The sequence below is a fragment of the Colwellia sp. F1 genome (assembly GCF_056238625.1).
Genome location: NZ_JBWDLI010000004.1, coordinates 115343 through 230685 on the forward strand (window position 1 = coordinate 115343; position 115343 = coordinate 230685).

108 protein-coding genes and 4 tRNA genes (1 of these 112 cut by a window edge) are annotated in these 115343 nt (G+C 40.2%); 27 read left to right on the plus strand and 85 right to left on the minus strand.

Annotated features, from left to right (window positions below):
* Window positions 1–598: 598 nt before the first annotated feature.
* The 20 genes from tuf to AC0UA9_RS04990 all read right to left on the minus strand — a co-directional run bounded on the left by tuf (window position 599) and on the right by AC0UA9_RS04990 (window position 12212).
* Window positions 599–1783 (minus strand): elongation factor Tu, encoded by a 1185-nt coding sequence (gene tuf / locus AC0UA9_RS04895; RefSeq protein WP_475657788.1) that lies wholly within the window; start codon window positions 1781–1783, stop codon window positions 599–601.
* A 96-nt stretch (window positions 1784–1879) separates the two neighbouring features.
* Window positions 1880–1955 (minus strand) — tRNA-Thr (locus AC0UA9_RS04900).
* A gap of 16 nt (window positions 1956–1971) precedes the next feature.
* Window positions 1972–2046 (minus strand) — tRNA-Gly (locus AC0UA9_RS04905).
* 62 nt (window positions 2047–2108) lie between these two features.
* Window positions 2109–2193: transfer RNA gene (locus AC0UA9_RS04910), tRNA-Tyr, on the minus strand.
* A 40-nt stretch (window positions 2194–2233) separates the two neighbouring features.
* Window positions 2234–2309 (minus strand) — tRNA-Thr (locus tag AC0UA9_RS04915).
* 149 nt (window positions 2310–2458) lie between these two features.
* Window positions 2459–3181 (minus strand): type III pantothenate kinase, encoded by a 723-nt coding sequence (locus tag AC0UA9_RS04920; RefSeq protein ID WP_475657816.1) that lies wholly within the window; start codon window positions 3179–3181, stop codon window positions 2459–2461.
* On the minus strand, window positions 3178–4167 hold the full coding sequence (gene birA, locus AC0UA9_RS04925; RefSeq protein ID WP_475657818.1) for a bifunctional biotin--[acetyl-CoA-carboxylase] ligase/biotin operon repressor BirA: 990 nt from the start codon (window positions 4165–4167) through the stop codon (window positions 3178–3180). Before birA ends, AC0UA9_RS04920 begins: the two co-directional genes overlap by 4 nt.
* A gap of 1 nt (window position 4168) precedes the next feature.
* On the minus strand, window positions 4169–5218 hold the full coding sequence (gene murB / locus AC0UA9_RS04930; RefSeq protein ID WP_475657820.1) for a UDP-N-acetylmuramate dehydrogenase: 1050 nt from the start codon (window positions 5216–5218) through the stop codon (window positions 4169–4171).
* Between the two features lie 217 nt (window positions 5219–5435).
* Window positions 5436–5687: a 30S ribosomal protein S17 gene (gene rpsQ / locus AC0UA9_RS04935; protein ID WP_475657823.1), complete on the minus strand. Its 252-nt coding sequence runs from the start codon at window positions 5685–5687 to the stop codon at window positions 5436–5438.
* Window positions 5687–5878, minus strand: coding sequence for a 50S ribosomal protein L29 (gene rpmC, locus AC0UA9_RS04940; protein WP_159821672.1), 192 nt, complete (start codon window positions 5876–5878; stop codon window positions 5687–5689). The genes rpsQ and rpmC overlap by 1 nt, the downstream gene beginning before the upstream one ends.
* Entirely contained in the window at window positions 5878–6291 is a 414-nt protein-coding gene (gene rplP / locus AC0UA9_RS04945; RefSeq protein WP_475657825.1) for a 50S ribosomal protein L16, read from the minus strand. Before rplP ends, rpmC begins: the two co-directional genes overlap by 1 nt.
* A 12-nt stretch (window positions 6292–6303) precedes the next feature.
* Window positions 6304–6999, minus strand: a complete 696-nt coding sequence (gene rpsC / locus AC0UA9_RS04950; RefSeq protein WP_475657827.1) for a 30S ribosomal protein S3 — start codon at window positions 6997–6999, stop codon at window positions 6304–6306.
* A 12-nt stretch (window positions 7000–7011) separates the two neighbouring features.
* Window positions 7012–7344 carry a 50S ribosomal protein L22 gene (gene rplV, locus AC0UA9_RS04955; RefSeq protein ID WP_475657830.1) on the minus strand — a complete coding sequence of 111 codons (333 nt, stop codon included), beginning with the start codon at window positions 7342–7344 and terminating at the stop codon, window positions 7012–7014.
* Window positions 7345–7355: 11 nt separating this feature from the next.
* Window positions 7356–7631 carry a 30S ribosomal protein S19 gene (gene rpsS / locus AC0UA9_RS04960; protein ID WP_011041718.1) on the minus strand — a complete coding sequence of 92 codons (276 nt, stop codon included), beginning with the start codon at window positions 7629–7631 and terminating at the stop codon, window positions 7356–7358.
* Window positions 7632–7734: 103 nt separating this feature from the next.
* On the minus strand, window positions 7735–8559 hold the full coding sequence (rplB, locus tag AC0UA9_RS04965; protein ID WP_475657833.1) for a 50S ribosomal protein L2: 825 nt from the start codon (window positions 8557–8559) through the stop codon (window positions 7735–7737).
* An 11-nt stretch (window positions 8560–8570) separates the two neighbouring features.
* A complete protein-coding gene (rplW, locus tag AC0UA9_RS04970) occupies window positions 8571–8873 on the minus strand; it encodes a 50S ribosomal protein L23 (RefSeq protein ID WP_475657835.1) in 303 nt (100 codons plus the stop codon).
* On the minus strand, window positions 8870–9475 hold the full coding sequence (gene rplD, locus AC0UA9_RS04975) for a 50S ribosomal protein L4 (RefSeq protein ID WP_475657838.1): 606 nt from the start codon (window positions 9473–9475) through the stop codon (window positions 8870–8872). Before rplD ends, rplW begins: the two co-directional genes overlap by 4 nt.
* Before the next feature lie 16 nt (window positions 9476–9491).
* Window positions 9492–10130, minus strand: coding sequence for a 50S ribosomal protein L3 (rplC, locus tag AC0UA9_RS04980; RefSeq protein WP_475657841.1), 639 nt, complete (start codon window positions 10128–10130; stop codon window positions 9492–9494).
* Between the two features lie 14 nt (window positions 10131–10144).
* Window positions 10145–10456 carry a 30S ribosomal protein S10 gene (gene rpsJ, locus AC0UA9_RS04985; protein ID WP_475657843.1) on the minus strand — a complete coding sequence of 104 codons (312 nt, stop codon included), beginning with the start codon at window positions 10454–10456 and terminating at the stop codon, window positions 10145–10147.
* A gap of 286 nt (window positions 10457–10742) precedes the next feature.
* The gene (locus tag AC0UA9_RS04990; protein ID WP_475657846.1) at window positions 10743–12212 is read right to left on the minus strand and encodes a carbon starvation CstA family protein; all 1470 of its coding nucleotides are present in this window, start codon (window positions 12210–12212) and stop codon (window positions 10743–10745) included.
* Window positions 12213–12711: 499 nt separating this feature from the next.
* On the opposite strand from AC0UA9_RS04990, the gene fusA reads away from it, so the two are divergent.
* Window positions 12712–14814: an elongation factor G gene (gene fusA, locus AC0UA9_RS04995; protein WP_475657849.1), complete on the plus strand. Its 2103-nt coding sequence runs from the start codon at window positions 12712–12714 to the stop codon at window positions 14812–14814.
* A 96-nt stretch (window positions 14815–14910) separates the two neighbouring features.
* On the opposite strand, the gene AC0UA9_RS05000 is transcribed toward fusA, so the two are convergent.
* From AC0UA9_RS05000 to AC0UA9_RS05010, 3 genes are all read right to left on the minus strand, one after another.
* On the minus strand, window positions 14911–15369 hold the full coding sequence (locus tag AC0UA9_RS05000; RefSeq protein WP_475657851.1) for a YbjQ family protein: 459 nt from the start codon (window positions 15367–15369) through the stop codon (window positions 14911–14913).
* Window positions 15370–15373: 4 nt separating this feature from the next.
* A complete protein-coding gene (locus AC0UA9_RS05005; protein ID WP_475657853.1) occupies window positions 15374–15688 on the minus strand; it encodes a YbjQ family protein in 315 nt (104 codons plus the stop codon).
* A gap of 131 nt (window positions 15689–15819) precedes the next feature.
* A complete protein-coding gene (locus tag AC0UA9_RS05010) occupies window positions 15820–16566 on the minus strand; it encodes a helix-turn-helix domain-containing protein (RefSeq protein ID WP_475657855.1) in 747 nt (248 codons plus the stop codon).
* A 163-nt stretch (window positions 16567–16729) separates the two neighbouring features.
* On the opposite strand from AC0UA9_RS05010, the gene AC0UA9_RS05015 reads away from it, so the two are divergent.
* The 6 genes from AC0UA9_RS05015 (at window position 16730) to AC0UA9_RS05040 (ending at window position 23525) form a co-directional block, all read left to right on the plus strand.
* On the plus strand, window positions 16730–17911 hold the full coding sequence (locus AC0UA9_RS05015) for a Gfo/Idh/MocA family protein (RefSeq protein WP_475657857.1): 1182 nt from the start codon (window positions 16730–16732) through the stop codon (window positions 17909–17911).
* Window positions 17908–18975, plus strand: coding sequence for a sugar phosphate isomerase/epimerase family protein (locus AC0UA9_RS05020; protein ID WP_475657859.1), 1068 nt, complete (start codon window positions 17908–17910; stop codon window positions 18973–18975). Before AC0UA9_RS05015 ends, AC0UA9_RS05020 begins: the two co-directional genes overlap by 4 nt.
* Before the next feature lie 25 nt (window positions 18976–19000).
* The gene (locus tag AC0UA9_RS05025; RefSeq protein WP_475657861.1) at window positions 19001–20227 is read left to right on the plus strand and encodes an MFS transporter; all 1227 of its coding nucleotides are present in this window, start codon (window positions 19001–19003) and stop codon (window positions 20225–20227) included.
* Window positions 20217–20837, plus strand: coding sequence for a gluconate 2-dehydrogenase subunit 3 family protein (locus tag AC0UA9_RS05030; RefSeq protein ID WP_475657863.1), 621 nt, complete (start codon window positions 20217–20219; stop codon window positions 20835–20837). Before AC0UA9_RS05025 ends, AC0UA9_RS05030 begins: the two co-directional genes overlap by 11 nt.
* Window positions 20838–20868: 31 nt before the next feature.
* On the plus strand, window positions 20869–22602 hold the full coding sequence (locus tag AC0UA9_RS05035) for a GMC oxidoreductase (protein ID WP_475657865.1): 1734 nt from the start codon (window positions 20869–20871) through the stop codon (window positions 22600–22602).
* Between the two features lie 80 nt (window positions 22603–22682).
* Window positions 22683–23525 carry a sugar phosphate isomerase/epimerase family protein gene (locus AC0UA9_RS05040; RefSeq protein ID WP_475657868.1) on the plus strand — a complete coding sequence of 281 codons (843 nt, stop codon included), beginning with the start codon at window positions 22683–22685 and terminating at the stop codon, window positions 23523–23525.
* Window positions 23526–23653: 128 nt separating this feature from the next.
* On the opposite strand, the gene purD is transcribed toward AC0UA9_RS05040, so the two are convergent.
* The 7 genes from purD to prmA all read right to left on the minus strand — a co-directional run bounded on the left by purD (window position 23654) and on the right by prmA (window position 30536).
* Window positions 23654–24946, minus strand: coding sequence for a phosphoribosylamine--glycine ligase (gene purD, locus AC0UA9_RS05045; protein WP_475657871.1), 1293 nt, complete (start codon window positions 24944–24946; stop codon window positions 23654–23656).
* 40 nt (window positions 24947–24986) lie between these two features.
* Window positions 24987–25826 carry a class I SAM-dependent methyltransferase gene (locus AC0UA9_RS05050; RefSeq protein ID WP_475657873.1) on the minus strand — a complete coding sequence of 280 codons (840 nt, stop codon included), beginning with the start codon at window positions 25824–25826 and terminating at the stop codon, window positions 24987–24989.
* 19 nt (window positions 25827–25845) lie between these two features.
* A complete protein-coding gene (locus tag AC0UA9_RS05055) occupies window positions 25846–26064 on the minus strand; it encodes a hypothetical protein (RefSeq protein ID WP_475657875.1) in 219 nt (72 codons plus the stop codon).
* Between the two features lie 126 nt (window positions 26065–26190).
* Window positions 26191–27792, minus strand: coding sequence for a bifunctional phosphoribosylaminoimidazolecarboxamide formyltransferase/IMP cyclohydrolase (purH, locus tag AC0UA9_RS05060; protein WP_475657879.1), 1602 nt, complete (start codon window positions 27790–27792; stop codon window positions 26191–26193).
* A 133-nt stretch (window positions 27793–27925) separates the two neighbouring features.
* Complete coding sequence (gene fis, locus AC0UA9_RS05065; RefSeq protein ID WP_114325692.1) at window positions 27926–28213, minus strand: DNA-binding transcriptional regulator Fis; 288 nt, start codon at window positions 28211–28213, stop codon at window positions 27926–27928.
* 49 nt (window positions 28214–28262) lie between these two features.
* Window positions 28263–29282 (minus strand): tRNA dihydrouridine synthase DusB, encoded by a 1020-nt coding sequence (gene dusB, locus AC0UA9_RS05070; RefSeq protein WP_475657882.1) that lies wholly within the window; start codon window positions 29280–29282, stop codon window positions 28263–28265.
* 372 nt (window positions 29283–29654) lie between these two features.
* On the minus strand, window positions 29655–30536 hold the full coding sequence (gene prmA / locus AC0UA9_RS05075) for a 50S ribosomal protein L11 methyltransferase (RefSeq protein WP_475657885.1): 882 nt from the start codon (window positions 30534–30536) through the stop codon (window positions 29655–29657).
* Between the two features lie 143 nt (window positions 30537–30679).
* On the opposite strand from prmA, the gene AC0UA9_RS05080 reads away from it, so the two are divergent.
* Together AC0UA9_RS05080 and AC0UA9_RS05085 are read left to right on the plus strand one after the other, a co-directional pair.
* Window positions 30680–31165 (plus strand): putative 4-hydroxy-4-methyl-2-oxoglutarate aldolase, encoded by a 486-nt coding sequence (locus tag AC0UA9_RS05080; RefSeq protein WP_475658176.1) that lies wholly within the window; start codon window positions 30680–30682, stop codon window positions 31163–31165.
* Between the two features lie 71 nt (window positions 31166–31236).
* Window positions 31237–32202, plus strand: coding sequence for a precorrin-2 dehydrogenase/sirohydrochlorin ferrochelatase family protein (locus AC0UA9_RS05085; RefSeq protein WP_475657888.1), 966 nt, complete (start codon window positions 31237–31239; stop codon window positions 32200–32202).
* Window positions 32203–32273: 71 nt separating this feature from the next.
* Here AC0UA9_RS05085 and AC0UA9_RS05090 read toward each other — a convergent pair whose 3' ends face one another.
* From AC0UA9_RS05090 to AC0UA9_RS05110, 5 genes are all read right to left on the minus strand, one after another.
* Window positions 32274–33920: a di-heme oxidoredictase family protein gene (locus tag AC0UA9_RS05090; RefSeq protein WP_475657891.1), complete on the minus strand. Its 1647-nt coding sequence runs from the start codon at window positions 33918–33920 to the stop codon at window positions 32274–32276.
* A gap of 120 nt (window positions 33921–34040) precedes the next feature.
* Window positions 34041–35186: an imelysin family protein gene (locus AC0UA9_RS05095; protein WP_475657893.1), complete on the minus strand. Its 1146-nt coding sequence runs from the start codon at window positions 35184–35186 to the stop codon at window positions 34041–34043.
* Window positions 35187–35229: 43 nt separating this feature from the next.
* Entirely contained in the window at window positions 35230–36594 is a 1365-nt protein-coding gene (locus AC0UA9_RS05100; RefSeq protein WP_475657895.1) for a hypothetical protein, read from the minus strand.
* Window positions 36545–36748: a hypothetical protein gene (locus tag AC0UA9_RS05105; protein ID WP_475657897.1), complete on the minus strand. Its 204-nt coding sequence runs from the start codon at window positions 36746–36748 to the stop codon at window positions 36545–36547. Before AC0UA9_RS05105 ends, AC0UA9_RS05100 begins: the two co-directional genes overlap by 50 nt.
* Before the next feature lie 160 nt (window positions 36749–36908).
* Window positions 36909–37949: a LacI family DNA-binding transcriptional regulator gene (locus AC0UA9_RS05110; protein ID WP_475657900.1), complete on the minus strand. Its 1041-nt coding sequence runs from the start codon at window positions 37947–37949 to the stop codon at window positions 36909–36911.
* A 143-nt stretch (window positions 37950–38092) separates the two neighbouring features.
* On the opposite strand from AC0UA9_RS05110, the gene AC0UA9_RS05115 reads away from it, so the two are divergent.
* The 4 genes from AC0UA9_RS05115 (at window position 38093) to AC0UA9_RS05130 (ending at window position 44451) form a co-directional block, all read left to right on the plus strand.
* Window positions 38093–39889, plus strand: coding sequence for a sodium:solute symporter family transporter (locus AC0UA9_RS05115; RefSeq protein WP_475657902.1), 1797 nt, complete (start codon window positions 38093–38095; stop codon window positions 39887–39889).
* A gap of 79 nt (window positions 39890–39968) precedes the next feature.
* Window positions 39969–42038 carry a DUF4962 domain-containing protein gene (locus AC0UA9_RS05120; protein WP_475657903.1) on the plus strand — a complete coding sequence of 690 codons (2070 nt, stop codon included), beginning with the start codon at window positions 39969–39971 and terminating at the stop codon, window positions 42036–42038.
* A gap of 170 nt (window positions 42039–42208) precedes the next feature.
* A complete protein-coding gene (locus tag AC0UA9_RS05125; RefSeq protein WP_475657905.1) occupies window positions 42209–42973 on the plus strand; it encodes a 2,5-didehydro-3-deoxy-L-galactonate 5-reductase in 765 nt (254 codons plus the stop codon).
* Between the two features lie 155 nt (window positions 42974–43128).
* Window positions 43129–44451, plus strand: a complete 1323-nt coding sequence (locus AC0UA9_RS05130; protein WP_475658179.1) for an MATE family efflux transporter — start codon at window positions 43129–43131, stop codon at window positions 44449–44451.
* A gap of 31 nt (window positions 44452–44482) precedes the next feature.
* Here AC0UA9_RS05130 and AC0UA9_RS05135 read toward each other — a convergent pair whose 3' ends face one another.
* A complete protein-coding gene (locus tag AC0UA9_RS05135) occupies window positions 44483–45124 on the minus strand; it encodes a LysE family translocator (RefSeq protein WP_475657908.1) in 642 nt (213 codons plus the stop codon).
* 104 nt (window positions 45125–45228) lie between these two features.
* Here AC0UA9_RS05135 and AC0UA9_RS05140 point away from each other — a divergent pair, with 104 nt between their 5' ends.
* The gene (locus AC0UA9_RS05140) at window positions 45229–45681 is read left to right on the plus strand and encodes an Lrp/AsnC family transcriptional regulator (RefSeq protein ID WP_475657911.1); all 453 of its coding nucleotides are present in this window, start codon (window positions 45229–45231) and stop codon (window positions 45679–45681) included.
* Window positions 45682–45799: 118 nt separating this feature from the next.
* Here AC0UA9_RS05140 and AC0UA9_RS05145 read toward each other — a convergent pair whose 3' ends face one another.
* The 4 genes from AC0UA9_RS05145 to AC0UA9_RS05160 form a co-directional block, all read right to left on the minus strand.
* The gene (locus AC0UA9_RS05145) at window positions 45800–46327 is read right to left on the minus strand and encodes a DUF3750 domain-containing protein (protein ID WP_475657914.1); all 528 of its coding nucleotides are present in this window, start codon (window positions 46325–46327) and stop codon (window positions 45800–45802) included.
* A 65-nt stretch (window positions 46328–46392) separates the two neighbouring features.
* Entirely contained in the window at window positions 46393–46575 is a 183-nt protein-coding gene (locus AC0UA9_RS05150; RefSeq protein WP_475657917.1) for a hypothetical protein, read from the minus strand.
* Window positions 46576–46610: 35 nt separating this feature from the next.
* On the minus strand, window positions 46611–46790 hold the full coding sequence (locus AC0UA9_RS05155) for a hypothetical protein (protein ID WP_475657920.1): 180 nt from the start codon (window positions 46788–46790) through the stop codon (window positions 46611–46613).
* 270 nt (window positions 46791–47060) lie between these two features.
* A complete protein-coding gene (locus AC0UA9_RS05160; protein ID WP_475657923.1) occupies window positions 47061–50045 on the minus strand; it encodes a TonB-dependent receptor in 2985 nt (994 codons plus the stop codon).
* 479 nt (window positions 50046–50524) lie between these two features.
* Between AC0UA9_RS05160 and manD the strand changes: the two genes are divergently transcribed.
* From manD to AC0UA9_RS05180, 4 genes are all read left to right on the plus strand, one after another.
* Window positions 50525–51742 (plus strand): D-mannonate dehydratase ManD, encoded by a 1218-nt coding sequence (gene manD, locus AC0UA9_RS05165; protein WP_475657925.1) that lies wholly within the window; start codon window positions 50525–50527, stop codon window positions 51740–51742.
* Window positions 51743–51852: 110 nt separating this feature from the next.
* Complete coding sequence (locus AC0UA9_RS05170) at window positions 51853–53004, plus strand: Gfo/Idh/MocA family protein (protein WP_475657928.1); 1152 nt, start codon at window positions 51853–51855, stop codon at window positions 53002–53004.
* Between the two features lie 36 nt (window positions 53005–53040).
* Window positions 53041–54804, plus strand: coding sequence for a sodium:solute symporter family transporter (locus AC0UA9_RS05175; RefSeq protein ID WP_475657930.1), 1764 nt, complete (start codon window positions 53041–53043; stop codon window positions 54802–54804).
* Window positions 54805–54993: 189 nt separating this feature from the next.
* Window positions 54994–55818, plus strand: coding sequence for a hypothetical protein (locus tag AC0UA9_RS05180; RefSeq protein ID WP_475658181.1), 825 nt, complete (start codon window positions 54994–54996; stop codon window positions 55816–55818).
* Window positions 55819–55961: 143 nt separating this feature from the next.
* On the opposite strand, the gene AC0UA9_RS05185 is transcribed toward AC0UA9_RS05180, so the two are convergent.
* Window positions 55962–56165, minus strand: coding sequence for a YheV family putative zinc ribbon protein (locus tag AC0UA9_RS05185; RefSeq protein ID WP_475657933.1), 204 nt, complete (start codon window positions 56163–56165; stop codon window positions 55962–55964).
* A gap of 170 nt (window positions 56166–56335) precedes the next feature.
* Here AC0UA9_RS05185 and AC0UA9_RS05190 point away from each other — a divergent pair, with 170 nt between their 5' ends.
* From AC0UA9_RS05190 to AC0UA9_RS05205, 4 genes are all read left to right on the plus strand, one after another.
* Window positions 56336–58258 (plus strand): ATP-binding cassette domain-containing protein, encoded by a 1923-nt coding sequence (locus tag AC0UA9_RS05190; RefSeq protein WP_475657935.1) that lies wholly within the window; start codon window positions 56336–56338, stop codon window positions 58256–58258.
* Window positions 58259–58327: 69 nt separating this feature from the next.
* On the plus strand, window positions 58328–59068 hold the full coding sequence (locus AC0UA9_RS05195) for a tetratricopeptide repeat protein (RefSeq protein WP_475657938.1): 741 nt from the start codon (window positions 58328–58330) through the stop codon (window positions 59066–59068).
* A 67-nt stretch (window positions 59069–59135) separates the two neighbouring features.
* Complete coding sequence (locus tag AC0UA9_RS05200) at window positions 59136–59264, plus strand: hypothetical protein (protein ID WP_475657940.1); 129 nt, start codon at window positions 59136–59138, stop codon at window positions 59262–59264.
* Between the two features lie 114 nt (window positions 59265–59378).
* Window positions 59379–59612 carry a YheU family protein gene (locus AC0UA9_RS05205; RefSeq protein WP_475657944.1) on the plus strand — a complete coding sequence of 78 codons (234 nt, stop codon included), beginning with the start codon at window positions 59379–59381 and terminating at the stop codon, window positions 59610–59612.
* Between the two features lie 92 nt (window positions 59613–59704).
* On the opposite strand, the gene cysQ is transcribed toward AC0UA9_RS05205, so the two are convergent.
* Complete coding sequence (gene cysQ / locus AC0UA9_RS05210) at window positions 59705–60550, minus strand: 3'(2'),5'-bisphosphate nucleotidase CysQ (RefSeq protein WP_475657946.1); 846 nt, start codon at window positions 60548–60550, stop codon at window positions 59705–59707.
* Entirely contained in the window at window positions 60547–61125 is a 579-nt protein-coding gene (nudE, locus tag AC0UA9_RS05215) for an ADP compounds hydrolase NudE (protein WP_475657948.1), read from the minus strand. Before nudE ends, cysQ begins: the two co-directional genes overlap by 4 nt.
* Before the next feature lie 67 nt (window positions 61126–61192).
* Between nudE and yrfG the strand changes: the two genes are divergently transcribed.
* The gene (gene yrfG, locus AC0UA9_RS05220) at window positions 61193–61861 is read left to right on the plus strand and encodes a GMP/IMP nucleotidase (RefSeq protein WP_475657950.1); all 669 of its coding nucleotides are present in this window, start codon (window positions 61193–61195) and stop codon (window positions 61859–61861) included.
* A 63-nt stretch (window positions 61862–61924) separates the two neighbouring features.
* On the opposite strand, the gene AC0UA9_RS05225 is transcribed toward yrfG, so the two are convergent.
* The 11 genes from AC0UA9_RS05225 to AC0UA9_RS05275 form a co-directional block, all read right to left on the minus strand.
* Complete coding sequence (locus AC0UA9_RS05225; RefSeq protein ID WP_475657952.1) at window positions 61925–63109, minus strand: multidrug effflux MFS transporter; 1185 nt, start codon at window positions 63107–63109, stop codon at window positions 61925–61927.
* A 74-nt stretch (window positions 63110–63183) separates the two neighbouring features.
* Window positions 63184–64410, minus strand: coding sequence for a class I SAM-dependent methyltransferase (locus AC0UA9_RS05230; RefSeq protein WP_475657954.1), 1227 nt, complete (start codon window positions 64408–64410; stop codon window positions 63184–63186).
* Window positions 64411–64446: 36 nt separating this feature from the next.
* Entirely contained in the window at window positions 64447–65226 is a 780-nt protein-coding gene (locus tag AC0UA9_RS05235) for a DUF1365 domain-containing protein (protein ID WP_475657956.1), read from the minus strand.
* Window positions 65227–65238: 12 nt separating this feature from the next.
* The gene (locus AC0UA9_RS05240) at window positions 65239–66498 is read right to left on the minus strand and encodes an NAD(P)/FAD-dependent oxidoreductase (RefSeq protein ID WP_475657959.1); all 1260 of its coding nucleotides are present in this window, start codon (window positions 66496–66498) and stop codon (window positions 65239–65241) included.
* The gene (locus AC0UA9_RS05245) at window positions 66495–67214 is read right to left on the minus strand and encodes an SDR family NAD(P)-dependent oxidoreductase (RefSeq protein ID WP_475658182.1); all 720 of its coding nucleotides are present in this window, start codon (window positions 67212–67214) and stop codon (window positions 66495–66497) included. The genes AC0UA9_RS05240 and AC0UA9_RS05245 overlap by 4 nt, the downstream gene beginning before the upstream one ends.
* Window positions 67215–67219: 5 nt before the next feature.
* The gene (locus AC0UA9_RS05250; RefSeq protein WP_475657961.1) at window positions 67220–67681 is read right to left on the minus strand and encodes a nuclear transport factor 2 family protein; all 462 of its coding nucleotides are present in this window, start codon (window positions 67679–67681) and stop codon (window positions 67220–67222) included.
* Between the two features lie 55 nt (window positions 67682–67736).
* Window positions 67737–69134, minus strand: a complete 1398-nt coding sequence (gene phrB, locus AC0UA9_RS05255) for a deoxyribodipyrimidine photo-lyase (protein ID WP_475657963.1) — start codon at window positions 69132–69134, stop codon at window positions 67737–67739.
* Window positions 69135–69198: 64 nt separating this feature from the next.
* The gene (locus AC0UA9_RS05260) at window positions 69199–70158 is read right to left on the minus strand and encodes a YbgA family protein (protein ID WP_475657965.1); all 960 of its coding nucleotides are present in this window, start codon (window positions 70156–70158) and stop codon (window positions 69199–69201) included.
* 12 nt (window positions 70159–70170) lie between these two features.
* On the minus strand, window positions 70171–70842 hold the full coding sequence (locus AC0UA9_RS05265) for a ChrR family anti-sigma-E factor (RefSeq protein ID WP_475657967.1): 672 nt from the start codon (window positions 70840–70842) through the stop codon (window positions 70171–70173).
* A complete protein-coding gene (locus tag AC0UA9_RS05270) occupies window positions 70835–71476 on the minus strand; it encodes a sigma-70 family RNA polymerase sigma factor (RefSeq protein WP_475658185.1) in 642 nt (213 codons plus the stop codon). Before AC0UA9_RS05270 ends, AC0UA9_RS05265 begins: the two co-directional genes overlap by 8 nt.
* A 119-nt stretch (window positions 71477–71595) precedes the next feature.
* Window positions 71596–72186, minus strand: coding sequence for an LON peptidase substrate-binding domain-containing protein (locus AC0UA9_RS05275; protein WP_475657969.1), 591 nt, complete (start codon window positions 72184–72186; stop codon window positions 71596–71598).
* Between the two features lie 181 nt (window positions 72187–72367).
* On the opposite strand from AC0UA9_RS05275, the gene AC0UA9_RS05280 reads away from it, so the two are divergent.
* Complete coding sequence (locus tag AC0UA9_RS05280) at window positions 72368–73261, plus strand: TIGR01777 family oxidoreductase (protein WP_475657972.1); 894 nt, start codon at window positions 72368–72370, stop codon at window positions 73259–73261.
* Between the two features lie 15 nt (window positions 73262–73276).
* Here the strand turns inward: AC0UA9_RS05280 and AC0UA9_RS05285 are convergent, their stop codons facing one another.
* The 7 genes from AC0UA9_RS05285 to AC0UA9_RS05315 form a co-directional block, all read right to left on the minus strand.
* Complete coding sequence (locus AC0UA9_RS05285; protein ID WP_475657974.1) at window positions 73277–73867, minus strand: DUF3833 domain-containing protein; 591 nt, start codon at window positions 73865–73867, stop codon at window positions 73277–73279.
* Window positions 73867–74400 (minus strand): chalcone isomerase family protein, encoded by a 534-nt coding sequence (locus AC0UA9_RS05290; RefSeq protein ID WP_475657977.1) that lies wholly within the window; start codon window positions 74398–74400, stop codon window positions 73867–73869. Before AC0UA9_RS05290 ends, AC0UA9_RS05285 begins: the two co-directional genes overlap by 1 nt.
* Complete coding sequence (locus AC0UA9_RS05295; RefSeq protein WP_475657979.1) at window positions 74393–74887, minus strand: DUF2878 domain-containing protein; 495 nt, start codon at window positions 74885–74887, stop codon at window positions 74393–74395. Before AC0UA9_RS05295 ends, AC0UA9_RS05290 begins: the two co-directional genes overlap by 8 nt.
* Before the next feature lie 119 nt (window positions 74888–75006).
* Window positions 75007–75750 (minus strand): MipA/OmpV family protein, encoded by a 744-nt coding sequence (locus AC0UA9_RS05300; protein ID WP_475657982.1) that lies wholly within the window; start codon window positions 75748–75750, stop codon window positions 75007–75009.
* A gap of 271 nt (window positions 75751–76021) precedes the next feature.
* Window positions 76022–76447, minus strand: coding sequence for an 8-oxo-dGTP diphosphatase MutT (mutT, locus tag AC0UA9_RS05305; RefSeq protein WP_475657983.1), 426 nt, complete (start codon window positions 76445–76447; stop codon window positions 76022–76024).
* A gap of 64 nt (window positions 76448–76511) precedes the next feature.
* On the minus strand, window positions 76512–79220 hold the full coding sequence (gene secA / locus AC0UA9_RS05310; RefSeq protein ID WP_475657984.1) for a preprotein translocase subunit SecA: 2709 nt from the start codon (window positions 79218–79220) through the stop codon (window positions 76512–76514).
* 108 nt (window positions 79221–79328) lie between these two features.
* Window positions 79329–80264, minus strand: a complete 936-nt coding sequence (locus tag AC0UA9_RS05315) for a M23 family metallopeptidase (RefSeq protein WP_475657985.1) — start codon at window positions 80262–80264, stop codon at window positions 79329–79331.
* A 121-nt stretch (window positions 80265–80385) separates the two neighbouring features.
* Here AC0UA9_RS05315 and AC0UA9_RS05320 point away from each other — a divergent pair, with 121 nt between their 5' ends.
* On the plus strand, window positions 80386–80901 hold the full coding sequence (locus AC0UA9_RS05320; RefSeq protein ID WP_475657986.1) for a DUF721 domain-containing protein: 516 nt from the start codon (window positions 80386–80388) through the stop codon (window positions 80899–80901).
* A 55-nt stretch (window positions 80902–80956) separates the two neighbouring features.
* Here AC0UA9_RS05320 and lpxC read toward each other — a convergent pair whose 3' ends face one another.
* The 18 genes from lpxC to AC0UA9_RS05410 all read right to left on the minus strand — a co-directional run bounded on the left by lpxC (window position 80957) and on the right by AC0UA9_RS05410 (window position 103760).
* A complete protein-coding gene (gene lpxC / locus AC0UA9_RS05325; protein ID WP_475657988.1) occupies window positions 80957–81877 on the minus strand; it encodes a UDP-3-O-acyl-N-acetylglucosamine deacetylase in 921 nt (306 codons plus the stop codon).
* A 284-nt stretch (window positions 81878–82161) separates the two neighbouring features.
* Window positions 82162–83325: a cell division protein FtsZ gene (ftsZ, locus tag AC0UA9_RS05330; RefSeq protein WP_475657990.1), complete on the minus strand. Its 1164-nt coding sequence runs from the start codon at window positions 83323–83325 to the stop codon at window positions 82162–82164.
* Window positions 83326–83474: 149 nt separating this feature from the next.
* Complete coding sequence (gene ftsA, locus AC0UA9_RS05335; protein WP_475657993.1) at window positions 83475–84710, minus strand: cell division protein FtsA; 1236 nt, start codon at window positions 84708–84710, stop codon at window positions 83475–83477.
* Window positions 84703–85704 carry a cell division protein FtsQ/DivIB gene (locus AC0UA9_RS05340; protein ID WP_475657995.1) on the minus strand — a complete coding sequence of 334 codons (1002 nt, stop codon included), beginning with the start codon at window positions 85702–85704 and terminating at the stop codon, window positions 84703–84705. The genes ftsA and AC0UA9_RS05340 overlap by 8 nt, the downstream gene beginning before the upstream one ends.
* A 29-nt stretch (window positions 85705–85733) precedes the next feature.
* On the minus strand, window positions 85734–86666 hold the full coding sequence (locus tag AC0UA9_RS05345) for a D-alanine--D-alanine ligase (RefSeq protein WP_475657998.1): 933 nt from the start codon (window positions 86664–86666) through the stop codon (window positions 85734–85736).
* Window positions 86667–88115: a UDP-N-acetylmuramate--L-alanine ligase gene (gene murC / locus AC0UA9_RS05350; protein ID WP_475658188.1), complete on the minus strand. Its 1449-nt coding sequence runs from the start codon at window positions 88113–88115 to the stop codon at window positions 86667–86669.
* 19 nt (window positions 88116–88134) lie between these two features.
* Window positions 88135–89340, minus strand: coding sequence for an undecaprenyldiphospho-muramoylpentapeptide beta-N-acetylglucosaminyltransferase (gene murG, locus AC0UA9_RS05355; RefSeq protein WP_475658000.1), 1206 nt, complete (start codon window positions 89338–89340; stop codon window positions 88135–88137).
* Window positions 89330–90670: a cell division protein FtsW gene (ftsW, locus tag AC0UA9_RS05360; protein ID WP_475658002.1), complete on the minus strand. Its 1341-nt coding sequence runs from the start codon at window positions 90668–90670 to the stop codon at window positions 89330–89332. The genes murG and ftsW overlap by 11 nt, the downstream gene beginning before the upstream one ends.
* Window positions 90667–92121, minus strand: coding sequence for a UDP-N-acetylmuramoyl-L-alanine--D-glutamate ligase (gene murD / locus AC0UA9_RS05365; RefSeq protein WP_475658004.1), 1455 nt, complete (start codon window positions 92119–92121; stop codon window positions 90667–90669). The genes ftsW and murD overlap by 4 nt, the downstream gene beginning before the upstream one ends.
* A gap of 103 nt (window positions 92122–92224) precedes the next feature.
* Window positions 92225–93304, minus strand: a complete 1080-nt coding sequence (gene mraY / locus AC0UA9_RS05370; RefSeq protein WP_475658007.1) for a phospho-N-acetylmuramoyl-pentapeptide-transferase — start codon at window positions 93302–93304, stop codon at window positions 92225–92227.
* On the minus strand, window positions 93304–94875 hold the full coding sequence (locus AC0UA9_RS05375) for a UDP-N-acetylmuramoyl-tripeptide--D-alanyl-D-alanine ligase (RefSeq protein WP_475658009.1): 1572 nt from the start codon (window positions 94873–94875) through the stop codon (window positions 93304–93306). The genes mraY and AC0UA9_RS05375 overlap by 1 nt, the downstream gene beginning before the upstream one ends.
* A complete protein-coding gene (locus tag AC0UA9_RS05380) occupies window positions 94868–96520 on the minus strand; it encodes a UDP-N-acetylmuramoyl-L-alanyl-D-glutamate--2,6-diaminopimelate ligase (protein WP_475658012.1) in 1653 nt (550 codons plus the stop codon). The genes AC0UA9_RS05375 and AC0UA9_RS05380 overlap by 8 nt, the downstream gene beginning before the upstream one ends.
* On the minus strand, window positions 96510–98270 hold the full coding sequence (locus AC0UA9_RS05385) for a penicillin-binding transpeptidase domain-containing protein (protein ID WP_475658014.1): 1761 nt from the start codon (window positions 98268–98270) through the stop codon (window positions 96510–96512). Before AC0UA9_RS05385 ends, AC0UA9_RS05380 begins: the two co-directional genes overlap by 11 nt.
* 80 nt (window positions 98271–98350) lie before the next feature.
* Entirely contained in the window at window positions 98351–98647 is a 297-nt protein-coding gene (gene ftsL / locus AC0UA9_RS05390; RefSeq protein ID WP_475658017.1) for a cell division protein FtsL, read from the minus strand.
* A gap of 47 nt (window positions 98648–98694) precedes the next feature.
* On the minus strand, window positions 98695–99645 hold the full coding sequence (rsmH, locus tag AC0UA9_RS05395) for a 16S rRNA (cytosine(1402)-N(4))-methyltransferase RsmH (protein WP_475658019.1): 951 nt from the start codon (window positions 99643–99645) through the stop codon (window positions 98695–98697).
* Between the two features lie 32 nt (window positions 99646–99677).
* On the minus strand, window positions 99678–100136 hold the full coding sequence (gene mraZ, locus AC0UA9_RS05400) for a division/cell wall cluster transcriptional repressor MraZ (protein WP_475658023.1): 459 nt from the start codon (window positions 100134–100136) through the stop codon (window positions 99678–99680).
* A 425-nt stretch (window positions 100137–100561) separates the two neighbouring features.
* A complete protein-coding gene (locus tag AC0UA9_RS05405; protein WP_475658025.1) occupies window positions 100562–101626 on the minus strand; it encodes a GGDEF domain-containing protein in 1065 nt (354 codons plus the stop codon).
* A 325-nt stretch (window positions 101627–101951) separates the two neighbouring features.
* Window positions 101952–103760 carry an acyl-CoA dehydrogenase C-terminal domain-containing protein gene (locus tag AC0UA9_RS05410; RefSeq protein ID WP_475658028.1) on the minus strand — a complete coding sequence of 603 codons (1809 nt, stop codon included), beginning with the start codon at window positions 103758–103760 and terminating at the stop codon, window positions 101952–101954.
* Between the two features lie 295 nt (window positions 103761–104055).
* On the opposite strand from AC0UA9_RS05410, the gene AC0UA9_RS05415 reads away from it, so the two are divergent.
* Window positions 104056–105108 (plus strand): hypothetical protein, encoded by a 1053-nt coding sequence (locus tag AC0UA9_RS05415; RefSeq protein ID WP_475658030.1) that lies wholly within the window; start codon window positions 104056–104058, stop codon window positions 105106–105108.
* Between the two features lie 39 nt (window positions 105109–105147).
* Here AC0UA9_RS05415 and AC0UA9_RS05420 read toward each other — a convergent pair whose 3' ends face one another.
* Complete coding sequence (locus AC0UA9_RS05420) at window positions 105148–106095, minus strand: Dyp-type peroxidase (RefSeq protein WP_475658032.1); 948 nt, start codon at window positions 106093–106095, stop codon at window positions 105148–105150.
* A gap of 164 nt (window positions 106096–106259) precedes the next feature.
* Window positions 106260–109115, minus strand: a complete 2856-nt coding sequence (locus AC0UA9_RS05425) for a response regulator (RefSeq protein WP_475658034.1) — start codon at window positions 109113–109115, stop codon at window positions 106260–106262.
* A gap of 197 nt (window positions 109116–109312) precedes the next feature.
* On the opposite strand from AC0UA9_RS05425, the gene AC0UA9_RS05430 reads away from it, so the two are divergent.
* Window positions 109313–110086, plus strand: a complete 774-nt coding sequence (locus AC0UA9_RS05430; RefSeq protein ID WP_475658036.1) for a peptidylprolyl isomerase — start codon at window positions 109313–109315, stop codon at window positions 110084–110086.
* Between the two features lie 102 nt (window positions 110087–110188).
* On the opposite strand, the gene AC0UA9_RS05435 is transcribed toward AC0UA9_RS05430, so the two are convergent.
* From AC0UA9_RS05435 to AC0UA9_RS05450, 4 genes are all read right to left on the minus strand, one after another.
* A complete protein-coding gene (locus AC0UA9_RS05435) occupies window positions 110189–111472 on the minus strand; it encodes an ammonium transporter (protein ID WP_475658039.1) in 1284 nt (427 codons plus the stop codon).
* Between the two features lie 62 nt (window positions 111473–111534).
* Window positions 111535–111873, minus strand: a complete 339-nt coding sequence (gene glnK / locus AC0UA9_RS05440) for a P-II family nitrogen regulator (RefSeq protein WP_475658041.1) — start codon at window positions 111871–111873, stop codon at window positions 111535–111537.
* 196 nt (window positions 111874–112069) lie between these two features.
* Entirely contained in the window at window positions 112070–114256 is a 2187-nt protein-coding gene (ovoA, locus tag AC0UA9_RS05445) for a 5-histidylcysteine sulfoxide synthase (protein WP_475658043.1), read from the minus strand.
* Window positions 114257–114285: 29 nt separating this feature from the next.
* Window positions 114286–115343 carry the 3' portion of a hypothetical protein gene (locus AC0UA9_RS05450; RefSeq protein ID WP_475658046.1) on the minus strand. 166 nt of this gene lie beyond the right edge of the window, so only the last 1058 of its 1224 coding nucleotides appear in the window; the start codon falls outside the window, past its right edge; its stop codon occupies window positions 114286–114288.

The window sequence follows — 115343 nt, forward strand, 5'->3', positions numbered from 1 at the left end:
TCCTCATTAATAGTCAATAAACGCAAAGAGCAACTTACTAACTTGGTGAACATTTATAGCAATTTCACTCATTATGTGGTCATTTATACTGATTAAAACAAGCCAATTAATAAATAAAAACTGATATAAGCTTCCTTGTGGAGATCATTCTATATTACATTTAACGTCAAAGGTTTTTATTTTTAAATTAGATACAACAGAAATGAACTTTATTTATAAGTAAAATAAATATTGCGTAAGCACAAATTATAAAACATAGAAAAGTGCAAAAACTTTTAAATGCTTTAGTGAGTTTGTTAAAGATTATCGTTGCCTATTAGAATATTACGCTAGGGCCATTGATAGCAACAGTTTATCAACTTTTTTAACCGCGTAATATTTTATTTAGCATTTATGGCTGACAACACATTTTTTATAGATCTTACGCTTTAGTGTAGGTAAGGCAAGTGAGTGTAAGTTTTGGCTGCTAGGTTTTCTTTAATAGGTAAACAAAAAAGGCCGTTTTCTAATTGAGATAGAAAACGACCTTTTCATTGATAACGCATTGATGTTTTATTCAATGCCGCTAACAAACATGCTAGCGCAAATTAATTATCAATTAAGATAAAATGGCTGAAACAACACCAGCACCAACTGTACGACCACCTTCACGGATTGCGAAGCGTAAACCTTCGTCCATCGCTACTGGGTTAATTAGCTCTACAACAAATTTCAAGTTGTCGCCTGGCATTACCATTTCTACACCTTCAGGTAGCTCTACTGAACCTGTGATGTCTGTTGTACGGAAGTAGAACTGTGGACGGTAGCCTTTAAAGAATGGCGTATGACGACCACCTTCATCTTTAGAAAGTACATAAACTTCTGATTCAAATTTCGTATGAGGTGAAATTGAACCTGGTGCACAAAGTACTTGACCACGTTCAACGTCTTCACGCTTAAGACCACGTAGAAGAACACCACAGTTCTCACCAGCACGACCTTCGTCAAGTAGCTTACGGAACATTTCTACACCAGTACACGTCGATGTTTGTGTCTCACGAATACCAACAATCTCTACTGTATCGCCTACTTTTACAATACCGCGCTCTACACGACCTGTTACAACCGTACCACGACCAGCAATTGAGAACACGTCTTCAATTGGCATGATGAAAGCACCATCAATAGCACGCTCTGGCTCTGGAATATAAGTGTCTAACTGGTCCGCAAGTTCAATGATTTTTGCTTCCCACTTCTCTTCGCCTTGTAACGCGCCTAAAGCAGACCCTTGAATTACAGGTAAGTCATCACCTGGGAAATCATATTCAGAAAGTAACTCACGGATTTCCATTTCTACTAATTCTAATAACTCTTCGTCGTCTACAACATCACATTTGTTCATAAAGACGATGATGTATGGAACACCAACTTGACGTGACAACAAGATATGCTCACGTGTTTGTGGCATTGGGCCGTCTGTTGCAGCAACAACTAAAATCGCGCCGTCCATTTGTGCAGCACCTGTGATCATGTTTTTAACGTAATCGGCATGGCCTGGACAGTCTACGTGTGCGTAGTGACGTGATTCTGTATCGTACTCAATGTGTGAAGTATTGATAGTAATACCACGCTCACGCTCTTCTGGTGCATTATCGATTTGTGTGAAATCTTTAACATCACCACCGTGAACTTTTGTTAATACCGCAGAGATAGCGGCTGTTAATGTTGTTTTACCGTGGTCAACGTGTCCGATAGTACCAACGTTAAGATGCGGTTTACTACGTTCAAATTTTTCTTTAGCCATTTTAAAATACCTCTGGGTATAGAATTAAGTTTATTTTACGTTTACTTTTTTAGCATAAATAATGTTAGAAATAACGGAATAGATTCATCTAAGGAATGGTGCTGATAGGCAGATTCGAACTGCCGACCTCACCCTTACCAAGGGTGCGCTCTACCAACTGAGCCATATCAGCATTCATATACAAAGATTGGAGCGGGTGGCGGGAATCGAACCCGCTTCATCAGCTTGGAAGGCTGAGGTAATAGCCAGTATACGACACCCGCTAATTCTATCAGATTATCTCTGTTTAGACCTCTACTTGCAAGACAAGCAAAAGTCAAAAATATGGTGGAGGGAGGTGGATTCGAACCACCGAAGGCGGAGCCGTCAGATTTACAGTCTGATCCCTTTGGCCACTCGGGAACCCCTCCAGTATATTTACCTAGTTCACTTACAGTGAAATAGTATTAATGGTGCCGACTGCCGGAGTCGAACTGGCGACCTACTGATTACAAGTCAGTTGCTCTACCAACTGAGCTAAGTCGGCACTACATTAAGTGGTGCGAATTCTAGAGTAATGTTTTGCCCCTTGCAAGTCCAATTTTCAAAAAGATTGATGTTTTTTATACTTTGTCGAAAGTTTCGTGCTCGTTTGGTGTTTTTTTATCCAAAGCCGCTGCTTTTATCACCTTCAACTTATAGATAAGCTTGTAATCCATGAAAAACAAGTTCTTCAATTACCTTATGCTTATGGGTAAGTAATGGAGCAAGTAAATGACTGTTGCCACCTGTTAATATGATCTCATTCAAAGTTAAGCCTTGTTGCTGGATTGCTACTATCGCCAAATGAATTGCACCAACTGTCGCTGCCCATGCAGCATTATGGACATTTTCAGATGTATTCCTACCAAAAGCGATACTTTCTGTTTCGTCAGCATTTGCCTGTACTTGCGATGTATCCGCTAAAACACTGCTGATAAGGGTTTTTATACCAGCTAAAATCCAACCGCCTTGATGTTGGCCGGTCGCTGTTAAAAAATCTACTGTTGTGGCTGTTCCCGCATCAATAATAAGTACGTTCTTATTAGGATAGAGCTCTGCTACACCGACCAATGCTAACCATCGGTCGACCCCTAATTGGCTCGGGTTTTCATAACCAGAGATCACGGTTTTTTTTTCTGTCTCGCTCATCACTCGCTGATAAACGACATTGTTGAACTTGCACCAAGCAGTTATTGTTTCGGTTATAGTTTCATTACCTACGCTTGCCACAATAATTTTTGTGGCAAGTGCAAAGTTTTCATCGAAAAATGCCAGTGATAACGATTGGTTCAGTATGGCTTTAGGTGACGTTCTTTCCCCCTGCCGAGCAAAACAATATTTCGTGCGCGTGTTGCCGATATCAAGTAACACTATCACTGGTCACCTCTAAGACTCACTTCACCGCCATATATTGCATTAACCTTACCATCAACCTCTAACATTAATGCGCCTTGGGCATTAACACCACGACAAATCCCTTTAGTAGATTTTTCACCTGTTAGTAATTCGACCCGTTTATTTAAGTAATAATCTTGGGCATGCCATTCATCTAGCATTGTACTTAAGCCTTCAGTTTGGTGTTGGTTTAATCGTTGCAGTAAATGATAAATTAAATGCGCACTAAGTAAATTTCTGTCTAACTTGCTATCGCTATGGCTTTGTAAGTCCGTCCATTGCTGGTCAATTTTTGCACCAGCTTTTGCTGGCATATTCACATTTAAACCAATCCCAATAACACTATGGCTAGGCTCTAGTGCTTGCCCTTCTAAATCTATAAGGATTCCAGCGAGTTTTACGCCACCGATATAAATATCATTGGGCCATTTAAGTTGAACTCGAATAGCGGTTAACGCATAAACTGCATCACTCACCGCTAATGCCGCAACTAAACTAAGCCCCATTGCTGCAGAAAGGCCTTGCTCTAAATACCAATACACAGACAAGTAAATTTGCGAGCCAAATGGAGAAATCCATTGCCGCCCCCGACGGCCTCGACCTGCACTTTGAAATTCTGCTAAACATATTTGCCCCTGCGACAACTGGTGTGGTAAACGCCTTAATAAATAACTATTGGTTGAGTCAATTAAACTATGCACTTCTATCGCTGGCTTAATAACCGCTTTAGGCTGAAACAAGGAAAAAGCATCAACTATTTTCGATTGATTTAACAGCGTGAGTGGCTGCGATAGTTTATAACCCTTCCCTGTCACACTATAGATGTCTAGCTCCATCGCTATCAGTGCTTTAATGTGTTTTGAAATAGCGGTTCGGCTTATATTTAGCGCTTCACCTAATTTTTGACCCGAGACAAACTCGCCACTCGCAAGTGCTTTAAGCAGGTGCTCTCTCACAGCTTTCGCCATTTTAGTTACCCTTTTCTTTATTATCTAAGACCAACTCTGCAAGTGTGAGTTCTCCTTGCGCGGTTACCATACGAACTTCTGGTGATAATAATATGTTAAATTTTTCAAATACCTTCTGCTGTACAAACAAGGCTAAAGCGACAATATCTTTACCGTAATCACTGGTATAGTTAACTAAAACCAGTGCTTGGTGTTGGTGCACACCTACACCGTTAGCGCTGTAACCTTTTAATCCAGCTTGTTCGATTAACCAACCGGCCGCTAGCTTAACTTGGCCATTTTCTTGAGGATAAAAAGGCACAGTTGTCTCACTCGCTTTTAGTTGTGCTAGTTTTTCTGAGGACACTAGGGGGTTTTTAAAAAAACTCCCAGCATTCGCTAATATATTAGGATCGGGTAATTTCGCCTGTCGGAGGCTAATCACTTTTTCCATAATCATTTTTGCACTAGCGTTATGACCTAACTCATTCAGGCCTGCATAAGACACATTCGCTTTCCATGCTTTAGGTAGCTTAAAAACCACCTCAGTGATAATGCCTTTATTATAAAGCGCACCTTTAAAAATGCTGTGTCGGTAAGCAAAGTGACAGGCGCTATTATCAAGCACTTTAACTGACTGACTCGCAAACTCATACCATTTTACTTGTTCACACACATCGGAGAATTCAACTCCGTAGGCACCAATATTTTGCACCGGCGCTGCTCCAACACTACCGGGGATTAAAGCAAGGTTTTCTAAACCATTAATGCCACGTTCAATACATAAACAGACCAAGTCATGCCAATTTTCAGCTGCCCCCGCTGTCACTGTGTAGCTATCTTCAGTTTCTATTATGTTGATGCCTTTAAACGCGGGCTTAATGATAATCGGCGCTTGGGTGTCAACAAATAAGGTATTACTGCCATCACCAAGAATATAAAAAGCGTTCAAAGAAAGCTGAGGCAATTGCTTTAAATCTGCCAGTGTCTTAGGTAAGTAAACAACGGGTGACATGCACTTAACGTGAAAACTATTATTATTCTGTAAAGAAAACTGCTTATTCAATTTCATAGCGATACTATTGTTTACCCTAAATACGGTTATTGTACTTAATATTAAAACCAACACCAGAGAAAGCCTGCTTTGAATTAGAATTTGATCTTTTCACTGGCCATAAAAACAAAAAACCCTTATCAAGTAAATGATAAGGGTTTTATATAGTATCTCGCCAATAGTACTGAATATTTTGCGTAAAACACTCAGTGCTATTAAAAACTAATCTGTTCGATTAAGCTTTTACAACAACATCAACTAATTTCCAGCTTTTAGACTTAGAAATTGGTGCACATTCAGCGATAGTGACTACATCACCTTCGTTACATACGTTAGCTTCATCATGTGCTTTCAACTTAGTTGAGCGCGTGATGTACTTACCGTATATAGGGTGCTTAACGCGACGTTCAATCATTACAACGATAGACTTATCCATCTTGTTACTGACAACAACGCCTTGTACTGTGCGGATTTTAACTTCGCTCATTACTTACCTGCCTTTTCAGTGATGATAGTCTTAACACGTGCAATATTGCGACGTACAGTTCTTAGCAAATGAGTTTGTGCTAATTGACCAGTGCTTGCTTGCATGCGGTAGTTAAACTGCTCACGTAGAAGCTCTAGTAATTCAGCATTAAGCTCTTCGATGCTTTTTGCTTTTAGTTCACTAGCTTTCATTACATTACCGTCCTAGTTACGAAGGTAGTTTTAAACGGAAGTTTAGCTGCAGCTAAAGCAAAAGCTTCACGAGCTAACTCTTCAGAAACACCTTCCATTTCATAAAGAACACGACCAGGAAGAATTTGGCATACCCAATATTCTACTGAACCCTTACCCTTACCCATACGAACCTCAAGTGGCTTTTTGGTAATTGGTTTATCAGGGAACACGCGTATCCAGATTTTACCTTGACGTTTAACATGACGAGTCATGGCACGACGACCGGCTTCAATTTGGCGCGCAGTCAAACGACCACGGTCAACCGATTTCAAACCGAAAGTACCGAAGCTAACTGAACTACCAACCTGTGAAAGACCACGGTTACGTAGTTTAAATTGCTTACGGAATTTAGTACGTTTTGGTTGTAACATTACTGATTCCTCTTACTTCGCTTTGCGGTTGTTCTTTCTTTTAGGTTTAGCCGCTGGTTGCTCTGCCACAAGTGGCATTTTACCAATGATTTCACCTTTAAAGATCCAAACTTTAATACCAATTACACCATAAGTCGTGTCGCCACGCGCAATGGCGTAGTCGATATCAGCACGTAATGTATGCAAAGGTACACGACCTTCACGATACCATTCAGCACGTGCAATATCAGCGCCGCCTAAACGACCGCTAACTTGAACTTTGATACCCTTAGCACCTAAACGCATAGCGTTTTGCACTGCACGCTTCATCGCGCGACGGAACATAACACGACGCTCTAATTGACTAGCAATACTGTCAGCAACTAGCTGCGCATCCATTTCTGGCTTACGTACTTCAGCGATGTTGATTTGAGCAGGAACACCAGCAATTTTAGATACAGCTAAACGTAATTTCTCAACATCTTCGCCTTTCTTACCAATAACAACACCTGGGCGAGCCGTGTGAATTGTTACGCGGATAGATTTAGCTGGACGTTCGATCACTACTTTAGATAATGATGCGCGTTTAAGCTTCTCTGTTAAAAATTCGCGAACCTTGTGGTCGCCGTCTAAGTTGCTAGCAAACTCTTTATTGTTAGCAAACCAAGTAGACGCAAAAGGTTTCGTGATACCTAAGCGAATACCGTTAGGATGAACTTTTTGACCCATACTAATATACTCCTAAGAATCAGACACGATCACAGTAATGTGACTTGTGCGCTTAATGATGCGATCGGCTCGGCCTTTCGCGCGTGGCATAATACGCTTCATTGTAGGACCATCGTCAATCAAAATTGTTTTAACGAATAATTCATCAATGTCTGCACCTTCGTTGTGCTCGGCATTAGCAATCGCTGAGTTAAGTACTTTTATAACTAAGTCAGCCGCAGATTTGTTGCTGTAAGTTAAAATTTCAAGTGCTTTCTCAACGTGTTCACCGCGGATTTGATCCGCAACTAAACGTGCTTTTTGCGCAGAGCCGCGGGCAAATTTATGTATAGCAATAGCTTCCATTTAACTTCCCCTTACTTCTTCGCTTTCTTATCAGCGACATGACCGCGATAAGTACGAGTTGGTGCAAATTCTCCTAATTTGTGACCGATCATTTCTTCGGTTACAAATACAGGAACGTGTTGACGGCCATTATGGACAGCTATGGTCAATCCGATCATCGTTGGGATGATCATTGAACGACGGGACCAAGTTTTAATTGGCTTTTTATTCCCGCTTTCCACCGCTTTCTCTACCTTCGTCAACAAGTGTAGGTCTATAAAAGGACCTTTCTTGAGGGAACGTGGCATGGTGATTCCTTAATTATCATTACCCTAATTATCGTTTTTAATTTATCAACCTATTGTTGATGCAAACTTTCGATAATTATGAGTATTTAGTTTAATACACTAATTACTTAGTGCGACGACGTACGATAAATTTATCAGTACGTTTGTTTGAACGAGTCTTGTAACCTTTAGTCGGTACACCCCAAGGCGATACCGGATGACGACCGCCTGATGATTTACCTTCACCACCACCGTGTGGGTGGTCAACTGGGTTCATAACAACACCACGAACTGTTGGACGAACACCGCGCCATCTAGAGGCACCAGCTTTACCCAAAGAGCGAAGCATGTGTTCACCATTGCCGATTTCACCTAAAGTAGCACGACAATCTGCTTCGATTTTACGAATCTCGCCAGAGCGAAGACGTAAAGTAACGTAAGCACCATCTTTCGCAACTAATTGTGCGTAAGTACCAGCAGCACGAGCAATTTGCGCGCCCTTACCTGGTTTAAGTTCGATTGCATGTACAACGCTACCTAATGGTGCGTTGCGTAATGGCATAGCATTACCTGCTTTAATAGGTGCATCAACACCAGACTGGATAGAATCACCAGCTGTTAAGCCTTTAGGGGCTAAGATGTAACGACGCTCACCGTCAGCATATAATACTAAAGCAATGTTAGCGCTGCGATTAGGATCGTATTCTAAACGTTCAATTTTCGCAGGAATACCATCTTTATTACGCTTAAAGTCAACAATACGGTAATGTTGCTTATGACCACCGCCAATATGACGAACGGTAATACGACCATGCTTATTACGACCACCAGATTTAGACTGAGAGTCTAATAATGGTGCATAAGGCTTACCTTTATGAAGCTCTTGGTTTACCACTTTAACTAGGTGACGACGACCCGGAGAAGTTGGTTTACATTTTACAATAGCCATTTTAACTACTCCTATGATTCAGCGCCAACGAAGTCGATGTCACTACCTTCTGCAAGAGTAACGTATGCTTTTTTCCAGTCGTTACGACGACCAGTACGAGCTCCAGTACGTTTTACTTTACCCTTAACATTTAGCGTATTTACACCAACAACAGAAACTTCAAAAAGTTTCTCTACTGCCGCTTTAATTTCAGCTTTAGTTGCATCCGTAGTTACTTTGAAAACAACAGTGTTGTTTGCTTCAGCAGCGACAGTTGCTTTTTCAGAAATATTTGGTGCTAAAAGCACTTTCAACAAACGTTCTTCGCTTATCATGCTAGTATCCCCTCAATTTCTTTAACTGCATCAGCAGTAATTAAAACTTTTTCGAAACCAACCAAGCTTACTGGGTCAATTGCTGCAACGTCACGTACATCAACTTTATATAAGTTGCGCGCTGATAAGAACAAGTTCTCGTCAACTTCTTTCGTTACAATCAATACATCTTTAAGCTCTAAGCCTTTCAACTTAGCAACTAAATCTTTAGTTTTAGGTGTTTCTACCGAAAAATCATTCACTACCACTAAACGATCTTGACGAACAAGTTCAGATAGGATGCTAGCAATAGCACCACGGTACATTTTACGGTTTACTTTTAAACTGTGATCTTGAGGTTTAGCAGCAAATGTTACGCCACCAGAACGCCAGATTGGACCACGAGTTGTACCAGCACGTGCACGGCCAGTACCTTTTTGACGCCATGGTTTTGCACCACCGCCACTAACTTCTGAGCGAGTTTTTTGAGCACGAGTACCTTGACGAGCACCAGCTGCATAAGCAACTACTACTTGATGTACTAAAGCTTCATTAAACTCACGTCCAAAAGTTGCTTCAGAAACTTCAAGAGCACCTGATGCGTCTTTTAATGATAATTCCATCACAAAATCTCCTGGACTAAGCTTTAATAGCTGGTTTGATGATTACGTTGCCATTGATTGCACCCGGAACTGCGCCTTTAACAAGCAACAAGTTACGTTCTGCGTCAACGCGAACCAATTCAAGGTTTTGTGTAGTAACGCGCACAGCACCCATGTGACCAGACATTTTTTTGCCTTTGAAAACACGACCTGGTGTTTGACATTGACCTAACGAACCGTTAGAGCGATGTGCTAAAGAAACACCATGTGTTGCATTTTGCATGCTGAAATTCCAGCGTTTGATACCACCTTGGAAACCTTTACCTTTAGAAGTACCGGTTACGTTTACTAATTTAGTATCATTGAAGATCTCAACAGTGATTTCACTGCCAGCTTCAAGGTCGCTACCTTCATTTTCATTTAAGCGGAATTCCCACAGGCCACGGCCTGCTTCAACACCTGCTTTAGCGAAATGACCAGCTGCTGGTTTGTTAACACGGCTTGCTTTACGCTTGCCAGTAGTAACTTGAAGCGCTGAATAACCATCGTTGTCTACAGTTTTAACCTGAGCAACACGGTTCGCTTCAACTTCTAGAACGGTAACAGGAGTAGATACACCATCTTCTGTGAAGATGCGAGTCATACCCACTTTACGTCCAACTAGACCTATAGTCATTGTTAAAACTCCTCTTAGCCCAAGCTAATTTGAACATCAACACCAGCTGCAAGATCTAAACGCATTAATGCGTCTACAGTCTTTTCAGTTGGCTCAACGATATCAATCATGCGTTTGTGAGTACGGATTTCGTACTGATCACGCGCATCTTTGTTAACGTGTGGTGAAGTCAAGATAGTATAACGTTCTCTGCGAGTAGGTAGTGGAATAGGACCACGAACCTGTGCGCCAGTGCGTTTAGCAGTATCAACGATTTCTGCTGTAGATTGATCAATCAAACGATGATCGAACGCTTTCAAACGAATGCGAATTCTTTGATTTGACATGTATCAAATCCCCTTTTAAAAGAACAAAAAAATACATCCCTCTACTTCCTTATGTACTGGAAGGGGGTGTATTACATAAAATAACATTCAACGCAAAATTAGCGCTGCTGTAGCAAGGTTAGCAATTATGGCTAAACCTTGTTCACTTTACTGTTTACATACCGCTATTATTAAGCAACATATAAGCATTGTTAAAGCAAAATCCACACTCAGCTTAGCTGAATGTGGGTGCGTATTATACAAGAAAACCAATGGCGCGCAAGTTTATTTTTTGCTTTTCCTTGGTTTATTTAACAACAGGAGCAACACGTTTGGAATGAAATATAATCAGTGTTGTAAACAATAATAGCGCTGAGGCTATGCCTATCGATTGACTATAGTCTGAAGGTAAATTAAAGCCAATTCCTGCGGTCATTATATAAGATATTGTAACACTGGTACCAATTACAGCAGGAATACTAACAATCCAGTGGAAAGTGCCGCGATCAAATAAGTACTTAGTTGCTAGCCAAAGCACACTGGTTGATAACAACATATTTGAAAAAGCAAAATAGCGCCAAATTAATGAGAAATCGATTTTTGTCATAAAATAAGCAACAATTAAAATTGGTACCGCTAATAAAATACGGTTGCGCATACTTTGTGGAATACTAAAAGCATCGACTATGGTTAAGCGCAGAGATCTAAAAGCCGTGTCACCAGAAGTAATTGGGAATATTGCCACCGCAATAATTGCCATAATTCCCCCTAAAGCACCAAGGTAGCTGGTCGCAATATGATTAACCACTAAACCAGGGCCACCTAAATCTAACATTGCTTTAAGACCTGCATAGCCTTCGGGAAAGGCAGCAATCCCCGCAAGCGCCCAAACACAGCCAACAATACCTTCTGAAATCATCGCACCATAATACACAGGGCGTACGTATTTTTCATTGGTTAAACAACGCGCCATAATAGGGGCTTGCGTAGAATGAAAGCCACTGATTGCGCCACAAGTAATAGTAACAAAAAGTAGCGGCCATATAGGTGCACCATCAGGGTTAGGCTTTAAGAAATCATGATTAAAATGGTCATGATTAAAGTAACCAAGGAAGTCACCCACAACAGGTAAGTTAGGAGCGTTAAATAATAGAGCGCCTGCAATCAGGGTTGTCATCACTATCATCAATAAACCAAATAAGGGGTAAAGTTTAGTAATTATTTTATCTATCGGTAATAGCGTGGCTAAAAAGTAGTAAGCTAAAATAAGCAGTACCCAAAAGCTATTACCTTCAAGAAAGGTACCTTCAAAATAACTCAGGTTACCTAACAGACCAGCTGGGCTCATGATAAAAACTACGCCAACAAAAAACAGTAACATCGCAGTAAAAATAAGCATGATACTTTTGTAAAACAAGTTAAAGTAATGCCCGGCTATTTCAGGCAAACTTTTCCCGTCTTCTTTAATACTCATGACACCAGAAAAATAATCGTGTACTGCGCCACCAAGAATATTACCCAGTACAATCCACACGAGTGCAATAGGACCATAGATAGCGCCTAAAATAGGGCCGAAAATAGGGCCTACACCCGCAATATTTAAAAATTGTATTAAAAACGCTTTCACCGGATGCACAGCAACATAATCAACACCTTCGTCAAATCGAACTTGTGGTGTTTTTAGTGAGGGGTCAATTCCAGCTTGCTTTTCAATAAAGGGGCTATAAAATTTATACCCCAAAATTAACAGCGTAATACAAATAAAAAAGATGAGCATATTGAGTGAGTCCTATACAGGGTTAAAGGGCAGTTAATACTAAAATAAGCGAGTATTAAGACATGATATCTAATCAATAGTTTTTAAACCATAGAGTAGAGACTAAAGTCTAATATTAATCTCCCGTCGTCTCAAAACACTATTTTGGCGGTATGGTAAAATTAATACGCCGTTAAGCGGTGGAGTGAAACCAATAAAATTTTCCCCTTTGGTTTGCGCTACATTCTCACTGATTAATTTTTCCAATAAAATTCGCCTATCTCTATATATAAGCAGAGAAAGCAATATAGTCAATTTTTTATGACAAAGACTATGGCCTCTCATACTACTCTTTACTAATTTATTTTATATTTTTTTTCAATTTTCTATGGTTCTGCTTTTGTTAATGGTATACTCGCGCGCAAATTTTCAACAGTTCTGTATTTTTTGTTCACCTTTGCTTATCGAAAGCATTTGGGGTACAAAGCAGAACAGACCTCAAACTAAGTAGAGTAAAGTAATGGCAGATTTAGACAAATACAGAAACATTGGTATTTTCGCTCACGTTGATGCGGGTAAAACCACAACCACTGAACGTATCCTTAAACTAACGGGTAAAATTCATAAGGCTGGTGAAACACACGACGGTGAGTCAACTACTGACTTCATGGAACAAGAAGCTGAGCGCGGTATTACTATCCAGTCTGCTGCTGTTACATGTGAATGGAAAGGACACCGTTTTAACGTAATTGACACCCCAGGCCACGTTGACTTCACTGTAGAAGTTTACCGTTCACTTAAAGTACTTGATGGTGGTATTGGTGTATTCTGTGGCTCTGGTGGTGTTGAGCCACAATCAGAAACTAACTGGCGTTATGCGAATGACTCAAAAGTAGCACGTTTAATTTTCGTCAATAAATTAGACCGCTTAGGTGCTAATTTTTTCCGTGTTGCTGACCAAATTAAAAATGTATTAGGTGCTCGTCCTCTTATTATGACGTTACCAATTGGCGAAGAAGATACATTTGTTGGTGTGGTTGATGTATTAAGCCAAAAGGCTTACGTTTGGGATGACACTGGTATTCCAGAAAACTATAAAGAAACTGACATTCCAGAAAATATGCTGGAAGACGCTGCTTTATACCGTGAGCAAATGATCGAAACTGCTTTAGAAGCAGATGAAGATTTATTAATGGAATATTTAGAAGGCGAACTAACGCCAACTGAAGAGCAAATTAAAGCTTGTATTCGTAAAGGCACACGTGAATTACTATTCTTCCCAACGTTCTGTGGATCAGCATTTAAAAATAAAGGTATGCAGTTAGTTCTTGATGCTGTTGTTGATTACTTACCATCTCCGACTGAAGTTAACCCACAGCCGTTAACAGATGAAGAAGGTGAGCCTACAGGTAGATTTGCACTGGTTGATACTAAAGAAACGTTTAAAGCATTAGCCTTTAAAATAATGGATGACCGTTTTGGTGCACTTACCTTTATTCGTATTTACTCAGGTACGTTAAACAAAGGCGATACAGTATTAAACTCATTTACTGGTAAAACTGAACGTATTGGCCGTATGGTTGAAATGCAAGCTGAAGACCGTACAGAATTAACCTCTGCACAAGCCGGCGATATATTAGCTATCGTGGGTATGAAAAACGTACAAACAGGTCACACATTATGTGACCCTAAAGATCCATGTACGTTAGAAGCAATGGTTTTCCCTGCACCAGTAATCTCAATTTCTGTTACCCCTAAAGATAAAGGTGGTTCTGAGAAAATGGGTGTTGCTATTGGTAAAATGGTTGCAGAAGATCCAACATTCCAAGTTGAAACTGATGTAGATTCAGGGGAAACAATTTTACGTGGTATGGGTGAGCTTCACTTAGATATCAAAGTAGATATCCTTAAGCGTACCTACGGCGTTGATTTAGAAGTAGGTAAGCCTCAAGTTGCTTACCGTGAAACAATTACACAAGAAATCGAAGATTCTTACACGCATAAGAAACAATCGGGTGGTTCTGGTCAGTTTGGTAAAATTGATTACCGTATCAAGCCAGGTGAACCAGGTTCAGGTTTCGTATTCAAGTCTGTCGTTGTTGGTGGTAACGTACCAAAAGAATTCTTCCCTGCTATTGAAAAAGGCTTCAAAGGCATGATGGATTCAGGTGTACTTGCTGGCTTCCCTGTATTAGACGTTGAAGTTGAGCTATTTGATGGTGGTTTCCATGCGGTTGACTCATCTGCAGTTGCCTTTGAAATTGCCGCTAAAGGCGCTTTCCGTCAATCAATTCCAAAAGCAGGCGCACAGTTAATTGAACCAATTATGGCTGTTGATGTGTTTACTCCTGATGATCACGTTGGTGATGTTATTGGTGATTTAAACCGTCGTCGTGGCATGATTAAAAACCAAGAAGCAGGTGTTTCTGGTGCTCGTATTAAAGCTGACGTACCACTTTCAGAAATGTTTGGTTATATCGGTTCATTACGTACAATGACATCTGGTCGTGGTCAATTCTCTATGGAATTCTCTCACTACATGCCTTGTCCTGCTAATGTAGCTGAAGAAGTTATCGCTGAAGTGAAAGCTGCGAAAGAAGCGAAAGCCGCTGCTAAAAAATAATTAACTATTAATTGTTTTTAATAAAAGGATGCTACGGCATCCTTTTTTATTACCTCAATAAGACTCAATAGCGCTACATACTAACAAATAGTAAACTTAAGAAGGCATATTGACCAATGCCGTACCATAGGCCAGCACCTCTACCGAGCCAATGTTTCTACTCGCGCCTTTTGAAATTGAAGCCGTTTCCAGCTTAAAATTAACAATTTTATCTGCATTCACCGCCTGTGCTTCTGCTTTCATCCGTAAAATAGCCTCACGGCGTGCTCTTTCCAGTAACGTTTCATAAGCAACAACTCTGCCCCCCAATATACTACGTAGTAAGGCTAAAAAACGTTTAAAGTAATCTACCGAAATAACCACACTGCCAGTAACCAGTGCCCCCGGTTTAGCATGCTCTGTGGTACTTACTTGTTTACTGGCTATAATCAGCACATGAGCAAGCGCAGCTTCTCGGTGGATAATTGATTTAAAATGCTTTTTTTCCGCAACACGGCCAAAAACATAACCGAGTACAAGTAACATAAGTGGTATAAGCAGTTGAAATTGATCCATTCGCCTACTCCACCAATACCGCACTACCGTAAGCAAATAATTCTGCCGCTCCTTGCGTTACCGACGAGGTAGAAAAACGCACATTGACCACGGCATTAGCACCTAACGCTTGCGCTTGGTCCTTCATCCGGATAACTGCTTCTTCACGCGCCTCTTGCAACAACTCGGTATACCCTACTAATTCACCACCAAAAACATTTTTTATACCGGCCATTAAATCACGGCCAATGTGTTTACTGCGTACAGTACTTCCCTGCACTAAACCAAAGTGTTGACTGATATTTTTACCGGGAATAACTTCCAAATTACTGATTAACATTGACGACTGCCTTTCGTTTATAATTTTCATGCAAAACTAAATTAGCTTAGCTAACACCACATGGCAACGACTTTCATCTTTTTATACTTTACATAAAGAGCTGCCAATATAAATCCATGCAGACTGAGCCGTTAGCTAGATGCTTGATGATGGTTGTTTCTTACTTCAGAGGGCAATTCACCAAAAAACAGCCTAAATTGTTTACTAAAATAGCTATGATCTGTAAACCCTGTTGTATCACCCACTTCTGCTATTGACATGTTCGTTTCTACTAAAAGCTTGCGGGCGTTTTCTAACCGAATTTCATTAATTAATTGTTTTGGTGTTTTCGATAAATATTTTTTAAATCGACGCTCTAATGCACTCACTGATAAATGCGCAACATCAGCTACCTGAGCAATAGTGAAATGGTTTTGATAATTTTTTCTGATGTAATCGACAGGCACTTTAACAGCATCAACCCCAGAAAAGGCATTAGCTTGTTTTTGTAAATGACGCGTTATGCCATAGGAACCGATTATAACCTTGTTTTGATCGACTATTGGTCGCTTCGAGGTGGCGTACCAAGCAATATCACCGGCTTTGTCCATATTCATTTCTAGTCGCTGAGTCACTTGCTGGCCCGCTAAAATTTTATCATCATCTTGAAAAAACTGTTTAGCTAAATGGGTAGGTGAAAAGTCAAAATCTGTTTTACCAATAACTTGCTCTAGATTTTTTGCCTTAACATGATCAATAAATGCCTGATTAGCATGCATAAAAACATGCTTATCATTTTTAATCCAAAAAAGTTCACTCGTCAGTAAATCAAACATACTGACTATTTGTTGAACCCCCGTTTGGGCAAGAAAAGATTTCTGCTGTTGCTCAATACTCATGATTAAAACTCTCAATTGGTAGAATACAAAGGATAATATAATTCAAATGATAATAACACCCAACGCCGAATTAGTTGCATTTGAGACCGAATTTCTAATAACACTTTAACCTAATCACTCTTATAGTAAAGGACAAGGATAAAGTTTTAATGGGGTGTTAGCGATGAAAAAAATACGTATGGGCATGGTGGGCGGTGGTCAAGGTGCCTTTATTGGCGCAGTACACAGAATGGCTGCCTTTATAGATGGTGAAATAGAATTAGTCTGTGGTGCATTTAGCGCTGATGCTGCCCGCAGCAAAGCTTCAGGCATAGCGCTTTATTTACCCGAAAACAGATGTTACACCAGCTACGAAGAGATGTTTACTAAAGAAGCCTCATTACCCGCAGAGCAACGCATGGACTTTGTCGCCATAGTGACGCCTAATCATTTACATTTTCCTATCGCCAAAGCTGCCATTTTACACGGCTTTCACGTGATGTCTGACAAGCCTGCAACTTTAAATTTAGCGCAAGCATTAAGCTTACAATCACTACTTGAGCAGCATAATGTGCTGTACGGACTAACACATACTTACAATGGTTACCCTTTAATTAAGCAGGCTAAACACCTTATAACGCAAGGTGAGTTAGGTAATATTGTTAAGATTGTAGTTGAATATTCTCAAGGTTGGTTAGCCTCGCAAGATGATGAACAAAGTAAACAAGCAAGCTGGCGTTTAGACCCGAGCAAATCAGGTGTCAGTTGCTGTATGGGCGATATCGGTGTTCATGCCGCTAACTTAGCTGAATATGTATCAGGCTTAGCCATTACACACTTATGTGCTGACCTTACCTCAACCGTTGCCGGCAGAAGATTAGATGACGATGGCAGCGTGTTATTGAAATTTTCAAATGGCGCTAAAGGCGTACTGTTAGCTAGTCAAATCGCAATTGGCGACGAAAACAACTTAACACTGCGCATTTATGGCGATCAAAAAAGCCTTGAATGGTGTCAACTTGAGACAAATAGCTTATTACTTAAGTCAAACACCGAGTCAACCCAATTAATTCGTACCGGTGTTGGTCAAATGTGTGAGGCTGCGCAACAAGCTATTCGCACACCGGCAGGCCACCCTGAAGGCTACTTAGAAGCTTTTGGCAATATATACCAAAACTTTGCTCGGCAAATTCGAGCCCATCAAAATAATCAAATCTGTGATAACCAAACTTTTGATGTACCGGGCATTGAAGAAGCTGTTCGGGGCATGGCCTTTATCGAAAATACTGTTTTGGCAAGTCAATCAAATGAAAAATGGCATGCCTTATCTTTAACCCCCAACGACAACAAAAGAGAAATAACATGAGCAACTCGGCTAATACACAAATCAAAGGACCGGGTATTTTTCTTGCCCAATTTTGTCAAGATAATGCCCCGTTTAATAGTCTTCAGAGTATTTGTCAGTGGGCTGCAAGTCTTGGGTATAAAGCTGTACAAATACCCACATGGGACAAACGCATTTTTGACCTCACCTTAGCTTACCAAAGTAAGGAGTACTGTGATGAAGTACTTGGTATTGTTAACGACGCTGGCTTGTCAATTAGTGAATTATCAACCCACTTACAAGGTCAATTAGTGGCTGTTCATCCGGCTTATGATAAACAATTTGATAGTTTTGCTTTTGATGAAGTAAAAGATAACCCACAAGCCAGAACTCAATGGGCTATAGAGCAAGTAGGAATGGCTGCTACGGTAAGCGCTCGCTTAGGCCTCACTGGTCATGCATCATTTTCTGGCGCACTGTTATGGCAAACTTTTTACCCTTGGCCTCAACGTCCCGCCGGTTTAGTAGAAGATGGCTTTAAAGAGTTAGCTCGTCGATGGTTACCTATCCTCAATAAATTTGAAGATGCCGGCGTTGATATTTGCTATGAATTGCATCCAGGTGAAGATTTACACGATGGTGTTACCTTTGAGCGCTTTCTTGCCGCAACGGGGAATCATCCTCGCGTGAACATTTTATATGACCCTAGCCACTTTGTACTTCAACAACTTGATTACTTGGCTTTTATTGATATTTATCACGAGCGAATAAAAGCCTTTCACGTAAAAGATGCGGAGTTTAGACCAAATGGTAAAAGCGGCGTTTATGGCGGTTATCAAAATTGGCAAGATCGCCCTGGACGTTTTCGTTCACTTGGCGACGGTCAAATCGACTTTAAACAAATTTTCAGTAAATTAACACAGTATGGTTATGATGGTTGGGCTGTCCTTGAATGGGAATGTTGTTTAAAGCACCCAGAAGATGGGGCAAAAGAAGGGGCTCCATTTATCAATAAACATTTAATTAGAGCACCTGAGCATGCATTTGATGATTTTGCCACTAGTGGTGAAGATACCGGCTTAAACCGAAATATTTTAGGGTTATAACAAGCAACAACTAAGCGAGTAAAGTATGTCTACTGATATTAATAGAAATAAATTGTTTATAGCCTGCTGCCTGGCACTCACAGTAACCGCAATGACTTTTGCAATCAGAGCCGGTATTTTGGGGCAACTCAGTCAAGATTTTGCTCTATCTGACACACAGTTAGGTTGGATCAACGCCATGGCTTTTCTAGGCTTTCCTGTTGCGACTATGCTAGGTGGCTTATTATATAATATGCTTGGTGCTAAGAAGCTAGTATTGCTGGCCTTTATTGGCCATATTCTTGGTTTACTGTTAACAATGAACGCGCAGGGTTTTTGGACCTTATTAATTTCTAGTTTTTGTATTGGCTTTGCCAATGGCTCAGTTGAGGCGGGTTGTAATCCGCTTATCGCAGACATGTACCACAAAAATAAAACCACTATGTTAAACCGTTTCCATGTTTGGTTCCCTGGTGGCATTGTCATTGGTGCATTGGTGTCAAAAACAATGACGGATATGAGTTTTGATTGGCAAGCACAAATAGCTATTATGTTAGTACCTGCTGCAATTTATGGTTACTTGATTTTCACACAAAGTTTTCCTAAAACCAGTCATATTGACACATCAACGAGTAAAAACATTAAAGCGTTATTTTCACCGCTATTTTTATTTATTGCGTTTTGTATGACATTAACCGCTGTCAGCGAGTTAGGTACACAACAGTGGATTGAACGTATCTTAGGCTCTTCTGGCGCATCCCCCATGCTTATTATGGCGATGGTGACAGGTGTTATGGCTGTAGGGCGTTATTTTGCAGGCCCAATGATTCATAAATTCAACCCAACCGGTGTGCTGCTTTATTCTGCTATTGTTACCACTATAGGTATTTATACGATGAGTATTGCAACAGGTTATATGGTTTATGTCTCGGCGCTATTATTTGCCCTTGGGGCAACTTACTTTTGGCCAACCATGATAGGTTTTGTCGCTGAAAACATCCCCAAATCTGGCGCTTTAGGTATGTCGATACTTGGAGGTATAGGTATGTTTAGCGTAAGCATGTGGAACCCTGTTATTGGTAATTGGATTGACACTGCTCGCCAACAGGCTTTAGCCGAAAATAGCTCTGCTGAATTAGCTGAATTGGCTGCAGGGCAAGCAACTTTGGCTAATTTAAGTATTTTTCCATTTGTTTTGATTTTTACCTTTACCCTATTACTTTTTTATATGCGTAAACGAAACACAACTACAGGAGTGTCTTGTGAAAAATAAAAAACAAAGTATTCACGCAGAAAGTAAAAGGCAATTTTTACGTGGTTTAACGGCCTTAATGGGCGGTGTTGCCGTTGCACAGCTTACCAGTAACAATGCCCTAGCTACTGCTTTTAATTATCAAGCTAAACCCGACAGTGCCTTAAAGGCAGGTAAAATATTCTCAAGGTCACAAATGCAACTATTACATGATATTTGTGCTACTGTTTTACCTAAAACTGACACCCCAAGCGCAGCTGAATTAGATGTTCATGGCTTTTTAGACCATCAATTGTCAGCTTGTTATTCAAGCCAGCACCAAGCACAAGCAATAAACCTAGTTGAGGCCATTAACCAGCAAAGCAAAACACACTACGCCAATGCTTTCACCCACCTTTCATCTGAGCAACAAACGGCATTGTTAGTGGCTTTAGAGTCAAAAGCGTTAGGTTTTAGCCCTGAACACACAAAGCAATTTCGGGCGTTAAAGTCTCTCTTAATTTTTGGCTACTTTACTACCGAGATTGGCGCTACTCAAGCGTTAAACTACCAAGCTATTCCGGGTGGTTTTAAAGGCTCAGTACCTTATTCAACATTGAAAAAATCATGGGGGTCTTTAGCTTTTTATTAGTCAATATAATCAAAAGGCAAAGAAGTATTTTATGAATAAAGATTTATATATTAATGAAAGTAATGAAGAGTATGATGCTTTGGTCATTGGCTCAGGTGTGTCAGGTGGCTGGGCAGCTAAAGAGCTTTGTGAGCGAGGTTTAAAAACTTTAATGATAGAGCGAGGCCGCATTGTTGAGCATAGAAAAGATTATACTACTGAAAATAAAGGCCCTTGGGAATTTGCCAATCGTATGAAAGTAGATAACCTTTTGGTTGAACAGCAATACAAGGTGCAAAAAGCGTGCTATGCCTTTAACGATGCAACCAAACATTTTTTTGGTAATGACAAGGAGCTCCCTTATTCAACAGAGGCTGGTACTGATTTTAGTTGGATCAGAGCTAACCAGCTTGGTGGTAAGTCGCTATTATGGCATCGCCAATCTTATCGCTTTAGTGACCATGACTTTAACGCGAATAAAGCCGACGGTTATGGCAATGACTGGCCACTACGCTATAAAGATTTAGCTCCTTGGTATAGCCATGTAGAGCAGCATGCTGGCATCAGCGGCAATGACGACAACCTTCCTCAATTACCTAGCAGTGAGTTTTTACCCCCGTTTGAATGGATGAAGCCAGAGTTCGATTTAAAAAACAAACTCGCTAAACTCTACCCTAACAGGCCTATGATAATGGGCAGAGCTGCACACTTAACCAAGCCATCAAAATTACATATTGCCCAAGGCCGTGTGCAGTGCCAAGCAAGAAATGAATGCCAAAAAGGCTGTTCATTTGGTGCCTACTTTTCTACACAAAGCTCAACACTACCGGCAGCAGCCAAAACCAATAATTTACACATTGCTGCCAATAGTGTTGTTCACAGCTTGATATACGATGAAAAAACTAATCGCGTAAAGGGCGTTAGGGTTATTGATAACGATAATTTAACTACGCGTGAGTATTTTGCCAAAATAGTCTTTTTGTGTGCGTCAACACTGGGGTCAACGCAAATTATGCTGAACTCAATATCGAAAAGATTTCCACGAGGCATTGCTAACAGCTCAGGTGTATTAGGTCATTACTTAATGGACCATGTTTATAATGCTGGCGCAACAGGGCAAATAGAGGGCTACGAAGATGAGTATTATTCTGGCCGCCGACCAACAGCGCCGTATGTGCCCAATTTTCAATTCAAACCGTCACTCTACAAAAAAGAATATAAACGTGGTTATGCTTTGTCGGGCGGTGCCAGCCGAAGTGATTGGCGTGGTGCTCGCTATACAAAAGGCATTGGCGCTGAGTTCAAACAACAATTAACACAAACAGGCAGCTGGCAGTTTGGTTTGCATGCCCAAGGCGAAATGCTACCTCGTTATGAAAATCAAGTATCATTGCACCCTAGCAAAAAAGACAAATGGGGTATGCCACAACTGCACATTAATTGTCAGTGGTCAGACAATGAAAAATTAATGATGGACGATGCTGCGCAAACGGCGCAAGAAATGTTAATACAAGGTGGCGTTAAAAATGTTACTCGTTACACCTCTTATGATAAAAATGCACCTGGTTTAGCAATTCATGAAGTAGGCACAGCCAGAATGGGGCTTGACCCGACAGAGTCGGTTTTAAACGCTTATAACCAAACACATGATATTCCAAATTTATTTGTTACCGATGGTGCCAGCTTTTGTTCGTCTGGTGTTGCTAATCCATCCTTAACATTTATGGCACTCACCGTTCGCGCTGTCGATTATGCAGTGAAAGAAATGAACAACAAACGCATTTAAGCACACTGATTTATCACCAATAATTAACCCAAAACTACTGAGAGAGTAAAATCCATATGAAATTTATAAGCGCTATTATCATGAGTTTGCTGATATTATCAGCCAGTGGCTGCGCTCAACAGCCTCAAGCAGAAGAAACCATATCACCTACTTTGCCTAAAATAAGCGTACAGTTGTGGTCAGTAAAAAATGAACTTAAACGTGATTTTAAGGGGACTATTGAGCATTTAGCCACTTTAGGCTTTCAAGGACTAGAATTTGCTGGTGATTTTGGGCCTTATAAAAACGATCCTACAGGATTAAAGGCTTATTTAGCTTCAATGGGCTTAGAAGGTAGTGGCGCACATGTTAGCTTTGAGCAACTTGATGAAGAGAGCTTCGTAAACACCACTGAATTTTATAAAGCCGCTGGCATCACATTTTTAATCATACCTTGGGATGAACGAGCATGGCACCCTGACGGTATTAATCTGGTAGTAGATAAATTAAATCAACTAGCAAAAAAACTAGCTCCACTGGGGATGAAAATAGGTTTTCATAATCATGAGAAAGAGTTTAATGAATATAATGGTTCAACCTACTGGGATTATTTAGCGACTAATACCTCATCAAACGTTATTTTACAGCAAGATGTTGGTTGGACAACTTATGCAGGTAAAGACCCAATTGAATATGTAAATCGCTACCCTGGACGCACATTAACCACACATTACAAAGTGCGTTTACCTGAAGGTACTGAAGGCAAGCTCCCTATTATTGGGCAAGATACCATTGACTGGGTTAACCTAACTAAAGCCAATATGTCTGTTGGCGGAACTTTATGGCTTGTGGTTGAGCAAGAAGAATATCCCAATAATCTCACCCCTTTACAAGCAGTAGAGCAATCTAAAAAAGGTTTAGATAAAATTTTACAGCAACTCTAACTTTTATATTTTCAATTAAGTTTTTAGCTTAACGATTACATACGGCCAATAAAAAAGGCTGGTTACTACAGGTAAATACTATAGTGACCAGCCTTTTTGCCATCAAGCTTTACATTACTGACAGCACATTATGCATTTTGCTCTCGCGCAATAGCGCGGTAAGCGATATCCGTTCTAAACTCAACACCTTTCCATGTAATTTGATGTAGTAGCTCATAAGCAGTTTGTTGTGCTTCGGTTACCGTATTACCGAGTGCTGTAGCACATAAAACACGACCACCATTGGTTAGCACTTCGTTTTGATCGTTAAGCTTAGTACCTGCATGGAATGTTTTAGCTGATTCGTTTTGGTTTGTTGCTAAACCTGAAATCACATCACCTTTAGGGTAACTTGCTGGATAACCTTGCGCAGCTAAAACGACACCAACAGCTGCGCGTTGATCAAACTCAGCAGTTACTTTGTTTAACTCACCACGTGTTGCCGCTAAACATAGTTCAACCAGATCTGACTGCAAACGCATCATGATAGGTTGTGTTTCAGGATCACCAAAACGACAGTTATATTCAATTACGTTTGGTGTGCCATCTTCAGCAATCATTAAACCTGCGTATAAGAAACCACTATATGGCGCACCTTCGTTAGCCATCCCTTCAACAGTTGGCATAATCACTTCGTTCATAATACGGTTATGGATTTCTGGTGTGACTACCGGTGCCGGAGAGTATGCTCCCATACCACCAGTGTTTGGCCCTAAGTCACCATTTAATGCACGTTTGTGATCTTGGCTTGTTGCCATTGGTAATACGTTTTTACCGTCTACCATTACGATGAAACTGGCTTCTTCACCTTCTAAAAACTCTTCGATAACTACACGGTGACCTGCATCACCAAAAGCGTTACCTGCTAACATATCCTCGATAGCATCTTCTGCATCTTTAAGTGTTAAGGCAACAATGACCCCTTTACCTGCCGCTAAGCCATCGGCTTTAACAACAATAGGTGCGCCTTGTTGACGAACATAAGCAAGTGCTTCATTTACGTCAGTGAAGTTGGCATAACTACCACTTGGAATATTGTTACGTGCTAAGAAGTCTTTAGTGAATGACTTTGAGCCTTCTAATTGTGCGGCTTTTGCACTTGGGCCGAAGATAGTAAGATCTGCCGCTTGGAACGCATCAACAACACCATCAACGAGCGGTTGCTCTGGGCCAACAATAGTTAACGTAATATCTTCACTTTGTGCAAAGGCAACTAGTGCCGCGTTATCACTTACGTCGATAGCAACATTTTCTAATTTTGGTTCAATTGCTGTACCTGCATTACCTGGTGCAACAAATACTTTAGATACTTGGCTAGATTGTGCCGCTTTCCATGCCAAGGCATGCTCACGACCACCTGAGCCTATAACTAAAATTTTCATGTATATTTCCTATTGTTTGTTATGTAAAGTCAGTAAACCTTTATTGTTCTGGTTTAACAAACTTCAACGTCATGCGATCACTTTCACCAATCGCTAAATATTTATCTTTATCGGTTTCGCCTAAACGTAACGAAGGCGGTAAAGTCCACACACCTTTAGGATGCTGAGCCATATCTTTCGGGTTGGCATTGATTTCACTGGCACCCGCAAAACGAAAACCTGCGGCTTTTGCTTGCTTAATCGTTTTTACTTCAGAAACATACCCTGCTGCTTTTTCAGGTGCTACTCCTATGGGTAGCCTATGTTCAACAATACCTAACACGCCGCCAGGTTTCAGCGCCTTAAAAGCATCTTTAAAGACTTGCTCTACACCACTGTCTTTCCAGTTATGTAAGTTACGAAAGGTTAAGACTAAATCAGCACTGCCTTGCGGTGCTAATTCACTTGGTTGACGAGGAGTAAAATCCGTTAATATTACTTCACTGTAAATCTCATTTGAAGCAAGCTTTTGCTCTAACCTTTTACGTGAATTGGCATAATAGTTATCTTCACCCGTATCTGGGTAATGCGCACCATAAAGCTTACCCGTCCCTTTTAAAGCAGGTGCTAATATTTCAGTATACCAGCCGCCACCGGGAGTCAGTTCTACTACAGTCATATGCGGAGCAAAGCCAAAGAACTTAAGGGTTTCAACCGGGTGTCTATATTGGTTACGAGCCTTGTTTTTTTCTGAGCGGTGCTCACCAACAGCCGCTTGTTCAAGCGTTACGCTGTTATGCGAATGGGCATAAACATTGGTATTGGTAAATAAACTAAAACCAAGTGTGGCAGTTATCACTGTTGCACAAAGTAAGGATTTTACACTAGTTAACTGAGTCATAATATTTCCATTCACTGTATTAAGTTACTAAAAGAAAGTTAGTTATAACAGATTTTAAATAAACAAGCAGTGCTGATTTTATTTCTATACGCATTTTCATGTAAGTAAATAAATCAACACTGCTTTGTTTGTCGTCACGAGTATCTTCTTCAATGCTAATGGGTATTAACCACAACCACGCCCCAAAATGAATAACGATACTTGACGTTGTTAACTGCAAATTTATAGGAGACTGCACGGAGTTGACGTTAGTTACTACTCCGTACTTCCTGTGCTCCGCCTTTGGGCTGTTCAAATGCTTTTCTGAAGCATTTGTCAGTACAGTCGACACCTAAATTAGTGTTAACTACGACATGAATCAAAATTAATGGCGAAAGTGACGCATACCGGTAAATACCATTGCAATGCCGTGTTCGTCTGCTGCAGCAATAACTTCATCATCGCGCATTGAACCACCCGGTTGAATTACTGCGGTAATGCCAGCTTCGGCAGCAGCATCTAAACCATCGCGGAATGGGAAGAATGCATCTGATGCCATTACTGAACCTTTCACTTCGAGGTTTTCGTCAGCCGCTTTTATGCCTGCAACTTTTGCTGAGTAAACGCGGCTCATTTGACCTGCACCAACACCAATGGTTGTGCTGCCTTTTGCATAAACGATAGCATTTGATTTAACAAATTTTGCTACTTTCCATACAAATTTTAAGTCGCGCATTTCGTCTTCAGTAGGTTGACGTTTAGTCACTACTTTTAAGTCGCTGTCGTTAACACGGCCTTGGTCTCTGTCTTGCACTAATAAACCACCGTTAACACGTTTAAAGTCTAAACCGGTTGTTTGAGTTTCCCAGTTACCACATGCTAATAAACGAACGTTTGGTTTGGTTGCAACAATTTTAGCTGCTTCTGCTGAGATAGATGGAGCAATAATTACTTCAACAAATTGACGAGAAACAATCGCTTGTGCTGTTTGTGCATCTAATTCACGGTTAAATGCAATAATGCCACCAAATGCTGATGTTGGGTCAGTTATGTAAGCGCCTTCGTAGGCAGCTAAGATGTTGTCACCAATAGCAACACCACATGGGTTAGCGTGTTTAACGATGACACAAGCTGGCTCTTCAAATTCTTTAACACATTCTAATGCCGCGTCGGTATCGGCAATGTTGTTATAAGATAATGCTTTACCTTGTACTTGAGTCGCAGTAGAAACAGACGCTTCTTCTGGGTTTGCTTCAACATAAAAAGCTGCGTCTTGGTGAGAGTTTTCACCGTAACGTAAATCTTGTGTTTTGATAAACTGGCTATTGAAAGTACGTGGGAACTTAACTTTGTTATCAAACGATGCTGTCGATTCAGTTTCGCCGTAAGCGGGTAACATTTTACCAAAGTAGTTAGCGATCATTCCGTCGTAGCTTGCTGTATGTTCGTAAGCAGCAATCGCTAAGTCAAAACGGGTTTTGTAAGTTAATGAATCATCATTGCTGTCCATTTCTGCTAAAACACGATCGTAATCGCTAGCATTAACAACAATTGTTACGTCTTTGTGGTTTTTAGCCGCAGCACGAACCATTGTTGGACCACCAATATCAATGTTTTCAACTGCATTTTCTAACGTACAGTTTTCATCACTAACGGCATTAGCAAATGGGTATAAGTTAACAACAACCATGTCGATTGCACTAATGTTGTTCTCAGCCATTACTGCTTCATCAGTACCACGACGCGCTAAAATACCACCGTGAATTTTAGGGTGTAACGTTTTAACACGACCATCCATAATTTCTGGGTGGCCAGTGTAATCTGATGCTTCAGTTACTTTAATGCCATTATCTGCTAAAAGTTTAGCTGTACCGCCTGTAGACAAAATATCTACACCTTTATCACTTAGACGCTGTGCAAATTCAACAATACCCGTTTTATCTGAAACACTTAACAGTGCGCGTTTAATTGGACGTGGAGTATCCATTAATATTACCTTTTAAGTTATAACCTGCCCTTACCTTGCCAAGTTACCTGTTTATTTGAAGAAAAATAGCTTAATTTAATTTCGTTTAGAAACAATAAAAGCACCCGTAGGTGCTTTTTATCAAAATATTGGCTTAGTTCATGCCATATTTTTTTAACTTTTTACGTAAAGTGCCACGATTAATACCTAACAGATTCGCCGCTCTAGTTTGGTTGCCACGGGTATACATCATTACTTCTTCTAACATTGGTGCTTCAATTTCGCTAAGTACAAGGTCGTACATATCGTCAACATCATTACCATTTAATTGTTTTAAGTAATTGTTAATCGCTATTTTAGCTTGTGTGCGTAACGGAGACGTTTTCGTTTGTGTTTGAATATCACCAGTGATAAACGGAGAAGAAATATTTTGTTCGAACATAATGTACAACTCTTTTTTATTGAATAAAAATTAACAATCAACTGACTTTCTAAGCAGTAAGTTGATCAAAACAAAGATTTAACGTTGCAAGTTGTTCACTTGCTGACGATAAACCATTAAAAGTAGATCTAAAAATTTTGCCTTGTTCTGCTGAAAAGCGTGCAGAAAAATTATCACCCATTGCATCACCTAACAATGCAAAGGACTGAACATACCAAGACACATGTTTACGCGCGATTCTCACGCCCATAAAATCACCATAAAAACGGTGTAACTCTTTAACATGTTCAATCAATATTGAACGCACCTCATTCACAGAAGGCGCTGCCATATGAGTTCCTGTTTTCAAAAAATGGTTTATTTCTCTAAAAATCCAAGGTCGCCCTTGGGCACCTCGGCCAAGCATAATTGCATCGGCTCCGGTATAGCTTAATACCTGCTCAGCTTTTTCTACTGAGGTTATATCGCCATTAGCAACAACGGGAATTGAAACAGCTTGTTTAATTGCTTTGATAGTGTCGTATTCCGCATTGCCTTTATAAAAGTCATTGCGTGTACGCCCGTGTACTGCCAGCGAAGCAATACCGTTATCTTGGGCAATTTTAGCTATTTCAATGCCATTACGGCTGTTTTCACACCAACCTGTGCGAATCTTTAACGTCACCGGAATATTTACCGAATTCACCACAGACTTAACAATTTGCTCAACCTGTGCTGGCTCTTTTAATAAAGCAGAGCCCGCTAATTTTTTATTGACCTTTTTTGCGGGACAACCCATATTAATGTCAATAATTTGCGCACCATTGTCGGCATTAATTTGTGCTGCAAAAGCCAATTCGTCAGGACAGCTACCTGCAATTTGCACGCTACGAATACCGGCATCTTTGCTATGAATCATTCTTAACTTAGATTTGTCGGTATGCCACACTTTAGGGTTTGATGACACCATTTCTGACACTGCCAAACCTGCCCCTAATCGACAACATAATTCACGAAAAGGTTGGTCAGTAATACCAGCCATAGGTGCAAGAAAAACATTACTGTCCAATTGATACGAGCCGATTTTCAAACCATTACCACGCTGACTACTTTTTAAGCACCATTACAAAAGGGCGCTAAGTTTACGTGTTTTTTACTGAATTGAAAAGCATATAATTTGAACAAAATAAGATTTTATTTGCCTTTTTAATATTGACTTTTGCCAAACTATTGATGTGAGCAGTTTTTAACCAATTGATTAAGCTATTTCGCAATAAAAATCATCTGCTTTTTAGTCAGTTTGCCTTTTTAGCTTACGCTGCGCCATTGGTGTGCATAACGCTTGTTAGCCGCAAGGCCAAAAAACTGCGGCTTAAATTGATAATACAAACGTGGTGAATTCTTTAAACAAAGCAGAAATGTTACACTAACAAATAAGGGCGCTATTTCATTGGCCAATAAATTACTTGCGCTGACCATTTAACCGCACCCATTCTTCTTGTACAGTTACTGGCGCCATATTACACCATTGCCCATATATATCTTGCAATGATTGGGCTTGCTCTTCTAATACACCTGATAACGCCAATAAGCCTTTATCGCCAACATAGGCCAGTATAACGGGGGCTAATTCACGTAAAGGGCCTGCAAGAATATTAGCCACGACGACATCCGCTTTAAAGTCAGGTTGATCTTTAGGTAAGTATAACTCGAGCCTGTCGTCAACATTATTACGTTTGGCATTGGCCAGGCTGGCTTGTAACGCTTGTGGGTCAATATCAATACCAATAACTTTTTTGGCACCTAGCTTTAATGCAGCCAATGATAAAATGCCTGAGCCACAACCAAAGTCGACCACGGTTTTCCCTTGTAAATCCAAACCGTCAAGCCAAGTTAAACAAAGTGCTGTGGTTGGGTGCGTACCAGTACCAAAGGCAAGGCCGGGATCCAGCATAACATTAACTGCGTCTGGCTCTGGTACATCGCGCCAACTTGGACAAATCCAGAGCCGCTCGCCAAATTTCATTGGATGAAAGTTATCCATCCATTCACGTTCCCAGTCTTTGTCCTCTAACTGCTCTAACTTATATTGCATTTGTTTTTTGTCAGGGTGGATGCTTTGTAAGTAACGGATCACCTTGTCCATATCATGGCTTGCATCAAATAAGCCCATGACTACCGTATTAGACCAATAGATCACCTCATCACCAGGTAGTGGCTCGTAGATAGGAGTATCTTGTGCGTCAATAAAGGTTACAGCTTGCGAGCCACAAGCGACTAACCAGTCACTATATTTCTCTGCTGTTTCTTCATTAGCGCTTAATCTAAGTTGTATCCAAGGCATTTTGTGTTTCCGGTGGTGTTAGTTAAATTTATCGAAGTTATTTATGATCATTACTTATGCTGATAATACATGAGCACAATAGTAGTTTATCACTTATTGGTGCTAAAGTAGGAACAAATTCATATGTGGTGATTAAAAATACAATGTTAGATTTACTACCCGATTTATTTGATCTTTACCCTGAGCAATTGCAATTAGCTGAGCCCTTATTTAAAAATTACGGGGCAAAAGTTATCTTTTCAGGTGAAATTGTCACTGTGTCTTGCGTTAATGATAATTCTAAAGTAAAAGAGTTAGTCGCAACTAATGGCATAGGTAAGGTAATGGTTGTTGATGGCAAGGCCATTAACAGCAATGCTTTATTAGGGGACATGTTAGCAGAAATAGCCGTTCAAAACGGCTGGCAGGCCATTGTTATTAATGGTTACATTCGTGATGCCGGCACTATTGCTACACTGCCTCTTGGTGTGAAGGCACTGGGATGTAATCCAATAAAAACTGAAAAGCTCGGTGTTGGTGATATCAATACTGACGTTACTTTTGCGGGTATTACATTTAAAGCAGGCCATTTTATTTACGGTGATTTAAATGGTTTAGCGGTTAGTAAGGGGTTATTAACCCTAGACTAAGCAAGATTTTCATAAGGCGGTTATGATAAAGTTAAGCAATTAAAGTTAATGTTTATCTACTGGGTTATATCATGCAATATTTTCCTGTTTTTCTCGATGCCAACATCATATCTGCCTTAGTTGTTGGTGGTGGTGAAGTAGCCACACGCAAAATTGAGTTATTATTAAAGTCGACCACGAATATTACCGTGATGAGTGCGCAGGTTTGTGGCAGTATTGAGCGCCTGATTAACCTACACCAATTGACTTGGTTACCACATAATTATGAGCCCGGCCATTTATCGGGTATTAACCTTGTGATCGCTGCTACTGACAGCCCTACAGTGAACCAAGCTATTTCTCAAGAAGCAACGCCATTAAATATACTGGTTAATGTGGTTGACCAACCTGCGCTTTGCACTTATATAACGCCTGCTATTATTGATAGAAGCCCAATGATTATCGCGTTGTCCAGTTCTGGCAGCTCGCCTATTCTTATTCGTATGTTACGTGAGCAAATTGAAAAAACGCTGCCACAGGCCTATGGCAAGCTTGCCGATTTTTCCTATAAATTCAGAGATCATGTAAAGGCGAGAGTCAAGGGGCTACGTAATAGGCGCAGTTTTTGGGAAAGCACGCTCAAAGGCCCAATTGGGCAAGCGGTACTTGATGGCAACCAACAAGTCGCTGAAAAACAACTGATTGCCAGTATAAAACAAGAAATAGCGCCTCCTAGCGGTGAGATTATTTTTGTTCACACCAAAGAAGGTAACCCAGATAATTTAACCTTAAATGCGCATCGTGCCATGCAGTTTGCTGACGCGGTTTTTTATGATGCAGAGGTGAACATTGACTTGATTGAATATGTGCGCCGAGATGCTGAAAAGCTTTTACAAACGGTTAGCTCTACTATTTTAATTAATTATCAACATGCAATTGAGCTAGCAAAACAAGGTCAAAAAGTTATTTACTTGTTAGCAGGCAATGAAACATTACCACACAATGAAGCATTACAAATTAGCCAAATAAACACCCAAGAAATAATCAGTGGCGATTAACGCCGCCAATAGTGTCAATGAAATTAAGCTAGGTATAGCGATAAGCGAGATTTCTCTTCGCTTATCGCTTGTTATAACGACATCACAAAGTCAATTAACGCCTGGCGTTGTGTTTGTGCCAGCGCCATATAATCCTTTTTACTTTGCTCTGCTTCACCACCATGCCATAAAATAGCTTCTTCAATGGTTGCTGCTCGGCCATCATGTAAAAAACCTGCATTGGGATTCACTGTTTTTGTTAAGCCTATGCCCCACAAGGGCCGCGTTTTCCACTCTTGTCCCGTTGCAGTAAAGTCACGGCGGTTATCCGCTAGCCCTTCTCCCATGTCATGTAGTAACATATCGGTAAATGGGTAAATATGTTGTCCTTTTAAAGCGTCAGGCGCTGGCACACCACCAACTGAAACATTGCCTGACATTGTGATAAAGTCAGGTTGATGACAACCGGTGCAGTTTACTTGGCTAAATAGCTGTGCGCCTGCAACTACCGATGTTTTAGTCGTATTTCGCCTAGCGGGTACAGCGAGAGTTTCAGCATAAAAAACAACATCATCCGAAAATACTTCTGTTGCTTCGGTATGCCCCTGTTCATCTGTGCCTGTATCGATAAAACCAGTACGTGCTAGATAGCTTTCATGCAATAAGGTATTAGCAATACTTTCATCAGGGAACAAAGGGTTAGTAATGCCTATATCACCTCGTAAAGCGCCCAGAGATTGCACACGAACACTTGGTGTATTGGCTTTCCAGCCAAAGCGGCCTAATGATACAGGAACAGCATCATTGTTCTTTGCTTTTACGGCATCAAACACCCAGTTAGGCCGACCTGAAATACCATCATTATTATCATCGTCTTCATCGGCTAACGCTAGTATATCAGCCTCGTTGATCAGCTCAAGCAACCCTAAACCAAACACTGGCATGCCATTTCTTGCGCTGTAACGAACATCCGCTTGCAAAAGCGCGCTGTCTGCACGGTTTGCCGCACTTACGTCGTAAGGCTGCTCAATAGTAAAGACAGGCTTTTTTAGCTCAACAGTACTGCCATCTGAATAAGTAGCGGTAGAATACTCATAAGAAAGATAAACCTTAGCTTGTCCAACAAAAGGCTCGTTTTGCCAGTCGTGTCGCGCTTTTAATACGCCGCGATGGAAAAGTTGTGTACCAAACTCCGCAACGCCTACATTTTTACAGTAATTATTGTTGATTGTGGGTTGTTCACATTCGCCATCATCAATACTCATCCGGAGAAATATACCCGCATTAGGACCAAGCAACACCCGCTCTTGCCCTTTTGCTAACGTGATTGTTGAGGGCCGACCGTCACGCTGATGACAAGAGTTACAATCTTGATTATTAAATACTGGCCCTAAGCCGTCTAGATCTGGGTGTTCTTTATTCGGCGCTGTGGTAAAGGCAGTTTCAAAGTGGGTATCACCGGCTATATGTCGCGCTAACTCCGTGGTGTTTAAGTTAGGCATCGGCATAGAAAAACCATGGCCAGAATCACTTGCATCTATCGCGGTTGCATCCCCCCCTAACCTCTTCACATCAGTATAAGCAACTTGTGCAGGCTCTTTTTCAGCTCCATTAGAGGCATTGTCTGCGTTACTTGTATCACAGCCAGAAATAATGGTTGCGCAAGCAAAAGCGATGGCTAGATTCAACCACCTGCTTTGACTTACTTTACTTCGCTTGCTTTTCTTTACATTAATCATTCACAGGGTTTCCAGCATGGGCTTTACAATAGTTGGCCTCCTTGCACAACCGAGTTATTTTCAATACTAATGAGGGCAGTGAGTCGCTTAACAATAAGCGACTTAACACCAACGGCTAACTTACTGCTGCCATTGTTGTAACTTAGTTAATACATCATTTTCAAGTGACGTTTGTAAGGTTGTTAATGCCTCAATGGCCGTTTCAATTCTTAACCTTGCATCCGCATTATTTATTGCTTGTCGAAAAGGTAACTCTGTCTCACCGGCAATGGCAACGATAGCCGCAATTGCTGTGGCTATTTCTGTATCCACTCTACTGGCCACGCTTGCATCGGCTGCGTTAACAAAGTCAATAATGCCAGCTTTATCTGCTTGCCCGTCAAATTCGCCACGGTAAACATTTTGAACACCGCGGATATTGTCGGTAAAATCAGCTAATGAGTTCCAACTGTATTGTGATTCCACTTTACTGGTATCAGTGTTGTCTATGCTACTGCCAAAAGGCTCAGCAATTTTTCCGTTACCTACTTCATCAACAATGCCTATCATGCCATTGATCAACTCTTCTACTACCCCAAGTTGCGATGCATAAATTTCATTGTCAGCACTTAATAAATAATCCTTATAGGCAATAGAGCTAGCATCATCCGGGTTATTTACCACCACCCAAGCATCATATAATGTTTGTGTATGGTTTTTAAACACTTCAGCGGCTGCAGATAAATACTCTCGTTCCAGTGATGTCATTTGTGTAATGCTTTTTTCATTGTCAGTAACGCCGTCACCAAACAATAAAAACTCCATGGTATGAAAACCTTGAACATCATCATTAAATGTTTTTAGCTCTTGTGCACTAAAACCGCTTTGCGACGCTAACAGTGCTTCTAAATCAGCAGTATTTAATGGCCAAGTATCTAAATGGGGGTCAATAGAAAGTGCGTCAACTGGGCCAAATATATGTGCTTCGCCTTGCTCCCACGGCACGCGCACATCTTTCCATGCTTGTTGGGCTGCGGCTAGGTTTTCTGCAGTTGGTGTATTAACTAAGTTCTGCGTTGCTAATAAAAAGTTAGCGGCTTCATTATTTAGGTTTTCATACCCTGCCACAATCACGTCATTGGTTAAGTTGGTGATCATTTCCGTTGCTGCAAAAGTAAATGTTGTAGGCTCAACAGCGGGTGCGTCGTCATTTGACGAACTACTACCACAACCGGTAAGTACCAGAGCTGAAATGGCAACGGCCGATAAGGTTTTTTTAAATGTCATATTGTGTCCTTTAATTAAAGTCGGTTTACAATGAATTGAATGGTTATATCGAGAAGAAATAGCCCATCGACAGGCTAAATGTCGTGCCGTTGTCTAACGTGCTTTGTGCATGCTTTTGTTGACCAACTTCAGCTTTTAATACTATGTTTTGAATAGGAAAATAATTTATTCCTAGCGCCAGTGATTCCATATTGAAGCGCTCTGTAGCATTGCCTTGTTCAACTTTTTTAATCGGATTGGCATACTCATAGAGGGTGTATATATGAAGCGGGGTCTCTAGATTAAATAGCCCTTGGCTATTGTAAGACAGCTCAACAAATGCTGATTCAGCCTCACTACCTAGTTGTGAAAAGTTACCCGGCTTTAAACCCGGTGTTGTTTTGTTAGCATTGGTAATTGCTAGGCTATCGTCTAATTTACCGAATAAGTATTGCGCGCGTATTAACCAGCCCTTATAACTGTAAGCGCCGTGTAGGCCAATTAGTGATAAGTTACCGTCACCTTCAACCTTAGTATCATTATGGCGATTCCCCGTGGTATTACCGTTATAGTAACTAACGCCGATACCCTTACCTGCTTTTATGTCGCCATAATCTAGTCGTAATGTCAGTGCCAAATTATCTGCATTGACCGTTTCAAAGCGCTTTTGGTGTCCGGTAGCAACCCAATTGTAAGTTCTAAAGTACTCTGAATTTAGCCCCGTAGTAATTAGCGTTTGTAAGCTAAAATTTTGCCATTGGCTAATTAAATTCACGCCTGTTTCGTGCCAAACTTGTGGAATAAGGCTAGCCTCACTCCAATAACGTTGTGTTGAAAAATACTGTGTCGGTTTGTGCAAATCAGTACCCAAACCAACAGGCACAAAAATATGGCCCATTTTTAACGTGAAATATTGATTAGCGTTATATTTAACCTGCATTTTTTCAACAACAACTTCACCACCTGCTTCAACCTCGGTTTCAAACTCACCAAACTCTTCAAAACCGTCATATTCAAGGGTTGAGCCTGTGCCACCATGCTCATATTCAAGTTCAACTTCAACTTGCCATTTAGGGTCAAAATCGTAGACAAACTCTAGCACTACACGCTCTAAGTCTGTGCTAGCGCGACGTTCTGGGTTGGTATCTTGAATATTACGATATACGTCTTCACTTTTATAAAGCACACTGCCGTAGGATTTTATTGCCCAATTTTTTTCATTTAAACTACTTTGGCTTACTGCCGCATTTGTATCTTCTGTTGCTTTAATTGCGGTATTTTTTAAATCAGCGAGCTGTTTTTCTATTAACTGTAACTGTTTTTGTTGCGTTTTAAGCGCTTGTTCTAGCTCAGGTTGAGTTGCAGCAACACTATAATTATTAAGAAAAAGGAAACTGTACGCTAGGGTAGATATTAAAACTTTTTTCATCAAACCAACCAGTAATCAAATGATAATCAATGCTATTTGCATTTATAGTAATGGCACTTTCAGTTGATTGCAAGTGATAATCATTATCAATACAGGGTGATATTAAAAAAAATAGTTTTTTGTTTGGAAGAATGGCTAAAGTAAATTTTTTCATTGTCTATCGAACCTTGTCCATAGACAACAACGTGAGCTCAGAACCTTGCTGCATCAACAAATAAGCACCACCTGAATGAAGTAACTAGTGAGTATGAATTTTACGCCCAGTGTTTTATCAATATATAGTGTTCGTACGGCTTTCATTTAGCCATTCGGCGCTACAAACTTTTACAAGATGCTCTTTTTATTAATGAACAAGGAACAGTCACGCGGTAAGCTAATTTTTCTTTACTATTAGCTTTGTTATTTTCACTGCGATTATCATCTATATTTTCAAGCAACAATTTCGCTGACTCTACCCCAATTTGGTAGGGCTCTTGACTCACCACTGTAATAGGCACTTTAAAAAATTTAGCCATAGGAATATCGTCAAAACCTACTAAGGACACATCATCAGGGATAACAATTTTATGTTGATCTAGTATTGTTAATAAATCAGTCGTTATGGCTAAATGCTGGGTAAAAAAAGCCGTAGGTGCGTTGGTGGACTCAAGCATTTTTATTGGTGACTGGGCAAAGCCCGTGTCGCGTTGCCAATACTGAATCAGCGTTTCATCAAGTGATATGTTATGTTTTTTTAAGGCCGCAGTATAACCTTGATAACGCTCATCGCGAGATTTAACATTTTCAAAGTTTTGAGTTAAAAAACAAATTCTTTTATGCCCCAAGGAAATTAAATATTCCGTGGCTTCAAATGCAGATTTTCGATAATCAGATATTATAATATTTTTTTCATTACCATCATGCTCAAGTTGAAAATGTACAATGGGCAGACCGTTGTTAATGTATTTATCAATCAGTTTTGTATTTTGGCCTGATGAAGCAATAATAATGCCGTCTACACGTAATTGGTATAGTGTTTCTAAAGATTTAGCTTCAATGGCGGGGTCAACATCTGTGTTATAAATTAATACATTGTAGTCTTTTTCTTTGCAATAATCGTCAATCCCCCTAATAGTTCTACTGGTATAAAAACCGGTAATATCCCTCACTATTACCCCTATTGTTTTAGTCGTATTCATTTTTAAACTACGTGCAATTGGATTTGGTACATAATCAAGTTTGTCTATAGCCAACTTTATACGTTCTTTTGTTTTTTCTGACATGTAATCAAAACGACCGTTTAGGTATTGAGATACGGTACTTTTTGAAACACCAGCCAGCTCGGCAACATCGATTAATTTTATTTTTTTCTGCATGTATATTTTTCTTTAGCGCTATGAATAGTTGAATATTGACATTTTGCAACAATATGATAAATTAATCTACTAAATCGGTTTAGTAAAATGATTTAGTTATTTAACTCCAGTAATTTTGAGAGCTTATAATAAGGTAAAACAGAGTGGAAATTTCTAATATTGAATACCTAGTGATCCTTGGGTACCTCCTGCTAATCATCATTGTGGGCTTGGTTTTCAAAAAGTTTTCGGCCAATACCGATGACTACTTTAAAGGAGGCTGTAAAGGGAGTTGGTGGCTAGTTGGCAGTAGCGCTTTTATGAGTGCTTTTAGTGCTTGGACCTTTACTGGTGCCGCGGGTATCGCCTATGAATCTGGCTTTTCTGCTATGTTTATATTTTTTGGTAATGTCCTTGGCTTTTTCGTCAACTATTTGTTTATGGGACCTTGGTTACGCCAAATGCGAGTAACCACCTTCCCTGAAGCTATCGCCAGCAGATTTGGTGACAAAACACGTGATTTTTACGCTTATTATGAAGTCCCAATACGCATTTTATACTCTGCTATGGCGCTGTACGGTTTAGGCATTTTCTGCGCTGCCGTTTTTGGCTACAACATTAATTATGTCATTGTAGTTTGTGGTGTTGTTGTGCTGCTTTACTCAGCCACTGGTGGCCGCTGGGCTGTAATGGCAACAGACTTTTTACAAGGCCTAATTTTGGTACCACTCACCTTAATTGTCGCTTATCTTTGTTTAGATGCCCTTGGCGGTATAAACAATTTATTTGTAACTATTGAGCAAAAAGGCTTAAGTGAAGAATACAGCATGGTTAATTCTGCAACCCTTTTTGGTGGTGCTTATACCTGGGGTTGGGCCAGTGCCATGATGGCCAAACAATTTATTGTCTTCAACTCAATGAATGCCGCACCGCGTTATTTCTCGGTTAAAGATGGTAAAGAAGCCAAAAAAGCCGCGTTACTTTGCTCGGTATTAATGCTGCTGGGTAGCTTTATTTGGTTTTTACCCCCGATCACTGCACGCCTTTTATACCCCGACCTCGTTATGGCATTTGACATAGCCAAGCCCGCAGAGGCTAGTTATGCTGTTGCCAGTATTAGTTTATTACCTGTTGGCCTCGTTGGTTTAATTGTTGTTGCCATTCTTGCGGCAACCATGAGCTCAATGGATACAGGACTCAATACCAATGTTGCAATTTTGATTAAAGATATTTACCCCAAAATATCTCGACAATTACAATGGAAAGCGAAAAGAGAGTCAGAATTATTAAATTACGGGCGAACATTAACCTGGGTAATGGGCTTTTTAATTGTGTTATTAGCACTCTACTTTGCCCAGCAAGATGGCTCAGGAATATTCGAAATTATGTTGCAAGTAGGCACATTACTTTCTATGCCTATTACCATTCCCTTACTCTTGGGTATGTTTATTCGACAAACCCCTTGGTGGGCAGCACTGTTCTCTATAGCCTGTGCCTTGGTATTTTCTACTTTAGCATACTTTGAAGTCCCCTTAAGTTACCTTGGCTTTTCACAAGCCTATAGCGATAGTTTTGCATGGAATTTTCAACAACAATTCTTCGGTGTCTTAGGCTCAGGAACCTTTGGCTTTTTAGTGTCGACGCTTTTTGCACCGGGTCAACGTTCTGCGCACCGTCAAATGGTTGATAAATTCTTTACTAATATGAAAACTCCTATTGATTTTGAAAAAGAAATTGGCGAAGGAAATGATCTGAGTCAACTGACCGCCATTGGTCGTTTTGGTATAGCTGTGGCGGGCTTCATTACATTGATGCTGATTATCCCTAACCCATTAGAGGGCAGAATAACAATCCTAGTACTGGCGGTGATTATTGGCGCAATCAGTTTGTTAATGTTAAAAGCCGGCAAGCAACCCGACACTACAGCTACGGCAAAACCTTTAGCATCACAAACCAAATAATTGAGCTCTTTATTTGAAAAACTTAGTTGAAAACGTATTTTAAACCATTATTTATCTCGCTTGATAACAGGAATTAACCATGAATTATTTACTTATAAACGACCAGCTTGACGCTTTAAAAGCAGAATTACAAACATGCCGTAAAGCTCATTTAACAAGGCTGCTAGAACAATGCCGTTTATATGAAGACGAGGTTTTATCAAAAGAGCACCCACACACCAGTATTACCTATATAGGCATGGCAGCAGCCAACTTGAGTTTGGCCTATTTATTAACAGAGCAAGACCATTACCTACAAGAAGCAAAACGTTGGATTTTTACCGCTGTTGATTATGACGTATGGGGCTTTGGCTTTTTGGTAGATGTTGATCTTAGCGCATCATGGTTATTGTATGGGTTAGGGTTATCTTATGATTGGATTAAAGATCATTTAACCGATGAAGAGCGTAACAAGTTTCTTAATAAATTAATTTTACAAGGCAATAAAATTTTTGATTATGGCCAAGAAAACCTAGGCCATTGTTGGTCGACCAACTATTGGCAAAATCATAACTGGATTAACTATTCAGGTTTATTAACAACCGCATACGCAATTCGCGCTGAGCATAAAGGTGCGCAAGTATGGATTGATGAAATTAAAGACAATTTTGAAAAAGTATTTGAATACCTACCTGAAGACGGCTCTAACTACGAAGGCACAGGGTATTGGCGATATGCCATTAACTTTTTCCTTTCTGCTGCTGACTATATTCGTCAAGACGGTGGACCAAACTACTTTGAAGCGGGCTTCTTAAAGCATTCATTTGATTTCCGTCTTTATCAGTCGGCACCAAATTGGGAAGAAAACATTAATTTTGCCGACGTACATGACAGAAGAAGCTCTCACTCGATTGCCGCTTATTACAAAATAGCATCAGAGTACGACAATAACCAAGCACAATGGTTAGGTGAAATGGTGCGCACTAAATTCCTATTTAGAGAAGCGTATCAAAGTAAAATATTCCCCGGCATTTTACCTGAAGCGTTCTTAGAGTTAATTTGGTACAACCCTGAAATAGCTGAACAGTCACCTGAAGATTTACCGTTAACCAAGTATTTCCCCGACCTTGGCTTAGTGGTTATGCGCTCTAGCTGGGACACTGATGCTACGCACCTTTCTTTTAAATCAAGCCCTGCAGGTGGTCATAAACAATGGAATATGAGCTGGGAGCTGGATAAGAAAAACGATTGGAAAACGCGTAGCTTAACTCATTACCATGTTGATTTTAACCACTTTATATTAATACACAACGGCGCATCTTTAGCCATTGACGAAGGCTACAACCGCATGTCTAAAGCTGAAGTACATAACTTAATTACTGTTGATGGTACCGGTTGTGTTGGTGAAAAAATATGGGATGAAGGCGACTTAAGTGACCCAAGGTTATTTGACTTAAACTGTAAAGGTATTCATAACGTATGGCGAGACGTACCAGAAGAGGCAATCGCTAAGGTGGAAGCTTTCTCTAATGACAATGGCTATACCTATGTTGTGGGTGAGTCTAGCAAAATGTATTACCCCGAAATGGAACTAACACGTAATGCTCGACACATCATCAATAGCGAATGTGGTTATTTTATCTTCTTAGATGAGTTAGAAAGCCAACTAGAGCACACCTATACTTGGCGTATGCATTCAGAAAAATATGCTAATCAAGTAAGCCAAGATCACTTTGAAATTATCAATGGCACAGGTGCGCTTAACGTATTTACAGTGTTCCCTGAAAAACGTGAGACAAAAGTTGACGAAACGCTGGTTGAAGAAATAATGACGCCTCAACGTCCAGATGATATTCGCCGTATTAGTTTAAAAACCTTATTAATTGAGAACCCTGAAAAAAGTAAAAACAGTTATTTTCTTAACGTTCTTCAACCAAAAGATGCATTACAAGGCGCTGAAAATACCAATATCTCAGTTCAGTCTATTAAGGGTGAACAGTGTATAGGCGTTGAAATCACGTCAGAAAATCATATTGAAACCTTTGTTTTCTCTAATAAAAATACAATAAACTATAAAGATATTCAATCTCAAGCTAAGTGGATTGCTATTTTAAAAGACAAAGCTGGCAATATTATTAAAACAACCCGTTATGATGGTGTTAATGAGTAAGTAGTAATTAGCTATTAGCTACGTATTAGTTAGAGATTAGCTGCCTATTAAAAACAGTAAATCAAAGGTGAATCTTTGGGCTAGTCTTAGGTGCAATCGTACCTGTAACGGTTGCATTCTAGGGCTACTCATCAAGGATCACTGATACATAATATAAGGATAAAATTAGCATGTTAGAACAATTCAATTTAGCGGGTAAAGTAGCCTTAGTTACAGGCTGCAAACGCGGTATTGGTAAAGCGATTGCACTAGGCCTTGCCGAAGCTGGAGCAGATATTATTGGTGTTTCAGCCAGTTTAGCATTACAAGGCTCTGCTGTTGAAAAAGAAGTCACGGCCCTAGGGCGTAGTTTTAAAGGCTATCAATGCGACTTTTCTGACCGCAAGGCATTATATTCATTTATTGACGCCGTTAAAACTGACTTTCCTAAAATTGATATTTTAGTGAATAACGCTGGTACTATTTTACGTGCACCTGCGGTAGAACACAGCGATGATTTATGGGATAAAGTGATTGATGTTAATTTAAATGCGCAATTTATTTTAAGCCGTGAAATCGGTAAAGAAATGGTCAACCGCGGCGCAGGTAACATTATTTTTACCGCATCATTGTTAACCTTTCAAGGGGGGGTAACTGTTCCTGGCTATGCCGCTAGCAAAGGTGCTATCGGGCAACTAGTGATGGCACTGTCAAATGAATGGGCTGGTAAAGGTGTGAATGTAAACGCGATTGCACCTGGCTATATTGATACTGATAATACAGAAGCATTACGCAATGATCCTGAGCGCTCGGCGGCTATTTTAGCGCGTATTCCGCAAGGTCGTTGGGGCAACCCCGATGATTTTAAAGGCCCCGCAGTGTTCTTAGCGTCTGAGGCCGCAAGTTATGTAAACGGCACAACGTTACTCGTTGATGGCGGATGGATGGGTCGATAGTAGCCGATTAACCATTAATACTAAAAAGCTTACCCCATGATGACACAAGTAGTCGCTTTGTTTAATCAGGTAAGCTTATTATGCTTTCGCTAGTTTATCACTTACTTATTCTTCGGTTATCAGTAAAGTGCGCATAAAAATAAGGGTTATTTTTGATGAATCCCCAGTCGCATGTTAGGCGTAACTTTTCATTAGCTTGGCCGCTCGCCTTTAATGCTTTGCTCGTTCAATCCATGTTAATGATTGACACCCTGCTCGTTGCACCATTAGGAGAATTACCTGTGGCGGCTATGGGTATTGCCACCACCATTGTAACCTTTGTCATAGGCATTGAAATTGCCATTGGCAACGGTGTTCAATTATTAGTTGGCAGAGCCTTTGGTTCTGACAATAAGGCTGATCTTGCCATCGCTTATTGGTCTGGTTTATTCATCAATATTACGACTTCATTCGTTTTTTTCATTATTTTGAGCTTTTGGGGCACTGAACTGGTCGCTATCATTACTGATGATAAAAAATTAGCTGAGCTGGCTAATACCTATATATCCATTACTAAATATATCATTTTGATCACAGCATACACGCAAGTTTGTACTGCCTTTTGTAATGGCCAAGGCAATTCTAAAGTACCACTAAAAGGCTTTATGATTGAGCTACCTGTTAATGCATTGCTTAGCTATTTTTTAATCCATGGTTTTGCAGAACATGAAGGACTGGGTGTAGAAGGTGCTGCTTGGGGCAGTCTACTTGCTGTTTTTTTAAGGGCTACATTCTTTTATTTCACTTTAAAATCAGGTGATAAAGTAGCCTTAGCGTACCCGAAAAATAGTATTTTTGGGAAAAAAATTAAGTCTCAGTTCAGTGAGATATACCCCATCGCTGCAAACTTTTTTGTACTTTCGGTCGGTGCTACTGTTTATCAATTATTGTTTGCCCAGCTGTCGTTGTTTTCATTTGTGGCAATCACACTTATTTTTCCTTGGGTGCGCGCTGGAACACAATTTCCCAACGCTTGGGCTCAAGCTTCAGGCATTAGTATTAGTCAGGCGTTAGGCCAACAAAATACTGGGGAACTCAAGCTATTTGTCGCCAGTTGTATAAAAGTAGGCATGGCGTTGTCATTTTTAATTGCCGGGCTATTCTTTATACTTAGCCAGTGTATCGACCTTGTCTATCCCGACATTGAAGCCGAAACACAAATAGCTTTAATGATTATCGCGCCGCTGTATATTATTCTGCCCATTATTCGTGCTTATAACACAGTGTCAGGTAATATTTTACGCGCCTTGGGAAATAGTAACTTAGTATTAAAAGTTCACTTTGTAACACAGTGGGCTATATCACTACCGCTTTGCGCGGTATTAGTGCTTTATTTTGACGTATCCATTTTTTGGGCGTTCGCTATGCTTCCTTTAGAAGAATTGCTCAAAACTATCCCGTTCTACCGCTATAAAAAAGCCTATATAAACCGTTTATAAGAATTACAGGGGTGTTCTAATTAATTGCTTACTATAAGTGTACTAGTAGCTTTTGCGCACTATCAAACAACATTAATGTGCCTAAAATACATAATATAATGGCAGAAAGTCGACCAAATTTTAGTGCAAGTGCTGGGTTATTGCTTAAGATTTTTCGAGCGCTAACACCAATAACCCAATAGACAAAGCCACAACCAATTAAATGAATTATGCTTAATACTAACAGCTGCTCGGTAACCGTAAATGACAAGGTCGGCAATACAAATTGTGGTAATAAGGCTAAAAACAGCAGCATTACTTTAGGGTTTAAGCCGCTAATAATAAAACCCTTTTTCATCCACTTTAGTGGTGTTTCGCCTAATTCGCTAGCAGCGCCGTTATATACTACCGGTACTGGTGGGTTTTTATAAAGCGAAAGCGCGATCCAAACAATATACAGCGCGCCAAGTAAGGTTAAAAACTTCATTAACATCACATGCGAAGCTAAAATAGCCCCCAAACCTACCACGACAATCAGCGCGGCAATAAGATGGCCTAACAAAAGCCCTGAAACTGCTGGAATAATTTTATCGCCTGCAATGCCTGCGCTTATGGTATACGCCCAATCAGCACCTGGGGTAAGTACAAACAATATTGACACTAGCCAAAAAGAAAAAATAACATTAATATCCATCAGCAATAACCTAAAATAAATGAGAGTATATTTTATTACTTTCTTATGGGAAAAAAATACTATACTTTACCTTATTAACCCCCATTATTAGGAAATAATTGTATATGGATAGCATAGATCGGAAAATTCTTGCTGAGCTGCAAGTAGATGGCCGACTCACGCTTTCAGAGCTTGCAGATCGCGTCGGGCTTAGTGTTTCGCCATGTCACCGCCGCGTTAAAGAATTAGAAAAAACTAAAGCAATTGTGGGCTACAGGACAGAGATCTCTCCAGAAAAAGTAGGCCTTAATTTTTCTGCGTTGGTTTTTATTACTATTAAAGAAGGTGATAAAGCATCGTTGGCTAAACTTGAATTAGCCATTGAAGATATTCCACAAATAACGAATGCGCAGCGTTTGTTTGGCACACCTGATTATTTACTGCATGTGGTGACTAGGGATTTAGGCGCGTTTCAAAAATTATACGATGATAAACTATCGGCGCTGCCCGGCGTGCAACGTTTAACCTCAACCCTAGTGATGAAAGATATTGTTCGAGCTCGAAACCTGCATTTTTAATTATACATCCCCAAGTAATCCCCCATTGAAATAGTAACTAGAGCACTCGCTTATAAAGCTTCAGATGAAAAGTCTGTTTTATTCAAATTTGCGCGAGTGTTCTTGTTAATTATACTTATTAATTGGCATAACCACTGCCAATGGCACTCAATGGTAATTCTAGTTCAAGCTCTGGTACTTGAAGAGCCATCCAAGCGACAAAGGTATTACTGTTTGGACCCGGAATAACACGATATTCATTTGCCCAAGGGTAAACCGCTATGGCTGCTTTAATTTGGGGAATAAGCTTAGCGGCCTTCTCTCCTTTAATAGAAAGCAGTAATTCCGGTTTTGCTCCAAACCAGTATCTATCAGGTGTCACTGTTTCATATGCTCTTATAGCGGGTAAGCCTCGTTCTACCTGCCAACCAATAACTTCATAAACACTATACTTAGTTGCGTTCTCTTCTTTAATTGCAATCCAAGGGTGAATCGCAAACCAACCACGCCAGCTATACGCATTGGCGGCATAAAATTCAATAATCGCCCTGCTATCTTCACTAGGTGGAGTGGCAATACCCGCAGGCTCTCGGCTCGCTGTGCGCCAATCAGTGTTTGAACAAGCACTAATAAACAGTACAACGCAAACAATAGTCAAAGTTCTCATATACCCTACTTGTCTTATACATTGTGTTTCACTGTATTGATTTGCCTTGTTATAAGCCAATTACACTAAACAGATAACTCGATCAATATAGTATATGAGGTAACAAGCCCAAACAATGAAGTGTTGGGCGTTAATGATTTGATAACCCAATCTTCTTTCGTTAATTCAGATATTTTATTATTGAGGGAGTTGATATCAACTTGATTTGACCAGAAGCCTTTCTTTTTAAATTCAATAACTTTTTGCAATCTAGTATCCTTTCATGATTATTAGCGCCATATAACTATGCCTTATAAGCATCACTTCTGCCGCCTGGGTAATAGAAGTTTACTCTTTCCAAAGACACAATCGCGCGTTTATTCTCAGACATGCCGAGAACTCTTTGCATACAGCTATGGGTAACATCCGATAATTTTTCTTTGAGTGGATTAAGTTTTTCATTAATGCCATAAATTACGATCATGCTAGCGCCTTAAAACATGTAAAGCCGCCAGTACCTGTATTAAAAACATATGGGAAAGCTCTACTTTTGACTTCTATTGATTTTCGGTAAGTACCATTTAACTTGTATAAATATACGCGATTAGAACACAAAAACAATACCTTAAAGCCAGTAATCAAATAATAGGCATGTAGATAAATAGTAAAGATCCCTATTATCAACAAAAAAACGCTGTGATTAGTTGTATTGATACTAACCACAGCGTTTAACGTTTTACTTTACACAATTATATTAAAATCTGTAACTGGCGCCTACGGTAATACGACGTTCAGTTAAGCCTTGATAGCACAGTAATCCCCCTTCATTTACACAAGATTGTGTAATATCAGACTTAGTCAGGTTTACCCCTTCAATACCTACATTTAGTTGCTCATTAACGTCATAGCTAATGCTGGCATTAAGTTGTCCTCTGTCTTCTTGTACTACAGGAAAGCCCCACGGAAAACTACTTGTACTACCGAAGTCTTCTGAACGATATGCTTCACGCCATGTATAACGTGCTCTAGCTGAAAGGCCGTATTTTTCATAATAGAGCGTAAAGTTGTAAGCATTTTCAGATAAATCAGTTAGTCCTTGTACACGGGTAACATTTATATCTTCAATGCCTGTTGTTAAGGCAAATATCGCATTAGCACGACTTGTTGCTGTGTCAAACGCTTCACCACCAGAGAACTCTTGTTTAGTGTAGTTAGCAATGACGCCAAACCCAGATGCCCAACCTAAGCTGTCTTCAAACCCAGCTAGGTCGTACTGCACCGCAACTTCAACCCCTTTTTGGGTCGTTTCACCGGTATCATTAATTGTTGTCGAGAATGGCACGCAAACCCCCACCCCAATATCAGGGCCAAATACGTTAATATCGGCAATTGGGTTGAAAATACCACCAGCTTCACAAGGATCAGTGATATCGCGATACCCAGTGACTGGATCTTCATAAGGGTCTTCTTGTTGGCTAACATGAAGGTCGCTACGTTTTTTATGGAAAATACCCACACTAAACACGCTCGCTTCTGCAAAGTACCATTCGGCTGATAAATCAAATGACGTTACTTCTTCTGGTACTAAATTTGGATTACCAATAGCAACCGCAGGATTTGGACTGGTATCAAAAGTATATGACGTTGATAGATCGTCAAAGTCAGGACGTCGAATATCTTTACCCCAACCCGAGCGTATAACAACATCATCGGTTAAATCTACAGTCAAGTTTAGTCGAGGTAATAAAAAGTTATAACTACCTTTAGTTGTCACTTTTGATATGAGGTCATTTCCATCGGCATCTGTGGTCGTTGAATTACCAATAGATTGAACGTCTGTTTTTAAATAACGTAAACCCGCGTTACCTCGGAACATACCATATTCAAAATTTGCTTGCGCATAAAGCGCACTGGTTTCTTCTTCAATATCAAAAAAGCCATCTGAACTTGAGGTAGGTGCATTTAAGGGAATAGAACCACCAACTTCGTCAATTGCATTTTGTAATATAGCTAAGGCTCCCGCTTGATTTGACGCAACGTATTCAGGATTTACTTGCAGGTAGTCACGAACATATAACTCTCTACCATCGGCAGAATTAAAGTTTGTTGGCCCTGGAATCAGTAATTCTGAGAAAAGATCACCGGTGGGGCTATCAGCCATGTTTCTTAAGGCTACACTGCTGATAATAGTGTCTTGTACACTTGAAGCTTTGCTGTAGCGATAACCAAAATCAACTGAGGTTACTACCGTATCGAAGTAGTAACTGAAGTCCATACGAAACGCGTCTTCGCCATTGTCTGCTGTACTATTACCAATCTCTACATCACGAAATACTGTGTTGGCAGGGTCAAGCAATTGAGCACTCGTTGGTGCATTCGCTTCGCCTGATGCGATGCCAAATGCCAATGAACCTCCCGTAAGATCATACTCAAAGGGTGTACCATTTTCATTTGAGCTATTAACAGCAGCATTGGGGTTGATAAAGTTAAGTGTTGTGTTGAAACTAGGCGTTGTTGTGTCTGATTTTGATGATGAAGCCTCTACAGTAACTTTTAGGTTATCACCTTGCCACTCGCCACCAATTCTAAAGATTTCGCTCTTGGTTAAACGTGAGTTAGTGTCACCAGAAAAACGAAGGTTTGGATCTGCCCCCCCATCTTCAACCGGAATAACCCCTTTGACCGCTGCTTGAATACTACCAAGGTTTTGGCCATCTACTGTACCTAAATTAACATGTTCAAATTCAGTAGGAATTGACACACCAATAAGGTCACTTACGCCAGACGCTTGCACCCTTGAGCTTTCTTCTCTGCGCTCTTGATCATTAATAATGGCGTCAAAGTAAAATTTAGTATTATTATTTGGTGCCCATTCAAGTGAGGATGCAATATTTATTGTCTCAGATTCATAGTTATCATAATCTTGTACAAAAAATTGAATGGGTAAAAAAGCGAATGGTTGGGCACTAGCAGCACCGCTGTCGGGGGCAACTGAGTTATCTCGGTCTGCTCGAGGGCGGAATGCTGTTGCTTCTTGTTCAGCGTAGTTAGCACTCACCACGACACCAAATTTACCAGCGTTAGTTTCCCAATTATCGCCAAAAGTCGCAGAAAGCCTAGGTTTTAAACCGCTATCTTCTGATAGGCTACTATTCTCTCCCTGCACTCGCAAAGTCGCTAAGGTATCGCTTAATTGTAGCGGACGAATAGTTTTTAAATTAATCGTTCCCCCTACAGAGCCTTCAATTGTTTTTGCTTCTGACGCTTTAGTCACCTCAACTGCGGCGATAATACCCGCCGAAACATCTTCAAAGTTAATGCCACTGCGGCCAGTGCCAGAGCCAACCGTAGACACTCCATTGATCTCCGTTCGGTTGGCGTTAGTACCACGTATTTGTACTCCGGTACCTACGCCCGCTGTTCGTGTAATTTGTATTCCTGTCACATTTTCTAGCACTTCAGCGAGGTTTTGGTCTGGCAATTTACCAATATCAATTGCTTCAATTACCTCAACCAGGTTATTAGCATCGCGCTTTTCTAACAGCGCACTGGTTAAAGAACTGCGTATTCCAGTGACTTCTATTACTTCTACATCACTTTTTGGCGCCACCTGCTCTTCTTGTGCCACAACACTTGGAGCAACAAATAATGTAGCTAAAGCTGCACTACAAATAACCGAGTGTGATCTGCTATTTTTAAGTATCGAGCTTATTTTATTGAGTTTCATTTTAACGTTCATAAATTCCCCTATTTGAATATGCCGTTGTGGTAATTGTTTATTTATAAATTTTATTATTATCTATATTCATGGAAGTAAAATGATTAAGTTTTATTCTGCAAAAGCATTAAACTAAACCGATTTACCTATTAAAGCTAGCACACAATTTTAATAAGTCAATATTAAATATTTAACGGCTAGGCAATTAGTACGTGACATATCTCCTCCTAGCCATAACTTTTACATTGATATCCTTCAATAAAACAACACACACAACCTCTTAAAAATCAAAATATTACGAAAAAACTATTGGTAATGTAGAATTATTACACATATTACTAATTGGGATTAAAATGGTTATCAATATAATAATAGTTTATTAAAGTGCGTTAAATTGCCTATTTTAATTTAGTTGACCTCAGCAGATTACAGCAGTAGGATACAGACATAGATAAACCGATTTAGTTGTTTTGACTTTTCAACTTATATAAGGAAAACAAGTGAAGATTAAAGAAATAAAAGTATTTGTTTGTAGCCCAGGAAGAAACTTTGTCACCGTGAAAGTGCTCACAGATGAAGGTACTTACGGCTTAGGTGATGCAACAGTCAATGGCCGAGAAATGGCCGTAGTGACTTATTTAGAAGAGCATGTTGCCCCTTGCTTAATAGGTCGTGACCCGCAAGAAATAGAAGATATTTGGCAATATTTGTATAAAGGGGTTTACTGGCGTAAAGGCCCAATTACGATGGCAGCAATAGCAGCGATAGACATGGCACTTTGGGACATTAAGGGTAAAGTGGCAAACTTGCCTGTTTATCAATTATTGGGGGGTAAAAGCCGCAAGGGGGTTACTTTTTATGCACATGCTAATGGCGAAAATATTGACGACACCTTAAATAAAGCCCAAGAGCATATTAGCAATGGCTTTAAAGCTATTCGCTTACAGTCTGCTATTCCTGGTTTAAAAGTAACTTACGGTGTACTTGGCGATAAAAAAGATTACTTTGAACTACAAGGCAGTCGCCCGCTGCCTCCAGAAGAAGAATGGTCAACGGCTAAATACTTCAACTCAATCGTTGAGTTATTCAAAAAAGCCCGTGCACGCTTTGGTTACGATGTGCACTTCACCCATGATGTACATAGCCGTTTAACGCCAATTGAGGCAGCAAAGTTAGGTAAATTATTAGAGCCGTATAATTTGTTATTTCTTGAAGATGCTGCAATTGCTGAAAATCAAGACAGTTACCAGGTTATTAGGCAGCACACCACAACACCTTTAGCCATCGGTGAAACCTATAACACAATTTGGGATTGTAAAGATCTCATTCAAAACCAACTAATTGACTATATTCGCGTTGCTGCTACTCACGCAGGCGGTATCACCGCATTAAAACGTATTACTGACTTCGCCAGTGTTTACAATGTTAAAACGGCGCCGCACGGTGCCCCTGATTTATCACCCATATGTTTTGCTGCGCACATGCACTTAAATATTTGGGCGCCTAATTTTGGTATTCAAGAATTTGTTGGCCTGGGCAATGAAGGGTTAAACCGTATTTTCAAACATAAATTCACCGTTAAAAATGGCATGGGCATGATGAGTGAAGCGCCAGGTTTAGGTGTTGAGTTTGACGAGGAAGCTTCAGCCCAATATCCATACAAACGTTCATATTTACCGGTAAGTCGCTTAGAAGACGGTACGCTCTGGAACTGGTAAGTATGAAGCTGATAAAAGTAGCACCGACAACACAACGCCAAGACAGGCAAATAAGTAACAGTGCTGCAGTGAATAAGCAAAAAACAAATTAAAAATATTAGGAATATCACATGAGTAATAAAGTAAAAGTATTAGTTCACGGTACGGGTTTTGCGGGTCAAGGCCATGCAGAAGCTTTTCGTTACGCAGGCGCAGAGGTCGTTGGCATAGTAGGTCGCACTGAAAGTGTGGTGCAAGAAGTCGCTACAGATATGAATATTCCTTATGCGGGTACAAACTGGCAACAAGCATTAGTCGATTGCAAACCTGATGTAGTTTCTATTGCAACCCCAGGTGGCGCACATGTTGAACCGATTAAACAAGCCATAGCTTTTGGCTGCCATGTATTTTCAGACAAACCGCTTACCGCTGATGGCTCTACTTCAAAAGAGCTTTATGAACTTGCAGTAGCCAAAGGTGTTAAAACGGCCTTTGCTTCAAGCTTTAGATACATGCCCGAAATTTTGCATGCTAAGCGCCTGGTTGAAGCAGGCGCTATTGGTGAACCGTTAGAAGTAGAATGTATTTCTCACTTTAATTTAGAGCGCGACATTCCTTTTGGTTGGTCGCATCGTCAAGAAGATGGTGGTGGCCGATTAAACAATAACTTCACACACATGATGTCGATTGTCACCTCGGTAGTGGGTGAAAAAATCTTATCTATTATGGGTGAAGTACGTGATGACTTAGGCCAAGCGCCTATTGTTGAAGGTGTTCATAACTTTAAAACTCGCCGTGACTTTATTCCCAAAGACATTAACGACCCCTCACTAAAATGGGGTAAATCAAATGTTGAATGGTCATATAACGTGCTTGCTCAATTAGAAAGTGAGTTTGCCAAAAAGCCGGTTTCAGTCATGTTTAAGCATGGCGGTTTACACCCACGCTTTAACGATGACCATCTTGTTTTTTACGGTAGCAAAGGCGCAATTTATATTAAAGGTCATTATGGGGCAGGCCCGCTTTATTTATACGGCGAAAGTAATGGTGGCGATAGTAAAGCATGGCTAGAGCAACCTTTACCAGCAGACATTGAAGCCAATATTCCTAAAGTTCAAGGCGATACTGAACGTAACTGGCGCTACCTTATTCGTGAAATGGTTAAAGATATTAAAGGAGAAAAAGTTCCACCTTATCAAACGTTCAAAGAAGGCAGTCAATACCAGCAACTTATTGATTTAATTCGTAAGAATGACTTTTGGGTAGACGTAACCAAACTTTAACACTTTAATTCAAGACAAAAATATAGGCTTTATCACATGATTTATGATTACGCAGTAATAGCCGGTTATTTCCTTTTAGTTGTGGGTATAGGTTTTGCCTTCAAAAAAATGGCGGCTAAATCAACAAGCGATTATTTTCGCGGCGGTGGCAGAATGCTCTGGTGGATGGTTGGCTCAACCGCCTTTATGTCACAGTTTTCGGCTTGGACATTTACTGGGGCAGCAGGTAAAGCCTTTACTGACGGTTTTGCTGTTAGCTTAGTGTTTTTTGCTAATACCTTTGCTTATTTTTGTGGCTGGGCGTACTTCTCACATCGCTTTCGTCAAATGCGCGTTGATACGCCAACTGAAGGTATTAAGCGCCGCTTTGGTAGCCAAAATGAGTTGTTTTTCTCTTGTGCATTAATTGTGTTCAGCTTTTTAAATGCGGGTATTTGGTTAAACGCCTTAGGGGTGTTTACCAGTGCGGTATTTGAAGCTGACATTAATCTTACCATTATTGCTACTGGCTTAGCGGTATTGTTTATCTCGGTATTGTCTGGCGCATGGGGCGTTGTGGCTTCTGACTTTGTACAAACCTTAGTGGTGGCTGTGGTGTCTATTGCTTGTGCGATTGTTGCCTTGGTAATGGTTGGAGGGCCTGTTGAATTAGTGACCAAATTCCCGTCTGACTTTATTATGGGCCCTGATATGAACTATGGTTTACTGTTAGTAGGTACTTTTATCTTTTTCCTTGCAAAGCAAATGATAACCATAATGAACCTGAATGATTCGTTTCGTTTTTTAAACGCCAAAGACTCTGACAACGCCCGTAAAGCTTCACTGCTTGCCATGGTGTTAATGGGAGTTGGCAGTATTATTTGGTTCGTTCCCCCTTGGGCTTCAGCTATTTTATACCCTGATGCGGCAGCGTCTTATGCAGAATTAGGTAATAAAGCTGCCGACGCTGTTTATTTAGTCTTTGCTCGAAACGCCATGCCCCTAGGTACGGTTGGCTTATTACTCGCTGCACTATTTGCAGCCTCTATGTCGTCTATGGATTCAGCCTTAAATAAAAACTCGGGTATTTTTATCCGCAGTATTTATCAGCCACTATTAGAAAAACGCAATAAAATAGTCACCGACGAACACTTATTAAAAATGGGTAAACTACTCAGTTTTATTAGTGGTTTGTTAGTGATTATGATGGCGTTATTTTTTAAGTCATTAAAAGAACTTAGTTTGTTTGATTTAATGATGTCGTTCTCGGTAATGATTCAAGTGCCAATTTTAATTCCATTAATATTTGGCCTATTTATTAAGAAAACACCCTCATGGGCTCCGTGGGTCACCGTTGTTATTGGTTTATTTGTTTCTTGGTTTGTTATGAACGTGCTAACGCCTGATGTATTCTCTCGCTTTATTGGCATACCTGAGTTTACGTCAAGAGAAGCTACCGACATGAACCTAATCTTAACCATAGGAGCGCATTTAGTTATCACTGCGGGGTTCTTTTGTTTAACGACAGTGTTTTATAAAGCAGATAAAGATCAATATAAAGCACAAACCGATGCTTTCTTTAACGATCTTAAAAGCCCTGTGATTTCAGACGGCGAACAAGACACCTATGATCGCCAACAACGTAACAAGCTTGGCTCTATGGTGATGTACATGGGTACAGGTATTGTCTTTATGGCGCTAATACCCAACCCATTATGGGGCAGATTAATCTTTGTTGGTTGTGCTGTGGTTATTTTGGCTGTTGGCTACTTACTCAAGCAAAGCGCAAAGCCACCACAGGTTACTATCAGTAATGCATAAGCAGATTTAAAGCAAGTAAAAAGGCGCTATAGATAACAATATAGCGCTCTTTTAAACATTAAATTTCACCCTTATTATTCAATTAACTTTGCCGGATTTACGATGACAACTTTACCTTTAAAACCAATAAAAAATGCAGTAGTGACTGCGATAAGCCCCTTAGTTAACCCTAGGGTTTTATTATTAGCCATGATATTTTTTATCACCAGCTGTGCGAGTGAAAACCAACAAGAAAGCAATGTGGTCAAAGCAACAGTACAACTCACACACGGCATAGATGACTCTGCAGGAGGTGTATCTAGCTATATTATTACCACACCTAATGCGACTTACTACCTAGAAAAAAAAGGCGGTGGTTTATCCAGTATGCTTGATAAAGAAGGCATTGACTGGCTAGGCTTTCACAATAAAAAAGGCTCTGGCCATAAAGGCGAATATCGCGGTTTTCCAAATGCTATTCATAAGCAAGACGGCAATTATTTTCATGCTTTAAATGCAGGTACTGATTTGTCTACTTCTGTCGTCAATATTGAGTCTAAGCAGCACGTGCGTATTACCTTTACATCCGGTAATAAAATGTGGCAAGGCCAATGGGACTTTTACCCACAGCGCTTAGACTTTACCATGAGTAAAGTAAGTGAGGGCTACCAGTATTGGGTGCAATACGAGGGTGTTCCTTATGGTGAAATGGATGATACTGACTTTTGGTTTTCATCTGCTGATAACAGCAAGCATTTAATCAACGAACCATTTTTGGGTGATTTACCATCACCTGAATGGATCGCCTTTGGCGATGAAAAAAGCCCACGTATGCTTTTTCTTTTACATCATGAAGATGATGAACACCCTGATAATTACGTGAGCCGCCCCGACATGACAGTATTTGGTTTTGGCCGAAGCAATAAAGATAAGTTTTTAACAACACCGCAAACATTTTCACTCGGCTTTGTTGAATCAGTTAACTATAAACAAGTAAAATTAAGCGTGGAAAGTATTTTGTCGGCCAAACGTTAAGTTATAATAACGTAAATGTTGCTTCGCTATTTGTTGCAGTTAATAGCCCTATTTACAGGTAAGCATTAAAGAGAAGGTGACTCCTTTTCATGCTTACCTTAACAAAACCAAAAGCCACGCTCTAATTAAATCACTGCTTGCCTTTAAGGTGTAAATACGCCAATCACTTGCTCATGTTGACGTACTGCCTCTGCAACTTGTGGCTCACTTTGTGTCATTTGTTCACCACAGCTTACACACGTAACTTTTTCTACGCCGTCTTCTTTTGTTAGCGCCATCGTATCTTGTGCTTTACATTTTGGGCAAATTGCCCCTGCTATAAATCTTTTTTTTTGCTGCTTGTTCATCTGTCATTGCCCCCGCTTAGTTAATGCGTTAACTCAGGAATATTTTAACTAAGCTAATAAATAATTTCGAATATTGTTATTTTACCTTGAATAGTGGTCACAGGAACAGCGACAATATACAGATATTTTTTAACATCCACTTTTACAACGATTAACATAAGGAAAAAACATTGATCACCGCCAGCGATTTAAGCTTAGACAGAGGCGCAAAAAATCTGATCACCGCCTCAAGTTTCACTATTCATCCCAACCATAAGGTAGGCTTAGTGGGTAGTAATGGCTGTGGTAAGTCTTCTCTTTTCGCGGCCTTGCTCGGTGAACTATCACCAGATGCAGGGGATTTATCCTTACCCAGTAGTTGGTCTATTGCAACGGTTAAACAAGAAACACCGTCACTTGAACAAGCTGCACTTGACTACGTTATAGATGGTGATAAGGAATATCGTCAACTCGAGCAACAATTAGCGCAAGCACGCCAAAATAACGATGGTAATTTAGAGGCCATTATCATCAATAAAATAGACACAATACAGGGCTATAGCCTACCCGCTCGCGCAGGGGAGTTGCTTCATGGGTTAGGTTTTTTACAAAGCCAGCTCACTAGCCCTGTAAAGGACTTCTCAGGGGGCTGGCGCATGCGTTTAAATTTAGCCCAGGCGTTAATAAGCCGTGCTGATTTATTATTACTGGATGAGCCGACCAACCATTTAGATTTAGACGCCGTTATTTGGCTACAACGTTGGCTTAAACGTTTTACCGGCACTTTAGTGCTTATCTCCCATGATCGTGATTTTCTTGATACGGTGATTAACCAAATATTACATATTGAACATCAACGCGCCAAACTGTATAACGGTAATTATACCGCTTTTGAAAGACAACGCGCCGAGCACCTAGCGCAGCAAGATATCCAATTTCAAAAACAGCAAAAAGAAGCGGCTAATTTAACAGCCTTTGTCGATAGATTTAGAGCCAAAGCCAGTAAAGCAAAGCAAGCACAAAGTCGCTTAAAGCGTTTAGAGAAGTTACCAAGCTTAGCCCCAGCCCATGTCGATAGCCAATTTACTTTTAACTTTGAGCAACCAGACAGCCTACCTTACCCATTGTTGTCTTTAACCGAAAGCCAGTGCGGGTATAGTGCAGACGCTATTATTTTAAATGATGTTGGCTTAACGCTAGTTCCTGGTAGCCGTATTGGCTTATTAGGCAGAAACGGCGCTGGTAAATCGACCTTAATAAAGTCTTTAGCCGGTGAAATCGCCTTACTTAAAGGTGAACGTTATTGTGCACAAGAGCTAACAATAGGGTATTTTTCTCAACATCAATTAGAGCAATTACATCCGAGCTCAAGCCCTGTTGATCATATTCTTCGTGCCAAACCTACATTAGGTGAGCCACAAGCGAGGAGTTTTTTAGGTAAGTTTGGCTTTAGTGGCGACCAAGCACTTGAAGCCGTTGTAAATATGTCGGGTGGTGAGAAAGCACGCTTAGTATTAGCACTTATTGTCTTAGAAAAACCACAATTGTTATTACTTGATGAGCCGACTAACCACCTAGACTTAGAAATGCGCCAAGCTTTAGTAATGGCATTACAAGCGTTTGGTGGGGCGATTATATTAATTGCCCATGATCGCTTTTTACTAGAGTCTTGTGTAGATGAATTTTATTTAGTTGCTAATGGTACAGTAACCGATTTCAGTGGTGATATTGATGATTATCAGCAATGGCTCAATGAGGATAAAAAACAAACCTTGTCTGACCACAAATCAGACAGCAATAGTAATCAAAGTGACAACGAAGATAAAACGTTAGACAAAAAACAACTACGCCAACAACAAGCTAAATTGCGTCAACAAACGGCTCCCTTGCGTAAAGAGTCTGACCAACTAGAAAAAAAAATAGCACAAGATCAAGCCGAACTAGCACACGTAGAAGCCTTACTTAGTGAAAGTGATATTTATCAAGCTGAGCGAAAAAAAGAACTGACCACACAATTAAAGCTACAGGCTAACTTAAAAGAAAAAATAGAAGAAAATGAAATGCTCTGGCTAGAAGTAGCTGAAAAGATTGAAGCGATGATGTCGGTGAATTAATAAATCTGAGCTACACTAAAAACTGAGCTACAATACTTATATCAGTAAATATTATTAAAGAGACATATTATGCGAAATTTAATTAGCACATTAATTTTAGTATTGGCAACGAGTTTTTCTTCCTTAAGCCAAAGCAACAACTTTGAACAAGGTATTTACGACTTAAACCGTGGTGAGTTCCATAGTGCCATCGCAGAGTTTCGTCCTTTGGTAGCCGAGGGGTATGCACCGGCACAATATCAGATGGGGGTTGTTTATAAAAACGGTTACGGCGTACCTAAAGACGGAATGAAGGCGCTCGCATTATTTGAGTTAGCCGCCGAGCAAAATGATTCCGACGCTCAGTTCGAACTTGCTTTAATTTACACTGAAGGCAAGTTAGTGAAAAAAGACTTAAAAAAAGCATACGAATTAACCTTTAAAGCCGCTAAAAAAGGCTTAGCAAGCGCGCAGTTTAATTTAGCCGTCATGCTTGCCAATGGCACTGGCGTTGCTCAAGATGATTTTAGGGCTTCTCGCTGGTACCAAGCGGCTGCTGATCAAAACAATGTACTAGCACAATATAATCTTGCCTTACTGTACAGTGAAGGCAAAGGTGTAGAGAAAAGCACTGAAATGTCATTTATTTGGAATACTATTGCCGCTTGGAATAGTTACCCTAATGCTGAAACCAGCCGTCTACTTGATGAGCGGAACCTTTCTAAAGCTAAAATAGCAATGGCCGAAGAGAAAGCAAATAAGATTTACCGAAAAATTATCGCCCAAGAAACACTCAAAGCAAAAATGGCAAGGGATAACGAGTTATATTGATCTATATCACCCTATATTTTTTAAGGGTATATTATACTGGCCTTAATGACAATATAAGGAGTCAGTTATGAACTTTTTCTCTATGCTTGCCAATGATCCAGTGGTAATGTTTTCTATAGGCGGTTTAGCTATATTATTAGCGATTGGCGGCTATTATATTTACTACTTTCTTAAAAATATTAACGAAGACGCTTAATATTACTATTTATTTTTTAAGGGGTGGTCGGCATACGTATTTAACCAATAGAGTAATGTGAGGTCATGTCGTACAATAGTTTTTTTTAACGTACGACATACCTGCTGGTTAACCATGATAATACCCTTAGAACAAATTCCTAAAGAGACTTTACACGCAATAATTGAAGACTTTATTTTACGTGAAGGCACTGATTATGGCGCTATTGACGCAACACAAGAAGACAAAATTGCCCAAGTAAAATCACAGTTAGCTCAAGGCAGTGCTGTGCTCGTTTATTCTGAATTACATGAAAGTGTAAACATTCTCCCCAGCGAACAATTTAATCAAGCACAAGAAAATAATTAACACCTTAATTAACTTAAATTAATTGCTTTATATTAGTTGGCGCGTATACAAGCGCTAACAGCAACATTATTTGCTGTCCCTAGGCAAAACAATCACGCATCGCTATACGTTTTTCTGTGGGGTTTAATCACGTCTTGCCAAGGAATATTCTTATTACCCAAGCTCAGAAAGTCTGGGTTGAGTAAACTTTCTCTTTTATTGTAAGTTAATGGGTTAAATTCACTGTCTATGATAGTACCACCGGCTTGCTCTAAAATACATTGGCCCGCCCCTGTATCCCACTCGCCGGTAACACCAATACGCAAATAACAATCAGCGCCACCTTCTGCAATTAAACAGTGCTTTAACGAACAACTCCCTAAAGCAACATGGTCAAAACTAAAGTCATTATTTAAATACTGGTTGATAACCTCTATGTGCTGGCGCCTGCTAATGGCCACCTTAATACGGCGTGGCTCTTGGTAATCTGCTACATGAATTTGGTGGCTAGTATTATTGTTTTTAAAGTGACATTCTTTAAACGCCCCTAAATTATTTTGTGCATAATATGTTAAGTTATGATCAGGCGCATGAATAACACCAATACTTGGCCATCCGTTATCAATTAGCGCAATATTTACCGCAAAGTCACCGCTACCAATAATAAACTCACCTGTACCGTCAATGGGGTCAAGTAACCAATAGCGCTGCCAATTTTTTCGCTCTGCTAAAGCCACCGTCCCGACTTCTTCAGAGATAATAGGAATATCTGGGGTTAATGTCTGTAATTGATCCATCAATATATCATTGGCGGCAATATCTGCACTGGTTACTGGGCTGTTATCTGATTTGATATCCGCAGTAAAGCTTTGATCACGATAATACTTCATTACCTCAACACCCGCCTTTTTAGCGCTTTCTAAGGCAGTATTTAAGAGTTTTTCATCATTTATAGTCATACTTCATCCTGATTGGATAACTGATTAGGGGAAAGGTAATCAACGAGCAACATTAACGCAGTGACACTTCGAGCTTCTTGAAAATCAGGCTGGCGTAATAATGTTTTATATTCTTTAATAGGCCAAGAAACAACTTCTAGGGGTTCGGGTTCGTCACCTTCAAGTGCTGAGGGGTATAAATCAGTCGCAACAAAAATATCCATTTTGGCATTGAAAAAAGCGGGAGCCATCATGACCTGTGAAAGAAATTTCAACTGCTTACTGCCATAAAGAATTTCTTCTTGTAACTCTCGATTAGCCGCCTGTTCAGGTAACTCACCTGGGTCTATCAACCCTTTAGGGAAGCCAAGCTCATAACTGTGCGTGCCAGCGCAGTATTCTCTGACTAACAATAGCGTATCAGGGTCAAGCATAGGTACTATCATTACTGCGCCATTACCAGAGCCTAACATACGCTCATACTGACGCTGCTCGCCATTACTAAAAGTTAATTCAAGTTGCTCAATGGCAAACAAACGACTTTTAGCCACTTGTTGTTGACTATTAATGGTGGGTAATTTATTTTTCCTCGTCATAAGCTTGCGTATTCCGTTCTACATAACGCTATAATGACACGATAAACATCAACTATGGAACCTCTAAATGCTTAACTGGGAAAAAATTAATTTTGTTATACTCGACATGGACGGTACTTTATTAGATTTACACTTTGATAATTATTTTTGGCATACGCATATTCCCTCAAAATATGCACAAGCCCATCATATTTCATTCGTTGAAGCCCAAAAGTATTTACAAGTTGAAACCAACAAGGTTATGGGTGAAATCCAATGGTATTGTTTAGATTATTGGAGCGATAAGCTTGAGTTGCCTATTGTTGAGTTAAAGAAAGAAATACAGCATAAAATTGCATTACGCCCAGACACACTCCCTTTTTTAGATGCCCTTAGAAAAGCCAATAAGGAAGTTGTTTTAGTGACTAATGCCCACCCTGACAGCTTATCTTTAAAAATAGAAAGAACTGCGCTAGATAAACATATTGACTCACTTATCTCAACGCACAACTATGGTGCGACCAAGGAGTCACCAGTATTATGGCAAAACTTACAACAAGATTTAAAGTTTGATAATGAACAAACGTTATTTGTTGATGATAATTTAACGATTTTAAATACGGCAAAAGAATTTGGGATTAAGCACCTGCTTTCTGTGGCAAACCCAGATCTGACACGGCCCAATATAAGCTCAGAGCAACTACAAGGCTACCCTTATATTACAGACTACAGGCATATTATTAACGACATTGTCTAATTCAAGGCCAAGCCTGAACAGCACAGCATTATTTACAGGTAATGCATGCCAAGCTGCAGGCAATTAATGCGAGGTGAGCATAATGTGCTTTTTCACTCGAGGTGACTTCCATATCCCGTATACGGGAATAATCATCAGCATTAACAAAGCTAATTGCGCAGCTTCACTTATGGGTAATAATTGTAAAAAGTAAACAATAACCGCTGAGCCACTCATTTGTACAAAGCCTAATAGGGCAGAGGCAGAGCCTGCTTTTTCACCAAAAGGCGCCAGCGCTTGCCCTGCACAAGCCCCCATCAGTAGAGAAAAACCAAGTGAACTCACCATAATGGGTAGCATAAAAGCCACAGGGGTGTGCAATCCTAGCAAGGCTAACATCAGTAAACCTGCCACGCCTAACAGTACCATACCTAAACCTATGGTTACTCTAGCACCAAAGGCACGTAACACTCTGGGGGCTAAAGAGCAGGCAATAATATTAATCACAGCATTTAAGCTAAACCAATAAACAAAGTGCTGTTGATCTAGTCCTAAATTTACCATTAACCAAGCGGGTGAACTGCTAACGTAGGCAAGAATTATCGCCATAGATAGCATCACAACAAAGGCATTAAATATAAAAACAGGGTGTTTTAATACTGCTATAAACTGGGCAACATTAATAAACTTTTCCTGCTGTACTGCTGGATACGCTGGTTTTGTTTCTTTTAGCATAAAAAATAAAATCAAACCGGCAAAAACAGCATAGCCTGTCATAAAGTCAAAATTACTACGCCAACCAAACGACTCAGTTAACACATTACCTAACAAAGGTGCTAACGCCGGAATACAGCAAATAGCGCTATTTAAATAAGAATACATAACACCACTTTCAATCGCGTTATATTTATCACGCACACTCGCAAAGGCAGCAACTACTATCGCGCAAGCGCCAAAGCCTTGTAACAAGCGGCTAAGCAGAAAAAACGTTAAACTGTCTGAATAAGCCGCCGCAAGGGAGGCCAAGCCATAAATCACGATACCGCCGATAGCAACTGGCCTACGCCCGTATCGGTCTGCTAAAGGGCCGCTAATGAGTTGGCCGAACCCCAAGCTTAAAATAAAGATGGTGATGCTCCATTGTATTTTAGTCATGGACACGGCTAGCTCACCGGCCATCATAGGTAGCGCCGGTAAAAATATGTCGATGGCTAAAGGGCTAAAAATAACCATTAGGATCAATAGAGGCAACAGCTGTTTATTTGTCATATACGTCTCACTACGAAAGAGTGCGTAGTATAAGTTATTGACGTGCTGAGCAGAAGAGATTTACAGGTAAAACTTTATTTTCTTGCAACTAAATGCACTGTACTGATAGAGCGCTCTAAAAAAGCCCCTTCACAATAAGCAAAATAATATAGCCATAGCCTTTTAAAGGTTTCATCATAACCGTAGGGCTTCAAGTCTGACCATGACGCGATAAAGTTTTGTCGCCAATCATGTAAGGTTTTAGCGTAATCTAAGCCAATATCATCCAGGTTTTCTATCACCAAGTCACTGTGCTCAGTGATATGCTGGCTGAGTATGTTTATTGAGGGTAGAAAACCACCTGGAAAAATATACTTTTGAATAAAGTCAACGTTGCTTCTATATGACTCAAAACGTTGGTCAGCAATCGTTATTGCTTGAATAAGTAGTTTGCCACCGGGTTTTAAACGATCATTACATTGTCTAAAAAAACTCGGCAAAAATTCATAACCAACGGCTTCTATCATTTCAATAGAGACGACTTTATCAAACTCTCCTGTTAGGTCACGGTAGTCTTTTTTTAATAACGTAATTTGTCTTGTTAACCCAAGGGCTTCAACGCGCTCTTGTGTATAGGCGTATTGTGCATCTGATATCGTAGTGGTTGTTACTTTACAGCCATAATGCTGCGCAGCATAAATAGCTAAACCGCCCCACCCTGTGCCTATTTCCAATAAGTGATCGGTACTTTTGAGTGAAAGACGCTCACAAATAGTTTTTAACTTATAAGCTTGTGCCTCTGCTAAGGAGCTATCTTTTGTCGGATATATGGCTGATGAATACATCATTTTAGGGTCTAAAAATCGTGTGTATAACTCGTTTCCTAAGTCATAGTGCGCTAAAATATTACGTTTAGAACCCGACTGTGTATTTCGGTTTTGCCAATGAAATAATGCATTTTTAATGCGATTAGACCACGAACTTTTCGCTTCTAATGAGTCGGTTAATTGCTGCGCTTTAGCAAAGATTCGAATAACGTTAGTTAAATTAGGGCTGCTCCACTTACCTTCGATAAAAGATTCCGCCACACCTATGCTGCCACCTTTGACAAAATCTTGATACACACTCACATCATGAATGTGAATTTTTCCTTCTATAGTAGGATTGGTTGCCTGTGCTGGAAAAAAGTGATGCTTTGAACCTTCCACTACTTCAAGCTGACCATAACTAAGTTGCTCAAAAATAGAATACACAATTGCGCAGCAACGTTGCCCTAACCAGCTTGCTTTCTCTAATACGCTAACACCTTCAACTTGTTCCATTTTACTCTCCTAATAATGCTGTCACTAACTTATCGGCTATTCTTTTTGGTAGCCGATAAAGGGCACGCGCTTAATAAACAACTTCAATGCTTGCCAATAAATACCTAACACGACCTTGACTGTCATCACCGGTAACTGACACCAAACACGCAGTAAGTTCTTTTGGTTAAGTGCTTGTTTATCTAACATTAAGCTAGCATAAAATAATTTCTCTTCTTTATCGGTTAACGTGTTTTTACGTTTGTTTTCAATGTTGATTACGATATTGTCACTGTCTTTAGTTGGTGCTTTAACACGCCAGAAATACGACATATTCAAATCCATAAACGGTGAAACTTGAAAAGTCTTTTTGTTAACCTTTTTACTTTCACCGAGTAAATCAACGAGGTAGTAATGCCTTTCATTCCAGGGTGTATTACTTACTTCGGCCAGCATTTGGGTGCATTGTTCATTTTTGTTGTAGCAAAAATAAAAGTTAGCTGGGCTAAAATAGACACCAAAGCAACGCACTTGTACTAACATAACAATGCGATTGATATCATCATGGCCTGCTAACTGCTTCACTTTATTAGCTATACGTTCACTTAAGCCATAAGGTTCATTTGCTAAGTAATCTTTTTCAACAAAACGTAACGGGTGAAACCACGAGAAACCAAACAAGCCTATACCTTGTTTGGCTTGTTGCGCTTTTTCAATTTCGTCAACATCAAGTGCCAGCATATACAAGGTATAATTAAAACGATGCTTTTTAGGACTGAAGCGTCGATGCACAATATTGCCAAGGTAAATTTTGCTTTGCTCAAAAGTGACTGCCATTTTTTTTCCCTTTTAAGTACTTAACGTACAACCAAACCGTTTGGCAACTTCAACGGCACTTCTTACGCCGTCTTCATGAAAACCATTATGCCAATAGGCACCAGCGAAATGCGTATGGTTAATTCCGCATATTTTATTTCTTTTTTGCTGTGCTTGAATTGACTCACTGGAAAAAATGGGGTGGTGATAGATGAATTCTCTTAAAATAGCATCAGGCTTAATTGCCTCTTTTTGGTTTAACGTAACGCAAAAGGTATGTTCACTTTGAATGCCTTGTAAAATGTTCATATTGTAGGTAACGCTTGCGGCTTTACTGCGGTCTTGGCTAAGTTGATAGTTCCAACTTGCCCAAGCTTTTTTTCTTTTTGGTAATAAAGACTTGTCTGTATGCAAAACCACTGAGTTTTCACTGTAAGGCATAGCCGACAAAATAGCACGCTCTTGCTCTGTGGCATCATTTAACAAGGCTAGCGCTTGATCAGAATGACACGCGATCACCACCTCATCGAAGCACTGACTCTGCTCTTGATTAAAATGTATATGCACTTGGTGTTCACTGCGGGTAATACCGCTTATATCAGCATTTAGTTGGATGTTTTTTGCAAACGGTTGACACAGGGGGGGTAAATAACTCCGTGAACCATTAGGAATAACATACCATTGCGGCCTGTCTGCAATATTTAATAAGCCATGATTATGGAAAAACTGTACAAAGAATCTAAACTCAAAGTCTTCCATTTGTAATAAAGAGCTAGACCATATAGCAGCACCCATCGGTAAAATATAATGTTCAGCGAAAAAATCACTAAAGTTATTTTCTGCTAAAAACTTGCCTAATGTCATACCCTCTTGGTAGTTTTTTGAGTCGAATATCGCTTTACACTGCTGATTAAAACGCAGTATTTCTTTCACTAACTGCCAGAATTTTGGCCGAAATATATTGCGCCTTTGTGCAAACAAGGTGTTTAAGTTATGGCCATTGTACTCCATGCCCGTTTGACAGTTGTGTACTGAGAAGCTCATTTCTGTTGCTTGTTTGCCAATACCTATCTCGGCTAACAAGGCTAAAAAATTAGGGTAGGTTTTATCATTAAAAACAATAAAACCTGTGTCAATAGCAAAGGAGCTACCGCCTTTTTCTACATCAACAGTCGCGGTATGCCCGCCAATGTTGTCGTTTTTTTCAAAAACTGTAACCTTGTGCTTTTTAGATAAAAGATAAGCCGCTGTTAAACCTGAAATACCTGAACCAATAATAGCAATGTTTTTCATGACTTTTGCTTCCTTGAAATGATTTTTTGCCATACTGACGTTGGTAAAAATGATAATAATTTTAATAAAAGGGTTAATCGCTTAGGAAAATGTAAATAATGTTTGCGCTTAGCGACGCCTGCAATAATTCTACTCGCAGCTTGCTCACTGGAAATAAGAAATGGCATCGAGAATTTATTTTTGTCAGTTAAAGGGGTTTTAACAAAGCCGGGGTGCACTAAGGTGACCCCAATATGCTGCGCAAGTAAGTCTAAACGTAAGCTATTGGCTAAATAATCCATGCCAGCTTTTGATGCGCCATAAGCTTCGCTTCTTGGTAAAGGAAGTGTGGTAACACTCGAGCTGACAAAAACAACCTGTCCCCCAGTATTGACTTTAGGCAAGGTAAATTGCAATAACCACCCCAGCGAGGACAGATTTATTGCAATAATGTCTGCAAACAATTGGCCGTCAAAATGTTTGGCATCATCAATATAACGACAATCCCCCGCATTAAGAATGACCAGATCTAGCGCGGGGAGGTTTTGCAGTTGTTGCCCGATACTTTCAGGGTTATTCAAGTCAAATAAATAGGTCTTATAGGCGGTAGCCGACAATAAAGACAACTTTTTTTCATCTCTGCCACAGGCAATTACGTTATGACCAAGTGCTACGTATTTTTCAAATAAAGCGAGGCCGATACCTGAGGTTGCACCTGTAATTAAAATTGTGTTCATCGCCATTAGTTTGCCGCCTTAATTTTAATCCATTTGGTTAATTTACCGAAGAAAGGTAATTGCTCGTATAACATAGCGCCTAAGTCAAGATAATCTCTATGGTAAAAAACCTTATCGCCTTTACCTTTAATATGTGATGTTCCCGATACGGTAACTACTTTACCTTGGTTCAACTTGTGATGTTGATATGACATTGTCCAATAAATAGCGGCTTCATCTGCTTCTGTAATAACATGGTTGATAACAAAGGTACAAGATGACAAGTTTTGATATAAACCCTCAAAGTACTGATATAGTTCATCAATACCGTCAACCTGATGCATGGGATCAATAAAGACTACATTATTATGATAAATCGAGGTCAACAACGTTAGGTTACTGGGTGAGAGTGACTGGTAAGTGCTGATAAAGTTGGTCAACCATAGCGGTTTTTTAGCGGTTAAATCATTGGTAACATTCGTATGCATTTTTTCTACCCTGATGGTTTATTTAGTTAGTCACTCAAAGCAGGCTACTATCAGTTCATGACACTTTATAAAAAGATAACGCCTTAAGTCTGGCTTCTTTGTGCTCCACTATTGGCTTTACATAAATAGCCAAGTGGTGGTTGGCAATATACTGCGCTGGAAAGTGAATATGTTTATCTGGAATGTTTTCGAGTTCTGGTAAGTACTTACGTATGAACTTACCATTAGGATCAAATCGTTCACTTTGCCTTATTGGGTTAAAAATTCTAAAGTATGGCTGTGCATCACAACCAGTACTTGCCGCCCATTGCCAGCCACCATTATTTGACGCTAAATCACCATCAATTAAATGCTGCATAAAATACTTTTCACCCAAACGCCAATCAATCAACAGGTGTTTGGTTAAAAAGCTTGCTACCACCATACGTAAACGATTATGCATCCAACCGGTTTGGTTAAGTTGTCGCATGGCAGCATCAACGAGTGGGTAGCCAGTTTTTCCTTCACACCAAGCTTTAAACAGCACTTCATTATTGTGCCATTGCATGCCTTGATACTGCGCTTTAAAGCAGACATGCTTGCAGAGTTTTTGTTCATGAAATATGAGGTGTCGATAAAACTCACGCCAAATAATTTCGTTTAACCAAGCAAATCCTTCCGTGTCTGATGCCATTAATAAATCAGGTGAGTTATTTAATAATGCGATTAATACATAGCGAGGGCTAATAACACCGGCAGCCAAATAAGGTGATATACCCGACGTACCCTTTATCGATGGTATATCCCTTTGTTGCGCATAGGTATTAATTTTATTTTGAATAAAGTTGGGTAATGCGGTTTGCTCATACTCTGTAGCAAGTGGCCAAGCCGCTGACAAGCTGCTGGCTCGCTTGCTATTGTTATCGTCATGCTCAAATAAATGGTTAGCAGGTAAAGAAGCACTCACTTTCCCTAAGTAGTCAAAGCCAACTTTACGTACATAATTGAGCCAGGCTTTTTTAAATGGGGTAAACACCTTAAACATACTACCTGATTGATTTAATACCTTGCCCTTTGGCACGATAACATCGGCTTCATAGAGTATTAAAGGTACGCCTTGGGCTATGCAGGAAAGATCACGTTGCTGTTCATTAAATTCAAGTTCACTATTGGCAAATACCTTATCGATAGGGTGAGCTTTGCAATAATCCGTAAGGTAACTAATTTGTGCAGCAAAATCAGGTACTGATACTAATTCCAGCTCGATATTATAGTGTGCTAATTCTTTTACTAATGCATAAGCATGTCGTTTAATAAAGTCTATTTTTATCGGGGACCAATCGTGTGCAAACCACTGTTGTTCAGATATAAAGAACACCGCCTTACCAGGAGACTCTGACCCAGCTTGAGCCAAAAAGTAATGCAAGGCGGGGTTATCATGCGTTCTTAAGTCATTACGAAACCAAAGTATCAAACGAAAGTCCTTTTAATTATCAAAGTAGAAATAAAAAATGGCTAAGTGGAGCAAGCTGCCCATGTTAGTATGCGTATCTCAACCTTAACTCGGCAGGATAGGGTGATAAATAGGCTTGTTTGGCCAGATAGTCTTTCGGGTGTTGCAATAAGTAATGGTTAATCAGCGTTAATGGCGCGACTAATGGTACTAAACCTTTTCGATACGCTTCTATTTGCGAACACAACTCTTGTCGTTCATGACTGCTAAGGTGCTTAGAAAAGTACCCTTGTATATGCGCCAAGGTATTCGCATGCTTTTTACGTGTTGCAATAATACTTAAAGCATCCATCAATCCGGCGATGTAGGCTTTTGCCATGGCTTCTAAGGACAGATCTGCTCTGGCCAATAATTGCCCTAAAGCTTTATAAGCAACAAGATCATGACTCATCACCGTATATTTATACTGGCTATGAAACGTGGTGAGTTTGTGTTTTGTTAAGCCAGACGCTGTAAGGTCTTGCCAATGTTTATATGCATAAATTCTGGCAACAAAGTTTTCCCGTATAAGCGGGTCATTTAAACGGCCATTCTCTTCACACGGCAAGAGCGGATTAGCGGCCATAATTTCTTTGGCAAAAGCGCCCACGCCATCTGATACCAAGGCATTACCTTCAGGGCTATAGACCTTAACACGCTCCATACCGCAACTGGGACTTTTCGCACAAAAAACATAACCACTGAGATCTTGAGTCATACTGGCGACTTTTTTGCCATAAGCTTGTAATGCTTGCGTTACATCCCCCGTGCCATCTGGCCTAGAGACTGTGATAATATCATCTTTTTTTATTAACCGTATCGTCGGTCTAGGAATAGGTAAACCAATGGCAACTTCAGGACAATAAGCTTTATACGTGACATGTTGTCCTAACTCTCTAATACAAAAATGAGATGATTTGCTACTGGCATCAAAGCGAACTTTTTCGCCAATTAAACAAGCACTGACACCAATATGTAACTCTTCTTTTACAACGTTATGAATCATGCTGACTGCCTTTTAGTAAATAAATGCACCGATAGGATTAAGTAATTTATTGATGCCTTGGGTAAAGTGTAGCGCATCATTTGCAACTGTGTAGCATAAACAGCCTTGTGTTGAAACCGGATGATGCTGATGACTACCATCAAGCATTATAAAATCCCCTTTTACATACTCACCGTGTTCGTCATGAAAAGAGCCTTCTAGTATTAATGTGAGTTCAAAGCCCTTGTGTGTGTGTTCGGGCACGCTGCCGCCGGGTTGCATTTGTAATAAACTGGTATGTATTTCATTTTCGTTCAATTGAATACGAGAACGAGATAACTTACCAATATTAGCGGCTTTACTTATTGTCATGCCATGTAATGCGGGAGGTAAAACATACGTTTTGTTGTTAAAAACAACGTGCTTTTCAACCGTAGGTGTTGGCACAAACTCTGCTTCGGACGCAGTTATTTCTGCAATCATCAGTTCCATCGTTAACTCATTGTCTCCTGAAGCAACCGACAGACTGTCTTGATTATTACCTTCAAAGCTCATGGTGGCCACTTGTGCTGTTAATTGAGTAATTTGCTGCTGGCATTGAGGACACATTTGGGCATGAATAGCGATACCGGCTGATAATGATGCGGGTAGCTCACCATTAACAAATGCTTCTATCAAGGCAAATTTAGGGTGATGCTTAATCATGGTTGTCTCCTAACTGTACTTTGAGTTTTGCCAATGCTAAGCGTAAACGTGATTTTATCGTGCCAAGGGGCAAATTAAGGTGTTCTGCTAATTGTTCTTGTGACATTTCCATATAGTAAAAGCCTTTTACCACTTGCTGCTGTGCTTCTGGTAAGCAATCAATAATGCTTTGCAACTGCTTGTTTTCTAGGTGATCACTAAAATATTCTGTATTGTTGCTCAATTCTTCTCCCGCAAGCCCTTCAACCACCGGCCAAATATCATCACTGAGGTTATCTTCCTTATTCCCTTTAATTTTACGTAAAATATCAAAAGTAACATTACGCATGATGGTATATACCCAGGTTGTAGCAGCGCCTTTTTGGGGGTCAAATAAATGGGCTTTTCGCCATACGTTGCTCATGGTGTCTTGCACAACTTCACAGGCTTGGGTGTCATTTGAAAACTTGCTTTGGGCTATGCGCTGAATTTTGGGTGCAAAAAACTGAAACAAATGCGTGAAGGCAATTTTGTCTCGTGATGTTGCCACTGCTTCAAGCCATTGACAAAGTTGAGGATGATTTATTTTTTCTGGCATGTGGTTAGATTTACCACTTGTCACTTTACTTAGCAAGAGAGTTTGCATCGGTTTGATCACCAAAGGCTTTAGTATAACTTGTCTATTTATACGAGGGCGATTAAATAAAGATCACTCTTAGGCTAACTTTTTTGAATTATTTACTCATAGTGCTAAGAAAAAGCTTACATAACCATTTATTCGCTAAAAATAATCGATTGAACAAAATCTTTTGCTTCCTCGTAATTATGGTTGTGAATAAAGGTCGCTTTAATGTCTAAGTCAACAGGAATAAGCTCTAACCACCTTGCAACAACCCAATGAGCATTGTTAGTGGTTTTATCGACATAAAGCTTATTGAGCAAAGGGTTTTTGTCAAACACTTCTTCTAACAACTGAGATAGGCTATCGGCAATAATAGGTTCATTTTTCTCTGCCCAATGTGCAATGGTAGACACGGCAGCGAAATGCAAATTATCATTATCTTTATCTATGGATAAAATATTGACTAACGATCTACACTTCACATCGATTTCTAAAATACCGTCATCACCTTGATCAAAATTAATAATTTCAACCCAACTGCCCCAAAAAACATCAGGGGTATTTTTTACATCCGCGTTTTGTAAACCTTTGTTATTAAGACAAATAACAAACCCTTGCTCTTTGCTGGCTATTTTTACCATGCGTAAATAGCGTGCTTCAAAAATCCGTAAACGGGTTATCCCCCCAGGTAAAATAAAAATGGGTAGAGGAAATATAGGTAGCGTTAAGGTTTTGTTCTGCATATTTTTTGCCCCTCATTTATACTTGCTTATATAATAGACGATATATATACGAGGCAAAGTGTATAAACGATCATTAGTGCAGTAATTAACCTTAATGCTAGCGGCATTAGTGAATTATTATGATCTAAAGTCCATTGCTCGCGTATTGGTGTTGTAACCTAAACTTTCATGAGGAAGCTTTATGAATATTCTTATTACCGGCGGTACCGGGCTTATTGGTAAAAAACTAATTAGTACCTTACAAACCTTAAAAGCCAATATAACCGTATTGACTAGGGATTGTGATAAAGCCGCTAACATTTTAGGTAATCACGTTAACTTAATTGAGACTTTATCGCTTGCTACTATTGAAAGCCAAGACACCATAATAAACTTGGCGGGTGAGCCAATTGCTGATAAACGCTGGTCTGCTAGTCAAAAAGAGAAAATATGCCAAAGCCGTTGGCACATTACACAGACACTGGTTAACCTCATAAAACAAGCCAATACACCACCTAAATTACTTATATCGGGTAGCGCTATTGGTATTTATGGTAAACAGTCTACTTTATCTATTGACGAAGAGTTTACCAAATACCACCCAGAGTTTGCCCACGAGGTTTGTAGCAAATGGGAAAGTATTGCGCTGAATGCTGCAAGTGATAAAACGCGGGTAGCCATATTACGCACCGGTGTCGTTTTAGCTGCTGACGGTGGTGCTTTGCAAAAAATGGCTTTGCCTTTTAAATTATATTTAGGATCTAGTTTAGGTAGTGGTAATCAAATCATGTCTTGGATACATATTGCAGACATGGTTGCTGCTATTTTATATATACTTGAAAACCAATCGCTGCAAGGTGCTATTAACCTCACAGCACCACAGCCTGTGACAAATAAGCGTTTTAGCCAAGCATTTGCTGCTTCACTGCGCAGACCTTGCTGGTTCTCTACACCAGCTTGGTTGTTAAAGCTACTTTTAGGTGAAATGTCAGAGATTTTATTATATGGCCAACATGTTGTGCCAAAAAAGTTAACAACCTCGGGGTTTTCATTTCAATACAAAACGATAGACAGCGCGTTTAACAGTTTCAGATGAAATTGTACTTAAGCGTTAACTTATCCCTGCTATCTGGCACTTTTTTGACTCGGTATTTTTATCAAAAAATAAGGTTATCTCGGCGGCTTTTAGGCCAAATTTATTCATTGTAGTACGATTAAAAACCCGATGTTCATCTAGTTGGTACATCCAGTCGTCCATAGTAAACTGGTATGTTTCATCATCTATTGGTACTAATAATGTGTATTGCCATTGAAAAGCATGGCCTGATTGTGTGCCTTTTGCAATACCCACCACATCCTCTGCTGAACCCGCATATTTATTATTTGCTAGCTTAGTCAGTTGCCATGTTCTCTCACTTATTTCACCATCGTTAAAGTAAAAAACTTCTGCCAGCTCTCCTTGGTCAGTTTGCCAGGTACCGTTAAGCTCCACACAAAAGCGTCGGGTAACTTGGTTGGTATAGTCTTGTACCATACCCCAACCAATAAGCTCACCGGTAAAGTAACGTTTAATATCAAATTTAGGGTTAGTGCCTTGGTAATCGTTAATACCAGCACTACAGCTACTAATTAGTATTAATAAAAAACTTAGCGACAATGGTTTTAAAACATTTAATTTTTTTTCTTTTGGCTTAATTAACATTATTCTCTTGCTCCTAGTAACTGCCGCCTTAATACCGCCTGGCTTGTATTGGGCGATAACCATATAGCCAAAAATAATTGACTAAAGTTTTCTGCTGCAATATGGCCTACCTTTATATTATTAAAATAGAATGTAGACTGTTTATTGTGCACCAACATCGCTAATTTATCGCCTGAAGATATATTCGGCCATATTGTTTTTAATTGTGGAATAAATTCACGGTATTGCGCTTTAGGTATATTCAAATGCTGCCATTGTTCAACGGTACGCTTGAGCAAGTCATCGGTAGTAATACCTTTTAAATACTCTATTTCAAAAAGCAGTAATTCGGGTGGTTCGTCATACAAATAAGTGCCTGATTTTGTATAGAGGGTACTGTTATAAATATCCCAAAATAAAACTGAAAACTTAGCTTTACCTACGGGTTTAATATTTAACGTGTTAATGCTTAACTCGTTAAGGTTGCTATATTCGTTGGCTTCCGATATCGCGGTAGCCAATGTTATATAAGCTATTAGCAAAAACTTAACCATTGCGCTTCTCCTGTAAATAGAATATTTCCTTTAAATGGAAAAAAAGCATCATTAATACAGACCAAATTACGGCTAATATAAAATAAGTCGTCAGCAGCGAAAAACCAAAGTTCATTACCGTTAACGATGCCCCTGCTATATAGCTGAGCGGGGGGAATATAAACCCTACAGCGAACTGTAATATTTTAGAACGTGCCAAAAAATGCAAACCATGCGCTATTGTCGCGGCAAATGCCAGCCATAACATCATTAACCATATTGGAATAACCAGTTGTTCTTTAAATTGAAAAACATCTAAAAATAACAAACTCGAATCCAGTAAAATACCAATGATGGCGACCGACATAATTAATTTGCATTCTGCTACGCGCTGTTTACAGCAATATACATGTAAACCAAGCCATAAAAGCACAACAGGAATAAAGCGCTCTTCTAAGAGAATAAGGCCAAACCACGAGATGTTAAAACCGATAATATTAAGTAACATAATAATAGTTGGTCATCGATAATTGATAGCTTTACCTACTATACGGTTGAAATGCGGTTTTAGATTACTATTATCAAATTTATTCAACACTAAAGTTAAATAAAAGAGTAAAAATGTGATTAAAATCTACGGCTATATAAAAGTCTAATACTTAAATTAGAATGATTTTCAACTAGCGGACTATCGGTTATTCCAGCGTTGAACCAGGTATGGCGAAAGCTAAGCTGGGTAAAACCACCCCAAATAATTGGCGTCGATATTGATAAACCAAGGCCAGTGTTAACACCTCCCTTACCAATATATGCATTTCTGCCCTCGGTAAGTTCATTTTTGCCGACACCATAGTAGTAATTTACATGGTTACTATCTACATAGTTCAATACTAGGCTGGGCTCAACAAAAATGGGGCCAAACCTAAGGGTATGGGCAATAGTAGCAGCAAGCTCCATACCGCCGGAGCGATTTAATAGATCAAACATTGATGATATACGAACTTTCCAATCATTTTTTTGATAATGCAGCCCAACACCTGCATCCATTGAAGATTTTCTTTCCTTCATACCTTCAAAAATGTCACTGTCTGTGTTTTTGTAGCCTTGAAATCTAGGGGCTACTTGAACTAACACCTTCATATCAGCCAGGTTTGCTACGTCATAACTAATAAAAGGCCCATAAACTGTTAGCTTTTCACCTCGGTACCCAATAATCGGCAATAGTATATTTCGCCTGTTGTAGCCTTTGTATATTTCTTTATTTGTACTTAAACCAATACCATATAAAAAGCCGGAAGTATCCTGCGGCTTTTGTGCAAAAGATGATAATGAAAGAAAAAGTAGGAGGACTACACTCAGCTTTTTACACATGACTTTATTTACTCCTTTAAATAGGTTGTGTTAATTTTATGCGATTGATATACGTTGTATAGTACTTTATCGATTTATTTTTAGGGTTAATTTGTCCGTTCACTTACCTCAATATACCTATGAGTATAAGTCGTATGTATTGTACGCATATTGAGTTTTTAACAAAGAAGGGGATGGGAAATGATGTATAAGCGCTTAATTAAGTTAAGCGCTTCGTGCGCGTTAGTGGTAGAAAACACAGTAAGTGTAAACTTAACAATAGTGCTAGTAGTTAAAGCTTGCGCTTAACCAATTCTGCTATGATGTTTTGATTTGCCGCTGGAAAATTTAGCTGTTGAAGCGCTTCAAGTGAAAACCATCCTTGCCCCTGCCCTTCTTGTGCACAAGGCTCGCCGGTATAGTTGTCGACAATAAACACATCGAGACAGACTTTGGTTTTATTACCATTATTCTCTAGGTAGGTGTGATGAATAGTGGTTAACGGTTGACAGCTAAGTACATTGATCGCGATTTCTTCATTGAGCTCTCTAGCCAGAGCTTGTGCAACCGTTTCGTGCTGCTCAACTTTACCGCCGGGGAACTCCCATTTACCACCTTGGTGGGCAGTAGTAAGGCGCTTGGTGAGAAAGTACTGCGTTGTTTGTTGCTCGTTGGTTGAAATAATAACACCAACGGCTACATGAATAGTTTTAGTCATTTTAACATTCGACTCTAACGCCTCGCTTCTAGAAGCGAGGCGTTAGAGGTAAGTTTTTTAATTGTTAGGTTAATTTGCCATGGCATTGTTTATATTTTTTACCTGAGCCACATGGGCAAGGCTCATTACGACCAACGCGTGGAACTTGTGGTTTATTATCAATGCCTTCTGCACTTTCATGCTTAAGCTCTGTCGTGACTTCTGATTTTCTATGCTGCTCCTCTACCGCTTCAACGTCAGACTCTGCTTTGATTTGTACTTTCGATAAAATACCCACCACATCATATTTTAAGTTATCTAACATTTCCGTGAATAACTCAAATGACTCACGCTTAAACTCTTGTTTAGGGTTTTTCTGAGCATGAGCACGCAAACCAATACCTTGGCGTAGGTGATCCATAGCGGCTAAGTGCTCTTTCCAGTGTGAATCTAAGCTTTGCAACATAACGGCTTTTTCAAATTGGCGCAGCACATCCGCACCAACCAATGCTTCTTTATCTTTATAGGCTTGTTCGAATTCACTAATAATTCTTTCTCGTAAACTTTCTTCGTGTAGTGTTTTGTCTTCCTCTAGCCATTGGGCAATAGCTAAAGGGGTGTTAAATTCGCCTTTAAGTTGCTCTTCTAAACCCGCAACATTCCACATTTCGACTAAAGATTGTCGTGGAATATGCTGATCAATCACACCGTTGATAACATCACCGCGAATATTATCAATCACGTCAGCAATTTCAGCCTCATCTAATAATTCATTACGTTGTTCATAAATAACACCACGTTGGTCATTGGCAACATCGTCATACTCAAGCAGTTGTTTACGCATGTCGAAGTTACGGCTTTCAACTTTACGCTGAGCATTTTCAATACTGCGCGTTACCCATGGGTGCTCAATTGCCTCGCCATGCTCCATACCGAGTTTACGCATCATATTTGAAATGCGCTCTGAGGCAAAAATTCGCATCAGTGAGTCTTCCATAGAAAGATAAAATCTTGTTGCGCCTGGGTCACCTTGACGCCCAGAACGGCCACGCAGTTGGTTATCAATACGGCGTGATTCATGGCGCTCTGTCGCAATTATTTTTAAACCACCTAACTCAAGCACGCGTTCATGGTCTTTTTTCCATTGTGCTCTGAGCTTTTCGATTTGCTCTTCTGTTGGTTGCTTGCCGCCTTTTGATAAGTCTGCAATGGCTGCATTTAAGTTACCGCCGAGTACAATATCAGTACCGCGACCCGCCATATTGGTGGCAATAGTGACGGCAAACTCTCGCCCAGCATCGGCAACAATTTCAGCTTCTTGTGCATGAAACTTAGCATTTAATACTTTATGCTTTATCTTAGCTTTCTTTAACAAGCTTGATAAAAACTCCGAGGTTTCTATAGAGATTGTACCGACTAATACGGGTTGCCCACGTTTAACACAGTCTTTAATGTCTTCTAAAATCGCTTCAAATTTTTCTTCTTCGGTAAGGTAAATTAAATCAGGCATATCATTACGTATCATCGGACGATGAGTAGGCACAATAACAGTTTCTAAACCATAGATATGTTGAAATTCAAATGCTTCAGTGTCTGCGGTACCTGTCATTCCTGAAAGCTTCTCATAAATTCTAAAGAAGTTTTGGAAGGTAATAGAGGCAAGTGTTTGGTTTTCATTCTGAATTTTTACGCCTTCTTTCGCTTCTACCGCTTGATGTAAACCTTCTGACCAACGACGGCCTTCCATAGTACGACCGGTATGCTCATCAACGATAACAATTTCACCATCTTTAACAATGTAGTCGACATCTTTTTGGAATAGTTTATGTGCACGTAAGGCAGCCATAACATGATGTAATAAGGTGATATTAGCTGCGGAGAAAAGTGTATCGCCTGCTTGTAACAAACCTTTTTCAGCCATTATTTCTTCAATATGTATTTGGCCACGCTCTGTAAGGTATATTTGCTTGGCTTTTTCATCTATGGTGAAGTCACCCTCAACAAAGTCTTCAGATTGACCAGTGTCTTCATCTTTATCTTCTTCATTTTGCAGTTGCAGATCAGGGACGAGTGCATTTATCGCTAAATATAATTCAGAGCTGTCTTCTGCCTGGCCTGAAATAACCAATGGTGTGCGTGCTTCATCAATAAGAATCGAGTCAACTTCATCAATGATGGCAAAATTTAATTTTTTTTGTGAGCGTTCTTCTGGCGAGAAAACCATGTTATCACGTAAGTAATCAAAGCCAAATTCGTTATTGGTACCATAAGTGATGTCAGCTTGATAAGCGGCTTGTTTCGCTTGTGCAGACATGCCAGCAATGTTACAGCCAACGGTTAAGCCTAAAAACTCAAATAATGGCCGGCTCCAATCAGCATCACGTGTTGCTAAGTAGTCATTCACAGTAATAACATGGACGCCATCACCTGTTAGTGCATTGAGGTATGAGGGTAAGCTTGCTGTTAAAGTTTTACCTTCACCTGTACGCATTTCAGCTATTTTGCCGTCATTTAAAACCATGCCGCCAATCATTTGTACATCAAAATGACGCATACCGAGTACACGTTTACCGCCTTCACGTACAACAGCAAAGGCTTCAGGTAATATATCAGATAAGGTTTCGCCTTTAGCTAAACGTTCTTTAAATTCCGTTGTTTTCGCTTTTAACTCTTCATCGCTAAGCGCTTCGAAGACTGGTTCTAGCGCATTAATTTTTTTTACTTCTTTGTCCATTTTTTTGATGAGACGATCATTACGGCTACCAAATATTTTTGTTAAAAAATTTACAAACATCTTATTAAACCATTTAGTGAAATTTAGCGCCTAAAAAAATTGGCACATTGAGTGAATATTATTATTGTAGTTTTACCGAAATATCAGCGCTGCCTACACTTATTGTCATTACTTAGCTTTACGATAAACAAACTTGAGCGGGTCTATTTGTTTGTTATTATGCAAAATTTCATAGTGCACATGAGGCCCTGTAGAGCGCCCTGTACTGCCCATTTTAGCGATCACCTGCCCCTTAGTGATCACATCTCCCGTATTAACTAATAAAAGCTTATTATGACCATAGCGTGTTTTCAAACCATCACCGTGGTTAATTTCTATAAGGTAACCATATCCGTGTCTATCGCCTGACCAACTAACAACCCCCGAAGCTGTGGCAATGATATCACCATCTTCTTTACCAGCAAAATCAATCCCTTTATGTAAAGTTGCTCGGCCATTGAAAGGATCTTTGCGAACACCATAATATGAAGAGAGCCAACCTTTTTTAATAGGCCGACCAGACAGGTAACGGGTATTTTCTATATGGTGACCTAAGCTCAAAGATTCAAGCATATTTAGTTTATTTTCTTCGTGATTGAGTGATTTTTCCAGGTCAGTTATTTCGTTCAATAATTGGGCAAAAGTTTTTTGACTAACGCCCACAGGGGTTGATGAAGGGCCACCACTGACGGGTAACTTGCTTAAATTGAATTCTTGATCGGGAATATTGGCGGTTTCAGCTAAGCGCTCACCTAAGGCATTTAACCGCAGTGCGTGGCTTTGCAATTCTGCTAGTTTTATTGTTAGCGCAGTGATTTGTTTTTTCTTTAACGCTATTATTTTTAGATTTTTTTCGCTATTACTCGCTATACTTTCGTTTAAGTTTGAGGCGTGAGAAGCTAAGTATTGTGTAGAGTTATTGGGCTGGCTATCTTTTGACAAGACCAAGTGCACCATTGCACCAGAAAGCAGGGAAAACGCTAAAATTGCAGAAAGCCAATGCAGCTTTTTAAGACGCATTGAAAATCTTACATTCTTTCCTCGGTATAGTAGTGTTAAACTCATATATGTTTCTTAATACTTTTATACTTAATATTCATTGCTATGACTTAAAATGCTGAGACTGGCGCGCCGTTAGCTGCTTAATTCTAGCCCTTAATATTGGTTAATGATTTGCGATAAAACCATGGCAAGACGACCTAAAGCCCCAAAAGATATGACAAGCCTGTTTAATTCAACGACAGGCACTTTGGCACAAATTCAAGCAAAAACCAACTCTTTGCACTTATTGTCTGACATTGTACGACAAATATGCCCTGACCTACCAGAAGATGCGTTCAAAATAGTTAATTTTATGCGCACAACCTTAATCCTTGAAGTGAAATCACCCGCTTGGGGGCAAAGATTACAATTTGAGCGCAATACTATTTGCTCTGCGTTAGTTAGGCAGACCCAGGGACAGTTTTCACACATCGAAATAAAAGTAAACCCTCAAGGGCACCGACAAACTCCTAACCAGAATACCTATCAACAGAGCACACCACAAAATAATACAGTGCAGGCTCAAATAATACCCAAAGGCTCAGTGCAAACTATGTCAGCCAACACCGCTGCGCATTTATTAAAAATTGCTAAGACTGCTCCTAAAGGGCTAAAAGAAAAATTAGAGAAATTAGCGGCTAATGCAAGCCAGAATAAATAAAAAAACCGAGACATGCTCGGTTTTTGGGTGGTAATTCCATTGAAAAAGCGACAGCTTAAAAAGCTGTCGCATTTACTTCTTGGTATTCTATGGGTGAGCTCAGCTTGTCATCTTCATACGTTACCCACTCCCAAGCGTCTGTCTGCTTGAAAACTTCTCTAAGCAATTTATTGTTTAAGCCATGGCCTGACTTAAAAGCGTTAAGCTCACCTAAAATACTTGCACTCCCCATATAAAGGTCGCCAATGGCATCAAGTATTTTATGTTTGACAAATTCATCATCGTAACGTAACTCATTTTTATTAAGCATACGATACTCATCCAGTACAATTGCATTTTCTAAACTACCACCTAAAGCAAGATTATGAGAGCGGAGAAACTCAATATCTTTCATAAAACCAAAGGTACGAGCACGGCTAATTTCTTTAATAAAAGAACAACTAGAAAAATCCATACTCATTGTTTGGCAGGTGTTAGTAATAACAGGATGATTAAACTCTATAGCAAAGTTTACTTTAAAACCTTCATAAGGTAGTAGCTCAGCCCACTTATCATCTTCCTCAACGCGTATTGCTTTTTTAATTCTTAAAAACCGTTTTGCGGCATTTTGTGTTTCTATGCCTACCGATTGAATTAAGTAAACAAATGGCAGTGCACTGCCATCCATAATAGGGATTTCGGGTGCGTCAACATCAATAATTAAATTATCAATTCCCAAGCCTGCAACAGCAGAGAGCAAGTGTTCTACAGTAGACACTTTAACTTGCTGTTCGTTAACCAAACAAGTACATAAGGTTGTTTCCCCTACTGCCTCTGGCGTTGCTTTAATATCGACAACAGGGTCAAGGTCAACACGGCGAAATACAATACCAGTGTTTGCAGGCGCAGGACGGAGAGTAACCTGCACCTTTTCACCTTTATGTAAACCAACCCCTACGGTTGAAACGCTTGTTTTTAATGTACGTTGCTTAATCATTTTAGCTTCGCCTTTGCTTGTTTTTTTGCTTGTTTGTTGCTGACGTTACATTGCCTATGCGAACCTTCGAACAGGCCGCCTAGTTTCTGCGGGCACATAATATAACAAATAAACGGACAAAATTCAAAATTCATTCATTTTGGCATTTGTTTTGCTTTGTTAAAGCCCCTCAGTAGTAACTTAGTTACGGCAATTTAAACTTACCCGCACTTGCTCCCACTACCATTAATAGCAGTCTTTCTACTGTAAATAGCTTGTATACGCTTTGCTTATACTACTTGTTACTAGTCTGCCTGCTTACGTAAAAAGGCAGGGATATCTAGATAGTTATCAAGATCAGCATGGGCAACTTTTTGTGCATTACTGTCTGTCATTGCTATTGGTTCTGCCGCTGCTTCAGGCTGTGGTGCTGCTGATGGTGCATAATCAGAGCCAACGGCTCTTTGTTCAACCATTGGTGCTGGATTAACCAAGGTAATATCTGGCTTACTCTCAGCACCAATACCAGTAGCAACAACTGTTACTCGTAGTTCTTCTGTCATTTCTGGGTCAATTACTGCACCCACAACCACAGTGGCATTTTCACTGGCAAATGCTTTAACGGCGTTACCAACTGTTTCAAACTCATCAATGCTGATGTCCATCCCCGCAGTAATATTAACTAAAATACCGCGAGCACCTGCTAAATCAACATCTTCAAGTAACGGGCTTGATATTGCTGCTTCAGCTGCTTCTTCTGCTCGGTCTGGGCCTGATGCAATACCAGAACCCATCATGGCTGTGCCCATTTCTGACATAACCGTACGCACATCGGCAAAATCGACGTTAATTAAGCCTGGACGAGTGATTAACTCAGCAATACCTTGCACCGCGCCCAACAAAACATTATTTGCTGCTTTAAAAGCGTCTAATAAGCTCGTTCCTGGACCTAATACCTTTAACAGCTTTTCATTAGGGATAGTAATCAGTGAATCTACACTTTTAGACAATGCTTCTATGCCTTGCTCAGCATAGTTCATGCGCTTTTTGCCTTCAAAAGGAAATGGTTTGGTGACTACTGCCACGGTTAAAATACCCATTTCTTTGGCCACTTCAGCAACTACAGGCGCTGCACCGGTACCAGTGCCGCCACCCATGCCAGCAGCGATAAAGATCATATCGGCACCTTTGATGGTTTGCATTACTGTTTCGCGGTCCTCTTCTGCTGCTTCACGACCAATATTAGGGTTAGCACCGGCGCCTAAGCCTTTGGTAACATCATTTCCTAACTGTAAGGTAACATCAGCCGATGAGTTACGTAGTGCTTGCGAGTCTGTATTAGCAGTAATAAACTCAACACCCTCAATAGTTTGGGTAACCATGTGCTCAACAGCATTACCACCGCCACCACCAACACCGATGACTTTAATCACCGCTTCTTCGTTATGATCTTCCATTAATTCAAACATGATTCTCTCTCCGTTTTCTACTTAATTTGCCAGAAAAATTCTGACCTACAAACTTCACCTACATCGCACTAATAATTATTCATATTAGTGCGGTTGCTCTTTTTCAAGTTCTGCCATGTAAATTTATGCCATTAAGGCAACAGGCAAACCTAAAACTCTCCTTTAAACCAAGCGCTAAAGCGTGACCATAAACCCGTAACGCCGTCGACTTTGTTATTTGCTTTTAAGCCTGACTCATGAGCCTTCACACCATAGTGCAGCAAGCCAACAACGGTGGCATAGCTTGGATCATTGATATATTCTTTTAAACCTTGTACTGCAATAGGCGAGGCTATGCGTACCGGCATTTGAAACACTTCTTCAGCGAATTGTTCAACACCTTCCATTTTTGCTGTACCACCGGTTAAAACATAACCAGCGGCAATTTGGTCTTCTAAACCAGCCTCGCGTACTTCTTCCTGAATAAGCTCAAATAACTCTTGATATCTTGGCTCGACAACTTCTGACAAGGTATGACGTGACATACTACGCGCGGGACGACCACCAACACTGGGCACCTCAATACTTTCTTCCATACTTACCAAATAGCGCAAGGCACAGGCATATTGCACTTTAATATCTTCGGCATGGCTTAAGGGTGTACGAAAAATTTTCGCTATATCACTGGTAACTTGATTACCTGCCACCGGAATAACAGCGGTATGGCGCAGCGCACCACCGGTAAATATTGATATATCCATAGTGCCTGCACCCATGTCTACTACACATATACCTAATTCTTTTTCGTCGTCAGTGAGTATTGAATAACTGGACGCTAATGCTGAAAAAATAAGTTGATCTGCATTTAAATTACAGCGTTCAACACATTTTACTAAGTTTTTAGCCATGTCGTTTGCACAAGTAACTATATGAACCTTGGCTTCCATTCTTACGCCCGACATACCAATAGGGCTTTTAATGCCATCTTGACAATCGATACTGTACTCTTGTGGTAATACGTGTAGCATACGGCGTTCAGCTGAAATAGGGACGCTGCGTGCGGTATGAATGACATTGTCTACGTCTTCTTGAACCACTTCTTTGTCATTTATTGGCACCATGCCATTTTCATTTTGACAACTAATATGCTTACCTGAAATACCCAAATAAATAGAGCTTATTTGGCAGTCAGCCATTAATTCAGCTTCGTTAATCGCGCGTTGAATTGACTGAATCACTAAATTTAAATCATTAACGCCGCCTTTATCCATGCCACGTGCAGGTTGGTTACCCACACCCACAATACTTAACTGATTGTCAGGCGTAATTTCACCAACCGCGACAGAGATTTTAGAAGTGCCAATATCTAATCCAACAACTAAGTTTCTTTCTGTAATTTTAGACATTTAAAGCCAACCCACTTGCTTGTAACTTGTTACGGCTAAATAATTCATTGTTATTCTTATCCCTTATCACTGTATATTTTGCTAAACGAGAGTTTTTTAAAAACGTATGCTGAGCAATTAAACTTGGCAAAAAGTCCTTTTGTAAGGTAGCTTTTACGGGTTGATATGAGCTTGCGCCTTGATGTTTTTTAATGCTAACTCTCGAAGATAACTCACTAATTTCCTTCCACCCGACCGCCAGCCCTGTATCATAGCGTAAATCGATGTAATCAACCGCTTGTTTTAACTGTTTTTTACCTTTATTTTGCAGTTTTTCTTGTTCGGCAAGGTGACGGTTGATTACAGGGTATACATCCATAAACCTTTGCACCCGTTTTACCCTTTCTTCACGGCCTAAATTAAGCCTAATGCCGTTATTTAGAGTGAGTTGCCACGAATAGCGCTCACTGAGTATTAATTCATCAATAGCCAAGTTTCTGTATTCAAGTAAATCATTTAAGTTGGTAAAATTTTCCAAGGCTAGCAATTCGCTACCTTCTGGCCCAAAAAACTCAGGCAGTGCTATATTTATTACTTTTTGCTCAGCTTGAAATGCCTTGCCAAACTTATTTAAAATGAAGTCGCCATTCCATATTGCAATCGGTGTTTGGTCAACAATATAAATTTTCACTTCATTCGGCCATTGTTTCCTCACCGCAACAGAATAAACCCAAGGCAATGCTGACACTTTTGCTTGAATATCATTCACGTTTACTTGAAAGAAGTTACCCAAGTCAATTGTGCTAATAGCTTCAAGCACTTGGTCACGCTGGGTGTATGGCATTTCACCACTAACTACAACATTGCTTACTGGCGCTTTTTCTTGCGCAACAAAAACTTGAGTGAGCCACCAACCTAGGTAGGCTAAACCAATAAGTACGCACACGAAAAACGCCAAACCAATGCCAAATGACAAGGTTTGATGTTGTTGTGGTGTAAGTTGCTTATTAATCATTCTTTTCTCTTAAGTTAAACGGTGCCAAATTATGCTAAAACGATACGTGCGACTAATTCACTAAAAGTTAAGCCATAGACTTTTGCTGCCTTGGGTACTAACGATGTTTCTGTCATACCTGGTACAGTATTTACTTCTAATACTTGCCAATTTCCATGACTGTCTTGCATCAGGTCAACACGGCCCCAACCGCTTGCACCTGTTGCTTTAAATGCTTGTAATGAAAGTGCTTTAATCTTGTCCTCTTCCGCTTTGGCTAAACCACACGGGCAATGGTACTGCGTGCTATTCAATTGATATTTTGCTTCATAATCATAGAATTCTCGTGGTGTTTCCATGTGTATTGCCGGCAGTGCCTCGTCAGCCAAAATGGCCACTGTGTATTCAGGGCCGTCGATCCAAGCTTCTAGTAAAACATCACCATCGAAACCAAAGGCGGCAATTAATGCATGCTTTAATTTCTCTTCGCTATCAGCCATCGCCATACCAATACTTGAACCTTCATGAGCAGGCTTCACCATGACCTTACCACCTAGCCCTTGTAGTAGTTGCCCAATATTCAGTGTGGCAAAGTCTTCCTTACACACAACAGCAAAAGCTGCCGTAGGTATATTGCAGGCTTTAAAAATTTGTTTACTGCGCACCTTGTCCATTGATAACGCTGACCCTAAAACATTAGAGCCGGTATATTGAATACCTAAATACTCTAACGCCCCTTGTAAACAGCCGTCTTCACCACCTCTGCCATGTAACGCGATAAACACTCGTTTAATGCCTTGTTCAACCAATTCGGTTAATGGCGTATATTTAGTGTCAAATAACACCACGTTAAATCCGGCTTGTTTAAGCCCCTTAGCAACGGCTTTACCTGAGTTAAGTGATACCTCTCGCTCTGCTGAATTACCACCGTAAAGTACAGCAATGACTTCTTTTTTTATTGCCACTAGGGCTTGTTTCGTCATTTACTTAATCTCTTCTTGCACTAGTAATGGGTTATTTGATAAATCCCTCGCGATGGTACCAATACTGCCCGCGCCTTGTGTTATTACCATATCGTTATCTTGTAATTGTGCTAGCAATAGTTCCGGTAACATCTCTGGGTTACTTACGTAAACCGGTTCAATTTGCCCTCGTTGGCGAATTGAGCGTGCTAAACTCTTGCTGTCTGCTGTTACAATTGGCGCTTCACCTGCAGCATAAACATCTAGGAGAAATAGGCTATCGACCTCTGAAAGTACCTCAACAAAGTCTTCATATAAATCTCGTGTTCTGGAATAACGGTGTGGCTGAAATACCATCACTAAACGTTTATCTGGCCAGCCCGACCTCATCGCTGCTATTGTCGCTTTGACTTCACTTGGATGATGTCCATAGTCATCAACGAGCACCATATTCCCTGCCGGTGTTTTTAAGTCGGCAAGCTGTTCAAAGCGCCGTCCTATGCCGGCAAACTCTGTGAGAGCTTGGCAAATAACTTCATCTGCAATACCTTCATCTTTGGCAACAGCAATCCCTGCTAGTGCATTAAGTACATTGTGCTGTCCAGGTAAATTAACGCTCATATCAAGTGGCGGTTGTCCCGCTATTTCTACCGTAAAGTGGCTAACACTACCGTCTTGCTGGTAATTAGCAGCGCGAATATCGGCATCTTCAGAAAAGCCATAAGTAATTACTTGACGACTAATACGCGGCAATAGTTCACGTACAGCGGGGTTGTCTATACACACAACGGCTAAACCATAAAAGGGTAGGTTGTGTAAAAATTCAATATAGGTGCCTTTGACTTTTTCAAAGTCACCTTGATAGGTTTCCATGTGGTCTGCATTGATATTGGTAATTACCGAAACCATTGGCTGCAAATGTAAAAATGAAGCATCACTTTCGTCAGCTTCTGCTACTAAATAACGGCTACTACCTAAACGTGCATTCGTACCAGCGCTATTGAGCAAACCACCAATAACAAACGTAGGATCTAATTGCCCTTGGGCAAAAATACTGGCAATTAAACTGGTTGTGGTCGTTTTTCCATGGGTGCCAGCAATGGCAATACCATGGCGAAAACGCATCAGCTCGGCTAACATTTCAGCGCGACGAACAACGGGTATACGTAACGCTTTAGCAGCCACTAACTCTGGGTTGTCTTGATTAATTGCTGTAGAAACCACAATAACACTAGCATGCTCAATATTTTCACTGGCATGGCCAATGGTAATTATTGCGCCAAGTGCCAGTAAGCGCTTAACCACTTGATTTTCGCCAATATCAGAGCCTGATATTTGATAACCTTCATTTAATAAGACTTCAGCAATACCGCCCATACCCGCACCACCAATACCAACAAAGTGGATACGTTTAACGCGACGCATTTCTGGTATGTTATTTTTGTTTTTACTCATTGCCTTTGGGCTCATATAGTTACTCATTTTTTTACTATGCTGCGGCTAGTTGCTGACAAATTTCTGCCACTTTATTGGTTGCATTGGCATCAGCTGCGGCAAAAGCCGATTGAGCCATTTTTGTTAATGTTTGTGGTTCATTGAATAATGCAATTAATCTCTTAGCTAATACCTCATTGGTTAAGTCATTTTGTTTGATTAAGATACCAGCCCCTCGAGACACTAAATACTGGGCATTTTTTGTTTGATGGTCATCAACAGCATGCGGTAATGGAATTAAGATAGCGGGCTTTGCTGCCATGGCTAGTTCAGATACCGTTAATGCGCCTGCTCGACAAATAACAATATCTGCCCACTGATAAGCACAACCAATATCGTCGATAAACTCAGTTACCTTGACCTGCCCATCGGCTAAGTGTAACTGGTTGTAGCGTTCAATAACCCCTTGATAATTCCCTTTACCGGTTTGATGCCAAACATTAAAGGGTAAAGTGCTTTTACTCATGAAATCTTGGCCATTTCTGTCTTTGCTATGATTTTCATTTTGTGCTGGCTTAGGTTCTTCCTCACTTTGGCTAACTAACTTAGCAAAGCTTTGCGGTACTACTTCATTTAAAACCTGTGCCCCCAAACTGCCACCTACCACTAAAATATTACGGCTCTTTTTAAGCACTGTTGTCGCATTTTTAATCTCTTGACTTTGTGCGCCAATGCTTGCCCTTAACGGGTTACCGACCACCTGCGCTTCAACCTTATCGGCAAAAGCATTAGGAAATGCACAACAAACTTGACTGGCGATCCGTGCTAACAAACGATTAGTTAACCCTGGTGCAGCATTTTGCTCATGCACTACTAGTGGTTTTTTCATTAGCCACGCAGCCAAGCCACCTGGAGCGCTAGCATAGCCGCCCATACCTAAAACCACATCTGGCTGAACTTTTTTTATAACACAAAGTGCCTGCCATACTGAATTTGCTAATTTAAACGGTAATTTTAGCCAAGTTTTAATGTTTTTTTTCCGTAAACCACTGATACTAATGAAAGATATATCAAAGCCATTAGCCGGCACTATTGCTGCTTCCATACGGTCAGCGGTTCCTAACCAATGAATACACCAGCCCTCATTTTTTAGTTGTTCTGCAACCGCAAGCCCCGGAAAAATATGCCCGCCGGTACCACCAGCCATCACTAAGATTGTTTTTGGCTTTTTCTCGTTTGTTATTGGCATACTATTGCTCATTGTTGCCTCCAGTTTTTCGAGGCTTTCTTTTTGACGAGGTTGCTTGAATACTTTGCATGCGTAATTCGTGGTCAATACGAATTAAAATCACCACCGCCAGCGTCATGATGATCATAGAGCTACCTCCGTAACTAATAAGCGGCATGGTTAACCCTTTTGTTGGTACCACCCCTGCACTTGCGCCAATATTAACCGCTGCCTGAAAGCAGAACCAAATGCCGATAGCATATGCGAAAAATCCTTCAAAGAACTTCTCTTTAGCTAACGCTTTTTTCCCTAGCATTAGTGCTTTAAACACCAACACCATACTCAAGATTAAAATAGATGCTACACCAATAAAACCAAACTCTTCCGCCACTACCGCCATGACAAAATCAGTATGGGCTTCGGGCAAGTATTCTAACTTTTGAATACTATTACCTAAGCCTTGACCAAAAGTTTCGCCACGCCCGTAGGCCATTAAAGACTGTGTTAATTGATAGCCACTCCCAAAAGGGTCTTCCCAGGGATCTAAGAAGCTGGTTATTCGACGCCAGCGATAAGGCTCAAAAATGGCGAGCAGTGATAGTGCTGCTACACCAACCGAGGCTAAGCTCACAAACTGCCATAGCTTAGCACCGGCTAAAAATAGCAAGCCAAAGGTAGTAACAAACATTACAATCACTGTGCCTAAATCTGGCTGCTTTAAGATTAAAACTGCCAGCAAACCAAAAACAATTAAAGGTTTAGCAAAGCCTCGCCAGTTTTCCATTACTTGGTCACGACGTCGCACTAAATAAGCAGCTAAATAACAAAAGAAAAATAATTTTGCCGGCTCTGCTGCCTGCACTGTAATAGGGCCTATGCTAATCCATCGAGTTGAACCATTAACAGATCGCCCAACACCGAGTACTAAAACTAATAACACAATAGCAAATAGCAGGAAGTAGCTGCTGTGCTTTTGCCACCACGCCATCGGCACCTGTAAAACAACACCTGCCATACCTAAACTCAGTACAATATAGATCGCATGCCGAATGACAAAGTGGAAGGGGTTATTAAATAACCTTTCTGCCACAGGCATGGACGAGCTTGCAACCATGATCAATCCAATCATATACATCACGAGTGCTAACACAACAAAGCTGCGGTCAAACACCATGCCGCTTTTCGGCGCTGACTCGCTTTTAAAAACGCTAAAAACACGGCTGTTGCTAATACTTGTCCCAAACGCAAAGATGTCCGCCAACCTGCCTTGCTGCTCTGCTTTGGTAGCTTTTTTAGCTGTTATTCCCTGTGCTGGCATCGTGGTTGGCTCTAGGGCGCTTTCATCGACTGTAGCAACTTTCATGAGTGCCCCCTTGTTGGTTGCGTCACTGCTGTTATAAATTGCTCGCCTCGGTCAACAAAGCTTTTGAACATGTCTAAACTCGCGCATGCTGGTGAAAGCAAGACAAAGTCACCAGCATTCGCCTGCTGTTTTGCCACCTGCACAGCTTCCACTAAAGACGCTACCTTATGTACATTACTTTGCTTAGTCACTAATGCAGCAATGCGGTCGCCATCTTTACCAAGGGTAATAACATGGCTAACGTATTGTGCTAAAGGGGCTTTTAAAGGCGTAAAATCAGCACCTTTACCATCGCCTCCGGCAATAAGGATTAACTGGGGGGCGTCATTGTCTTTTGCTGTAAAGGTTTGCGCTAAACCGGTAATTGCGGCAATAGTTGCGCCTATATTGGTCGCTTTTGAATCGTTTATCCAAACGATATTATCTGCACTAGTAATGCGCTGACAACGATGTGCTAGGCCGGTAAAACCTTTTAAATGTCCTACCATGTCTGTTAACGACCAATCAGCACTGTACCCCAATGCTAATGCCGCCAAATAATTTAAAGCATTATGCATACCTGCTAAAGGTAAATGCGCTAAAGCGATCAGCCCTCGTTTACCAAAAGCCAAATGCGCTTGTTTGTTTATACTCAAAATACCAAACTGTTCTTCAGTCGGCGCATCACTGCCAAAAGAAAAAGTAGGTTGAGCCTGATTAGGACTCATAGTGGCGATATCATCACGGTTAACAACGGCCAATTTCCCTTGCTGATAAATACTTTGCTTAATGTTTTGATAGTTTTCCATCGTTTGGTGACGGTCAAGATGGTCATCACTAACGTTTAATACGCTGGTTGCGATGGCTCGCATACTGCGTAATGTTTCTAATTGAAAACTCGATAATTCCAGTATGATTAAATCTGGTAAGCTTTCACTTGTTTGCTGAGGTGCTATGACTTCATTGGTGAAAATATCTAAGACCGGCTGACCGATATTGCCGCCCAGTTGAGCATTAACCCCTAAACATTTTGCTAAGTATGCCAGTAACGATACCACCGTAGACTTACCGTTTGAGCCAGTAACCGCTAATATGTCAATAGGCTTTTTGCCTTGTTTGATACTGCGCTCTTGGTTAAGTTGACAAAAGAGCTCAACATCCCCTATCACTTGGCAGTCTTCACTAATATGATGGCTAATTTCACCCGCTGTGCAGTCAATGCCAGGGCTAACAATAATAACGTCTGCATTGGCAATTAATTCCTTATGCCACTGACCTAAATGTAAACTTGCTGTAGGGAAGTCTTTAGCAAATTGCTGTTCATTATAAGGGGGTGAAAAAGGGTTGTTGCGCGAGTCGTTAACCGCAAAACACAAACCCTGCGCACTAAGGTAGCGAACACAGGACATGCCTGTGATGCCAGCGCCTAGCACGAGTATTTGTTTATGTTTTAAGTCGGTTAACAATGACATTGTTATAGTTTCTCTTATTGTCGTTTACTTTTAACTTTTAATATTTATTTACTACTATTTATGCGCTTATCACCCATTTATCTGGCTACAAGCACTCTTTTGCTTAACGAAGTTTCAATGTGGCTAATCCTATTAAGACTAAAATAAATGAGATTATCCAAAAGCGTACAATGACTCTTGGCTCTGGCCAGCCTTTTAACTCGTAATGATGATGAATAGGCGCCATACGAAATATTCTTTGGCCACGCATTTTATATGAACCTACCTGTAAAATTACCGATACTGTTTCAATAACAAACACACCACCCATAATAAATAATACTAATTCTTGTCTTACTAATACGGCGATAACGCCTAATGCTGCGCCAAGCGCTAATGAGCCAACATCGCCCATAAACACTTGCGCTGGATAGGTGTTAAACCATAAAAAACCCAAGCCTGCTCCAGCAATTGCGGTACAAACCACCACTAACTCAGAGGTTAAACCTATATAAGGTATATTTAAGTAACCGGCAAAATTAACGTTACCCGTTACATAAGCAAAAAACGCAAGCGCACCAGCCACCATAATGGTTGGCACAATCGCTAACCCGTCTAAACCATCGGTTAGGTTTACTGCGTTACTCGTGCCCACAATAACGAAATAAGTCATGACAATGTAAAAAATACCTAGCTGCGGCATAACGTTTTTAATAAAGGGGATCAATAAAAAGGTTTGATCAGGATGTGATATTTGGTATAAGAAAACAGCGGTGGTTAAACCCGCTACTGTTTGCCAGAAATATTTCCATTTAGCAATTAAGCCATTTGAGTCTTTTCGAATCACTTTTCGATAGTCGTCAACAAAGCCGATTAAGCCAAAGCTTACGACAACAAACAATACTACCCAGACATAAATATTCGCTAAGTTAGCCCATAACAAAACACTGACCACGATAGAGGCTAAAATAAGTATCCCCCCCATTGTAGGCGTGCCCGATTTAGACAAATGGCTCTCAGGGCCATCGTCACGCACTGTTTGCCCTATTTGCATTCTTTGCAAATAACGAATTAACTTGGGGCCAAAGTATAGCGAAATAAATAACGCTGTTAGGGTACTAACAATAGCGCGTAATGTTAGATATGAAAAAACATTAAAAGCACTATAGTACTGTGTTAAATATTCTGCTAACCAATGTAACATTAAGCAATATCCTGTGTGTTTGCGTTAAGCTTGTTGTCACTTAACAACGATTTTTTTGGTTGTTGTTTTGCATGCCAGTTAATAATATCTTCAACGACCAACTCCATTTGTGAGCTACGTGAGCCCTTTACTAAGATTTTACTCTTTTGGCCTGTACTATTTTCACTCGTTAGTAAGTTAACAAGATAATTTTTTAGCGCACTTTTATCGGTAAAGTGTCGGCTGATTGCTTTATTTTTTTCTACAAATGCATCACTGGTGCTTTGGCTTAATACGCCCAAGGTTAATAAAACATCAATTCCTTGCGCTTTAGCATACTCTCCCACTTCTTGATGATAACTGCGCGCTTCACTGCCAAGCTCGCCCATATCACCTAGCACTAAAATTTTTTGCTCTGAATAACCGGCAAGTAAGGCTATAGCCGCTTTTATCGACCCCACATTGGCATTATAAGTATCATCTATCAGACTCATTTCATTAGACACTGGTGTTGCACTTAACTGATGAACGTTTAAACGCCCTTTCACTGGTGCCATTTGTGATAAGCCCAGTTGAATATCATTTAATGTCGCGCCGCATTCAATTGCAGCGGCTGCCGCAGCTACCGCATTACAAACATTATGTTTACCTGGTACTGTTAAGGTAATACTGCAGAGCCCACGTGGGCTTTGTAGATCAAAGGTTGCACAGCCATTGTCGTCTAAGTGAATGTTTTCACTGTAACAACTAGCTGCTATGCGGGCGTTTTCGTTTCTGTTTCCAGTACAAGAAAAGGTGCGAACTTGCTTGTCCGTTAAGCGCCATTGCCATTTGTGGCTATATTTTGTTTCTCGGTTATACAGGGCAATCCCCTTTGCTGGTAAGCCTGAAAATATTTCACCTTTAGCGCGTGCCACGCCACATAAGTCACCAAAGCCTTCTAAGTGAGCTGCTGCGATGTTGTTGATCATGGCTATATCGGGTTTGACTAAGGCCGTGGTATAGGCAATTTCACCCAGATGGTTTGCGCCCATTTCAATCACAGCAAAATCATCTTGTTCCGTTAAACGTAATAACGTGAGTGGTACGCCAATATCATTATTAAAATTACCCTTTGTTGCTAAGACATTACCTAAGCGAGACAAAATTGCAGCTAACATTTCTTTCACTGTGGTTTTACCACTACTGCCGGTGATACCAATGGTTTTAGGTGCAACTTGCTGCTTAACATAAGCGGCTATATTACCAAGCGCTATACGTGTATCTTCAACAATAATTTGCGCCACTTGGCTGCTGTCCACTTGCTTCATTGCTTTTTCAACCACGACTACTCGACAACCATAGTCAATGACTTGCTCAGCAAATTGATGACCATCGAAGTTGGGCCCTTTAAGGGCTAAAAAAGCGCTTTGTTTATTGCTAACTTGTTGCCCTGGTAAGGAAGCAGCTGCAGTAGGTTTTAAAACACTGGGTTCAATAAACTTGCGTGAGTCTGTTACGAGATTATTTACGGTTATCGCTTTCAGTGCTTCATGGCAAATTAATTGGCCATTCACAGCATTAGCAATGGTTGTTAAGGATAGGCTAATCATGCAGCCCCCTTTCAGAGGAGGCATTGGCTCGGTCATTATTTTTGTTAGGCTGATAGCGGTCAAAAAAGTTTTTTACAACCGCACGCTCGTCATAGTCAATTTTTTTGCTACCGACGACTATATAGTCTTCATGGCCTTTGCCAGCTAATAGCACAACATCATTGGCTTGTGCTTTCGCTAATGTTTCAAGTACCGCTTGTTTTCGGTCAAGAATCACCTGTGCTTGGTTTTTATCGTTAAGCCCAGCCAGTACATCTGCAATAATAGCCATTGGTTCTTCAGTACGGGGGTTGTCGCTAGTGACAATGACGTAGTCAGCATGTTTTTCAGCCATTTGAGCCATCAATGGCCTTTTGCCTTTGTCTCTGTCACCGCCACAACCAAACACAACAAATAAGTTGCCATGGCAATGTTGGCGACAAGCGATTAATGCTTTTTCTAAGGCGTCAGGCGTGTGTGCATAGTCAACAACTGCGGTGGGGGCTTGTTCCTTGGAATAAGGTGAGGTAAACGCTTCCATTCGGCCTGCAATGGCACTTAGTTGTGTTGTTTTTTTCGCAATACTGCTTAATGAAACGCCTTCTATTAACAAAACAGCGATTGCCGCCAGTAAGTTGTCAATATTAAAGTCGCCTAATAATGGGGTATGTATAACAATATCACCCAAGTGAGTATTTAAGGTGAATTCAACCCCTTGTTGCTGGTGTTTAATATGACGGCAACTCACAAATTTTGCCTGTTGACGTACGCTATCGCTTCTTCCATAAAGCAAAACATTAGCTTGTGGTGAGTCAGGTGGCATAGGCCAGTGACTTAACCAGGCTTGTGCTTGGGCATCATCACCATTTAATATCGCAATTTGTCTGTGCTCGCCAGTGAACAATTGTCTTTTCGCTGCGGCATATTCTGCCATAGTGGTGTGGTAATCTAAGTGATCACGACTTAAGTTGGTAAAAATAGCAATGTCAAAGGTGTTGTTGGTAATTCTATTTTGCTCAAGTGCATGAGAAGAGACCTCCATAGCAAGGTGGCTGATGGGCTTTTCATTAACTTTACTGCCACTAAAGCGGTAAAACAATTGCATTAAGTCTGTTGCACTTGGCGTGGTGTTTTCTAATGTTGTTAAGTGGTCAAACATACCTGCGCCATTGGTACCAACAATGGCACAAGGTTTTTCACAGCTCGTTAACAGTTGCCCTAATAGTTGGCTGGTACTCGTTTTCCCATTAGTTCCGGTAATGCCAATCATGGTGAGTTTTTTTTCTGGCGACTGGTAATAAGCGCTTGCTAGGGTAAAGAGTTGTTTGTTTAGCTGGTAAAAACTAATAATTGCAACTGGGTGGTGAGCTGCGTCACTAAAGTGAATAGCACCGTGTTCAGCTTTATTTTCACATTCTGCTATCACTAATTTGGCACCATTAGTAATTGCTTGTTTATTATAGTGACGACCGTCTTGTGCCTGGCCAATTATAGCGCAAAATATGTCTCCCCTACCGTCTGCACTACTAATATGCCGGCTGTCGTTAGTAAGATCTCCTTGATAATGAGCTAAATCAAGCTGATCAGCAGCTGTAATGCCAAAGCTATTTAATGCCTGTTTTATATTCTGCGTAGCAGGTGAGTGAATAGACGGTTTAAGCATCATTAGCCTCCTGAGTAGCCACATTTTCATGACTTGTTTTTTTATTCTTGCTTAAGGCTATTTTATCAGTAGCATCGGGAGCAACATTTAACACTTGTAAGGCTCCTTTCATTACACGAGAAAATACGGGTGCAGCCACTTCACCACCATGATATAAGTCGCCGCTTGGATCATTGATAACCACTACCACCACTACTTTAGGATCAGAAATGGGGGCGACTCCGGCAAACAACCCTATGTAGTCATTACCATAACCGCCAGCAACCGCTTTAAAAGAGGTTCCCGTTTTGCCGCCAACACGATAACCATCAACTTTTGCTCTTTGTACGTGCTCATCGACCACGGCTTCAAGCATTTTAGTAACGGCCACTGCGTTTTTTTCAGAAAATATGCGCTCTTCTGGTGCAGGTGTATCGTTTTTAACTATCGAAAATTCACGCTTAATGCCACCATTGGCTAAGGTTGCATAGAAACGCGCTAATTGCATTGGTGTTATCGCTAGACCATAGCCCCAAGACAATGTTGCTAATTCGAAATTTGACCAGCGGTTTCTGTCGTGCATCATGCCTGAGCTTTCACCGACTAGATCTGTGCCTGTGCTATCAGCAAAACCTACGTCAAAAAATTTACCTAGTAAAAAGTCTTTCGGTATCGAAAGCGCTAACTTAGTGGTTCCCATGTTGGAAGAGAGCACTAAGATGTCTTCAATGGAGAGCTTTCCACGGTTGATGGGGTCATTTACTCGCCGACCACCTAACCGCATCCACCCAGGATGAGTATCAACAATGGTGTTAAGATCAGCAGTACCAAACTCTAAGGCCGTTAACACCGTTAGGGGTTTCATGGTTGAGCCTGGCTCATAAATATCTGTTATGGCACGGTTTCTAAAACGATGAATGGCGGTATTGCTTCGATTATTTGGGTTATACGATGGGCTGTTGGTTAGTGCTAAAATTTCACCCGTATGAATATCAGCAACAACGACAGAGCCAGAAGTCGCTTTGAAAGCCTGCACAGCGCCCTTTAATTCTTTATACGCAAGGGCTTGAATACGCTGGTCAATGGTTAACATAACATTTTGGGCTGCTTGTGATTTCTCAACAGACAGTATTTCTACCTTCCGCCCTTTCGCATCTTTTCTAAAACGTTTAACTCCCTCTTTACCCGTTAATATTTCATCGTATACGCGTTCTATTCCTTCAATTCCTTTATCATCAACATTGGTAAAGCCAACAATGTGAGCGCTGATTTCTCCTGTCGGGTAAAAGCGCTTGGACTCTTTGCGCAAATAAATACCGGGTATTTTTAGTTCACGAATGTAACTGGCCATGGCGGGCGATATTTTGCGCTCTAAATACACAAAGCGCTTACTTGCACTTCGAACCACGCGCGCGGTTAACGCCTTAACATCTTGGCTCAAGACATCTGCTAGCGCTTGCCAGTGTTCAGTCATGGCTAAGGCGTTATTGTCCATGATTATTTTAGGATCAGCCCATACCGTTTCTACTGGCACGCTAATGGCTAATTTGTCCCCATTTCTGTCAACAATAGAGCCACGCTGTACTGTATGAGAGGCAACACGCATTGAGCGTAAATCACCTTGCTCTCTTAGCATGTCAGGTTCAATTACTTGAATATAAGCACTACGCGCTAACAACCCAGCATAAATCAAGACAACAAAGCCTATCACAACGTAATAACGCCATGTGGTTGTAGTAGCTTGGTTGCTGCGATTATTGGCTTGTTTATGCATTTAACTAACGTACTTACTGGTTGTTTATAAATTAATTTTGGGGAGCAATAACATTGCGTATTAGCCCCAACCGGCAAAATTTATTTTAATGTAACGATTATTTCCGAGTCGACATCTGGGCGCTTCATATTTAATAACTGCTTTGCTCTGCTTTCTATCGCGCTGTGCTCAGCTAAGCTATTTTGCTCTAATAATAAATTGCGCCATTCAATGTCTAGTTCATCTCTTTGTGTATATAGTTGCTCTAATTCCACAGTGGTTTGCCTATTCATATGCGTGTAATAAACCACTGCAAACGCTGATACTACGACTAACAGTAATAAAATATAACTAACAAAGTGCTCAATAATATCTTGCCAAATATCAAGCGCTAGCATTTGCTTTGACCCTGTATTCTTTGGCGCTACCCCGTGATGAACCAAAACTAATCAACTTCGTGGGCTAAACGTTTAGCAATACGTAACACTGAACTGCGTGAACGCACATTTTCTTCCACTTCAGTTTTACTGGGTTTTAACTTGCGACCAACCAACTCAAGTTTTTTTCCTTTATTTAATTCATCTTCTTTAATTGGCATACCTCGAGGCACTTTCTTCCCCTGAGCGTGTTTTTTCATAAATTGTTTGACAAGTCGATCTTCTAACGAGTGAAAGCTAATAACCACTAAACGGCCATTTTCCGCTAAAACTGATAATGAGGCGGCTAAGGCCTTTTCTATTTGCTCAAGTTCACTGTTTATATACATGCGAATGGCTTGAAAGCTGCGTGTTGCTGGGTGCTTTTTAATCTCTCGTTGTGGCGCAGTACTTTTAATTAACTTGGCTAATTCGCTTGTGCGAGTCAGCGGTGTTTGTTCTCGCGCATCAACAATGGCATTGGCAATGCGCCATGCATGCTTCTCTTCGCCAAAAGTTCTCAGTACCCAAGTAATATCCTCTACATCTGCCACGGCTAGCCACTGTGCTGCTGTTTGCCCACGCGTAGTGTCCATACGCATATCCAGCGGACCATCTTTCATAAAACTAAAACCGCGTTCTGCTTCATCAAGTTGCGGAGAAGAAACCCCTAAGTCGAGTAATATTCCATCCACTTTACCCGTTAATTCATACTGTTCGGCAATCTCAGCAAGGTTTGCAAACCCTTGGTGTTCAATCTGAAAACGTGCATCGTCGCGAAACTTTTCAGCAGCAGCAATAGCGCTAATGTCCCGGTCAATCGCCAATAAGCGCCCATTTGTCGCCAGCTTTGATAGAATTAAAGACGAATGACCACCACGACCAAAAGTGCAGTCGATATAGCAACCATTAGGATCAATATTTAAACCATCAATCGCTTCGGTTAATAAAACAGAAATGTGTGTTTTATCTAATTCCATGTTGTTTTTTATAACCTTGTTAACTTAATTATTTATAGTGATAAATCTAATAAACGTTCAGTCAGCTCAATTTCACCTGATTGAATTTGCTCTATACCGTGCTGCAGTTGAGCTTCCCATGCCGACTCACTCCAAATTTCAAACTTTTTTAACTGCCCAACAAGCATGATCGACTTGTCTAAACCGGCATGTTTTTTTAATGGTCCATTAAGTAGTAAACGACCATTTTTATCCATATCGCAGTCGGTAGCATTGCCCAGTAACACTTGTTGTAACAAACGCTCTTGCTTATTCATACTTGATAAATTACACAGTTTTAGTTCAATCTCTTCCCATTCAGGTAAGGGGTAAAGTAATAAACATGCATGCTGAATATCAACCGTGCATACCATTTTTCCTTGGCAATCAGCAATCAACTCTTCACGATACCGTGTCGGTATCGTGATTCTGTTTTTGCTGTCAAGCGTTATTGCGCTAGCGCCTCTGAACATAGTTGAAGCTTGCCTTATTAACTAAAATTTTTTTAGTGAGTTATTTATTTTTGCTATCTATTGAGCGAGTAGTAAATTGTAAGATCCACAATTACCCACTTTTTACCACAATGCTACAGTTTAGTAACTAAAGCAAACTTATGTCAAGTTAATAATGGCGAAAACAAGGATACTGACACTGGTCAAAACACCAGTAAAACTAAGGGCTAGGTAAAGATATTTAGGAAGTGGATGAATTTGTGGGTTTTTGTGGATCATTCCTGCCATAAAGCGAGAATAAATGATCATCAAAAGAGTTTTTATGGGTAAAGTGCTGGTTTATAATTTATGTAACAAGACTTTACCCTTAGAGTAAAATTAACAACCGCAGTAAGATTTCATGTAAATGAATACTCGTCCTATAACGGCAATTGATTGTTCAAAAACTAGGTATTAACACTGACTGTTTGTGAGCTCTTTATTTTGTTTTCTTTACAGCTATCCACTACGCAGTTTCGGCCATTATCTTTAGCCAAATATAGCCGTTCATCCGCTTTTAATATGAGCTCATCTAGGCTTGAGCCATCATTGCCATAAATAGCAATACCAGCACTGACGCTCAGCGCTAATGTTAAGTCCTCATAAATAAAAGGCGTATCTTTCAATTGCTGTCTTAGTGAGTCTACCTGTTTGTAACAAGCTTGCGCTTTAGCACCAGCAATAAGCAAAACAAACTCTTCACCACCAAACCTAGCTAATAAATCAGTTTTTCTGACATTACTTTTAAGAAAATTAGCGATATAGCAAAGAGTGGCGTCTCCAACATGGTGACCGTGCTGGTCATTAATATTCTTAAAATAATCTAAATCAAAAATAGCTAACGCTAAAGAAGAGCCCTGTCTTTTTGAATATTCTGCATATAATGCAAACTGTTGGTTTAACTTCATTCTATTAGCCAAGCCTGTAAGTGCATCTGTGCTTGCTAGTTCAAGCAGCCGAACTTCATTTTTCTCTCTATTTACTTCATAAACATGTGCTAGTGAGATCATCAAACTAGCGCCAAGAATTATATTCAATGAATCAGCAAGGGCGACTATCGAGCCTCCCTCAATAAAACGATAGTGGTATACCGAGACTCCACTTGTAATAAAGCATATTGAAACCCAGAAGCCCTGTTTACGCCCCATTAAAAGGTATGAAATAATAGGAATGGCGATGATCCAAACAAAAATCGATACTGAGGTGTTTGGTACAGACATAGCGTAAACCACTGTAGTGAAAAACGGTAACAAAAAAGCATTTACCCACCGTTGAAAATGCCGAATTTCTAATATTTTACGCCAGAGAAAAAAGGAGAAGAGGGTAAAAATAAACTCTAATGTCGCTAATGCATATAACCCACGGTAGAAGTTAATAACAGAAAATATTACTCCGCCTACCATTACTACCAGTAACATAACACGCAGTACGCTACGCCTATATTGTAAATTTTTATCTAAATCGATCGGCATATAATTTCCCTTGCTCTTCAGGTGACTGTTTAATAAATAGTTATTTTTCGATTGAGTATCTACCTGCTAGCAGTAATAACCTAAAATTTAATAACAAGTTATGCTAATAAATAAGCCTAAAAGACGTAAAAACTGCTGATACACAGCTTAAGAAGTTAAGGTAAGGCAGTAAGCCTTAGGAGCAGATATTAAATCAAAAAATATTATGTAAGGATATCGCTTTATATACCAAGCGGTAAAGAGAAATGTGCAGAATATTGTATATCGATTGGTGCAAACCAGATAAAACCCCGCCATGGAGGCGGGGTTTTATCTGGTAAAATAGTTAAAACAATTCGTCGTCAATATTAAACAAGCAATCACAACCGGATTTAGCCGAAGCAATTAATGAAAGCCGACGCGGCAATAGTCGAGCAAAGTAATAACGTGCAGTATGTAATTTACTTTGGTAAAAGTCATCACCACTGTCGCCGTTATTTGCTTGCTGCACTAATGAAACATTAGCCATTCTGGCCCAAATATAAGCCATAGCGGTGTAGCCAAAAACGTGCAAGTAGTCATTAGCCGAAGCGCCTAGCTCATTCATATTGTTTTGCGACTTAGTCAGTAAGTCTTCAGTAAGTGATGTTAGGTCGGTTAATGCTATAGCAAGCGGCGTTATAAACTCAGCCATGGCGGCGTTATGGCGATGCTCTGCTATATAGGCATTAACTTCGTCAGTAAAGACTTTGAGCATAGCGCCCTTGGATGTGGCAATTTTTCGTACTAACAAGTCCATTGCTTGAATACCATTGGTGCCTTCGTATATTTGTGTAATACGCGCGTCACGCACTAATTGTTCTTGTCCCCACTCACGAATAAAGCCATGACCACCAAAAACTTGTTGTCCTGCTACGGTATTTTCAAAGCCTATGTCGGTAAAAAAAGCCTTGGCAACGGGTGTCATTAATGCAGCGAGTGCTTCTCCTTTCGCTTGCTCTTCGCCTTCACCATAAGTGGCATAATCTAACTGCATAGATATATAACTTGAAAGTGCACGTGAGCCTTCATTAAGTGCTTTCATGTTTAATAGCATGCGGCGAACGTCGCCATGCACCATAATTGAGTCAGCTTCTTGGTTCGGGTTTCTCACGCCATTTTGTTTACTGTCTAATGCGCGCCCTTGAAGTCTGTCTTTCGCGTATTCAAGAGCATTTTGATAAGATCGCACTGCAGCCCCTAAACCTTGAATACCTACACCTATGCGTTCAAAATTCATCATAGTAAACATACAGGCTAAACCTTTATTTAAATCACCAATTAAGTAGCCTGTTGAACCATCAAAATTCATCACACAAGTTGCTGATGCGTGGATACCCATTTTGTGCTCGATAGAGCCACAGCTCACATTATTCAGTTCACCGAGTGTTTCATCGTCATTAACTTGGAATTTTGGCACTAAAAATAATGATATACCGCGGGGACCTGCTGGTGCGTCAGGTAACTTTGCCAGTACCAGGTGAACAATATTTTCGGTAAGGTCGTGCTCTCCTCCGGTAATAAAAATTTTATTACCGGTAACCTTATAGCTGCCATCTTCTTGTGGTACAGCTTTGGTACGTATAATGCCTAAGTCTGAGCCGGCATGCGCTTCTGTTAAACACATTGACGCTGACCATTCACCTGCATACATACGCGTAAGGTAGCGCTGTTTTAATGCTTCATTGCCATGTTTGGCTAATGATAATGCTGCTCCTGCGGTTAGTACTGGGTAAAGAGCGAAGGATATATCAGCACTACAAAGCATTTCTTCGTGTAAGGCGGTGAGTATTTTGGGCATGCCCATTCCGCCATAATTTACATCGCCGCCCAGTGCTGTCCAGCCACCTTCAGCGTAAGTGTTAAATGCTTCTTTGTAGCCTGGTGCCGTAGTAACAATACCATCTTTAAAGCTAACACCTGTTTCATCACCTTGGCGAGCGATTGGTGCTATCGCTTGTTCAGCAATTTTTGCACATTCTTGTAAAATGGCTTGTGCTGTATCTTTGTCAACTTGCTCTGTGAGTTTAGGTAGCCTTTGCCACATTTTATCAGCTTGAAATACTTCATAAAGCAAGAAACTCATATCTTTTAATGGAACTTTATACTCAGCCACAATATACCCTCATCATTTCTTTAGTTTAATCATTAATTTCACCAGTGCAGGCCCATAAAACGATAAGCGGGAACACCCCAAAACAAACAACCAATTCAAACACGTGTTTTAATTCTACATCAATAGATTGCAAAGTAAAGTTTAACCACACATTACACCGGTAATATAAAAGCTTTATCTTTAGACTAAAGAATAAGTCAATATCACCCATTGGCGCTTGATGTTCTACTAAAGCTTAAGCTAGTGTTATAGCAAGCTGCTATAATTACTACGCTGAGTAAGTATAGAAAGTTAATTGCAAATTGGTATTCATTGGGCGTTAATTAATTACTCGTTTCCCCTAAATGAAGCATACAAAAGCTTATATCAATCGTTACAACTAGGAATTGCTGTGCACCTTATTAAAATTACGCTTTATGTTTCTTTATTTTTTGTTTTTCATACCAATGCTAAACAAGTGAGTTTTTCTAAGCAGGCTGCTGATGAGTATTATCATTTTAATTACCAGTGGCTTGATCATGCCAACCAACAACAATCATTAAGCTTTTCCTTAGCTAAGGCTGCTTTATTTGAACGTTTCCGCCTGCTTAAACCTTATCAAAGTGAGTTTGCCCACAAAACCATTATGCGCTCGGTAAAACAGCAGCTGAATGTAACGCCATTAGAGCAAGCACAAGCATTTTTTGTCCAGCAAAATGGGCAGACGGTGATCCAAATAAAGAGCTTAAATAACAAAGACATTGCCACTGCTTATCAAAAAGTTCAGGAAATAAAGCAGGCGGCAACCCAACACTATTTAAAAGATAATTATTACCAGTTGTTTAACAGCTATGATGGCGAGCCTGGCATAAAGTTTGATTACCTTACTATTGCTAATGAGTCTGTCATTGATTTTAAAGCGCTCAAACCGATAATATTGGATAAGGTGGCAGTAAAAACTATTCGCAACGTGACCAACTATGTTCTAGGTTTTGTACAATCGATTCCCTACGCCACCTTAGAGTCACGTATTACTTCTTCAGGCATGGGCTTTAATTCACCGGCTAAACTGTTATGGGAGAATCAAGGTGATTGTGATAGCAAGGTAACATTAACTGCAACGATATTGCGTGCGTTAATGCCAAGAATTTCGATGGTGATAGTGTATATTGATCAGCATGCTTTTATGGGGATTGCTATTCCTGCAACCGCTGGCGAGAAAACCCTAACACACCAAGGCATAAATTACCTGTTAGCTGAGCCAACAGGGCCTGCACTTTATCAACTAGGTGAGTTAGCACCTGAGTCGTCGTTGGCGATCAGCCAAGGGCATTATGTTGCAGAAGTATTTCATGCTCAAGCGCCTTAATAGTTACTCATCAGACGCTCAAGTATGATTGTGCGGATATTATTTGTCTAAAAACTCTTCTTCTAGGTCGGCAAGGTAAGTTAAAAAGGTAAGGCTTGGCGCAAAAAAAGCTGCACCTGTTTCCGCTTGTGTGTATTTAAGCAGATGGTCAACGTGGCCATGTTCGTCGCCGTGTATCATGCTTTTCAACATGATTTCAAATGGTTCAGGTGAGTGGCAATAAGAAACAAAAAATAGCCCTTGCTGCTTAAGATCACCATAGGGCATGCTTTGTCTTAAGATTTCAATGGTTTTACCGTTTTCATCTTTTATATTAGTGCGTTTGGTATGCGCGGTTAAGGGCTTTGCATCACTTTCATATTCAATGTTGTCTCGCTTGGTACGCCCAAATACATCTTCTTGCTCTGCATCTTTTAGCGACTGCCATAAAGTTAAGTTATGACGATAACGTTGGATATGTAGGTAACTACCCGCAGAAAAAATTTCATCGTCTTCTTCTTGAACTAAAGCCACTTTCCTTCGGTTCATGCCTTGAGGGTTCTCAGTTCCATCAACAAAGCCTGTTAAGTCTCGGCCATCGAGGTAACGAAAAGCCTGAACTTGTTCAACTAGTTCAACACTGTCAGCCAGCAACTGTGATATTTTGGCACAGACAATATGATTCACATCAGCGCGATCACTCCGAATTTCAATATAAATATCAACATTGTTACTTGGTGCATTGTTATCGTCATTTGCTATAGAGGGGAATGGCTTGAGTAGCGCTGGCCGCGCTTGTGGAAAAAACTCATCCCAGTAATTAGCACCGATGGCAATAACACCGGTTAAATTAGCCTCTGAAAACTGATCGGCATAATCATCAAGTAATGCAGGTAAACGCGATAAGGCTGCTCTTATAAAAGCATTTTTATCGTCTAACACATTAAAAAGTAAATAACTTCCATGCAGGTTTGGCTCTGCACAAATACCAAATTGTTCTCTAGCCATTTGAAATCCCAGTAGTAATTATAGTTGCTCTAACAAAAAGTATACCCATTGTTAGCAGAAGTTTCTTGTCTTTAAGTATACGCTAATTTTTATCACCAATAGCCATTGATATTATAACGTTATCTTCTCTCTAGCTTGTAGCTTAATCACTTTAATAGCCACTCTCAACACCGATCACCTTGAGCCAAGCTTATTTCATCAATGAGACAATCGGTCAGGTCATCTATTATTTTTGTATTGCCTTGTTTAATAATTTGCTCTAGCTCAGCAGCTGTTTGTGAAACCTCTGCAAAACCAAACATTTGAGCCGCACCAGCAATTTTATGAGCTATCTGCGCCAAACCTTTATGATCATTACTTTGTTTACAACGCAGCACTTCTTGTTGGTCTTGCTTTAAATTATCAACAAACGATTGTATGAACTCTGTCATATCAATGTTATCTGTTGCTTGCTCAAATGCACCATGGCCATTGCCCGCTTGGCTTGTTACTTCCTCTGGCTCGCTTGTACGACAATGCTGGGCAATGGTGGCAACAAATATGTCTCGCTCTATCGGCTTTTTTAAGTGCCCTTCAAAGCCAAGCTCTAAGTACTGTGCAATTTCATGGGCCATAGCATTTGCTGTTAGTGCATAAATAGGGGGTTTGCATCCAAGTTCACGTAATGCCTCTAATGCCTGTATTCCGTCCATCTGAGGCATTTGAATATCTAACAGAACCAAATTAAAATCATGCTCAGTACATAGCTGTACGGCCTCTAGCCCATTAGCTGCTTCAATAACCTTTAAGCCGAGATTAGTCAGTAGCTTGGCAATTAAACGGCGGTTGTCGTCGTGGTCATCAGCTAACAGCACATTACCCGTAAACTGTTTTGTGTTTGATATTGCTTGAGGTAAATTGCTAGGAATATCGTTGGGATCTAAACAAGAATAGACCTCGCCAAAAGGTAGCTTAAGAATAAAGGTGCTGCCTTGGCCTACTTGGCTACTAACCGTTATGTTACCTGACATAGCATTAGCGAGTTGTTCTGATAAAAATAGTCCCAAGCCTGAACCCGAAAACCGCCGACTGATACTGTTATCACCTTGTGTGAAAATATTAAACATTTTCTCCATTTGGCTATTACTCATTCCAATGCCAGTATCCGTTACTGTAAATAATAAGTTTTTATTAATGATGGCAATATCTAAAGAAACCCAGCCTTCACTTGTAAACTTAATTGCATTAGAGCAGAGGTTGATCAGAATTTGGTTCAAGCGTAAGCCGTCGATATCAATAATAAACGGGATTGGTAAATGATGCGTAACTGTAAATGATAAGTTTTTTCTTTGCGCTTGCTCGGTAAACATATCATTTAATTTATCAACAATTTGATGTAAGTCTTGTCGCCGGTTTTCGAGCTCAAATTTGTTTGCTTCTATTTTACTTAAATCTAAAATATCATTAATTAATTGCAGTAAGTGCAAGCTGTTATTATGAATAACTTCAACTTCACCGACTAAGCTTTCGTCGTCAAAATCTCCATGAATGATGGCTTCAGCTTGTCCAAGCACGGCGGTGAGCGGCGTTCTAATTTCATGGCTCATATTGGCTAAAAACTGACTTTTTATGGTGCTAGCCTCTTGTAACTCTTTGGTCAACACTTCTAGCGCTTCTGTGCGCTCTTTCACTCGATTTTCTAAGTTTTTAGTGAGTCTGTTTTCCAAATAACGTCGGTAAGCAACAAATAACACAACAAGTAAAAAGGCCACAAATAAAATAATTAATTGCCGTTGCTGTGCTTCTTTACTTGATTGTAATAGTTGCAGCTGTTTGCTTTGCTCTAAACTTTTCACTTGTTGGCTTAGCTGGTCAGACTCAAATTTTGCTATTTGTTCATTAAGCATTTCATTGGCTACTTTTAAGCGCTCTTTTTCGTACGCTAATTGCGTGGTTAAAGCTTTTGTTGAGTCTCCCTCTGCAGCATACAGGAGCGCTGACAAGCCTAAGTTACTATTCATTAATTGCTTAAAGCCCATTGTAGTTGCGATAAGGTTAGATTCATCCATATACATACGCGTTCGCGCCAAATCTCCTTGATAAAAATTGATTTTGGCGAGTGTGTGTAAACAACCTCCGTAAGTCATTTGATGACCAATTTTTTTACTTAACTCGGCACCTAAGGTGGCATAATTATGGGCTGTGTCTAAGTTAGCCAGTTCATAATTTATTTCTGCAATATTATGATACTGAGAAGCCGTGTCGAGATGGTGACCATTCTCTTTGAAGTATGTTAACGCCTCCATGACATAGCGTTCTGCTTTTTTATACTGCCCTGATTGCTTGTATGAAACACCTATGCCCACCGACGCTTTTGCTCTACCATAAGCATCATCTAATGCCAGCCTTTTAATGAGCGTTTCTTCGAACATATCAATGGCAATATCATATCGCCGCAAGCTTAAATAAAGCACACCTAAATTATAGCGAACATCAACTTTATCCATGGTATCACCGAAACGTTGATACAAAACGTCTGCTTCTTGGTAAGCTTTTAATGCAGCAAATGCATCCCCTTTTGATGTTTGGACTAGAGCTATATTATTAAATAAATGCGCACTTTGAATCGCGTTATCTTCAGAAAATTCTTCTTGTTGAAAATAAGCTAATGCTGCCTGATAAGCGATAAGTGATTGGTCGTAGAGCCCTTGATAGTAATAAATTATCCCGATTAACTTATCAACACTGGCTTGCTGTAACGATACTTCATCGGGATGAATAAGTGCTTTAGCTTGCTTGATCACAACTAACGCTTTTTTTAATTCACTTAAAGTGACATAAGCATGGCTTTGTTGCAGTAATATTTTTACCCGTTGCTTGTTATCAAGCGCTTCTGTATCAAGTAACTTACTAAGCTGGGCAACCGCTAGCGCTTTGTCTGTTTCTTTTTTTATTATTTTTAATTCGTTATCAATATTATTTGCTATAGCACTGTGAGCGCTTAGTGTACCTGACAAAACAAATATAAATAACAACAACATGTGCCACATAGCAAACCTTGAAAAAAAATCGATAATTAAATACTAGCGCGTTGTCTAACTGACGCTACTTGCCTTTTATATCACTATATTTATGAAATGTAACTATTTGCAACAAGGTAAAAAATATAAGCAGTTAAGTTGAATTACACTACCGCTACTATTATTATGCTGCGACATTTCTTCTTTAGGTTTTAACCATGCTAAAAAAATTACTTTGTACTGCTGTACTATTTTCAAGTTTAACCTCAATTGTTAACGCGACCATTGTTGAGTTCCATACCTCACAAGGTGACTTTCAAGTAAATTTATTTGACCAAACTACACCAAAAACAGTGGCGAATTTTCTTCAATATGTTGAAGAGCAACATTACACAAATTCGGTAATTCACCGTGTTTCTTCAAACTTTGTTGTCCAAGGTGGTGGCTTTACATTTGATGGTGACTGGCCTTTAACGCGCAGTGAGACTAATCCGGCGGTTCTCAATGAACCCGTGTACTCTAATGTAAAGGGTACTATTGCTATGGCTAAACAAGGAGGAAACCCAAATAGCGCGACGGATCAATGGTTTTTTAACTTAGCAAACAATGCCAGTAATTTAGATGTACAAAATGGTGGTTTTACCGTTTTTGGTCAGGTTATCGGTGATGGCATGGCTGTGATCGAAAAAATACAGCAACTAACCTTGTGTACTTACGAAAGCTTACAAGGGATCCCCATGGTAATAGCTGAAACTCAAACTTGCTCTGATATGACGGCACCAGGTATTGAAAACTTTGTCGTGATTGAACAAATTACCATCGTTGATTCATCAGAAGTGACAGACGCAGAATTGTCTCCGGCAAAAAATACCTTGATAGCAGACTCTGGTAATACTGAGTCGGGTGGCAGTAGTAGCGGCGGCTCGCCGGCTCTGTTTACTATATTTTGCTTACTTGCTTTTTCAATTAGCAAACGCTTCTTAAAGCGCTAGCTCCTACTCCTTATAGAAAAGGTAATAAAAAGCAGCTTAATCGCTACTTTTTATTACCTTAGTTCAAACTAAAATAGACTTAGTTTATTTTTTAGCTAAAGATCATTTAATACGTGCAAATTCTGGGTAGGCTTCCATGCCACAATCAGTGATATCACTCCCTTCGTATTCATCTGCTGCACTAACCCGTATACCCATGGTTTTCTTTAAAGCAAACCAAACAATAAGACTGGTTGTAAATACCCAAATAAAAATCGTTGCCGCGCCAATTAACTGACCACTAAAACTAGCACTAGCATTTGTGATAGGTACTATCATTAAACCAAAGAAACCCACAACTCCGTGGACAGAGATAGCCCCCACTGGATCATCAATTTTAATTTTATCTAACGCAAGTACTGAAAGCACAACGATAACACCTGCAATAGCACCAAATATTGTTGCCTGAATTGGCGACGGTGTAGAAGGCTCGGCGGTAATTGCAACCAGCCCTGCTAATGCGCCGTTTAAGGTCATGGTTAAATCTGCTTTTTTAAAGAGTTTTTTTGCGGTTATTAGCGCGGCAAAAGCACCCGCTGCAGCTGCAGCATTGGTATTTAAAAAGACCATAGCAACAGAATTAGCACTAGTGATGTCGGCTAATTTTAATACTGAACCACCATTAAAACCAAACCATCCCATCCATAAAATAAAGGTACCTAAAGTTGCCATTGGTAAGTTGGCCCCCGGGATTGCATGTATTTTTCCATCTCTAGTATATTTACCTTTGCGTGCTCCCAGTAATAATACTCCTGCTAGTGCGGCTGAAGCGCCAGCTAAATGTACAATACCTGAGCCAGCAAAATCAGAAAAACCAAGATCACCTAAGGTATACAGACCAAAAACAGCTTCGCCATTCCAAGTCCAAGAGCCTTCCATAGGGTAAATGAAGCCGGTTAGTACCACAGTAAATGCCAAGAAAGACCATAGCTTCATGCGCTCAGCAACTGCCCCTGAAACAATAGACATTGCCGTTGCAACAAACACTACCTGAAAAAAGAAGTCTGCGGCATTAGAATAAACAGCGCCACCAGCAAAACCGGCTTCTGCTGATTCTACCAATACAGTGTCAACTAGGGCTTGAGCATTGCTCGCACCGTCTAGCCCTATGTTATTTAGAAATACGCCACCACCATACATAATATCGTAGCCAACAATTAAGTACATTATGCAAGCAATTGAGTACAGTGCGACATTTTTAGTTAATATTTCAGTGGTGTTTTTAGCGCGTACTAATCCTGCTTCTAGCATTGAGAAACCTGCTGCCATCCACATAACGAGCGCACCACACATTAGAAAATAAAAAGTGTCTAGCGCATATTGCAATTGAAAAATATTGTTTTCCATCATTGATCCTTAAAAAATTTTGTTTTGGTAATTACTCAGCCTTAAAATAATAAAAATATCGACTAAATTGCCTCCTCATTTTGTTCACCCGTACGTATACGAATGACCTGCTCAAGGCTGTAAACAAAAATTTTTCCATCCCCAATTTTACCTGTATAAGCAGACTGGCTAATGACTTCAACCAAGCGCTCAACGATGTCATCATGCACCGCGATTTCAAGTTTAACTTTTGGTAAGAAGTCGACCTGATACTCTGCACCACGATATAATTCGGTATGCCCTTTTTGACGACCAAACCCTTTCACCTCACTGACGGTGATCCCTTCAACACCAATGCCTGAAATCGCTTCACGCACATCGTCTAGTTTAAATGGTTTTATTATTGCATTGACTATTTTCACAGCAAACCTCTATTTATAATTTTAGCGAATAGTAAGCTGACTAATTCAATTCATGTGCCATAAAGATAAAACATCATATATCAATGACTTATTTATTTTATATTGTGGTTAAAATGCGATGTTGCACCATAAAAGCACAATAATGAGGCATTGAGTTTTGATTTGGTGCAACGAGAGAAGAATAGATACTGCTGTTTTATTTCAACTGCCAAACGCTTAATTGAGGGAAGCTCAGTGAATAATTACGATGATTTGTTTTAATAACACGCGTAAGTTGGTGTTGCTCTATTAAGGCAAAGTAGGGTGTTAGTTGTGTTGATAAGCCATCAAAGCCTGTCACATTTTCGCCATTAACTTTCATTCCCCCTAACCAATTCGCTTTTACTGTTTGCTGCTCGTCAAAATCATAATTTGAGATAATGATTAGCAAGCCCCGACTATTTAAGCGTTGATGTATAGTTTGTAAAAATAAACGTGGATCATAGTGTTGCTCAAGTATGTGTTGAGCAATCACTACATCATAGCCCGCAAAGGAGTCTTTAAGGTTACTCGCATCACCTTGGCTAAAGTGAACTTTTTCACGGTTAACTGTATCCGCTTTTAGTAGACTTATTTCATGAAAATCAACAATATCACCTTCATTTTTTAGTTGATAGCGCACCGATTTTCCTTGCGCTAAATGAACAGCGTGGCGAATAAAGCGGGCTGAGAAGTCAACACCGTCTACCTGATCAAAATGTTGCGCTAAAGTAAAAGTACTACGGCCCACACTACAGCCCAAATCAAGACACTTAGTCGTGGCGACTTTACATTGTGCTATCGCAGCTATTACGTGGTCTGTTATTTGCTTACTATAGTGTTGTAGTGTTTTAGGTAATGCGGCACTTGCTAAGTCGGTTGCACTTATGCCGTATTGGGCATGAAGCTGTTGGCAGATATTAAGGTCAGTTTCATAGTGATTTGCCTCAAGGTTAGGTAGTTGAGGGCTAGCACTCTCTACATAACGAAAGCCGGCATGCTGAAAGAAATGCCGACGAAAAGCATAACGAGAATGTTGTTGTGCTTCATTACCTGTTGAAATCCACGAGCCACCTTTAATAAGGTTATGCTTACTGTCAAAAGTAGGTGTAGAAAAATCATCATACAAGGGGTGAACTTCAAAGCCTTTAAAGCCATCTATGGGCGATTCTGTCCATTGCCAAACATTGCCAACTATGTCGAATACGCCCTCATGTTCAAACTGGTTTACCGGGCAAGATGAGGCATAATATTCGCGATTTATATTGCCTGGCGCTTTATCCCAAGAGGCTAAATCCCCCTTAACCTTATCACGTAAACATAACCACTCGGCCTCTGTTAGTAAGCGGATGTAGTTAGCTTCAGCCGACTCTTTGCTAAGCAGGTAGTTTTGCTTGTTTCGCCACTGGCAAAATGCCTTGGCTTCAAGATAGTTAACTTCGACGGGCCAATTTAAGGGCAGCGGTATTTCATTGAGCAGGTTGCGTTGCCAATACGATACTTCATTATTCTCGCTTATTTTCTCTAGCCAAAAGCGCGGCATGGTGGCTTGAGTGAAATGTAGCCATTGCTGCCCCTCTTCAGTCCAAAACTCGGGCCGTTGATAACCACCAGCCTTCACAAAAGCTAAATATTCTTGATTAGAAACTAGATACTTAGACACTTTAAAATCATCAAGATTTATTGTGTTCTGCCCGTATTCATTATCCCAACCAAAGGTATCATCGCTGGCCGGTTTACCAAAGGTGATTAACTTACCTTTAACTGGCATTAAGGTATTTTCTGGTGCACTTGATTGCTTTGAACAACTAGGCCAATGTTCATTTGCTGTTAAATATTCTAAAGGTAGCATACGCATAATAACGGATGAGGTTTCAAGGTGAATACGTTCATGCTCACACCCCATAAGAATCACCCAAGCAAGGGAGTCTTGAGTTATAGGCAGTTGCAACGCCATTGTATCAATAAGTTTTTCAATTAGGGTCGACACCTGTTCTCGATAGCACTTAACTTCATTAACACTGGGCCAATCATAATGGGCGTTATTTAGATCATCCCAACTCATTTCGTCAACACCGACTGCGCAAATTGCTTCTATTTTTGCATTAAGCCGCGTTGAAATGAACTTACCCAAGAGCAGTTTATTAATATAAAAACTTGCTGTATGACCAAAATAAAAAATTAATGGATGACGCAAAGGCTCTGGGCGTAAAAAATAAGCACTGTCATCATTGATAAGCGAAAACAGTGATTCATATTCTGTCCAGGTTTGTCTGAAGTAAGCTTTAAGTGCTTGTTTCTTTGCACTAACACTAGAGCCACTTAATAATGGCGCTTTAATATGTGCTGATTTTTTGTAATCCATAAGTTGGCTTCTTGTTTTATTCGGTGTGGTTACTGTTTATCAAGGTAGTTATTTAACACCATTTTTTTTATTTTATCCCCTAACCGCACAGGGCAGTCAAGCGCTGTGCTTGGTTTTAATGAAATATATTTCTCTTGTACTGAATGTAAACTATCACTAAACCAAGTACTGGCTTTAAATAACTCTATCGCTCCTACATCTTGTCTAGACCTTTGTGAAGAGTCTTTTTGTTGTCCTCGTGCTTGAGGGGTATAGAGTGAAGTAGGTAGAGCTACTGGCATAAACTTAGGAGTTGATAGGTCATTATTTTTTTCATAAGCTTCAATGGCATCTATAACATTGAGCAAACCATAGATCACATTAACGTAGGGGTTATATGCAACACTTGATGCCCCTAGCCTGTGCTCAATTCGTGCTGTTTTTTGCCAGTTTTGCTCAACGGATAATATTTGATTGCAGTGATCATACAACAACGGCTCCTCACCCATTTGTTGGTTATGCTTCCCTAACACTGTATATAGTGCGACACTACCTTGATGTCCACCCGAGATGTCGACCGGTGAACACAACTCTTGTGCTAAACCATATTGTGTTTTCAACGTTAAACGCTCAAAAGCCGCCTCTTCTGGTAAATACAACAAAGCACATTGGTAGCTCGTCGATAAAAAGCAATATTGTAAATATTCACCAAACCGCTTTTGGGCAATCAGGTTTTCACCTTGGTTATTTAGTACACTTACATTGAGCTGAATGGCATTAGGAATATGAACAGCACGTGTATCATGGGTAAAAATTTGCTTAGAGCCTTGTGCTAGCTTGCCTTGATCACCTGACCAAACCACCGGCTTAATTAATGTATTCACTAAGCCAACGTCACGGTATAGCATTTTAAATAACTGTGGTAATTGTTGCAGCGCCCAATGCACATTCATGGCTTCTTTTAATGGGCTTTGTCCCTTAAACAAAGAGACATATTCCCACTGGTTTCGCCAATATTCGCTAACAATCTCACCGTCTATGTTGACACTACGTAAATATTGATTGATAAGATCAAAATTGAGTTTTTGCGAAGTGTGCTTGGCACTTG

Coding starts and splice junctions, on each gene's coding strand:
- tuf (WP_475657788.1), bottom strand. CDS start 1,783: ATGGCTAAAGAAAAATTTGAACGTAGTAAACCGCATCTTAACGTTGGT.
- birA (WP_475657818.1), bottom strand. CDS start 4,167: ATGGCGAAAGCTGTGAGAGAGCACCTGCTTAAAGCACTTGCGAGTGGC.
- murB (WP_475657820.1), bottom strand. CDS start 5,218: ATGAAATTGAATAAGCAGTTTTCTTTACAGAATAATAATAGTTTTCAC.
- rpsQ (WP_475657823.1), bottom strand. CDS start 5,687: ATGAGCGAAGTTAAAATCCGCACAGTACAAGGCGTTGTTGTCAGTAAC.
- rpmC (WP_159821672.1), bottom strand. CDS start 5,878: ATGAAAGCTAGTGAACTAAAAGCAAAAAGCATCGAAGAGCTTAATGCT.
- rplP (WP_475657825.1), bottom strand. CDS start 6,291: ATGTTACAACCAAAACGTACTAAATTCCGTAAGCAATTTAAACTACGT.
- rpsC (WP_475657827.1), bottom strand. CDS start 6,999: ATGGGTCAAAAAGTTCATCCTAACGGTATTCGCTTAGGTATCACGAAA.
- rplV (WP_475657830.1), bottom strand. CDS start 7,344: ATGGAAGCTATTGCTATACATAAATTTGCCCGCGGCTCTGCGCAAAAA.
- rpsS (WP_011041718.1), bottom strand. CDS start 7,631: ATGCCACGTTCCCTCAAGAAAGGTCCTTTTATAGACCTACACTTGTTG.
- rplB (WP_475657833.1), bottom strand. CDS start 8,559: ATGGCTATTGTAAAATGTAAACCAACTTCTCCGGGTCGTCGTCACCTA.
- rplW (WP_475657835.1), bottom strand. CDS start 8,873: ATGATAAGCGAAGAACGTTTGTTGAAAGTGCTTTTAGCACCAAATATT.
- rplD (WP_475657838.1), bottom strand. CDS start 9,475: ATGGAATTATCATTAAAAGACGCATCAGGTGCTCTTGAAGTTTCTGAA.
- rplC (WP_475657841.1), bottom strand. CDS start 10,130: ATGACTATAGGTCTAGTTGGACGTAAAGTGGGTATGACTCGCATCTTC.
- rpsJ (WP_475657843.1), bottom strand. CDS start 10,456: ATGTCAAATCAAAGAATTCGCATTCGTTTGAAAGCGTTCGATCATCGT.
- AC0UA9_RS04990 (WP_475657846.1), bottom strand. CDS start 12,212: ATGCTCATCTTTTTTATTTGTATTACGCTGTTAATTTTGGGGTATAAA.
- fusA (WP_475657849.1), top strand. CDS start 12,712: ATGGCAGATTTAGACAAATACAGAAACATTGGTATTTTCGCTCACGTT.
- AC0UA9_RS05000 (WP_475657851.1), bottom strand. CDS start 15,369: ATGGATCAATTTCAACTGCTTATACCACTTATGTTACTTGTACTCGGT.
- AC0UA9_RS05005 (WP_475657853.1), bottom strand. CDS start 15,688: ATGTTAATCAGTAATTTGGAAGTTATTCCCGGTAAAAATATCAGTCAA.
- AC0UA9_RS05010 (WP_475657855.1), bottom strand. CDS start 16,566: ATGAGTATTGAGCAACAGCAGAAATCTTTTCTTGCCCAAACGGGGGTT.
- AC0UA9_RS05015 (WP_475657857.1), top strand. CDS start 16,730: ATGAAAAAAATACGTATGGGCATGGTGGGCGGTGGTCAAGGTGCCTTT.
- AC0UA9_RS05020 (WP_475657859.1), top strand. CDS start 17,908: ATGAGCAACTCGGCTAATACACAAATCAAAGGACCGGGTATTTTTCTT.
- AC0UA9_RS05025 (WP_475657861.1), top strand. CDS start 19,001: ATGTCTACTGATATTAATAGAAATAAATTGTTTATAGCCTGCTGCCTG.
- AC0UA9_RS05035 (WP_475657865.1), top strand. CDS start 20,869: ATGAATAAAGATTTATATATTAATGAAAGTAATGAAGAGTATGATGCT.
- AC0UA9_RS05040 (WP_475657868.1), top strand. CDS start 22,683: ATGAGTTTGCTGATATTATCAGCCAGTGGCTGCGCTCAACAGCCTCAA.
- purD (WP_475657871.1), bottom strand. CDS start 24,946: ATGAAAATTTTAGTTATAGGCTCAGGTGGTCGTGAGCATGCCTTGGCA.
- AC0UA9_RS05050 (WP_475657873.1), bottom strand. CDS start 25,826: ATGACTCAGTTAACTAGTGTAAAATCCTTACTTTGTGCAACAGTGATA.
- purH (WP_475657879.1), bottom strand. CDS start 27,792: ATGGATACTCCACGTCCAATTAAACGCGCACTGTTAAGTGTTTCAGAT.
- fis (WP_114325692.1), bottom strand. CDS start 28,213: ATGTTCGAACAAAATATTTCTTCTCCGTTTATCACTGGTGATATTCAA.
- prmA (WP_475657885.1), bottom strand. CDS start 30,536: ATGCCTTGGATACAACTTAGATTAAGCGCTAATGAAGAAACAGCAGAG.
- AC0UA9_RS05080 (WP_475658176.1), top strand. CDS start 30,680: ATGTTAGATTTACTACCCGATTTATTTGATCTTTACCCTGAGCAATTG.
- AC0UA9_RS05085 (WP_475657888.1), top strand. CDS start 31,237: ATGCAATATTTTCCTGTTTTTCTCGATGCCAACATCATATCTGCCTTA.
- AC0UA9_RS05090 (WP_475657891.1), bottom strand. CDS start 33,920: ATGATTAATGTAAAGAAAAGCAAGCGAAGTAAAGTAAGTCAAAGCAGG.
- AC0UA9_RS05095 (WP_475657893.1), bottom strand. CDS start 35,186: ATGACATTTAAAAAAACCTTATCGGCCGTTGCCATTTCAGCTCTGGTA.
- AC0UA9_RS05100 (WP_475657895.1), bottom strand. CDS start 36,594: ATGAAAAAAGTTTTAATATCTACCCTAGCGTACAGTTTCCTTTTTCTT.
- AC0UA9_RS05105 (WP_475657897.1), bottom strand. CDS start 36,748: ATGAAAAAATTTACTTTAGCCATTCTTCCAAACAAAAAACTATTTTTT.
- AC0UA9_RS05110 (WP_475657900.1), bottom strand. CDS start 37,949: ATGCAGAAAAAAATAAAATTAATCGATGTTGCCGAGCTGGCTGGTGTT.
- AC0UA9_RS05120 (WP_475657903.1), top strand. CDS start 39,969: ATGAATTATTTACTTATAAACGACCAGCTTGACGCTTTAAAAGCAGAA.
- AC0UA9_RS05125 (WP_475657905.1), top strand. CDS start 42,209: ATGTTAGAACAATTCAATTTAGCGGGTAAAGTAGCCTTAGTTACAGGC.
- AC0UA9_RS05130 (WP_475658179.1), top strand. CDS start 43,129: ATGAATCCCCAGTCGCATGTTAGGCGTAACTTTTCATTAGCTTGGCCG.
- AC0UA9_RS05135 (WP_475657908.1), bottom strand. CDS start 45,124: ATGGATATTAATGTTATTTTTTCTTTTTGGCTAGTGTCAATATTGTTT.
- AC0UA9_RS05140 (WP_475657911.1), top strand. CDS start 45,229: ATGGATAGCATAGATCGGAAAATTCTTGCTGAGCTGCAAGTAGATGGC.
- AC0UA9_RS05145 (WP_475657914.1), bottom strand. CDS start 46,327: ATGAGAACTTTGACTATTGTTTGCGTTGTACTGTTTATTAGTGCTTGT.
- AC0UA9_RS05155 (WP_475657920.1), bottom strand. CDS start 46,790: ATGATCGTAATTTATGGCATTAATGAAAAACTTAATCCACTCAAAGAA.
- AC0UA9_RS05160 (WP_475657923.1), bottom strand. CDS start 50,045: ATGAACGTTAAAATGAAACTCAATAAAATAAGCTCGATACTTAAAAAT.
- AC0UA9_RS05170 (WP_475657928.1), top strand. CDS start 51,853: ATGAGTAATAAAGTAAAAGTATTAGTTCACGGTACGGGTTTTGCGGGT.
- AC0UA9_RS05175 (WP_475657930.1), top strand. CDS start 53,041: ATGATTTATGATTACGCAGTAATAGCCGGTTATTTCCTTTTAGTTGTG.
- AC0UA9_RS05180 (WP_475658181.1), top strand. CDS start 54,994: ATGATATTTTTTATCACCAGCTGTGCGAGTGAAAACCAACAAGAAAGC.
- AC0UA9_RS05185 (WP_475657933.1), bottom strand. CDS start 56,165: ATGAACAAGCAGCAAAAAAAAAGATTTATAGCAGGGGCAATTTGCCCA.
- AC0UA9_RS05195 (WP_475657938.1), top strand. CDS start 58,328: ATGCGAAATTTAATTAGCACATTAATTTTAGTATTGGCAACGAGTTTT.
- AC0UA9_RS05200 (WP_475657940.1), top strand. CDS start 59,136: ATGAACTTTTTCTCTATGCTTGCCAATGATCCAGTGGTAATGTTTTCT.
- AC0UA9_RS05205 (WP_475657944.1), top strand. CDS start 59,379: ATGATAATACCCTTAGAACAAATTCCTAAAGAGACTTTACACGCAATA.
- cysQ (WP_475657946.1), bottom strand. CDS start 60,550: ATGACTATAAATGATGAAAAACTCTTAAATACTGCCTTAGAAAGCGCT.
- nudE (WP_475657948.1), bottom strand. CDS start 61,125: ATGACGAGGAAAAATAAATTACCCACCATTAATAGTCAACAACAAGTG.
- yrfG (WP_475657950.1), top strand. CDS start 61,193: ATGCTTAACTGGGAAAAAATTAATTTTGTTATACTCGACATGGACGGT.
- AC0UA9_RS05225 (WP_475657952.1), bottom strand. CDS start 63,109: ATGACAAATAAACAGCTGTTGCCTCTATTGATCCTAATGGTTATTTTT.
- AC0UA9_RS05230 (WP_475657954.1), bottom strand. CDS start 64,410: ATGGAACAAGTTGAAGGTGTTAGCGTATTAGAGAAAGCAAGCTGGTTA.
- AC0UA9_RS05235 (WP_475657956.1), bottom strand. CDS start 65,226: ATGGCAGTCACTTTTGAGCAAAGCAAAATTTACCTTGGCAATATTGTG.
- AC0UA9_RS05240 (WP_475657959.1), bottom strand. CDS start 66,498: ATGAAAAACATTGCTATTATTGGTTCAGGTATTTCAGGTTTAACAGCG.
- AC0UA9_RS05245 (WP_475658182.1), bottom strand. CDS start 67,214: ATGAACACAATTTTAATTACAGGTGCAACCTCAGGTATCGGCCTCGCT.
- AC0UA9_RS05250 (WP_475657961.1), bottom strand. CDS start 67,681: ATGCATACGAATGTTACCAATGATTTAACCGCTAAAAAACCGCTATGG.
- AC0UA9_RS05260 (WP_475657965.1), bottom strand. CDS start 70,158: ATGATTCATAACGTTGTAAAAGAAGAGTTACATATTGGTGTCAGTGCT.
- AC0UA9_RS05265 (WP_475657967.1), bottom strand. CDS start 70,842: ATGATTAAGCATCACCCTAAATTTGCCTTGATAGAAGCATTTGTTAAT.
- AC0UA9_RS05275 (WP_475657969.1), bottom strand. CDS start 72,186: ATGCAGAACAAAACCTTAACGCTACCTATATTTCCTCTACCCATTTTT.
- AC0UA9_RS05280 (WP_475657972.1), top strand. CDS start 72,368: ATGAATATTCTTATTACCGGCGGTACCGGGCTTATTGGTAAAAAACTA.
- AC0UA9_RS05285 (WP_475657974.1), bottom strand. CDS start 73,867: ATGTTAATTAAGCCAAAAGAAAAAAAATTAAATGTTTTAAAACCATTG.
- AC0UA9_RS05290 (WP_475657977.1), bottom strand. CDS start 74,400: ATGGTTAAGTTTTTGCTAATAGCTTATATAACATTGGCTACCGCGATA.
- AC0UA9_RS05295 (WP_475657979.1), bottom strand. CDS start 74,887: ATGTTACTTAATATTATCGGTTTTAACATCTCGTGGTTTGGCCTTATT.
- AC0UA9_RS05300 (WP_475657982.1), bottom strand. CDS start 75,750: ATGTGTAAAAAGCTGAGTGTAGTCCTCCTACTTTTTCTTTCATTATCA.
- mutT (WP_475657983.1), bottom strand. CDS start 76,447: ATGACTAAAACTATTCATGTAGCCGTTGGTGTTATTATTTCAACCAAC.
- secA (WP_475657984.1), bottom strand. CDS start 79,220: ATGTTTGTAAATTTTTTAACAAAAATATTTGGTAGCCGTAATGATCGT.
- AC0UA9_RS05315 (WP_475657985.1), bottom strand. CDS start 80,264: ATGAGTTTAACACTACTATACCGAGGAAAGAATGTAAGATTTTCAATG.
- AC0UA9_RS05320 (WP_475657986.1), top strand. CDS start 80,386: ATGGCAAGACGACCTAAAGCCCCAAAAGATATGACAAGCCTGTTTAAT.
- lpxC (WP_475657988.1), bottom strand. CDS start 81,877: ATGATTAAGCAACGTACATTAAAAACAAGCGTTTCAACCGTAGGGGTT.
- ftsZ (WP_475657990.1), bottom strand. CDS start 83,325: ATGTTTGAATTAATGGAAGATCATAACGAAGAAGCGGTGATTAAAGTC.
- ftsA (WP_475657993.1), bottom strand. CDS start 84,710: ATGTCTAAAATTACAGAAAGAAACTTAGTTGTTGGATTAGATATTGGC.
- AC0UA9_RS05340 (WP_475657995.1), bottom strand. CDS start 85,704: ATGATTAATAAGCAACTTACACCACAACAACATCAAACCTTGTCATTT.
- AC0UA9_RS05345 (WP_475657998.1), bottom strand. CDS start 86,666: ATGACGAAACAAGCCCTAGTGGCAATAAAAAAAGAAGTCATTGCTGTA.
- murC (WP_475658188.1), bottom strand. CDS start 88,115: ATGAGCCCAAAGGCAATGAGTAAAAACAAAAATAACATACCAGAAATG.
- murG (WP_475658000.1), bottom strand. CDS start 89,340: ATGAGCAATAGTATGCCAATAACAAACGAGAAAAAGCCAAAAACAATC.
- ftsW (WP_475658002.1), bottom strand. CDS start 90,670: ATGAAAGTTGCTACAGTCGATGAAAGCGCCCTAGAGCCAACCACGATG.
- murD (WP_475658004.1), bottom strand. CDS start 92,121: ATGTCATTGTTAACCGACTTAAAACATAAACAAATACTCGTGCTAGGC.
- mraY (WP_475658007.1), bottom strand. CDS start 93,304: ATGTTACATTGGTTAGCAGAATATTTAACACAGTACTATAGTGCTTTT.
- AC0UA9_RS05375 (WP_475658009.1), bottom strand. CDS start 94,875: ATGATTAGCCTATCCTTAACAACCATTGCTAATGCTGTGAATGGCCAA.
- AC0UA9_RS05380 (WP_475658012.1), bottom strand. CDS start 96,520: ATGATGCTTAAACCGTCTATTCACTCACCTGCTACGCAGAATATAAAA.
- AC0UA9_RS05385 (WP_475658014.1), bottom strand. CDS start 98,270: ATGCATAAACAAGCCAATAATCGCAGCAACCAAGCTACTACAACCACA.
- ftsL (WP_475658017.1), bottom strand. CDS start 98,647: ATGCTAGCGCTTGATATTTGGCAAGATATTATTGAGCACTTTGTTAGT.
- rsmH (WP_475658019.1), bottom strand. CDS start 99,645: ATGGAATTAGATAAAACACACATTTCTGTTTTATTAACCGAAGCGATT.
- mraZ (WP_475658023.1), bottom strand. CDS start 100,136: ATGTTCAGAGGCGCTAGCGCAATAACGCTTGACAGCAAAAACAGAATC.
- AC0UA9_RS05405 (WP_475658025.1), bottom strand. CDS start 101,626: ATGCCGATCGATTTAGATAAAAATTTACAATATAGGCGTAGCGTACTG.
- AC0UA9_RS05420 (WP_475658032.1), bottom strand. CDS start 106,095: ATGGCTAGAGAACAATTTGGTATTTGTGCAGAGCCAAACCTGCATGGA.
- AC0UA9_RS05425 (WP_475658034.1), bottom strand. CDS start 109,115: ATGTTGTTGTTATTTATATTTGTTTTGTCAGGTACACTAAGCGCTCAC.
- AC0UA9_RS05430 (WP_475658036.1), top strand. CDS start 109,313: ATGCTAAAAAAATTACTTTGTACTGCTGTACTATTTTCAAGTTTAACC.
- AC0UA9_RS05435 (WP_475658039.1), bottom strand. CDS start 111,472: ATGGAAAACAATATTTTTCAATTGCAATATGCGCTAGACACTTTTTAT.
- ovoA (WP_475658043.1), bottom strand. CDS start 114,256: ATGGATTACAAAAAATCAGCACATATTAAAGCGCCATTATTAAGTGGC.